Raw genomic sequence first — 115,343 nt, 5'->3', positions numbered from 1 at the left:
ATTTTCTAATGTTCCAGGAACAGCGCAAGTATTTGAAATCGTTGATTTTGGTATTTACGAAATAAGAATTTTAGATGCAAATGGTTGTCCTTATATTGAAGAAGTAACGATTACTTCTCCACCAAACGATTTAGATATTACAGTTACTGCACCACCACCGGCAGATTGTTCTGCTTTAGGTTCTGCAACTGTAGCAGTAGGAAGCAATACATCTATTCCAGTAGGAAATGGACCATTTTACTTTAGTTATTATACTGGCGTTGTACCTGTATATCCAACTAGTGGAACTTGGTATCCAGAGTCTTCTCCTTTACAAGCAGTTATTAATGGTTTAGTTCCTGGAGTTAGATATACTTTTATTGTTTATGATAGTAAATCGAAATGTTACTATTATGAGATTGCTGATATGCCTATTCCATCAAATTCAACACTTGATGTTAAGGCGCCAACTGCACAGAATGTTACTTGCACAGGCAGCGGAGATGGTAAAGTTAGTTTTGATGTTACTAGTACTTACGGAACAGATACACCAATCAAATATCAAGTTTACGATGCATTATCATTAGCTCCTTTACCAATTACTGGTTCAGGAACTGTTCCAGCAAATGGTACTTTAACTATTAGTGGTTTTGGAGCAATGGCTCATGGAGATTACTTTGTATTAGTTACAGAAGATACAGGTGCAACAAACGCAGGTTGTAGTAAATCTACAGCAACGTTCTCTATTAGACAATCACCGATGATATTAGGTGTTGACTATGAAATTGTACAAAATGATAATTGTAAAACTGACGCTGGTATTATTAAAGTAACTGGTAAAGATGGAGCGGGTTCATACCGTTATATGGTAACAACAACTCCAGGAACACCATCAGCAACAGATGCTGCTTGGACAACAAATCAAATATTTTATAGAGATTCAGCAAATTATTACGTTTGGGTAAAAGATGCTTACGGATGTATTAAAGGAAGTCCAGTATTCTTGTTACCATTAGATCCTGACCCAATAATTGATCTTCAAGTAGAAGATTTATGTGCTGTTGAAGGAAATTATCAGATTAATGTAGACTTAACAAACGCAACTACTGCGGTTGGACCGTTCTATATAAGTATAAATAATAATACGAATTATGTTCCAGTTACTAGTTTCCCTTATGAAATTAAGGGACTTAATTCAGGAAGCTATGATATTTATGTTAAGGATAAAAATGGTTGTGATGTAAAAGAAACTATCATTATTACTCCAACTCCAAAAGCAAATGCAGAAGTTACAACAGATTTAGTTTGTGATGCTAGTGGAGCAGTAGGTCCAAATGCTATCATTACAGTGACTATTACAAATGGTACTGGTACTCCTAATTTTACATATGCTGTTAAAAAAGGAACGGGAACATTTGGTGGTGATACTCCAATTTTACCTGCAGGTTCAAGAACTTTCACTTATCCAGTTGCAGCTACAGACGCAGATTCTTATGTATTCTTAATTAAAGATGCAAACGGCTGTGAGATACAAACAACTCCAGTAGCTGTTGACCCGATTGTGCCAATTGTACCAGATGCAACTCCAACTCAACCATTATGTTTTGGAGGAGAAGGAACCATGTTACTATCTGCAAAAGGAGGTAAAGGCAAGTATGAATATACATTACTAAGAACTTTACCAGCAGGAGGAACTTTAATTACACAATCAACTCCATTGTTTGAGAATTTAATTGCAGGTGATTATACTTATACTGTTAAAGATGAATTGGGTTGTGTTGTAACTGGTACTCAAACTTTAGGCCAGCCAACAGAATTGATATTAGATACGCCAACAATTGATCAGCCTTTATGTGGTGCAAATAATGCTCCACAACAAGCAAAAGTTGTTTTAGCGGGACACGGAGGTACTGGTGCATATGAATATAGTTTTAATAATAGTGACTTCAGTGCAGATACAAACATTTTCTATGTAGATCAAAACGGAGCAAGTCAAACTATTCCGTATGCAATTAGAGATGAAAACGGTTGTCCTAAAACAGGAAATGTAACTATTTTATGGTTAGATCCTCCTAAGAATTTTGATCTAGATCAACCAGATCCAATTACTTGTTTAAGAACAAGTACTAGTGTAGAAATCAAAAATGTAACTGGTGGAATTCTGCCGTTGACTTATCAGATTGTTTCAAATACTGGAGCAATAATTACAGAGAATAACAATAATCCATTATTTGGTGGTTTATTGCCTGGTGATTATATATTCCAGGTAACTGATGCAAATAAGTGTATCAAACAGATAAAACATACTGTTAAAGACGTTATCAAGATTGAGATTACGCCTCAATCTACAACAGATATTACTTGTTTAAATGCCGGCGACGGAAAAGCTAGTTTCTTAGTAACAAGATTTAATTCTAGTTATGATTATGAATTAGATTCAAGCGGAACAACAGTAACAATGACAGTTGGAACAATCGATTTAACAGGATTAGCTCCAGGCCCTCATAGTATCAAAGTGACAGATACTGAGACAGGATGTCCAGCTACATTTAATTTTGATATCTATACTGTTACAAAAGCCTTAGATTTTACTGTTGATGTTACACCATTAGGATGTAAAACGACAGGTGCAGTAAAACTTGAAGCATCAGAAGGATGGGGGGGTTACACGTACACTGTTACAGAACCAGCGCCAGCAAGTACAGTTTTACCATCAAATACAGATGGAGTTTTTGCTGGACTTACTAAAGTTGGAGTGTATACTGTTTCGGTAAAAGATGCAAAAGGCTGTGAAGTAACAAAAACATTCGAATTAAAAACACCAATTGAACCAGTTGCTTCAATCGATGCAGCATCAGTATATTGTTATACAGGTTCAGGTGTTGGACAAGGCGCAACAATTATAGTTAATGCATCTACACCAGGTACACCAGAGTATACGCCAGTTTATAAATATAGTATTGACAACGGAAAAACTTGGCTTACAAACAATACATTTACAGATTTAGCGCCAGGTAACTATCAAGTTACAGTAATAGATCAATATGGATGTCAGGCAGTGGCTTCTGTTCCAGTTGAAATTAAAGGTCAAATTTTCGCTTCAGCAAAAATAGATACCGAAATTTTCTGTGGTCCTGTTGATGGAACCATTAAAATTACTGCTGTAGGTGGTTATGGTTCTTATACTTATACCGTTAAGAATCCTGCTGGCGTAGTTTCTGGTCCAACAGCATTCCCAGCAGGATTAGACACTGCTTATCATACCGTTCTAGCTGCAGAGACAGGAAACTATGAAATTGTAGTTTATGACGCAAGAAATTGTTCTTATGTCATTACAGAAAAAGTTGTTATGAATCCTCCAACTCCGGTAGATTTATTAATAACAGATATTGATATTACACCAGTAGACTGTAATGCTCCGCAAGGAACAAATAACAACGGAACTATTACTGTAAATTTAAGACCAGTAAATAATAGCGATAGTTATAATTATACACTTACACCAACGGTACCAGCTGGTTTACCTAAAACGCAAAGTATCAATGTATTTAGCGGATTAGCTCCTGGAAAATATAATGTAAGTGTTACTTCAAACTTAAATTGCGAAGCAAATGTAGATGTTGAAATAACAGATCCAGTTGCAGTAACTGCTACAGCTGATGCAGTACCGTTTAGCTGTACTGTAAATCCAACTAAAACAACTGCAGTTGTTACAGGTGGAGGAGGTACAGGTACTTATACTTTCAGTATAGATGGTATTCGTTATTTCGCAAGTAATAGCATACCTGCAGATAATAAATATACATTTGAGTTAGGAGATAATGGAAGTGTTCAAGATCCAACTTTTTATGTGAAAGACTCGAAAGGTTGTTTACAAACAACAAAATTGACTACAGCATTAAATCCATTACCTAAATTAATGTCTGTTGAAGGTCTTTTTGGTCCAAAAATGGACTGTCTTAATGGCGAGCAGGAAATAAATGTAACGATTACTGGAGGAAGTAATTCGCCTAATCCATTTACTTATAATGTATACAGAGACGGTATATTAATTGCCGGACCATTTCCTGTTACAGGAAATACGTTTACGTATAATGCTTCAACAGTAGGAAGTTATTATGAGTTTGAAGTTTTGGATAATAATACAGGATGTAGTTTAAAATCTACTTCATACGAAATTCCAGTTTTCGACAAAGCAAAAGTGGTTGCAAGCACTTATGCAAACGTAGATTGTAGCGGCAATGCTTCGGGTTCAATCGAAATTAATATCTTAAATTATTCTGGAAAATATGATTATGCAGTTTATAAAGGAGCAACGGCAGTAGCTGGAGCTTCAGGTTCTCATGATACTGCTGTTTCTAATCCATTTGTAATTCCTTCCGGATTACTTGAAGGAAACAATTATACAGTAAGAATTGTAGAAACTGATTTCCCAAGTTGCCCTGCAACTTCAAATTCAGTTATTATTACTGAGCCGGATCCTTTAGATTTAAGCGGATTTAAGGTAAGCGTTAAAAATCAGAACTGTCATGATTTAAAAGCAGTTCTTACTATTGATCCTACAACAATTGTAGGAGGAACATCTGGATATATGTATGCAGTAGTACCTACAACAACGCCGCCAACAATTCCAGCAGGTGGAAATTATGAATCATTTACTACTATAGAAATTGCTACAAGTAAAGTGTCTCCGCAATTCGATTCTTACGATGTATATGTAAGAGATGCACAAAATTGTTTCGATCATGTAACAGTTAACATATCACAAGATCCAATGCCAAGTATTACTTCGGCAATACCTACACAATGTCCAAGTACAGCAGGTACTTATGATATTCCTGTAATAGCAACTGGATTTACTCCAAATCTTGAATACAGCTTAGACGGAAACAGCTGGGGAACAAATAGTATTTTGGTAGTAAAAACTACAGGAGATCACACTGTATATGTTCGTGACGAGAATAAATGTGTGGTTACTCAAGTAGTTCATATTTTAGAGCCGCTAAAATTATTGTATGACGACAATATTATAAATCCTATTTGTAATGGAAACGAAGGTGAAGTAACATTAATTGCTTCAGGAGGTACAGTAATACCAAGTTATGAATACACTAAAGACAATTGGCTACATATTCAAACAACACCTGTATTTAGTGGTTTGACTCCTGGTAAATACACATTTAGTGTTAGAGATAGAGGAACAAATTGTACAAAAGATGTAGAAGTTGTTTTTGAAATTCCAAATACAGCGATCGACTTTAGTTTAACTCCATCAAAAGTACTTTGCAACGGAGGAAGCACAGGTAGTATTACTGTAAATATGGCTGCTCAAACAACAACAGTAAACAATAATCCTGTTTATACTTACGCAATCCATCCATCACCAATTGGAGTGGTTTTAGTTGGTAATGTATTTACAAATCTTCCTAAAGGAACGTATACAGTTACAGTAACTTCAGGAAAAGGTTGTACAGTTGATAAAACTATTGACGTTGAAGAACCGTTGGCAATCACGGTTCCTAATCCTGATGTAGTAGAATTTGGATGTACAAAAGTAAATAAAGCGAATGATGCTACAATTACAGTTGGTCTGCCAACTGGTGGTTCTAACGATTATAAAGTTTATGAATTTTTGAAAAATGGAAATCCTATTCCAGTTCAAAGAGGAGATAATCCTGTTTATATCGAATCAGATCTATTAGGAGGTAACTATGTAATCAATGTTTACGATACTAATGGTTGTTTAGGAACAACAACTGCAGTAATCAAACCATTCGTGGCTATTGATTTTGCAACTCCTTCAGCAATTACAGTAACTAAAGCAATTACATGTATTAATGACGAAGATATTCAGGTAAATGTTACTACAACAGGAACAACTACACCAATGCCGGTATTGCTTTACAACTTAAAAGGAATCAGCACAGGAAGTATTATCGACATGACAAACAATGACGGAGCTTTTACTGGATTAACGATAGGAAATTATTTAGTTACAGTTACTAATCCAATCACAGGATGTACTATAACTATGATTCATTACGTAAACGATCCAAATACATTTGATTTAGTGGCAAGTAATATTAAAAATGTTATTTGTTATGGAACTGCTACTGGAAGTGTAGATTTAACTTTTGTTGACAATCAAGTAAATCCAGATGAAGCAGGACCATTTGAGTACACAATTACGGGACCAAAAGGAACTAGTCCATTACAAACCACTACGGGGGTTATGATCACTATTCCTAATTTAGAAGCAGGATTTTATACTGTTAAAGCCAAATTGAGTGCTACGCCAAGCTGTGAGGTAGAAACAAGTTTTTCAATTGCAGAGCCAACTGCGGCATTGTCTATTTCAGTAAACTCGACTCCAATTAGTTGTGATCCAGGTAATGATGGTACAATTACTGTTGGAGCTGAAGGCGGATGGCCAGGAAGTTATCTATATGAATTGGTAGGCGTTGGTCCGGGTGCAATAAGTGTTGCTTACTCACAGCAGTTTTATTTTGAAAATCTAACACCAGGAAGTTATACTGTAAATGTTAAAGATCTTTCTGGATGTGTTCAAACAGAAACTCTAACGTTAAAAACGCCAGATGCAATATTAGTTACAGCCAATGCAACTGTAAGTGCTTTATTGTGTAACGGTGATACAAGTGGAGTTATAACAGTTGATTTACCAACAGGAGGTCAAGGAACTAATTATTCTTATATTTTAAACTATCTATCTTTAGTTCCTGTAGTTTCATCTGCACCTCAAAGCCAACCTGTTTTCTCAGGCTTAGCAGCTGGAACATATTCAGTAACAGTTGTTGATGGTCTTAACTGTGTTTCACAACCAAGTGCAGAACTAGTGATAAATGAGCCATCTAAAGTCGAAGCCGAATTAAAACTGGCTACAGGAATAACTTGTAAAACAAGTGCAACATTGACTTTAAGTGCAATAGGAGGTACTGGACAATATGAATACAGTACAGACAAAACTTTTGCTGTAATTGCAGGTCAATTTTCTTCATCAGTGACATTTGCTGTTGGATTAGGTGATCATCAATACTATGTAAGAGATTCTAGAGGATGTGTTGGAGCTATCTCTAATAATATTACCATAAATCCTGTAACGCCATTAGATCTTAAGTTAGATTTAATCAATGCAGTAGTTTACTGTAAAGGAGATTCAACAGCAGTTATTGATGTTGAAGGTGTTGGTGGTTTAGGAAATTATATATATACTTTGCTTGATAGCGCAGGTGGAATAGTTCGACCAGCACAACCTAGTGGTTATTTCGATCTGCTTCCAAAAGGAGTTTATGTTGTAAGAGTAGACAGTGGTGATTGTCAGTACTCTTCACAAGCAATAACAATAAATGAACCTGCAGAAGCATTATCTGTTACAGCAACAGTAACTGATGTGACATGTTTTGGAGCTGACGATGGTAAAATAGTAATCGCTGCAACTGGAGGTACAGGAGTTATTCAGTATGCAATTTCGCCAAATTTAGGTTTATTCGATACTAAATCTGTCTTTGATCGTTTAGTTCCAGGTTTATACCAAATTATTATTCAAGACGAAAATTCATGTTTCCAAATTATAGAGCGTGAAATCAAAGAACCAACGGTTTTAGAAGCGAAAGTAGTAGGACCTATTATCCAAGAAATATGTGATGGAGATAAAGACGGTGCATTTACCATAGAAATTACTGGAGGAAAACCACCTTATAGTATCAGTCTTGATAATGAAAACGGAACTTATGCACCAGTTATTGGTACACAGCATAGTTTTGCTAACCTTAAAGGAGGAGCACATAAAGTGTTTGTTAAAGATGCTACTTGTTTAACTTCAAGAGACGTTATAATGGACAAAGCAGTTGTTCTTGATCCAATTACCGAAGTATCTTACCACTGTGTCGACAATGCACAAGCAAACATGGTAGTTGTAAAAATTGATGACAGCAATGATATTGCCGATGTTGATTACTCACTTGACGGAACAGGAACTTATCAGCCAAGCAACGTCTTTACAAACGTGGCACCAGGAACTCACTTCATTGTAGCAAGACATACAAATGGATGTGAGACGCCAACAACAAGTTTCAAGATTGTTTCATACGAACCTTTAGCATTAACATTAGCCGAAGACAAAGGAGTATGGAACATCATTAAAGCAACTGCCACAGGCGGTGGAGGTGATTACGAATACAGTATCGATGGAGTAAACTTTAGTACTAAAAATGAGTTCAAAATTTACAAAACAGGTACTTATACCATAACCGTAAGAGATAAAAACGGCTGTACAGTTTCTCAAGATTATTACATTAAGTATATTGATGTTTGTCTTGATAATTACTTTACACCAAACGGAGACGGCGTTTACGACACTTGGGGACCAGGATGTACTAATATCTATGACAAACTGGAGTTCTCAATATTTGACAGATACGGTCGTATAATTGCTAAATATCACTATGGTCAAAAATGGGATGGTAGATACAACGGTGCTGAATTGCCTTCTGGTGATTACTGGTATGTTCTTAAACTAAATGACGAGAATGATGCAAGAGAGTTTGTTGGACATTTCACTTTATACAGATAACAAAATAAATGCCCCTATGATGTTGTCTAAAAAAATTATTACAATGAAAAAGTTTATTTTATCCTTAGTACTCATGGCTGTAACAACAAGTTACAGCCAAGAGTTAAACCTACCAGTATTTACCCAGTATTTGGCAGATAACCCTTTTGTAATTTCACCAGCATTTGCAGGAATTGGTGATAATCTTAGAATTCGTGCCAACGGCCTTACACAATGGGTTGGGATTAAAGATGCACCCGATAATCAATCGCTGTATGCCGATTTTAGAATTCTAGACCGTTCAGGAGTTGGTTTAAATGTTTACAATGATAAAAATGGATATACCAGACAAACAGGAGCAAAAGTTTCATTTGCACACCATTTGATTCTTGATTATTATTCCAAACAATATTTGTCTTTTGGACTTTCATACAACTTCAATACATTTAGAATCGATATTGATGAATTTAATAACACGATCGAACGTCCAATTTTGGATCCAGCCGTTACAGATAACCGTTATACAACAAATAGCAACTTCGATGTTAGTGCGCTATATCGTAACAAAGGATTTTATGTAAGTTTTAATGCCAATAACGTCTTAAAAAAGAACACCGATAAATATCGTGGTGTAGAACCTAGTTTGCTTTCAAACTATCAAGTATATACAGGTTTTGTATTTAATGACGGCGAAAATAGACGTATAGAATACGAACCATCAATTTACTATCAGTATTTTGCCAGCGATAAGCGTTCAACAACCGATTTCAACTTTAAGTACAGACGTTACAATCGTTACGAAGATTATTATTGGATTGGAGTTTCATACCGTTTCTTAAACGATCAATTTCCAAAACCACTTTCAGTAGGACCAATGCTAGGTTTCATGAAATCAAAATTCTATTTTGGATACTCCTATCAAGTAATGTTCAATGATTTAGGAAGTTACAATACAGGTACACATTCAATTACAATTGGTTTTGATTTCTTCTCATCAATCAGTAACTGTCCTTGTACACAAAGTCCAGTACACGATTAATAAGAACCGCAGTAAAAATTTTATAGAATAAAACATTTTTTGTTTTATTTCATAATTTACATCGTTTTCGTTGTTAATCAACAGTTATTTTTGTTTTTTTCGAATTTAAGACAACTGTAAAAGTTCTATATTTGTTTTTCTTTCAAAAAAACTAAAAAATTATAAAATGAAAACTTTAAGCGATTTCGATTTTAAAAATAAAAAGGCAATTATCCGTGTTGATTTTAATGTGCCGTTAGACGAGAATTTTAATGTAACTGATACGACACGTATTGATGCAGCAAAACCAACAATTGATGCTATTTTAGCACAAGGAGGAAGCGTAATTTTAATGTCGCACTTAGGAAGACCAAAAGGAGCAGAAGAAAAATATTCGTTAAAACATATTTTAAAAACAGCTTCTCAAATTTTAGGAGTTGAGGTTAAGTTTGCTGAAAACTGTATTGGAGAATTAGCACAAACAGCAGCTAAAAATTTAAAGCCAGGAGAAGTTTTATTGCTTGAAAACTTACGTTTTCATGCTGAAGAAGAAGCTGGAGACGTTGCTTTCGCAAAAGAATTAGCATCTCTTGGAGATATTTATGTAAATGATGCATTTGGTACAGCACACAGAGCTCACGCATCAACAACAATTATTGCACAGTTTTTTCCAAACGAAAAATGTTTTGGAACATTACTGGCAAAAGAAATAGAAAGCTTAAACAAAGTACTTAAAAACAGTGAAAAACCAGTAACAGCAGTTTTAGGAGGCTCAAAAGTTTCTTCTAAAATTACCGTTATCGAAAATATCCTTGACAAAGTAGATCACATGATTATTGGTGGTGGAATGACTTTTACTTTCGTTAAAGCACAAGGCGGTAAAATTGGTGAGTCAATCTGCGAAGATGACAAACTAGATTTAGCACTTGAAATTTTAAGATTAGCAAAAGAGAAAAATGTACAAGTTCACATACCAGTGGATGTAGTTGCTGCTGATGATTTTTCAAACACAGCAAATACACAAATTGTAGATGTAACAGCAATTCCTGACGGATGGCAAGGACTTGATGCAGGACCAAAATCTTTAGAAAACTTTAAAAAAGTGATTTTAGAGTCAAAAACAATCCTATGGAACGGTCCATTAGGCGTTTTCGAAATGGAAACATTCTCTAAAGGAACGATTGCTTTAGGTGATTATATTGCCGAAGCAACACAAAATGGAGCATTTTCATTAGTTGGAGGCGGTGATTCAGTTGCAGCCGTAAAACAATTCGGTTTTGAAGACAAAATGAGCTATGTTTCTACTGGTGGCGGGGCAATGCTTGAAATGTTAGAGGGAAGAACTTTACCTGGAATCGCTGCGATTTTAGACTAAAATATCACATTTAACATTTTTTTGCATAGTTTTCTTCGTTAAACCATTTATTTTTGCAAAAACGAGGTCTTATAATTATTTGAATTATAAGGGTTTAAAAAAGATGTTATATGATTGTAAAAAAAATCTCACTAGCGGTATCTGTCCTTTTTTCGATGTCGATGTTTGCGCAGGAAACTGCAAAAACCGAATTAGAAGTTAAGCCAGTAGTTAAGTTATCATATCTAGACTCAATAAAAAGCACTTTCAAAAAAGATGACATGGCAACTCGTGTTGACAGTCTTTGGATGAATGAGTTAGTAAGTCTGGATATTTATGACGATTTAACAAAAGATATTCAAACCATTAACTCAGATGTTACAGTAGATGAAGAACTGTCAACAGAACTTCTAAAACAACGTCTGCACGCAATGAATGAAAAATCACCATTTGATATTCAATACAATCAAGGTTTAGAAAATATAATAAAGTCATTTCTTAAGAATCGTAAAAAATCGTTTTCTCGATTAATGGCTTTATCTGAATATTACTTTCCAATTTTTGAGGAAACGTTTGCCAAAGAAAAAATTCCTTTGGAAATTAAATATTTAGCCGTTGTAGAATCTGCTTTAAACCCTAAAGCAGTTTCTAAAATGGGCGCTACCGGACTTTGGCAGTTTATGTACGGAACCGGAAAACAATACGCCTTAAAAATCGATTCTTATGTTGATGAACGAAGCGATGCTCTTAAAGCTACAGCCGCAGCTTCAGATTACATGACCAGAATGTTTAACGTTTTTAACGATTGGGAACTAGTTTTAGCTTCATACAACTCAGGACCGGGAAACGTAACAAAAGCAATTCGTCGTTCTGGCGGAAAAACAAACTACTGGGATATTCGTAATCACCTTCCAAAAGAAACACAAGGATACGTTCCAGCATTTTACGCTACAATGTACCTTTTCGAATACCATAAAGAGCACGGAATTAATCCAGAAAGAGCAGTTGTTAAAAATTTTGAAACAGACACGATTGCAATAAAAAATCAAATGTCTTTCAAGCAGATTGCCGATTTACTAGATATGCCGCAATCGCAGATTCAGCTCTTAAATCCTTCTTATAAATTAAATGTAGTGCCTTATTATCAAGGAGAGCAGCATTTCCTTCGTTTACCAAAGGATAAAATTGCCACTTTCGTTTCAAACGAAGATAAAATATATGCCTACGTTAAATACCAATCTGGATTTAAAACAATGTCGACACAACTAGCAATGAAAGTGGCGCCAAAAGTAAAACCAGCGGTAACTAGAGAAGCAGTAGCATCAAAAGATATTCAGTTTTATAAAGTTAGAAAAGGAGACAACTTAGGCGCAATCGCAGATAAGTACAACGTAAATATTTCTGATCTAAAAAAATGGAATAACCTTAAATCGAATGCAGTTGCATTTGGAAGAACATTAAAAATCAAATCAGAAGCAGAAACAGTTTCTAAAAATATAAAAGAGCCTAAAAATCCGGCAATTATCGAAAGAAATTCAGAAGAAGCTATTGCCGCTGCTGACGACAAAGATAAAAATGCTGTACAAACTCAAGAGTACACCGTTGCAGCTGGAGATAATTTAGGGAACATTGCTAAAAAATTCGGTACGACTATTGCGGACTTAAAAGAACTGAATAATCTGAATTCAAATACAATTGCTTTAGGAAAAACATTAATAGTTTCTAAAACAGTTTCTGAAATAGAAGAACCGGCATCAACTGCAATAGCACTTAATTCTGTTGATTCTTTCAAGAAAAAAGCACCATCTGCAAAAAGTTTGGGTGAAGATTATTACGTAAAAAAAGGAGATTCTTTGTACAGTATTTCTAAAAAATATCCAGGAGTAACAATCTCGGATATTAAAAAATGGAATGGTATTAAAGATGAAGACATTAAACCCGGAATGAAACTTAAAATAAACGGATAATAAAAAATCTTATTTAAATTTGGGTTTTATTTCATAAATTAAGAAAATGAATAAAACCCATTTTTTATTGCTGTTAATCCCATTTTTACTGTTGTCTTGTCTAAAGACTGATAAGCAGTCAGAGCCAATTTCTGGAAAAACGAATACTATTTCTATCATTATCGACGATCAGTTGTGGTATGGAGAAGTAGGCGACAGTATTAGAAACAAATTTGCCTCACCAGTTTTGGGCTTGACCCAAGAAGAACCCTTATTTACAATAAATCAATATCCCGCCAGACTTCTTGAAGGTTTTGTAACAGACAGCCGCAGTATAATTGTAGTTAAAAAAGCTGCAGTAGATAAATTCGAAATTACCCGAAGCAAAGCCCTGCCGCATAATACATTTCGCATTTACGGAAAATCGGTTGATGATATTATTTGCAGTATCGAATTAAATTCAGCGCAAATAATCAAAATGATTCGCGATGCCGAAATCCAAAAAATTCAAGATGACAACAGCAAATCACTCTTAAACCCGGCAGTTATAAAAAACAAATTTCATATCGATCTCCAAATTCCAACTGGATATGAATACATGCTGCACAAAAAGAATTTCATTTGGCTTAAAAAAGACATTATAAGCGGCAATACGAGTTTACTTATTTATCAAATACCGCTTCACAACTTTAAAACCAAAGGAAATGTAGTTGGTAACATAATCAAAATGAGAGATTCAATTGGTTATTACATCAAAGGTAGAGAACCAAATACGCGAATGATTACAGGCGAAGCCTATGCACCATATTTCTCAAACACAACTTTAGATCAAAAAGAAGCCTTTGAAACAAAAGGAACCTGGGAGCTCAAAAACGATTTCATGGCAGGACCATTTATCAATTACGCAATCGTCGATCCAGTTTATAATAGAATCTTAGTTATAGAAGGATTCTGTTATTCCCCATCCAATCAAGAACGAGATTTAATGTTAGAACTAGAAGCCATCATAAAATCGGTAAAAATTGATAAACGATAAAAATTTGTTTCAAGTTTTTTAATCAGAAAGTTTTTAATAGTATTCCTTTCGTAAACTTTTTGGTTAAACTGTACAATGTAAAACATGAAACATTGAAACCTTAAACTTAAAACCTCTACAGTTAATATATTTCTTATTTTTGTTTTATAACAAACAATAAAACAAAGACTTATGAAAAATTTAACCACAACATTATTACTGGCAGTACTGTGTTTTACCTCTTGTAAAAAAGAAGTAAAAACAGAAGATGCCGAAAAAACAATCAAAGACAGTGTTGCTGTAGAAGAACCAGCTGCAGAACAGCCTTTAGACTCAGCAGCACAAATGAAAGCTTGGGCAGCTTATGCAACTCCAGGAAATGAGCATAAATTAATGGCCGATGAAGTTGGAACTTGGAATTGTGAAATGACTTTTTGGTCAGAACCAAATGGAAAACCAGAAAAAGCCACTTCGACCGCTAATGTAAAAATGATCCTTGGCGGACGTTATCAAGAAGCTATTTATATCGGAACCATGATGGGACAGCCATTTGAAGGCAAAAGCACATTAGCGTACAATAATGCCAGCAAAGAATTCACCAGTACTTTTATCGATAATATGGGAACAGGAATGATGGTAGGATTTGGTAAATACGACGAAAAAACCAAAAGCATGGAGTTAAAAGGCGATATGGTAAATCCGATGAACGGTATTAAAACACCTTACAGAGAAATTTACACTATTGTAGATCCTAAAACTCGAAAAATGGAAATGTTCGATATGAAAAACGGAGAAGAATATAAAAGCATGGAAATTATAATGAAGAAAAAGTAATTTTCTATTTAGGTACAGAGAAACAAAGACACAAAGGTTTATTCTAGCGGAAGAAGCTTTGTGTCTTTGTAATTTCTATAAGAAACTTTAGCGCAGCTAAAAAATTATTTAACTTAGCGCCTTCGTGCCCTTGTGGCAAAAAAATAAGGAAGAATGGAATTAAAATGGAAAATAAAGCCTTTTGAGGCACTAAATGTAAACGAGCTATATGATTTGCTCAAATTAAGAAGTGAGATCTTTGTAGTGGAGCAAAACTGCGTTTATTTAGATCTTGACGGCAAAGACAAGAAAGCATTGCACCTAATTGGGGAGTATGACAATAAAATTGTTGCCTATGTACGTTTATTTGATGCAGGAATTACTTTTGATGATGCTTCAATAGGTCGAGTAGTGGTTGATGCTAATTATCGTGATAGAAAATGGGGACACAATTTAATGCGTGAAGCAATTTCTGCTATAAAATCAAACTTCAATAAAGAAAAGATTACCATTGGCGCACAATTGTATTTAAAGAAATTTTACGAAAGCCACGGCTTTGTACAATCAAGCGAAATGTATTTAGAAGATGATATTCCGCATATTGAAATGATTATAGAATAATAAAGACGATACTTTATTGAAAGTAAAAAACTTGGCGATTTTGTGATTTAATCTTGCAAAATCGCCAAGTTTTTTAAGTAGAATTCTTTTATTTTCTATTAAGACAGTAGTTTTTACTTCATTTTATCAAATCTTAGTAATCAAAAACTCAACACGGCGATCATAAGTATCTCCCTTTTTTAAAGGAAATTTATTGCCGCAGCCTTGATAAGTCATTCTGTTTTTAGAAACTTTTTTAGAGCTTAAATAATAAAAAACAGTCTTGGCACGATTCCAAGACAAACGCCTTTCCTTTGTATCCTTGTCAATTCCATCACTATAGATTTCGGGAGTACAACAAACGTGACCTCTAATTTCAAACTGTATGTTTTTTTGCTTTTGCAAAAGAACCGCAATTTTGTCTAATTCCTTTTTAGAATTATTAGTAAGTTTTGCACTTCCAAGATCAAAGAGAATATTGTCTAAATAAATCCTGTCACCAACCTTTAATTTATCTTTAAACGAAGAATAAACGCCTTTTCCAAAACTATTGCGTTTAACAACAATTAAATCAACCCGCCGATTTCTAGATCTCGTTTCGTACAAATTTTCGACCGTATCTGATCGAAGCACCACGCGGCCCTTTCCTTCTAAAACAACAATTTTAGTTTGATTAAATCCAGAAGCAAGCAGCAAGTCTTGAATTGTATTTACCCTGTCATGAGACAGTCGAAAATTATAATCATCGCTGCCTCTATCATCGCAGTAGCCGTAAATTTGTATAGATTCAACTTTAGAGGTATCTATTGTTTTAATAAAATTCTTTACAACTTCAATCTGCTGGCTGGTAAGATCAAATTTATCGAAATCAAAATAAACCGTTTCGATAGGTTTTTGCTGTGCCGATACATTGTAAATTAAAAACAGAAATAGGGCTCTATAAAGTTTCATTCATTACATTTTTAGAATCGTTTTATATTCGGTTTGATTATTTAATACGTTAACAGCTTTTTTTATTTCCGAATTATTTTTGATGTAAAATTGATACAAACCTTCCTGATATTGGTATCTTTTTATAAGTTCTTCCTGAATTAGATTTTTAATTTCTTTTTGATTTTTATCCAATAAAGTATTTTCACTTTTCTCCAAAGCTGCTATTAATTGTTGGTATTCAGGAGCAATTGTCTCGTCAATTTTCTCGTTTTTAGCAGCAGCCAAAGTATTTTTAAGCGCAATTTCAGTTTCAGTATCAAAACTAATTTTGTTCGATTTTAAATATTGTTTAAAACTGCCGTAATCAGCATCAGTAATTACAGGAATTTTGTCCCCTAAATTTGGATTCTTGTAATAATATGACGTTGCATAATCAAAAATTCCGTCATTTTTTAGAAGAGCAGTCGTAATCGGACTCATTTTTGTCTCGTCTAATTCGATATCTGGTAAAACACCGCCGCCGTCATAAACCGTTCTTCCTTTTCTTGTTTTAAAAGCATTAAAATTTTTAGCATCCGTTTTTTGCGCTACGCCATTTTTGTCCTTATGAGCATAATCCAAAGCCTGAATACATCTTCCAGAAGGAGTATAATATCTAGAAATCGTTACTTTTAATTGCGTTCCGTAAGTAAGATCTACAGAGCGCTGCACCAAACCTTTACCAAAACTGCGGCTTCCTAAAATAACCGCACGATCTAAATCCTGCAAAGCTCCAGAAACAATTTCAGAAGCCGAGGCACTGCGTCCGTTTACCAAAATAGCTAAAGGAATTTCAGTATCAACAGGTTCTTTGGTCGTTTTATAAGTATTATTGTGTTTTTCAATTCTAGATTTAGTAGTTACAATAACTTCATTTTTAGGAACAAACAAATTACAAATATCAATAGCTTCGTTCAGCAAACCTCCTGGATTTCCTCTTAAATCAAGAACAATTTGTGTTGCCCCATCGGCTTTTAACTTCTCCAGCGCCTCTTTAACTTCAGCAGAAGCTTTTCGGCTAAAGTGAGACAGCACTATATAACCCGTTTTGCTGTCAATCTTGCCATAAAAAGGAACCGATTTAATATCAACTTCGTCTAGAACTAATTCAGTAGTAAACATTTTTCCCTGACGAAGGTATTTTACAGCGATTTTGGTGTTTTTTGCACCCTTTAAAAGTTGCGAAGCATCATCTTTAAAATCAGCAATTAAAACATCACCAATTTGTATAATTTCGTCGCCCGCTTTCAATCCCGCTTTATCAGCAGGATAATTTTTATAAGGCTCGCGAACAATTAAGCGGTCTTTTTTACGCGCTATCATAGCGCCAATTCCAGTATATTCGCCAGTATTATTAATTTTAAAATTAACAACATCTTGTTCGTTAAAGTAAACCGTGTAAGGATCTAAACTTCCAAGCATACTTTTGATAGCTTTATCCATCAAATCACCCGGATTCGTTTCATCTACATAATTGGTGTTAACCGCTTTAAATAGAGTTGTAAAAATTTCTATTTGCTTGGCAATTTCAAAGAAATCTTCTTTAAAACTGGTTCCAACAAATAAAAACCCTGCCGCAACAGCTGGTATGATAAATTTCTTTTTGAAATAAGGATACATGATTATTGTTTTTTTCTTTTAAATCTTCTTCTAATAAAATAAACCGCTGCACAAACCATTAACACAAATGGCCATACGCTTAAAAGCCAAATGAAAAAACTAGACAAGCCAAAAAAACCAGATTTAAATGCCGTCCAGATTTTAGCACCATAAGATGTTTTAACTCCTTCCTGTTCTGCGATTGTTTTGTAAAATTCAATAGTAACAGTACTTTCAGAAACTCGGCTTTCCAAATATTTTAGTTGACCTTGTTTCGCTTCAATTTCTTCACGAATCGCCGAAATTTGCTTTTCAATTTCTAAAATTTCACTAATTTTAGTTGCTTTTTGCAGAATTTGCAGATAACGCTCTTCCAGCTTTTGCTTTGTTTTTAATCGCGAATTCAGATCAATATATTGTTCTGTAACATCTTCTGCCGAAATATCTTTGCGTTCAAAATACGAAACGCCTTTTGAGACCGAACTTAAAAAAGGATCAAAATTCTGACTTGGAACTTTTACAGTTAAATTTCTAAAAATAGTGTTATAATCTTTTCCTTCAGAATCACTAAGAATACTTCCTTTATTAGCTGTAATAGCCGTTTTGATTTGGTCGAAAGTTTTTTCTAAATCATTAGTTTCAAATCGAAGCGAAGCTTGTTTGATAATTTTCTGGGGGATTTCTGGTGAAGCTAAATTTTTATCCTGATCTTTTGTATTAGACTCACTTGCACCTGCGGGCGGTGGCGGAGGCATTTCTATATTACTTACGGCAAGATCTTCATGCTTTGCATCAGCTTTATTGCAGCCCGAAAGAACTAAAAAACAACATGTTAAAAAGAAAATATATCGCATAAAGTTTCAATTTAGAGCTAAAACTACAATTTTTTTATAATTTTTTGTCTAAATTAAGATACAAAATGAGTTTTGAGGTCTACAACTCTGTTTTATTTTCAGATTCCTGAGTTTTCTTAATTTGAAGTATGAATTTTTCAAACAATTGAATCGTTTTTGTGTTGATTTCTTCGTAAGATAATCTGTCTTTTGTTTGATAAAAAAACATGAAAGAATAAGGCTGATCCAGATTATCTAGAAGTAGATGTTTGTTTAAACGATAGGTTTCTCTTAAAACCCTTTTGAAATAATTTCGATCAACCGCTTTTTTAAAATATTTTTTAGATACCGAAACTCCAATTTTTGTTTTTTCTTCTGAATTTTCTCCCACTGGACAATAAACCAAACGAAGCGGGTATTTTGAAACCGATTTTCCTTCAGAAAACAGTAAACCAATTGTCGTTTTGCTCTTTAAGCGTTCATTTTTAGGGTAAGTAAAGTTCATTTAATTCAGAAAAAATTTGCAAATTTTGGTACAAAGGTACAATTAAAGCATAAAAATGGTTATTGTTTTTAATTTTTATACCGCTAAAAATATATTTATTACTTTTGGCCTTTAATTTTTAAAAGCATGCAAAAGGTAATTTCGTATCCTATATCTGTAATTTATTATTTATGTTTTGGATTATGCTTAGCGGTTTTTCATCCGATACAATGGGTTTGTTTAAACCTTTTTGGTTATCAGGCGCATAAAAAAAGCGTTGATTACCTGAACTTTTGCCTTTTAAAATGTACAAATCTTGTTGGAACAACCTATAAAATTGAAGGTGTAGATACTATTCCTAAAGGAGTACCGCTTATTTTCGTTTCAAATCATCAAAGTATGTACGATATCGTAACAATGATTTGGTACTTTAGACGTTTTCATTGTAAATTTGTAAGTAAGAAGGAGTTAGGGAGCGGAATCCCGAGTGTATCATTTAATTTACGCCACGGAGGATCTGTACTAATTGACCGTAAAGACCCTAAACAAGCGATTCCAGTAATCAAAGGCTTGTCTGAATATATCGAAAAAAACACTAGATCTGCTGTGATTTTTCCAGAAGGAACCCGCAGCAAAACTGGAAAACCAAAAGAATTTGCCCAAAGTGGTTTAAAAATTCTATGTAAATATGCGCCTTCAGCGTATGTTGTGCCAGTAAGTATTAACAATTCATGGAAAATGGTGCGTTATGGAATGTTTCCTGTTGGTTTAGGAAATCGCCTTACCTTTACAGTGCATAAAGCAATGGCTGTAAAAGAGTATGATTTTGCAGAACTAATGGCTTTGACAGAAAAGGCAGTTGTAGAAGGAGTAAACGAGTATAAACAGATTTAATTTTAGTAAAAAGCTAAACTTAAATCCAAATTTAAAATAAGTAATGTCTATAAAAAACATTAGATTAGAAGTGATGCAGTTTTTGGAAAAAAACGTTGACAGCTTCGTTGAACAGTATTTAATTCCTGTGGAAAAAATTTGGCAGCCGTCTGATTTTTTGCCTAATTCTGAAGGTGAAAACTTTTTTGAAGAGGTAAAAGAATTGCGTGAAATTGCCAAAGAACTGCCATACGATTTCTGGGTAACGCTTGTAGGTGATACAATTACCGAAGAAGCTTTGCCAACATATGAATCTTGGTTAATGGATGTAGAAGGTATAAACCAAGTAGAAAATGGCGGCAATGGATGGTCTAAATGGATTAGACAATGGACAGGAGAAGAGAACCGTCACGGTGATCTTTTAAATAAATACTTGTATTTGTCTGGTCGTGTAAATATGCGTGAAATCGAAATGACAACACAGCATTTAATTAACGACGGTTTTGATATTGGAACAGGAACTGATCCGTACAAAAACTTTGTATATACCAGTTTTCAGGAATTAGCAACTTATGTTTCCCACAATAGAGTAGCGCAGATCGCTAAGAAATTTGGTGACAACAAGTTGTCTAAAATGTGTAAAATGATTGCAGGCGACGAAATGCGTCATCATCATGCTTACAGTGAATTTGTTACCAGAATTTTCCAAGTTGATCCAAGCGAAATGATGCTGGCTTTTCAATACATGATGAAGCAGAAAATTGTTATGCCGGCTCACTTTTTAAGAGAATCAGGTCAAAAAATAAGTACCGCTTTTGAGCAATTCTCAGATTCAGCACAACGTATTGGTGTTTACACAGCTAACGATTATGTTGATATTATGCAGAAATTAATCAACAAATGGGAAATTGACAAAGTTACTAATTTGACAGATGAAGCAGAAAAAGCACGTGATTACTTAATGAAATTACCAGCTCGTATGGCTAGAATTTCTGAAAGATTAGTAATTCCTGCTGAAGGACATATCTTTAAATGGGTTGAACCAGCGAGATTATAGATATTAGATTGCAGATTACTGATTTTAGATTTAAAATTGATTTTTGCAATTGATATTGAAAACATTGTTGATTGTTAAAGTCTTAAAGCTTTAACAATCAACTTTTTTATTTTAAATATAAAAGCGAATATAAATCTGTTTGATCAGAATGCTTTTATTACAAACTAAATACACTTATGAATAATTCTGAACTTATAACCAAAACAATCACTTTTGTAAAAGAGAAATTAAATGATGCCGAAGGCGGACACGACTGGTTTCATATTGAACGTGTTTACAAGAATGCACTTTTAATTGCAAATGATACCAATTGTGACCTTACTGTTGTTCAATTAGGAGCTTTACTTCATGATATTGCCGATAGTAAATTTCATAACGGAGACGAGACAATTGGGCCCAAAACAGCACGGTTGTTTTTAGAGTCAGAAAGTGTTTCAGAAGAAATTATACAGCACGTTGTCAATATCATTGAAAATATCTCTTATAAAGGCGGAAATTTCGAGAAAAAGTTCTCTTCGATAGAATTAGATGTTGTTCAGGATGCTGATCGTTTAGATGCAATTGGAGCAATTGGAGTTGCAAGAGCATTCAATTACGGAGGATTCAAAAATAGAGCCTTGCACAACCCCGAAATTGCGCCGGTGACAAACATGACAAAAGAAGAGTACAAGAAAAATAGTGCGCCAACAATAAATCATTTTTACGAAAAGCTTTTACTCCTAAAAGATAAAATGAATACCGAAAAAGGAAAACAAATTGCGGCAGAAAGACATCGTTTTATGGAAACATTTCTAGCTCAGTTTTATGCAGAGTGGGAAGGAGTGAAGTAAGTTTTTGTTTTGCAGATATTCACCAAATAAACACAAAGCCTCGCAAAGATTTTTAATTCTCTGCGAGGCTTTGTGTTTTTACTTTTGAGCATATCTGTGGAATAATACTTTTCTAAAGTTAACTTGTTGGAAGCAATTATTTTCAACACATAGAAACATAGATTTTGCAGTCAAAAATTAGGCGTTTCACTTTTTTAAAATACACAGAGCTGCACTATGCGAAAGAAACGAGTTTCTTTTTGTCTCCTTTTTTAGGTATAAAATCTATGTTTCTATGTGTTGGATTTTTTTGTAATTACACCCAACGAGTTAGACTTAGAATTTTATGGATCTTTTGGGTTTTAGTTTATCCGATAAACCCAGTCAATTTGAGTTATTGTTGTCATCGTATAAAGAAGATAAATTAGAAAACCTTTTTTTACGAAGATAAATATGCCTTTATTGAAATAATTTAGAGCATTTTTTTTAGGTTCCATTTGTTTTAAAAAAAAGCTATTGAGATAAAACCAAAATATTAGAACGACACTAAAAACGCATATTTTTCTAAAGTCTGATGTATTTATTTGATCGGGAAAGAGATTTAATTGGTGTATTAAATATACAATTATAAAAAAAGATGCAATGCCTAAATTGATGTATCGATTTAAAAGAACTTGTTTAGAAAGTATTAAATATATTGATAAATTTAAGGATATAAAGAATAAACAGTAAATGAAATTTGCCATTTTTTAAATATCAGTCATTTGTAAAGCTGAATCAAGCCAAGGCTCTTATAAACCTTAGAACCTCAGCAGCTCAGAACCTTTTCCCTATGAACACCCGCAATTACCATCACCACAGTCTTTTTTCTTTTTAGACTTCCAAAAAAACTTTTTGATCAAAAAAGCGACCGCGATAAAAAGGATTCCAAAAGCAATTATTTCTTGTATCATGGTGATTTATTTTAAAAATTGATAAGCCAAAAGAGCCGTAAAATAAGCCAGTCCAGTCATAAAGAAAAGCTGTGCAACAGGCCATTTCCATGAATTTGTCTCTTTTTTTGTAATCGCTAATGTACTGGCACACTGCATCGCAAAAGCATAAAATAACAGCAATGAAATACCGCTGGCGAAATTGAATATCTTTTCGCCCGTTTCAGGATTAACTTCCTTTTGCATTTTGCTCTTAATTGTCGATTCATTATCGCTGTCTCCAACACTGTAAATTGTTGCTAAAGTTCCCACCAAAACTTCACGAGCGGCAAAAGAACTGATAATAGCTATTCCAATTTTCCAATCATAACCCAAAGGAGAAATTACAGGTTCGATAGCTTTACCCATAATCCCGATATAAGAATTCTCTATTTTTTGAGACGCTACTTCATTTTCAAATTGAACTTCATTTAAAGTCGTATTTGCGAATCTTTCTTTTACAATGTTTTCCGCGTCATTAAAATCTTTTCCAGGCCCAAAAGAAGCTAAAAACCATAAAATAACAGATATTGCTAAGATAATTTTACCAGCACCAAGAACAAAAGCTTTCGTTTTTTCGACAACATTGATTCCAACATTCTTCAAAAGCGGTAATTTGTAACTTGGCATTTCAACAACAAAATACGATTTTGAGTTTAGTTTTAAAACCTTATTTAAAACATATGCCGAAAGTATAGCCGCAACAAATCCTAGTAAATACAAAAACATCAAAGACAATCCCTGCAGATTGAAAATTCCTAAAACACGTTTGTTAGGAATCACTAACGAAATCATGATCGCATAAACAGGTAATCTTGCAGAACAAGTTGTAAATGGCGTTACCAAAATAGTAATTAAACGTTCTTTCCAGTTTTCGATATTTCGTGTTGCCATAATTGCCGGAATAGCACAAGCAGTTCCTGAAATTAACGGCACAACACTTTTTCCTGAAAGCCCGAATTTGCGCATTATTTTATCCATTAAAAAAACAACACGACTCATATAACCGCTCTCTTCCAGAATCGAAATAAATAAAAACAAGAAGGCAATTTGCGGAATAAAAATTATAACCCCGCCAATTCCCGGAATAATTCCTTGCGAAAGCAAATCGGTTAAAATACCGCTTGGCAGTTCATCAGCAACCCAGCTGCTTAACGATGCAAAAGAGCTGTCAATGAAATCCATTGGTATCGTCGACCAACTGAAAATAGACTGGAAAATGATAAACAAAATACCTAGAAAAATAGCATAACCCCAAAATTTATGAGTTAAAACACGATCTAGTTTTGCTCTAAAATCTTTTGCTATCGAGGCATCGACTTTTAAACCTTCCTTTAAAACATCATTTATAAACTGATACCTTTTAATGGTTTCTTTTTGCTGCAGACGTTTTAATTCTGAATGTGATTTAGTAAAAGTGCTTCGAATTTCATTTCGATCTAAATTCGAGAAATTAACATCCTGCGTAATTACCAGCCACAATTTGTACATTAATTGATTTGGAAATGCTTTTTGTAAATTTTCAAAATATTCTGGATCAATTACAGAAGCATTTAAGCATGGTTCGTGCGGAATTGTCTTGTAGGAAACAATTAGTTCTTTTAATTGCTCAATTCCTAAACCCTTGCGAGAACTTACTAAAGCAATTTTAGTTTTTAGTTTTTCTTCTAAATACGGAATGTCTAAACTAATTCCCTTGCTTTCCATACGATCAGACATATTAATAACTAGAATCGTCGGAATTTCAAGATCTTTTATTTGAGTATAAATCAGTAAATTTCGTTTCAAGTTTTCAACATCAGTAACCACAACAGCAACATCTGGATACAACTTGTCGTTTTTGTTCAGCAAAAGTTCAATAACAACACTTTCGTCCATCGAACTTGCATTTAAACTGTACGTTCCAGGCAAATCCAAAATATTAGCTTTGATGTTATGCGGCAATTTACAGAAACCTATTTTTTTCTCAACCGTAATTCCGGGATAATTCCCCACTTGTTGATTTAAGCCAGTAAGTTGATTAAAAACAGAAGTCTTTCCAGTATTTGGATTCCCAATAAGGGCAACATTGATATTTTGAATGCTCATTACAAATTGTTTTTGATAAGTTCAACTTCAATTTCACGAGCAGTTTCAACACGTATGGCTACATGCGAACCATTTATATCTAAATATAAAGGATCTCCAAAAGGAGCAATTTGAAGCATTTCGACTAAGCTGCCCGGCAAACAACCCATCTCTAATAATTTTAAAGGAATCAAATCGATATCAAAATCTTTGATAATGGCTTTATCGCCTTTTTTCAGGGTGTGGATTGTATTTTGCAAGCTTATTTAGATTGAGTTTAGATTGCAAAAATAGGCAATAATTCTTTATTTCAAGGCATTTAACACACCTGAAAATGCTAAATCTTTCTAAAAATTGAGGATTTTACTCCTTACACAAGAAATCGATGTCTTCCAGCAGACGTTTAATTTCTTCTTTATTCGTTCCGTCATAAAAACCGCGAACACGTCTTTTTTGATCAACCAAAACAAAATTTTCAGTATGAACCATATCGTACAATTGATCAGGTCGACCTAATTTTACCGCCAAATACGATTTTCTGGCCATCGTATAGATTTCTTTTTTGTCGCCCGTAACCAAATTCCATTTGCTGTCTACAACACCATGTTTTACTGCATAAGCTTTCAAAACAGGAATGCTGTCCACTTCTGGAAAAACAGTATGCGAAAGCAGCATAACTTTTGGATTGTTTAAAACGGCTTTTTGAACCTCTTCAAGGTTTGTTGTCATTTTTGGGCAAATAGAACCACAGGTTGTAAAGAAAAAATCAGCAACATAAATTTTTCCTTCGTAGTTTTTTTGAGTAATCGTATCTCCATTTTGATTTACAAACGAAAAATCAGCAATTGTATGGTATTTACTTTTGTATTGAACGGTGCTGTCGACTAATTCTGGATTAACATCGGCAGGATTAAAAATAGGCAGTGTTTTTTGTGGTTTTAAAGCCGAATAAAATAAAGATATAGTGACAACCGAAAAGACAATTAATACAATAAAGAATTTGCGGTATTTGTATAGAAGCGATTTCATAAAAACAATTTGGCGCAAAAATACGAAAAGAGCACTTTAAAAGGCACAACTATAACGCTTTTTAACAGCTTTGATTTTTTTAATCTTGTAAAGTATGCAATGCTTTTTGTTTCACGTAGATTTCACAGATTTTATAATTAAATGCACACACTGCCGAAACTTACTTTCTAGAAATTGGAGAGGGTTTAAATCTTAAAAAGCAGAAATGGCGGAGGTTATACTTTTTACTAAAATACTGCCGCTAATTATTGCTTTGATTTTAACACAAAATTCCAAATATTAACAATATTTTTGTATTAACACAAAAATCACACTCGAAAATGAACAAACAATTTACAAAACCCTTATTTTGTGTCTTTTCTGTAATGTTTTCATTAACTGCAGTTAAAGCACAAAACGCAGCTCCAAAAGAGCCTGGTATTAATGTTTCTTACATGAATACCAAAGTTAGTCCAGGTCAGGACTTTTTTCAATATGTAAACGGAACTTGGTTAAGTAAAACCGAAATTCCAAGTGATCGTACAACTTGGGGAAGTTTCAATGAATTGATAAAGAGAACAGACAAAGATGCAATGTCTATCCTAAAAGAAGCATCAAAAAACCCAAAGTACAAATCAGATACTGATCAAGGAAAAGCAATAAACTTATTTGCAACTGTTCTTGATACTGTAGGCAGAAACAAACAAGGAATTACACCTTTACAATCCTATTTGAAAAAAATTGATGCAATTAAAAGTGTTGCCGATCTTCAAAAATATCTAATCGAAGTTGAGCAAGAAGGTGCAGCTGGTTTTTTCGGAACTTATGTGGGTTCAGATGAAAAAAACAGCTCTAAAAATTCGGTATATCTAGGAGTTAACCAATTGGGATTACCAGATAAAGATTATTATATTTCTGAAGATAAAGATTCTAAAGAAAAACGTGCAAAATACCTATTGCATGTTGCAAAGATGATGCAGTTTATTGGCGAATCTCCAGAAAAATCAAAGCAAAGTGCTTCGGCTATTTTAGCTTTAGAAACAGAATTGTCAAAACCAAGATTAAATCGTGTTGAAAGCAGAGACAGCCGTTTACAATATAATCCAATGACAATTGCTGAACTTCAAAAGTTAACACCAGCTATAAAATGGGAAGCTTATTTTACTGGAATAGGTTTAGCAAAGCTTGATACAGTTGTAGTTATGGAGCCTAAATACATGAAAGCGCTTCAAACTGTTTTTACAGCTAATAAAGTTGGACAATGGAAAGAATATTTAAAATGGGATTTAATCCATACTTATGCAACGAAATTATCAACAGATGTTGAAACGGCTAATTTCGATTTCTACAGCAAAACTTTAAGAGGTGCAATAAAACAATTGCCGCGTGAAGAAAAAGCATTACAAATTGTAAATAATAGTGTTGGTGAAGCACTTGGTAAATTGTACGTTGAGAAAGTTTTTCCAGCTGAAGCTAAAACCAAAGCTTTAGATATGATTCAAAATGTAATTACTGCATACCAAAATCGTATCAACAACTTAACTTGGATGTCTGCAGAAACGAAAGTAAAAGCAATTGAAAAATTAAACAAAATCACCATTAAAGTAGGTTATCCTGATAAATGGAAAGATTACTCAGCGCTTGAAATTAAAAGTATTGCAGAAGGCGGAAGTTATTTCGATAATTCGCGCAATATAGCAAAATGGAATTTCAAAAAAGGAATTGAAAAATTAAACAAACCAGTTGATAAAACAGAATGGGGAATGTCACCGCAAACGGTAAATGCGTATTACAATCCATCTTATAACGAAATTGTTTTTCCAGCAGCAATTTTACAACCGCCGTTTTACAATTATCAAGCTGACGAAGCTGTAAATTATGGAGGAATCGGAGCTGTAATCGGGCATGAAATTTCACATGGTTTTGATGATTCTGGAGCACGCTACAATGCCGAAGGAAATCTTGTAGACTGGTGGACGCCTGAAGATTTAAAACAATTTACAGCACTTGGCGATAAATTAGCAGATCAATACAGCGCATTAGAGCCTTTGCCGGGAATTCATGTAGATGGTAAATTTACATTGGGTGAAAACATTGGAGATTTAGGTGGAATAAATGCAGCTTACGATGGATTGCAGTTGTATTTAAAGAAACACGGAAATCCTGGTTTAATTGATGGTTTTACACCAGAACAGCGTTTCTTTATTTCTTGGGCAACAGTTTGGAGAACAAAATCAAGAGACGAAGCGATAAAAAATCAAGTAAAAACAGATCCACACTCTCCGGGAATGTACAGAGCTTATGTTCCAATTCAAAACATGGACGTTTTTTACACTACTTTTGGAATTAAAAGCGGTGATAAAATGTTTGTAAGTCCAGATAAAAGAGTAAAAATTTGGTAAGATAATATGAAACCATAGAAAACGGCGCTGATTCAGCGCCGTTTTTGTTTGTATAAAGTATCAAATTAATTATTTAGTGTATTTAACAAATAGTTTAGAATAATTGCAATATGTTTGTGTATATACTAAAAACTATAAATAAAAATGATTAAACAGTTTAGAAAGCCGTTGTTTTGTGTTGTTTCTGCAATGATTACAATTACTGCAACTCAGGCACAAGACGCAAAAAAGAAAGAACCGGGTATCAATCTTTCTAATATGGACACGAAAGTGAGCCCAAAAAATGATTTTTTTCGTTACGTAAATGGAGCTTGGCTGGACAAAACAGAAATTCCAAGCGATAGAAATTCATGGGGAAGTTTTAACGAATTGCGTCAGAAGACTGATAATGATGCTCTTGCTATTCTAAAAGAAGCATCAAAAGATCCTAAATATAAATCAAATACAGATCAAGGTAAAGCAATTGCTTTGTTTAATACGATTATGGACACTGTTGGTCGTAATAAAAACGGAATTACGCCACTTCAACCTGTTTTGAAGAAAATCGATGCTATTAAGAATGTTACCGATCTTCAGAATTTCTTTATCGAAATGCAGCCGCAAGGAGGTATTGGTTTTTTTGGAGTATATGTTGGAGCAGATGCTAAAAACAGTAACAAAAACACCGTTAACCTAGGACCGGGAGGTTTAGGATTATCTGATAAAGATTATTACAATTCAGACGATAAAGATTCAAAAGAAAAACGTGAAAAATACGAAGTACACGTTGCGAGAATGTTACAATATATTGGAGAATCTCCTGCAAAAGCAAAAGAAAGCGCAAAACAAATTTTAGCTTTAGAAATTGAACTTTCTGCTCCAAGATTAGACCGTGTTGAAAGAAGAGACCGCAGAAAACAATACAATCCAACTGCAATTGCTGATTTAAAGAAAAATACGCCTTCTATTCAATGGGAGAAATATTTCACTGGAATCGGAATGACGAAATTAGATTCAGTAAATGTATCGCAGCCGCGTTATATGATTGCTTTAGAAAAAACACTTTCTGAAAAGAAAGTAGAAGCATGGAAAGAATATTTAAAATGGTCTTTATTGAATAGAAATGCTTCAACGTTGACTACAGCTATTGAAGAAGCAAATTTTGATTTCTACGGAAAAACCCTTACAGGGGCTTTAAAACAACGTCCTCGTGAAGAAATGGCATTGCAGGTAATTAATGGTGTTACTGGAGAAGCTTTAGGAAAATTGTATGTAGAAAAATTATTTCCTGCTGAGGCAAAAGACAAAGCAAAGAACATGATTGCTAATGTAATGTTAGCTTATGAAAACAGAATTAATGCATTGCCTTGGATGTCTGCTCCAACAAAAGCAAAAGCAATTGAAAAACTAAAGAGACTAACCATTAAAATTGGATATCCTGATAAATGGAAAGATTATTCTAAACTAGAACTTAAAAACGTTAGCGAAGGCGGAACTTATTTTGATAATATGAAAAATATATCAAAATGGTCTTATGCAGAAAGTTTAGCAAAATTGGGTAAACCAGTTGATAAAACAGAGTGGGGAATGTCGCCTCAAACAGTTAATGCTTATTTCAATCCATCGTATAACGAAATTGTATTCCCAGCGGCAATCTTACAACCGCCTTTCTACAATTATCAAGCTGATGAAGCAGTTAATTATGGTGGAATTGGTGCTGTTATCGGTCATGAAATTTCTCATGGTTTTGATGATTCTGGAGCGCGTTATAATGCCGATGGAAATCTTGTTGACTGGTGGACACCAGAAGATCTAAAACAATTTACAACTCTTGGAACTGCATTGGCTGATCAATACAGCGCTTTAGAGCCTTTACCAGGAATTCACGTAGATGGTAAATTTACTTTAGGAGAGAATATTGGAGATTTAGGCGGAATCAATGCTGCTTATGACGGGTTGCAATTGTATTTAAAAGCAAACGGAAATCCAGGATTAATTGACGGCTTTACGCCAGAGCAGCGTTTCTTTATTTCTTGGGCTACCGTTTGGAGAACAAAATCTAGAGACGAAGCAATTAAAAGTCAGGTTAAAACTGATCCGCATTCTCCAGGAATGTACAGAGCAGTTGTGCCAATTCAAAACGTAGATGCTTTTTACCAAGCTTTTGATATTAAAAAAGGAGACAAAATGTATATTGATCCTGCTAAGAGAGTTAAAATCTGGTAAGAATAAAATCCATAAAAAAACGGCGCTGATTCAGCGCCGTTTTTGTTTTTATGTCTTATCGAATTGCAATGTAAATATCAACTTCTGCATTTTTTGGGTCTTGGACTTTTTCTCCATAAACTTCAAAATCTGCTGTAAAAATTCGATCTAGATCCGAATTCCAAATCTCCAGCCATTTATTATAAACAATACCTTCAGTCAAATTTCCTTTGGCAATAATTTTTTCATAATCAGCTGCTTCAACTGTTTTACCAACCATATTTTCAGGTACGAAATCTAAACTTTCAACTTTACAGCCTAAAATAGTCGTGTAAGGTTTGGTGTGATCTTTTTCATAATCGGTATAAATACAAAAAATCTCTTCTGAAATTTTACCCGGAATTTTTTGCTGAATTCCTTCTGTCATAAATTTGTTCCAAAGCGCAGGAATATCCTGAGCTGATTGACCATTTTCGTTTGTCGTTCTTACCGAAATACCAATAATATCGAATTTCTGAATTTTCATTTTACTTCATTTTTGTTGAATTGTAAATTTAAAATGAGGTAGTGACAACTGTATGTCAACAGGAATATAAAACTATTTTAATTGACTGTAGATATACGTTTCAATAGCCTTTAATTCTTCATCAGACATTGCCTGCGTTATCGGAATATTAGTTTTCATAACCGCAAATTGGCTTGGATCAACAATTGGTTCCGCTTTTCCTTTTAAGAATGTAACGATATCAGCATTTTTATCTTTGTAAATCTGTGCGATTTCTTTAATACTTGGTCCAATTACTTTTTGATCAACTTGATGACAAGAAGTACAGTTTCCTCTTCCTTCAAAAATTTCTTTTCCTAAAGCTTCTGGCGTTTTGGCTTCTGCAGATTCTCCTTCAGTATACGTTTCAGCTGGATTATGATCTGGGTTTTCAGCCGCTTCTTTTTTGCATGAAGCAAATGCTAAAACAGCAGATAAGAATAATACTTTTTTCATATTATTTATTTAAAATTACGGCAGCTTCTTTTGCAAAGTAAGTAGAGATAATACTAGCGCCTGCACGCTTAATGCAATAAAGTTGCTCTATCATAATTTTATCGTGATCTAACCATCCTCTTTCGGCTGCGGCCTTTACCATAGCGTATTCACCAGATACTTGGTAAACAGCAACAGGAACATGTACCGCATTTTTTACCTCACGAACAATGTCTAAATATGCCATTCCTGGTTTTACCATAACAATATCTGCACCTTCTTCAACATCTAATAATGCTTCGCGAATTCCTTCAATTCGGTTAGCATAATCCATTTGATATGTTTTCTTATCTTTTGGAATATTTTGGGAATCTACGGGAGCAGAATCTAAAGCATCACGAAAGGGACCATAAAATGCCGAAGCATATTTAGCACTGTAACTCATAATTCCAACATTATGATGTCCGTTTTCTTCCAAAGCCTTTCTAATCGCCAAAACTCTTCCATCCATCATATCACTTGGAGCAACAAAATCAGCTCCAGCTTCTGCATGGCTTAAACTCATTCGAGTTAAAGCATCAACAGTTGCATCATTGATTAATTGACCATTTTCAATAATCCCGTCATGACCATAGATTGAATATGGATCTAAAGCGACATCCGGCATAACGATCATTTCTGGAACAGCGTCTTTTATCGCACGAATAGTTTGCTGCATCAAGCCGTCTTTATTCCAAGCTTCAGTTCCTTTGTTGTCTTTTAAATTATCGCTGACTTTTACATAGATATTTACCGCTTTTATACCTAAATCCCATGCTTCTTTTACTTCTTTGATTGTGTTATCTAACGAATGACGGTAAATTCCCGGCATTGACGGAATAGCTGCTTTTACATCTTTTCCTTCAGCAACAAACATTGGAAGCATAAAATCCTGCGGACTTAAACTGGTTTCACGTACTAAAGAACGAATTGATTCATTGGTTCTCAAACGACGGTTTCTTTGTAATGGGAACATAAAATTTTAGATTTTAGATTTTAGATTTCAGACTTTGAAACCTGATTTCTTTGAAAACAGATCAATAAATCTTAATTTCTAAAAGTGCAGTTGTTATTTTATTTTTTTGAAGATTATTTTACTTTTTTAACAAGTAGCGCAAAGTTAATCAAAAATCAACAGAATAAGGAGTTTAGACCTGTGCAGAATCCGTTAATATTATCTAAAAATTGATGCTTTTATAAGCTGAATTTTAAGAAACCTTTGCGGTAGGTTTTTAAAATATTTCGCATAAATTTGCTAAATGAAGAAAATTCTTGCTTTCTGCTGCTGTTTGCTCTTGACGAGTTGTTTTGAGATAACAGAAAGAATCAAACATCACGACGACCAAAGTGGTGAATATACATTGATGATCGATTTTTCGAAATCATGGTTTAAAACCAAATCAGCTATTTTTTTAGAAGAAGTCGATGGAGTTAAAATCCCAAACGAACAGGAAATCTCTCAGAAATTAGAAGACTTTAAAGGGAAAGCTTTAAAAATTGCTGGAATTTCAAACGTTACAACCAAAACAGATTTTGACAATTACATTTTCATCATCAAACTTAATTACGCCAATATAAAAGCTCTAAACGCTGTTGTAAATACGATTAACAATCAGCGTGATCAAATTCATTTTAGCAGTAATGCTAAAAATTTTGAAAGAATTGCATCCTATCCAGTTCCCGAAAAAGTAATTAAGGATCCAAAGAAAAAGAAAGATCTTGAAGAAGCCAGTATAACAGCGATTTATACTTTCGACAAAGACATTTTATCAGTTGAAAATACCAATAGTAAAATATCCAAAAACAAAAAGACGGTTTTTTTAAAACAGAGTATGTACAGCGTACTTAAAAAATCGACATTAATGAACAATACAATCCAATTAACGCCTTGATTTATGAAGCAATTCTGCACTTTATTTTTAGTATTCGCCACCTATCTGACCTTTGGTCAAAACAATCAAAATAAATACGACTATTTTGTACAATTTAACGGAAATCAGCTTTCAAAAAAAGTAAATATCGATGAAGTATTAAATCATCCTGTATTGAATAAGTACAAAGAGGGAAATTCAGGTTTTGATATCAGCAAGTACACATCCCTTTTTTATTTAGACAAACAATTAACCGTTCATGGAAATTTTACAGACAGTATTCCGTATTGTCAAATCACTATTCCGATAAAGAATAAAGAAGCTGCAAGACAGTTTTTACTGCAAGAATACAGCCTGAATAAATACACAGATTCGGTTATAGCTCCAACTATTCAGGATTTTGGAAATTTCAGCATTCTTACTTCAAAAAATGAAAAAGAATCATTTGCTTGGAACGATAATTATTTGGTAATATTAAAATTAACAAAGAAATTTCACTCAAACCGATATGATATTACAGCGGCAAATACACTGCAAGATTCAATTGCAATAGATGAACCTTATAAAGAATTGTCTATTGAGGAGCCGGCAGCTGCTGATAATTCAACAGCAGTAGAAGAATCTGAAACAGAAGAAGATTCATATAATAGTGAATCTTATGCTGAATACACTAAAGAAGAAGATGACTTTAATCAAAAACTGGCTGAACAGCAAAATTTGAAGATAAAAGCATTGTTTGAAAAAGGGTTTACTGCTCCTGTATCCGATAAAATAAATGTACTTGCAGATATTTCATCATGGGTAAATTATGGTGCAGTTATGACTAGCTTATATTCCTCTTACTCTTATCCAATGGCAATTTTTGGAGGTTATGATAAATTTTTACCAAATCAGAAAAATTTGGGCAATTTTGTAAAAGGGATAAATCTCGATTTTTATTTCGACAACAACAATGCGCGAATAGAAGAAGTTATCGAATATTCAGAACAGATTGCAGAAGTTGTGGGGAAAATCAGCAATAGAAAAATCAACAAAAACATATTTAATTATTTTCCTGCAAACAAGCCTTTGGGTTATATGTCTTATCACATCAATACCCAAGCAGCACTTGAAAACATTCCGTCTTTAATGACCGATTTGTTTAATAGTCCTGCGTTAAAGAGCGATGATTTGGCCGTGGTTACAGATTTGATTTCTACAATTGTTGATGAAGAGGCAACTGCAAAGCTTTTTGACGGTGATTTGAGCTTGTTTTTATACGACAGTAAGAAAGTTGAGGTAGTTTCTAAATCGTACGATTATGATGAAAATTTTGAGCCGATAGAAAAAGAAGAAAAAATTAAGAAAACAGTACCGCTTTTTGCTGTAATTTTTACCTCTACACATCCAACATTTGGCGATAAGCTTTTACAGTTAGGCGTTCGTAAACAATTTCTAACTCAAAACGGAAATGCTTTCCTGATAGAAGGAACAAAAGAATATGGTGATTTGTTTATTATCAAAGATAAAGACGTTGTTGTGGTAGCAAACACACTTGATTATTTTAGTAAAGGAAAAGGATCATTTTTGGCCGAAGCAAAAAAAGATTTAAAGAAAAATTATATGTTTGGAAAGCTGAATATCGGTGAGACAGTAAATGTTTTTGCTAAATCAGAAAATACTAGTGCGTCTGATTTTGAGAAATTTAATAAGATTTCGAAGCAATTTTCAGATATTACTTTTGAGTCTCCTAAAAAACTAATCAATAACAAATTGATTTTTGCAGTTAAATTGAACACTTTAAAATCGGATAAAAATATCATTTTACAGACACTAGATTTAGCTGATGAAATGACTTCGAAATAATCGATAAAATACAAATCCCCGAAAAATCATTTCGGGGATTTTTTTTAAGCTTTAAATGATAATTTATTAGGTGATAGAAGCATCATAAATGGCTTTTATCGTATGTTTCAGCGTATTATTAAAATCATCATCAGATTGTTGAGCACTAAGTCCTTCAGATAAAGCTCTTGAGAAACTTGCAATTAATCCGTGGTTTTGTGCAAGTCTGTCATTGGCATCTTCTCTAGAATATCCGCCAGAAAGAGCCACAACTCTAACGACATTTGGGTTAGACATTAATTCGCTGTAAAAATCATTAACCGTTGGAATCGATAATTTCAACATCACTTTTACATCTTTGTCTAACGCTTTTAGTTGTTTTAAGATTTCTTCTTTTAGAATTTCTTCTGATTTTGTCTTATCAGCACTATAAATATCAACTTCAGGCTCAATAATAGGAATAAGTCCTTTTTTAAAAATTTGGATACCTACAGCAAATTGCTGTTCAACAACTTCACGAATACCCGCCGCGTTTGCCTCTTTAATAACAGAACGCATTTTAGTTCCAAAAACGTTTCGTTCAACCGCTCGTGTCAATAATTCATCCAAATTAGAAATAGGTTTCATTAACTGTACACCATTTGCAAGATCAGCAAGACCTTTGTCTACTTTTAAAAATGGTACAATCTGTTTTTTCTCCCACAAATAATCGGCAGTCCAGAGGCCGTCAATTTTACGATCCATTGTGTTTTCAAACAAAATAGCGCCTAGAATATATTTGCTGTCAAATGCTGGGCTTTTTATAATTCTCGTCCTCATTTCATGCACAAGAGTATACATTTCTTCGTCATTTGAAAAACTACTTTCTTGTATTCCATATAGTGCTAATGCTTTTGGAGTACTTCCGCCGCTTTGATCTAATGCGGCAATAAAGCCCTTTCCAGAATGCATGCGATTTAATTGTTCACTATTCATATTTGCCATAATACTGAATTTTAGGTGGAATAAATTCCCGTTAATTTAAGCATTTTTTAGAACTTATTGAAAGAGCGTTTTTTACAGTCCAATTTTTTTGTTGACTTTATCGTAAACTTCTTTTACTTTTTTTGGAGGATCAAATCGATAACCGACAGAAATTTTTAAAGTACCTATATTGTCATTTAGTCTAGGATCGACTTTATCATCTTGAGCAAAACTTACCGAATTTAAACTTGCAAAAGCAAAAAAACGGTCTTTATTATAGGCCAGTTTTAAATTGAAATCAGCCTGATATAACGCTGATGTATCTCCGTTAACATCATTAATTCCAGCTCCCAATGCAATGCCCGCTCCAATTAAGACACGATCACTGATTACAAAATTATAAAAGTAGGAGGGCGCAATAGTAAATACATAAATATCTCCTGGAGTAGAATCTGGAGTATTTAAATCTATATTGGTGTAATAAAATGAAAATGTTGGAATAAAACTTCCCGAACTTTTAGTCTGCCATTCGTTTTGGCTTACCAGTGTTTTAAATGAGAATTTATCATTAAAAACATAAGCTGTCGATCCGCCGATTTTAGTAGTTCTCATCCTTGGCAATTGAGCAGTTATATTATCATCACTAATATAAAATCCCTTTTGATTGATGAAAGTAAAAGACTGCATCCATTTTTTATAATAAAAACGGGTATTAAAATTAAAATGCTTGGAATGAGAATCGCCTTTATTACCGCCAAGAAATTTGGGAGCAAAACCAACCGTAACATCTATGATTTTATAATTTAAATTAAAACCAATCTGTTCTCTGCGATTCGGAATTAGATTAACAAATGTTTTCGGATCTTGACTATTTGAGGCAATTTGAAAACTATTGGAAGTATCTAAATAATAAATACTTGCCGTAATTTTATCATTGTATGATTTAAAATAACGATTTTGTAAAGTATCGTTTTGAGCAAAACACCCAAAAATGCTGGTGAAAAATGCTATGTAAATCAATTTTAAACACATAGAGACATAGTTTTTAGATCATTTAAAAGACGTTTTACTCAAAATGAGCCACATAATACAATGTGAAAAAATCATGATTTTCTAAAATCACCTCTAATATAATTAAATCTATGTTTCTATGTGTTGAATAAATTTTTAAATCAAGATAATTAAATCCACTCAATTGGGTTTTCTAATACATTGATCAATTTTTCCTCATCGCTTCCCGCTTCTGGATGATGATCGTAAACCCATTGAACATGCGGAGGTAAACTCATCAAAATACTCTCGATTCTCCCGTTCGTTTTTAAACCAAATAAAGTTCCTTTGTCGTGAACCAGATTAAATTCGACATAACGACCGCGGCGTATTTCTTGCCACGTTCTGTTTTCTGGGTTATATTCTAAATTTTTTCTTCTTTCTACAATCGGAACATAAGCTTCAAGAAAACTATTACCAACTTCGGTTACAAAATTATACCAGTTTTCCATCGACATTTGCTCATTTGCTTTGCAATAATCAAAGAATAAACCGCCAATTCCGCGGGCTTCATTTCTATGCGCATTCCAAAAGTATGAATCGCATTGTTTCTTGTATTTTGGATAAAATTCTAGATTATGTTTATCACAAGCCGTTTTACAAGTTTGGTGAAAGTGTTTTGCATCTTCCTCAAACAAATAATAAGGCGTTAAATCTTGTCCGCCGCCAAACCATTGTTCGATCACTTTTCCAGATTCATCATACATTTCAAAATAACGCCAATTAGCATGAACCGTTGGAACCATTGGATTTTTTGGATGTAAAACTAAACTCAATCCACAGGCAAAGAAATCAGCTTCGCCAACATTAAACATTTTTTGCATTGTTTCAGGAAGTTTTCCGTGAACGGCTGAAATGTTTACTCCGCCTTTTTCAAAAACATTTCCGTTTTCAATAACACGTGTTCTTCCACCGCCGCCTTCAGGACGTTTCCAAAGATCTTCACGGAATTTCGTAGTTCCGTCAACAGCTTCTAATCCAGCGCAGATTTGGTCTTGTAATTTTTGTATGTATGCGTAAAATTTATCTTTCATGTTGCTTATATTCTGATTTGAGTAATCCAAAATAAACGACATCTTCAAATGTTCCGTCGCCGCCTTTAAATTCATCTCTTAATATTCCTTCTTGTTTAAAATGATGCTTTAATGCAATTTGCTGACTTGCTTTATTGATTTTTGAAGTACAGATAAAAACCTTGTTCATTTTTAAAGTATTAAAACAAAAATCTAATGTTTCTGAAACCAGTTTTGAGGTAATTCCTTTTCCTTGATAATCTTCATCAACAAAATAGCCCAATTCACATTTAGAAATACGATTATCGATGCTTTTGATACATAAATAACCAATTAATGCATTGGTTATTATGTCTCTGGGATAAAAATAATATCCCTCTTTATGGTTTTCTTTATCTTGATTATAAGCAATGAAATTTTTAGTTTTTTCTAAATCTAAGCAATGAGATAAAGTTACTGGAAAAGTTTTTTCGATGTGTTTTGCATTCTTTTCGATAAGAGCGTAAAAATCTTCGGGAAGAATGTTTTCAATTCGCTCTGTTTTCCAATCTGTAAAACTCATTTCTATTTGTTTTTGGCCGAAGCAATTTTAGCGTTAATCCCAAAGGAAAAAACTTTGCTTTCTTGTTGGATATATTGGTAAATGGCAAGAGCTTTTTCTCGAAAATCAAATTGTTTCTCTGCAGAAAGTCCCATTAAAATATCGGCAAATTGTTCTTGCTGATTCCAGTCTAAATGACATTGTTGCAATAGAGTAATTAATTCCTCTTCTGGAATTTCAATTGTTCTCTGCAGACTTAAGCCGAAACTTTTTAATTGTTCATCAATAAGACTTGTGTCTTCAGCATTCCAAAATTTCGGGACAAAAATTAAGGCATGCAAAGTTCGCAGAGTATTCTCTATTCTAATAGATTCTTCATCTCTAAGACCTTTGTTCAGCATGTTTTATTTAGTTGATGTTTGATAGTTTTTGGTTGATCGTTACATTTCCAACAACCATCAACCAAAAACTATCAACGATTATTGCCCGTATTCCTTAACCGCGTCAATAAATGCTTTTGCGTGATCTACTGGGATATTTGGTAAAATTCCGTGACCTAAATTTACAATATATTTGTCTTTTCCGAACTCGTCGATCATTTCGTGAACCATCTTTTTGATAGTCGGAATTGGAGAAAGTAATCTTGATGGATCAAAATTTCCTTGTAAAGTAATGTTTCCACCAGACAAGTAACGAGCATTTCTAGCCGAACAAGTCCAATCAACTCCTAATGCAGAAGCTTTACTTTTTCCCATTTCGCCAAGAGCAAACCAACAACCTTTCCCGAAAACAATAACCGGGGTAATATCAGCTAAAGCATCAACAATTTGGTTAATATATTTCCATGAAAATTCCTGATAATCAACAGGAGAAAGCATTCCTCCCCAAGAATCAAAAATCTGAACCGCATTTACTCCAGATTTTACTTTTTCTTTTAAGTATAAAATAGTGGTATCAGTGATTTTTTGTAATAAAGTATGCGCTGCTGCCGGATTTGAAAAGCAGAATCCTTTTGCGGTATCAAAACTTTTAGAACCTTTTCCTTCAACAGCATAACAGAAGATTGTCCAAGGAGAACCAGCGAAACCAATTAATGGCACTTCGTCATTCAGCATTTCTTTAGTCAATTTCACAGCGTCAAAAACGTAGCCTAAAGTTTCATTTACATCTGGAACATAAACTTTGTGAACATCAGCCAAAGAACGAATCGGATTTGGGATAATTGGCCCTAAATTGTCTTTCAATTCTACATGAATTCCCATTGCACGAGGCACTACCAAAATATCAGAGAATAAAATCGCAGCATCTGGAGCAATTCTTCTGATAGGTTGAACTGTGATTTCAGCAGCTAATTCTGGAGTTTCACAACGTGTGAAAAAATCATATTTATCACGAAGTTCTCTAAACTCTGGTAAATATCTTCCTGCCTGACGCATCATCCATACCGGCGGACGCTGTACTGTTTCTCCTTTTAATGCTTTTAAAAATAGGTCGTTTTTTAACATCTCTTATTTGTTTTTCCTGCAAGGTTTTCAAAACCTTGTAGGTATTTGTTGATTTATATTTAAACCTACAAGGTTTTGAAAACCTTGCAGGATGTCGTAACATTATTTATACTCGTGAATTACATCTTCGATCACGTCTTCAATTGTCGGCTGATCTGCAACGATGATGTTTTTTGTGATTTTTGATAAGGCTTCTGCAGTGGTGTCGCCAATACAAAAGCAGATTTGTTTGTTTATAGTATTGTGTTTCAGATAACTTTTAACTCCAGACGGACTAAAAAATAATATCGCTTCTGGATTTGCTTTTATTTTCTGAGGCTGAAGCGTAGTTTCGTAAACCTGAATTTCGTTGAATTTAATTCCGTTTTCTTTTAAAGTTTCAGGTAAAGTATCTCTTCTTAAATTGCCGCTGAAAAAAGTATAACTCTCATTTCCGTAAATCAAAGTAATAATTTCGGCCAAATCTGCAGCGTAACCTGTGTAAGCCACAACATTAAAGCCATTATCGCTTAAAAGCGTTTTAGTTTTAAGCCCAACACAGTAGACGTTTTTCTTTTTTAATTCTTCTGATTTTGGATTGGATAAAACACTGTGAACCGCATTTTGACTTGTAAAAATCAAACTCTCGTTGAGGTCTTTTAATTCAAAAGGTTTATTTTCGGTTTTAATGAAATCGGCTTCGATTAATTCAATGCCATATTTCATTAGCTCTTGTTTATGAAGAGGAGATAATATTTTAGTAGATACTATTGGAACAGGGTTTGCCATTATTTTTTCAGAGTTTCTTTAATCTGTTTCATTAATTCCGTTCCGCCATTATTCAAAATCTCTTGAGCAGAATTAAAACCTAATTTTTTCCATTCTGAAATATCAACCGTTTTGTTGATTTCTAGTTTTTGTTTTCCGTCAATAGAAAGTAAAACACCTTGAAAATGCAAAGTATCTTCATCTTCATTATATGTTACTAGAGATCCAATTGGGGCTGTACATCCGCCTTCAAGCGTTCTCAAAAACTGACGTTCGATATAGGTACAAATTTCAGTTTCAATATCATTTAACTGCGAAAGCGCATCCAGTGTATAATTGTCATTTTCCATTCCCACAACTAGCATTGCGCCTTGTGCAGGTGCAGGAATCATCCAATCTAAGTTGATATAATTTTCAGGTTTTAAGTTGATGCGCTCTAAACCTGCAGCGGCAAATACAGCTCCGTCCCAATTATTGTCCTGAAGTTTTTGCATACGCGTATTTACGTTTCCACGTAAATCAACAACCGTATGATTTGGATATTTATTGAACCATTGTGCCTGGCGACGAAGACTTCCCGTTGCAATGGTACTTGGATTTGTAAAATCAGGATTTCCTTTATGAACTAAAATGTCCAAAACATTGGCTCTTGGCAAAACAGCACCTTGAACAATCCCTTTTGGCAAAGCAGTCGGAACATCTTTCATAGAATGCACAGCAATATCAACATCGCCATTGATCATAGCAATATCAAGCGTTTTGGTAAAAATTCCGGTAATCCCTAATTCGTAAAGAGGTTTATCCAGAATAATATCACCTTGAGATTTAACCGCAACAATTGAGGTTTTATAACCTAAATCGTTTAGTTTTTTCTCAACAGTATGTGCTTGCCAAAGTGCTAATTCGCTGTCACGCGTTCCTATTCTGATTGTTTTTTCAGCCATGTTTTGTTTCTTGAACCATATAAGTTATATAAGCAAATTTAAGTAGTTTGAGTAAAACACAATTTTTAAATGAACTTATATAACTTATATGGTTTAAAATTTGATTTTATTAAGATGCTTTTATCTTGAAGACTTTTTCGATCCATTCGATGCTTTCATCGACCATGGTGCTGTCGTCTTTTAAATGATTGGCAAAATGAGTAGTGATTTTTTGGATGATTCTATTACTGATGATTTCAGCTTGTTCTTCATTAAAATCGGCAATTTTTTTACTTTGAAAATCTAATTCTGAAGCTTTTATCGCGTTTAATTTTTCTTTTAAGGCATTAATTGTTGGAGCAAATTTGCGGCCTTTCATCCAAATTACAAATTCTTCTTTGATTTCTTCAATGATCGCTTCCGCAGCTGGAATGTGTAATTTTCGGTTTTCCAAAGTTTCATCTGTCAATTGCGATAAATAATCCATATGGATCAAAGTTACACCGTCTAATTCCTCTACATTTTCATTAACGTTTTTCGGAATAGACAAATCCAGAATCAACAAAGGTTTTTTAAGATTTAAGATTGCTTTGTCAACCGTTGGGTTTTGAGCGCCTGTTGCAACAACCACAACATCCGCTTTTTGAAGTTCTAAATGAAGTTCAGAATAATCTTTAACAATCAAATTAAGTTTTCCAGCTAATTTTTCAGCTTTGTCTTTCGTTCGGTTGATTAAAGTAATATGTTCGTTTTTAGTATGTTTTACTAAATTCTCGCAAGTGTTTCTACCAATTTTTCCAGTTCCAAAAAGCAAAATGTTTTTATTACTGATGTCTTCTACATTTTTAAGAATGTATTGTACTGAAGCAAAAGAAACCGAAGTTGCACCAGAACTGATTTCTGTTTCGTTTTTGATTCTTTTACTTGCCTGAATAACCGCATTAACCAATCTTTCTAAAAAAGCATTGGCTAATCCCATTGATTTTGAATGGGCAAAACTGGTTTTAATTTGAGATATAATTTCAAAATCGCCTAGAATCTGACTGTCTAAACCAGTTCCTACGCGAAACATATGATTAATTGCTTCTTGGTTTTTGTAAACAAAACCAACTTTTTGAAAAGCATCAACAGAACCGTTGCTGTTGTCGCAAATAAGTTTGATTAATTGAAAAGGATGTTCTGCAAAACCATAGATTTCGGTTCTGTTGCAGGTTGAAGTAACAATTAAACTTTCTATTCCATCATTTTTAGCTTGTTCCAGCAAACGAGTTTTTGCAACAGCATCCAAACTAAATTGACCTCTGACCTCAGCATCAGCTTTTTTATAACTCAGACCAACTGAGTAAAAATAAAGGTGTTTCGGTACGTTATTGTTTTCCATAAATTCACTTTCATAAAAGTGCAACAAAATTATTACTATAGTGTTTATAAAAGTAACGCTTAAAGTACTTTTTGTATCGCTATGTGTTTTTTTGATTGTAAACGACTGTTTTTATGCAAAAAGAAGTACTTTTGTAGCAAAATCAAGTCGTTTGAAATGATTTGTTTAGAGTCGTTCTAAATAACATTCTGGATTTGCTTTGATTTTCTTTTCTAAAAAACATCGCTATGAGTTCTCAAGAAATTATAAAAATTGAAGACGACTTTACGCTGATCCGTTTTCAAAACGACAGTTCAGAACCCTTTTTTGGGCAGCATGAAGTAGGTAGTGGGCTGATACAGTTTCACTTCGGAATAAAAGGCAACGCTAAATTTTTGTTCAATCAAGGTAATTATGCTTTAGAATTGAAAGAAGAAAAATCGCTGCTTTTGTACAATCCGCAAAAAGAATTACCGCTGAATTTAGAATTAGCTCCAAACTCTTGGGTGATTTCTGTAATTGTCTCTATTAAAAAATTTCACGCGTTATTTTCTGCCGAAGCTGATTATATTACTTTTTTAAGTCCTGATAATAAGGATAAAAAGTATTATAACGAAGGAAATATTAGTCCGTCAATGGCAATTGTTTTAAGTCAGCTGTTTCATTATAATCTTCATCCATCTATAAAAAACCTTTATTATAAAGGAAAAGGATACGAATTATTGAGTTTGTATTTTAATAGAACCGAAGATCCAAACGCAGAACAATGTCCGTTTTTGATTGATGAAGATAACGTGCTCAAAATTCGCAGAGCTAAAGAAATTATCATTGCTAATATGGCGGAACCGCCAGGATTGCAAGAATTGGCAGATGAAATTGGTTTGAATTTGAAGAAGCTCAAAATGGGATTCAAACAAATTTACGGCGACACTGTTTATGGTTTTCTATTTGATTATAAAATGGATTTTGCGAGAAAGCTTTTAGACAGCGGATCTTATAATGTAAACGAAGTTGGACTTAAAATTGGCTACAGTACGGGAAGTCATTTTATAGCGGCGTTCAAGAAAAAATTTGCGACAACTCCAAAGAAGTATTTAATGTCAATTAATGCGAATGTTTAATGATTAAAAGATATTCAATAGTTTTATTGCTCTTCTTAATTCTGTCTTGCAAATCAAAAGAAGAAAAAATGTTTTTTGATTTTGATAGTGTTGAATATTATTCATTAAATAAGAGCAAAGAGCAGGAAATGGATGCGAACCATAGTAAAGGTATTGATAACACTACTGAGGACAAAATCTTTTATAATGAATATCCAGAGAAAGTAAACAATATTGTTTTTTACAAGACAATAAATTCTGATGGGTTTTCTAAGTTTGAATTATCTCAAAATGATGTTGAGTATTTAAGAGATTATATTTTTTTAGAAAAGTCTTCTTTAAAGATGCTTGAAAATGTATATGCTTGTTCGCCTCAATATAGAGATATTTTAATTTTCAAAAAGAATAAAGAAATCTCAGGAATAGCTAAAATATGTCTTTCTTGTCGTCAGTTTTATCTGATTAGCTCTAAAAAGGAAATTCAAACAGAAAACTTTGGAACAGAGAAAGAATTTAAATCGTTGGAAAAATTATTCAACAAATATAAAAAGGATATAAACTGATAGTGTTTTAATTCAATCAATTTTAAAAATAACAAGATAATTAAAAAGTAATAAATATCATATTTCTAAAAAGTTACAAGTAATACTTTTGACGAAATTTTAAAAACAAATAAAAAGCTTAAAGCCTAATGCTTAAAGCCTAAAGCAAAAAAATAATGAAAGGCGTATTATTAGTAAATCTAGGATCTCCAGACAGTCCAACAACAAAAGATGTAAAACCTTATTTAGATGAATTTTTAATGGATAAATACGTGATTGACGTTCCGTATTTGTTGAGAGCATTATTAGTTCGTGGTATTATTTTAAGAAAAAGACCAGAAGAATCAGCGCATGCTTATGCAAAAATTTGGTGGGAAGAAGGCTCTCCTTTAGTAGTTCTTTCTGAAAGAATGCAGAAAAAAGTACAACCTTTGGTAAATGTTCCCGTTTCTTTAGCAATGCGTTACGGAAGCATGACTATCGAAAAAGGACTTCAGGAGTTGAGCGATAAAGGTGTTACAGAAGTTTTACTTTTCCCGCTTTATCCGCAATATGCAATGGCTTCAACTTTGACGATTTTGGTGAAAGCGGAAGAAATTCGCAAGAAAAAATTCCCACATATAACGTTTACAGATGTTCCGGCATTTTACAACAAACCAGATTATATCAAGAATTTGGCCGATTCGATTCAGAAGCACTTAGTTGGGTTTGATTATGATCATTTATTGTTTTCGTACCACGGAATTCCAGAGCGTCATATTCGTAAAACAGATGTAACGAAATCACATTGTAAAATTGACGGTTCTTGTTGTAATACGCCATCTCCGGCACACGATTTTTGTTACCGTCACCAATGTTATGAAACTACAAGACAAGTTATTAAGCTATTAGGACTTCCTGCAGATAAATATAGTTTGACATTTCAATCGCGTTTAGCGGGAGACAAATGGTTAGAACCTTACACCGATGTTGAAATTGATAACATGCCGGCAAAAGGAATCAAGAAATTAGCAGTTGTAACACCAGCTTTCGTTTCAGATTGTTTAGAAACGCTGGAGGAAATCGCAATGCGTGCCAAAGAAGATTTCGAAGCAAATGGAGGAGAAGAATTCTTGGCAATTCCATGTCTGAATGATGATGACGAATGGTGTGAGACTGTTGGAAATTGGATTAACGATTGGGCTAAATAATTTACATCAATGAAAAAATCTATTTTATTGATTTCAATTATTTTGATCGTCATTCTTTGTATCTCTATCGCAAAATTATTTTTTTTGTCAGGTAATAAAATCTTAAAATATTCTACATTAAATAATAACCAAATAATTTTGGCAGGTGAGTGGTATGATACAGAAGATTCTACGGCAGGAATAAGTGTCAGAGATGATAAATTAGCCTTTTTCAAAAATTTTGTTTTTAATGATAGTGAAATATATAAGTATTCAATTATCGATTCTATACATGAGGAAGGAAATCACAAAATTAGTAAAGGTCAATACTTGATGATGTTGGGAATTTCTGATGACACCGTATATAAAAAAATTATAAAGAGAAATAATAATGTCTTAACCTTAAAGATTGATTCAGGAAATAAATCATATATAAGAAAAGGGTTAATTAAACATTTTAGAAAAACAAAAGAATAAAGTGATGGAATACTATAACTACTTAAAATCACTGCATCTAATATTTGTGATAACCTGGTTTGCAGGTTTATTTTATATTGTGCGTTTGTTTGTGTATCAAATAGAAGCCAATGAAAAACCTTCACCAGAAAAAGAGATTCTACAGGCGCAATATAAAATAATGGCCTATCGTTTGTGGTATATTATTACGTGGCCGTCGGCGGTTTTGGCGAGTATTTTTGCTTTTTGGATGCTGTTTTTTACAGATGCCGGTCATATTTGGCTTTCACAGTCCTGGATGCATGTAAAATTATGTTTCGTTTTTCTGTTATATTTATATCACGGAAAATGCCATCAAATTTTTAAACAGCTGCAAAATGACGAAGTAAAATATACCAATAATTTTATGCGTTTATGGAATGAAGGCGCAACGATTATTCTGTTTGCCGTTGTCTTTTTAGTAATTTTAAAAAATGCCGTCAACTGGATTTTTGGTGTAATCGGAATTATTTTATTCTCGGTTTTAATTATGCTTGGATTTAGGTTTTATAAAAGAATTAGAGAGAAAAAATAAAAAGGTTGCCACGAATTGCACGAATTAGCAAGAATTTATTTTTGTGATTTTTTTCCACAGATTAAAGTGATTATTAAGATTTTAAACTGCGTAAAAAAAATATTTGAATTCTTTAATCTGTGGAAAAAAATTAGTGCTAATTCGAGTAATTCGCGGCGAAAAAACAAAAACTATGTTTAACAACTTCAAAATGTCAATGCTTTCGCTTCGTACCAGGATTTTCCTGTCGATGATTGTATTGATTGTTGTGGCATCTTTTTTATTGGCTTCGATTTCTATAATACAGTTCAAGACCGAAGCAAAAGAATACCATCAAGAGCGGCTGGAACGTAAAGAAAATGCCGTAAAAGAGCATATTAATTATGTACTTTCTACAACCACTTATCCTTTGAAAACCCAAAATCTAGATTTAATTTTCAAAGATAAAATTCATGAACTTGCACAGATTCATAAAATTGAAATTAATATTTACAGTCTCGACGGGAAGCTGCTAAAATCCTCAAAAGAATCCTTTGCAGTTGATAAAATATCACCGCCAATTCCTGAATATATTCTGAAATTAGTTCGTTCATCAATCGAAAAACGTTTTGTAGATATTAAAACGATCGACGGTGTTAAAAATAGATCATCGTACAGCTTAATCAAAGACGAAAAATTCAAACCTCTAGGGATTTTGAATCTTCCATATTTAGAAGATGACGGTTATTATGACAATGAGCTGAATACGTTCTTAATTCGCTTAAGTCAAGTATATTCTTTTATGCTGCTTGTTGCTTTTGCGTTGGCGTATTTTCTTTCGACTTATATCACAAAATCATTAAAAACAATTTCTGATAAATTAGAGGAAACTAATTTAGATCAGAAAAACGAAAAAATCGTAATAGAAGCGACGAGTAAGGAAGTAAATTTCTTAATCAAGGCTTATAACGGAATGGTGGATAAACTTGAAACCAGCGCGATAAAATTAGCTCAAAGCGAACGTGAAGAAGCTTGGCGCGAAATGGCGAAACAAGTGGCGCATGAAATAAAAAATCCGCTTACGCCAATGCGATTGACCGTTCAGAGTTTTCAGCGAAAATTCGACCCTAACGATCCTGATGTAAAGCAGAAGATGAATGATTACTCAGAGACTTTAATTCAGCAAATCGATACCATGACAGCCGTTGCTTCGGCATTCTCGAATTTCGCTTCGATGCCTGCACAGCAAAATGAGACTTTAAATGTCGTTGAGGTTGTAGAGTTGGCATTGGATATTTTTAATGAAGATTATATTTCTTTTGAAAGTGATGAAGAAGAAATCATTTCTAAGATGGATAGGACACAGTTAATACGTGTGATCACGAATTTAGTTAAAAATGCAACACAAGCAATTCCAGAAAGTCAGCTTCATAAATCGATTGTTGTCAAGGTGAAAAGGCGAAATAATAATGTTGAAATCGCTGTAAAGGACAACGGAATTGGAATTCAAAAACAAGATATAAGCCGAATATTTGAGCCAAAATTTACCACTAAAACAAGCGGAATGGGACTTGGATTAGGAATTATAAAAAACATTATCGAAAATTACAAAGGAACGATTACCTTTGAATCAACATACGGAAAAGGAACTACTTTTAGAGTTTCTTTGCCAATAACAAACTCATAAATTCTAGGTCATGAACTACGAAAATCTTTTAATTTCGATTGAAGAAAAAATTGCGACTGTTACAATTAACAGACCTGCAAAACTGAATGCTTTAAACAAAGCAACGATCAGCGATCTTAGTAAAGCGATTAAATTATTGGGAAAAAACGACGATGTTCGTGTTATTATCTTAACAGGAAGCGGCGAAAAAGCATTTGTGGCTGGAGCCGATATCTCAGAGTTTGCAAATTATACCATTATAGAAGGCGCACAATTGGCAGCCGAAGGTCAGGAGTCACTATTTGATTTTATAGAAAACCTTAAAAAACCTGTTATTGCGGCTGTTAATGGTTTTGCATTAGGAGGCGGATTAGAGTTAGCAATGGCTTGTCATTTTAGAGTAGCATCTGATAATGCTAAAATGGGATTGCCAGAAGTTACTTTAGGATTAATTCCTGGTTATGGAGGAACACAGCGATTGCCTCAATTAATTGGAAAAGGACGCGCAATGGAAATGATTATGACTGCAGCAATGATTTCTGCTGAAGAAGCGAAACAATACGGTTTGGTAAATCATGTTGTGTCTCAGGCAGAACTTTTGTCGTTTACAAACGGAATTGCTCAAAAAATCATTAAAAATGCTCCGTTTGCAATTGGTAAAGCAATTAAAGCAATTAACGCTAATTTCGAAGATGGTAAAAATGGATTTGACACAGAAATAAAATCTTTCGGAAAATGTTTTGGAACACAAGATTTTAAAGAAGGTACAACAGCATTTTTAGAAAAGCGCAAAGCCGAATTTACAGGAAAATAATTTTTCTTAACCGCAAAGCTCATAATTCAGATAGTTATCAAAATTGCGAACTTTGTGGTTAAATAATAACAGACAAAGGTTTTAAAAACTTAGAACCTTAGCATCTCAGAACCTTAGAACCTAAAAAAAATGTACGAACCAATATTTGCTCTTTTTTGCGAACGCGTTAAAGAAAGCATTCAAAACGGGACTTTTGCTAAACTGACTTTAGCCAAAACAATGGGAGATACTGAAATTAAAAATATCTACTTTCGTTTGGTTTTAAATGAAGATAATACTTTCTCGATTTCATTAACAACGCGTTATAAAACGGAAGAAGTCGAAAGTATTCACACCTTAGACGAGGCTTTATTGGTGTTAGGAACCTATATTAAAAATCCTTTTTTGACAGCATTGTTATTTACAACAGACAACGATTTAACGTTTAAAGTAAACAAAAAGAATGCTGGAAGTATTATTGAACAACAGCCGACATTTAAAAATGCTTCACCAGTAATGTTGGAGATGATTGAAAAGGGAATTGTTTGAAACAGTTAAAGTTAGTGTCTTTTTCTGATTCGTAAGAAAAATGAATTATTTTAGTTGTAGTTTTCTAGATTAAAAATAATTGCACATGAATGTATATAGAGTGTCAGGTCGGTTGAGAGCTTTTATTTTCTTTTTTTCAATAGTGCTAATATTGATGTTTGGCAGCTTACTTATAGTTCCTTTTGTTACTTTACCTCCCAACTCGCGTATTTCGGAAATGTATAGTTTCTGTTGTTCCTCAATTTATTTGAATGTTCTAGTGATGTTACTAGCTTTTGTGGTTATCGTTTCGGCCCTAATTTTATTAATTAATGTCTTTATACGAAGAGTCATTTTTACAAATGATTCTATTGTTTCAAGAAACATATTTAGTACCCGAAGATTAGCGTACGATGAAATTAAGGGCTATAAAATTAACCATTCCATGCTTTATATTGTTACAAATTCCAACAAGAAAAAACACATTGCAATAAATCTTTTTAGTTTAGAAAGAGCTAATAATTTAATCCGCAGTTTAGAAATGCGGTTTACAAATTTAGATTTCTAATCAATAAAAACAGCTATACTAATTTTACAAACAAATTAGAAGCGATTTTATTCGAAATCGACAATTCCTTGTTGTCAACTTTTATTTTTACAGATAAATCAAAAGATTCTTTAGAAAGGAATTCGATTTTAGAACCCAAAGCAATTCCTTGTTTGTCTAAATATTTTAGGAATTCTGATGAAGTATCTTTTACACCTACACAAACGCCAGTTTGATTTTCAGATAATTCAGAAAGCAATTGTTTCTCTATCTTAATAATTCTACCATTTGCATCTGGAATGGGATCTCCGTGCGGATCTTCAGTCGGATTTCCAAGAAAATCATCCAAACGATTTATTAATTGTTCTGATTTTATGTGTTCTAATTGTTCTGCAATATCATGAACCTCATCCCAGCTGAAATTTAGTTTTTCAACAAGAAAAACTTCCCATAAACGATGCTTTCTAACAATCATTTTTGCTGCCAGTTTTCCATTTTCAGTTAACGAAACGCCTTGATATTTTTTATAATTAACCAAATCTTTCTCGGCTAACTTTTTAAGCATGTCAGTAACAGATGAAGCTTTAGTTTCCATCATTTCGGCAATTGCATTCGTGCTCACCTCAGTTTCTAATGAAGCTGTAAGATGATATATAGATTTAAGATAATTTTCTTCTGAAAAAGTCATTTTTTTTCTTTTTGAGGAACAAAGTGACAAAGAAGCAAAGGAGCAAAGAATAAAATCTTTGTCACTTCGTTACTTTGGATCTTTGAACCTATTTCATTTAACAATCAACAAAGGTATCGAAATTTTATGTCTGAGTTTGTCTACTGTGGTGCCAAAAAGAATATCTTTTAATCCAGTGTGGCCGTGAGTTCCCATAACTAAAACATCAAAATTTCCTTGATTAATAATATTTGGAATCACAGTGTTAGGTTTTCCAAAACCAAGTTCAGTTTCGATTTTAAACCCTTTCTGTGAAAGCATATCTTTATATTCCAACAATAATTTTCCGTCTATAGTAGTTTCGTGATCAGCGATATTTCCTCCGTACATTAGCGCGCCTACCGTTTCAACAATATGAATTAAAGTGTATTGTGCATTAATTCCGCCTAGTTCAAACGCATTGTTAAGTGCAGCTTCATCAGCTTTAGAAAAATCTACAGAAATGGCTATGTTTTTCTTATTGTAGATTTCTTTTTGAACATATTGTAATTTAAGATGGTGAGGAGAATGATTCTCAATATTTGATTTCGCTCTTGCAATAAATGGTTTTACGATAATATATAGCAGCAAAGCCAGAAAACCAAAAGCAAGCGGCACAACAGTAAACCATATTATTGTAGGATGCTCTGAATTTGCAAGCCAAGAAGTTATTTCGTCATAAACCAATTTTGCATTTAATGAAACGATGATCGCGGCGATGATCCAAGAAACGGCTTGAGTAGTTTTGGAGATATGAAAACCATTCATTTTAGATTTATCACTCACAAAATGAATTAAAGGAATAATGGCAAAGCCAAGCTGAAGACTTAAAATTACCTGACTTAAGATTAACAATTTTCCAGTGACGCTTTCTCCATAAATAGAAATAACAATTAATGCAGGAACAATGGCAATTAAGCGGGTTAAAATACGACGAACCCAAGGCTGAATGCGCAAATGCAAATAACCTTCCATTACAATTTGTCCGGCAAGAGTTCCCGTTACCGTAGAGCTTTGTCCTGCAGCAATAAGTGCAACAGCAAATAAAATTGGAGCCCATTTAGTTCCTAATAACGGTTCTAGAAATTGATGCGCATCTTGAATTTCGGCAACCTCAAACATTCCGTTTTTATGAAAAGTTGCAGCGGCGAGAATTAAAATTGCGGCGTTTACGAAGAAAGCTAAATTTAAGGCAATCGTAGAATCGATCAAATTGTATTTTAAAGCTTGTTTTATGCCCGCCGGACTACGGTCAAATTTTCTAGTTTGTACTAAAGAAGAGTGCAAATATAAATTGTGCGGCATTACAGTCGCTCCAATAATTCCGATCGCGATGTATAAAGCTGCCGAATTTGGTATTGAAGGAATAAGACCTGCAAGGATTTTTGGAACTTCAGGTTGTGCAAAAATCATTTCAAAAATGAAAGAAAGACCAATAATTGCGACCAAAACAATTATAAAAGCTTCCATTTTTCGAATACCTTTATTAATTAAGAATAATAGAAGAAAAGTATCTAAAACAGTTATTAAAACGCCTTCAAACAGCGGAATTCCAAATAATAGATTAATTCCAATCGCCATTCCAAGAACTTCCGCAAGATCACAGGCGGCAATGGCAATTTCTGCCAGAAAATATAAAATGTAGTTAATGAATTTTGAATAGGTTTCTCTTGAAGCCTGCGCAAGATCGCGCTGCGTTACAATTCCCAAACGCGCACTTAAGCTTTGCAGTAGCAAAGCCATTAAGTTACTCATTAATAAAACCCAGACTAAAGTGTAACCAAATTGACTTCCGCCGGCGATATCTGTTGCCCAGTTTCCAGGATCCATATATCCAACACTTACTAGATATGCGGGGCCTAAAAAGGCTAATATTTTTCTAAAACCTGTTTTTTTATGCTCTGTAGCAACCGATTGGTTTACCTCTTCTAAAGATTTGGTCATTTTAAAAGTATTGTTTTAACAAATATAGGTATAAATTATATTCGTAGAACAATATTTTTAGGCGAGTCTAAATATTAGATGTTAGGATTCAAACAATTTGGACATAAACCTGATAATGTAAAATTTATCTCGTTTACTTTATAATTGTGCGGCATAATATAACTTGGCTTTACATTTTCGAGACAGGTAATTTCATGACAGTTTTCGCAGCTAAAATGGGCATGATTATGTATGTGCACACGCTGATGCGAATGATTGCATTTTGCATATTTTACGGTACCGTCTAGATTTGAAATTTTATGAATAATATCATCGTTAACTAAACGATCTAAAATTCGATAAGTAGTGACACGATCGCATATCTCGTTCAATTGTTTTTGAATTTCGGTATGAGACAGAGCTGTTTTAGATTTCTCAAAAATCTCTAAAACGGCCGTCTTTGCTGTAGTATTGCGCGTGGTTTTCATTCTGTTTATAAATTAAAAAATTAACGCAACAATGTTGCAATTGATTTTAATGTGTATATTTGCAACAAAATTGCATTAAGCAAAAATACAAGAAATGAAGAAAACAACAACATCCTTTTACGATATTTTAGGAATTTCAAGTGCGACTATTTGCCTGGTTCATTGTTTAGTTTTTCCGCTTTTAACCATTTTGCCTTTAGGCTTAAGTCACAATCCAATTATCGATTTATTATTTGCTTCAATAGGTTTATTTGCCATCTTCAAAATTATTAAAAAATCTGCTCTTTTAGTCTCAACAATTCTAGTTGTTTCAATGATGTTGATCTGGATAAGCATTTTAAGTGAGTTGGTGTTAGACATACATTCAGATTTAATTTATTGGGGAGGCATCGGAATGATTATTGGGCATTTGATCAATTACAAATTACACAAAAAACAAAATCATTAAAAAAGCAGTGTTATGAAACAGAAAAATTTTGATGTGATTATCGTTGGCGGCAGTTATAGCGGTTTGTCAGCGGCAATGAGTTTGGGGCGCGCTCTGCGCCAGGTTTTGGTCATCGACAGTGGTTTGCCTTGTAATAGACAAACGCCATATTCTCATAATTTTATTACGCAGGACGGCGAAAAACCAGCTGTTATTTCGGCGAAAGCCAAATTGCAGGTTGATCTTTATAAAACGATTCATTTTTATAATGGACTTGCGGTAGAAGCGGTTAAGAGAGAAAACGGATTTGAAATTTCAACAGAATCTGGTGAAGTTTTCAGCGCTAGAAAAGTCTTGTTTGCTACTGGTGTTAAAGATTTGCTTCCTGAAATTAAAGGTTTTGCAGATTGTTGGGGAATTTCAGTTTTACATTGTCCGTATTGTCATGGTTATGAAGTTAAGAACGAAAGAACGGCCATTATTGCTAATGGTGAAATGGCTTTTGAATATTCAAAGCTGATTTCAAATTGGACGAAAGATCTTAGATTATGTACGAACGGAAAATCGACTTTGACTTTAGACCAAGTTGAGGTTTTAAAAAAACATGGAATTACTCTATTTGAGGATGAAATTGAAGCTTTTGAGCATACAAATGGATATGTGGAGTATATTATCTTCAAAAACGGTGAAAAAACGGCTGTAAAGGCTGTTTATATGAAACCGCCTTTTAAACAACACTGCACTTTGCCAGAAGTATTAGGCTGTGATTTAAGCGAACAAGGTTTCCTAAAAGTAGATGCAATGCAAAAAACAAATATTGCCGGTATTTATGCAAGTGGAGATTGCACGACTCAAATGCGATCTGTTGCAATAGCAGTTTCTACAGGATCGTTTGCCGGTGTTGTGATTAATAAGGAACTTATTGATGAGGATTTTTAATTGATGTGTCGAAAATCTTTCGCAAAGCCATTAAGTTTTATAAAAAAAAATTGGTGTCTTCGCGGCTTTGCGAGATTTAATTAAGAGCATGCAATAAAAAATAACTTTGCGTTTTTTGTCTTTAATGGGCTAAATATATAAATATAACATATTGATATGTTTTTAGTTGAAAAATTACAAACTTAAAGTTGTTGTTTGTCAAATTTAATTTTTAGTTTTGTCTAAATTTAATTTTACCACGATGAAAAATTCAATTTGGATATTGATATTATTTAATTTACACTTTTCTTTTGCACAAGAAACTACAAAAGTATCGGGTTTTATATCTGGAGAAGGAAGGAAAATACAAGCCGCAAATGTTCATTTATTAGGTTCAAAGCAAAAAACGGTTACGGACAGTTTAGGGTTTTATGCTTTTGAGAATGTTGCTTTTGGGAATTACACCATTCAGGTTTCTCAAATGGGATTTCAGACTTTTAAAAAGAAAATAGAAGTAACTAAAGATTCTATTCAATCTTATGATTTTGAATTGACCGATAATGAGAATCAGCTTAATGAAGTTGTGGTTTCTGGGACTTTAAAAGCCGTAAAGCGATTAGAAAGCGCCGTTCCGGTTGAGGTTTATTCGCCCGTTTTCTTCAAGAAAAACCCAACACCAAGTATTTACGATGCACTGCAAAATGTAAATGGTGTTCGTCCTCAGCTTAATTGCGGCGTTTGCAATACGGGCGATATTCATATAAACGGCTTGGAAGGACCTTATACTTTGGTTTTGATTGATGGAATGCCAATTGTAAGCAGTCTTTCGACAGTGTACGGTTTGTCAGGAATACCAAATTCATTGGTTGAGCGAATTGAAATTGTAAAAGGTCCCGCTTCTTCTCTCTACGGAAGTGAGGCGGTTGGCGGATTAATCAATATTATCACTAAAAATCCAACAAATGCACCTATGTTTTCAGCAGATTATTTTACCACAACCTATCTTGAGAATAATCTTGATTTGGGAATGAAATTTAATGTTGGAAAAAAAGCAACTTCGCTTTTAGGAATTAATTACTTCAATTATAATCAAGTTATCGATAAAGACAAAGATAATTTTACAGATGTAACGCTTTCTGATCGTATTTCGGTTTTTAACAAATGGAGTTTTCGTCGAAATAATAATCGTTTGTTTACCATTGCAGCACGCGGAATGTATGAAGATCGCTGGGGCGGCGATGTTAGATGGGAGAAAAAATATCGAGGCGGCGATGAAATTTACGGCGAAAGTATTTATACAAAAAGAGGAGAGCTGATAGGAAGTTATCAATTACCATTTGAAGAAAAATTAATGCTTTCTTTCTCTGGAAATGTGCATTATCAGAACAGCCGCTACGGAACAACCTCATATATAGCAAATCAAAAAATTGGTTTTCTGCAATTGACTTGGGATAAAAAAATAGGAAGAAATGATTTCCTTGCTGGAATTGCCACTCGATATTCTTATTATGATGATAACACAACGGCAACAAAAGAAGCTGAAAGTACTTGGCTGCCAGGAATTTTTGTTCAAGATGAAATTACAGTTTCGTCAAAAAGCCAAGTTTTGTTAGGAGCGCGCTATGATTATAACTCCATTCATGGTTCGATTTTTACGCCAAGATTTGCTTATCGCCTAAAAGCAAATGAAAATACTATTTTTAGATTGAATGCTGGAACAGGATTTAGAGTTGTGAATTTATTTACTGAAGATCATGCAGCGCTTACAGGTTCTCGAGATGTTGTAATTCAGAATGATTTGAAACCAGAAAAATCTGTAAATGTTAATTTGAATTATATTCAGAAGATTAATTTCGGAAATGGAACATTCATGGGTATTGAAACGACTGCTTTTTATACACGATTCAGCAATAAAATAATTTCAGATTACGAGACTGATCCTAACAAAATTATTTATGATAATATTGATGGATATGCTTTAAGTCAAGGAATCAGCACTAATGTTGATGTAAATTTTACCAATGGATTGAAATTTATTCTCGGCGCGACTTTTTTGGATAATAAAAATGTTGAAGATGGAGTTGCTGCACGACCATTTTTAACAGAAAACTTTACGGGAACTTGGAGTATTTCGTATAAGATTGAACCTTGGAATTTGTTATTAGATTATACAGGGAATGTTTACAGCCCAATGAAACTGCCTTTGTTGAACGAATATGATCCAAGAAATCCAAACTCGCCTTGGTACAGCATTCAAAATATTCAGTTTACGTATACAGGATGGAAAAATTTTGAACTTTATGGCGGCGTAAAAAATCTGCTTAATTTTACTCCAATGCAGAATAACCCATTTTTGATTTCGAGAGCAAACGATCCTTTCGATAAAAATGTTCAATATGATTCGGCTGGAAAAATATTGGTTACGCCTGATAATCCATACGGTTTAACTTTTGATACGACTTATGTTTACGGACAAAATCAAACTATTCGCGGTTTTATAGGATTACGATATACTTTGAGATAAATTTATAAGCCGCGGATTAAAATGATTTTTTGTTAATATGATTGATTAGCAATTGTCAGGCTGAGCGAAGTCGAAGCCCCGCTCCAATTGACAACCCCTTCGACTTCGCTCAGGGTGACAATCAGAAAAAATCCTTTTAATCTGTGTAATCAGTGGCAAAAAAACAAAACAATGAAAAAGCTATTTATGTTAATTTTCTTTCTCGGAATTTCGGCAACAGGTTTTTGTCAGCTGAAAAATAATTCTTTTGAAGAAGTGGATAGTTTGCAGCAAATTCAAAAACGAAAAATCATTGTCTTTATTCATGCCGATTGGTGTCAGTTTTGCCAAAGAATGAAAGCAACAACTTTCAAGAATAAAGAAATCATTGAAGCATTGAATTCAAATTTCTATTTCATTGATTTTAATGCCGAAGAAAACCGCAATATTGCTTTTAACAATCAGATATTTAAATACAAACCTTCAGGAAATAATGTTGGCGTTCATGAACTGGCTTTGCAGCTTGGAACGATTAACAATCAAATTGTATATCCGGTTTTGTGTGTTTTGAATGAGAATTATGAAATCATTCTTCAATACAACAACTATTTAAGTCCAAAAGATTTTAAACTTCTTTTAAAAAAATTGAAAGAATAAAATTTCTTATTTTTGAGAATGGATTCTTCTCAAATCAAACACTTCGATTACATTTTTACGGGAACTGGGCTGGCTGCTTTAATGACAGTTTACAAAATGATTCTAACTGAAAAATTTTCAGAGAAATCTATTTTGCTGCTAGATCAAGATTCAAAGAAAAGAAATGACAGAACTTGGTGTTTTTGGGAAAAAGAAGATTCAATTTGGAATCCTGTTATTTCAAAACAGTGGGATTTGGCTTTGTTTGCCAATCAAGATTTTAAACGTGATTTAGATCTTAGCCCTTATACGTACAATAAAATCAATGGATTAGATTTTTATGATTTCGTTTTTGAAAGGATTTTAAATCAGCCAAATGTTACTTTTTCGAATGAGAAAGTTACCGATATAAACGAACTTGAAACCCATGTTTTTGTGGGTACAGAAGAAAATCGTTACACGGGAAATTACTTATTCAACAGTATTTATACAAAGGCTTTCGCCGAAAGTCAAAATAAATATCCAGTTTTACAACAGCATTTTGTGGGTTGGTTTGTGAAAACTGAGAAGGAAATTTTTAATTCTGAAAAAGTCACTTTTATGGATTTTTCGGTAGAACAAAAAGGAAATACTCGATTTATGTATGTTTTACCTGCTTCTACAACTGAAGCTTTGGTAGAATATACTTTGTTTTCAGAAAAAAGACTTTCAACAGAAGAATACGAAAGTGAAATTCAAGTTTATTTGGAAAAACTCGGAATTCAGAAATATGAAATTCAGGAAAAAGAGCAGGGAAGTATCCCGATGACTTGTTATCCTTTTTGGAATAAAAACACTAAAAGGGTTTTAAACATTGGAACTGCCGGCGGATGGACAAAAGCAAGCACAGGTTATACCTTTAAAAATTCGGATAAAAAATCTTCAGAATTAGTTGATTTTCTTCAAAATGAGAATTTTAAAATGAAAGATTTTCACAAGAGAAGCCGATTTTGGTTTTATGATTTATTGCTTTTAGATATTTTGTATCGTCATAATGAATTAGGAAGTTCTATTTTTTCTTCTTTATTTAGAAATGGAAATAGTCGATTGATTTTTAAGTTCTTAGACGAAGAAACTAGTTTTTTTGAAGATGTTAAAGTTATTTTAAAGTGTCCAAAAATTCCATTTATTAAAGCGTTATTTAGGGTGATTTTTCTCTCAAATAGAATTAACCAAAACCAATAACCTTTGAAAAATATTATTTTAGGAATTTCTTTCTTTTTTACCCTTTTATCCTTCGGACAAGTTTCTACAAATAAAGCGCATGATGCTATTGTGGAAGAGTTTTTAACCAATTGCGCCGAAAAACACAATTATGTTTTCGAAATGGCTGAATGGCAGGATTGTCTTGATCAAGGATTAAAAAAAGACAGTACTGTTGCCTATCTCTGGCAGCAAAAAGCAATGCCGTATTTTAAGTGTAAAAAGTACGAAGCTGGAATGCAGTATTTAGATAAGGCTGTTTTTTACAATAAAGAGCGTTGGCTGCCTTACAGGGCTTTTATTAAATGCATTTTTGCACATACTTACAAAGAAGCTATTAAAGATTTTGAAGAATGTATAAAACTTTATGGAAACAGTTATGTCATGGATCATTCTTTTAGTTTTTACATGGGAATTTGTTATCTTCAGTTGAACGAATACAGTAAAGCAGAAAAGCTTTTTGATGATTATGTAAATGATATTTATAAAAACAGACAACAACTAGAACATGCTACGGCTTATTTTTATCAGGGAATTGCAAAGTATGAACTTAAAAAATGGGATGAAGCAATTGCTATTTTTGACAAAGCTCTAAAAATCTATCCTGAATTCTCAGATGCTAAATATTACAAAGCAATTTGCTGGCTGAAACAAGGTAAACCAAGAGAAGAAGTTGTGGCTTTGGTAGGAATTGCTAGAGAGGATGCGGCAAAAGGATTTTCGATTAACGAAGACAATACTATTTACGAAACTTATCCGTACCAAAAGAAATTCAGTAAATAAGATTATGTCATTGTAATCAAGTTTATTATGAGTTTTATTTTAAAAAAAGGGGTTGTTTTTCAATTTGGTTTTGATTTTCGACTTTATGACTTTACAACTTTTGACTAAATCGATCGAACTATAACAAAACTTTATACTTCAAATTAAGTAGTTGCGAGTAAACTTTGTAACTTTGCAGTTCAAAAGTAAAATTTAAAAAGAAGAAATATGTATCCAGAAGAAATGGTAAAACCAATGCAAGCTGAATTAACTGCTGCAGGTTTTCAAGATTTACATAGTGCTGAGGCTGTAGATAATGCTATCAAAGCTGAAGGTACCACTTTAGTTGTTGTAAACTCTGTTTGTGGTTGTGCTGCAAGAAATGCACGTCCGGGAGCAAAAATGAGTTTAGAAGGCGCTAAAAAACCAGATCATCTTATTACAGTTTTTGCTGGTGTAGACAAAGAAGCTGTTGATGCTGCAAGACAACATATGTTCCCATTTCCTCCATCATCGCCATCTATGGCTTTGTTCAAAAACGGAGAATTGGTTCACATGTTAGAGCGTCACCACATTGAAGGTCGTCCAGCTGAAATGATCGCTGAGAATTTGCAAGATGCGTTTAATGAGTTTTGCTAATTTAAGGGGCTAAGGTTCTGAGTTGCTGAGGTTCTAAGATTTTAGGCTCAAAGTGACAAAGATAAATAGGTACAAAGATTAACAACAAAAGCACTATAGAAATATAGTGCTTTTGTTGTTTTATACCGTTTTAAAAAAAACTTAGTACCTTAGAATCTTAGTAACTCAGAACCTCTATAAGCTCCATCCCCCGCCAAGTGCTTTATACAACTCCACCATTGAACTTAATTGTCTTTCAGATAATTGAGCTAAGCTTAATTGAGCATTAAACAGGTTGGTTTCGACATCTAAAACTTCTAAGTAAGAAACGTAGCCGCTATCGTATCTTTCGCGAGAAAGGTTGAAGTTTATTAAAGCTGCTTTAACCTGTCTGTTACGGGCTTCCCACTCTTCTTTGTAGGTTTTAATGTTTTGAATAGATTGTTCTACTTCGGTAACGGCAGAAATATAGGTTTTTTGATAGGAAAATTTGAGTTCTTCGGCCTGTTGTCTGTATATTTCGACTCTTCGTTTGTTTTTTCCAAAAGCAAATATTGGACCCGCAATTCCAGCTGATGCATTCTGAGCGTAGGAACTTCCTAAAAATAAATTGCTTAAATCGGCACTTGCAAATCCTGCAATCGCGGCAAGGTTTAGAGAAGGAAAGCGCATGGCCTGAGCAGTTCCAATTCTTTCATTTGAAGCTTTGTACTTTAATTCTGCCGCTTTTACATCTGGTCTGTTTTCTAACAAAGAAGAAGGAATTGATAATGGTATTTCATTTACAACTCGAAGTTCTGTATTAGATTTTCCTCGCGGAATTTCTGTTGGAAGCTGCCCCGTAAGAAGAGAAATTATATTTTCCTGATAGGTAATTTGTCTTTTAATATTCGGAATAGCAGCTTGTGCTATGGCAACTTGTTGTTCAATTTGCACTTTATCAACCTCAGAGATATAACCACTTTCAAATCTTTTGCTTATAATTTCATAGTACTTTTCTCTAGTAGAAAGAGTATGTTTTGCAATTTCCAATTGATCGTCAAAGTTTCGCATCTGAAAATAAGCTGTAGCGATATTACTTACGATATCAGACAGAACAACTTTTCGAGCTTCTTCTGTGGCAAGAAGTTCGTTTTGTACAGCATTATTCTCATGACGATATCTTCCCCAAAAATCAATTTCCCAAGACATACTGGCGCCGACATTTGATGGTGTTAAGTTTTTCTCGTTGCTGTTTATGGTTGCTCCATATTGAAATGAAGGCAATAAATTTGTTTTAGAATAACCTAATTCTGCTCTAAGCTGATCAATTCTAGCGACTGCAATTTTTAGATCATAATTATTTTGCAACCCTTTTGTAATCAGATCTTTTAAAACATCATCATTAAATAGATCAAACCATTTTAAGTTGGTTACCGAAGCTAAAGTGTCTAAATTTCTTTCATTTTTATAAGAATCTGACTTTAGCTGTTCTGGTTTAGTATATTTTGGTCCCACCATACAGCCCACCGGTAATAGTGAAAGTATAAATATAACTACGATTATTTTGTATTTCTTAATCATGGTCTGTAGTTTTTGAGTCCATATTATTTTCAGTTGTTACGATCTCGTCATCTTTCTTTTTACCGATGTTTTCAATCATTACAAATAAGCCCGGAACAATTAATACACCTAAAACGGTGGCGATTAACATACCGCTGAATACTGCCATTCCCATTACAATACGAGCTTGAGAACCCGCACCTGTCGCAGTTAACAGCGGAACAACTCCAAGAATAAAAGCAAAGGCTGTCATTAAAATTGGTCGAAAACGAAGTTTTGCCGCTACCATTGCTGATTCATAAAGCGGTTTTCCTTTTTCATATTCTTCTTTGGCAAACTCGACAATAAGAATGGCATTTTTGGCGACTAATCCAATAAGTAATACTAATCCAATTTGAGCAAAAACGTTGTTTACATATGCATCACTTCCAATTCTCGCTAAAAGCAGCCCTAAAAATGCACCAAAAACGGCAAAAGGGGCGCCAAGTAAAACACTAAAAGGCAGTTTCCAACTTTCGTATTGTGCGGCTAGAATTAGAAATACAAAGACTAATGCCATTATAAATACTGAACCTCCGCCGGGCGAATGTTTTTCTTGATAGGAAAGGTTGATATAATCAAAGCCCATATCTGAAGGCAGGGTTTGTTTAGCAACCTCTTCAAGAGCCGCTAAGGCTTGGGCACTACTGTAACCATCACTAGGGCTTCCTCCAATTTCGGCAGATCTAAATAGATTTAGACGATTGGTGAAATCGGGGCCCATAACTTTTGTTGCTGTAACTAGTGTGGATATTGGAAGCATATCGCCATCATTATTTTTGATATAAATTAAATTTAAATCTTCAGGTTTTACTCTATTAACGGCTTCACCTTGTATGAAAACTTTATATTGACGCCCAAAACGGTTAAAGTCATTTACATAACTTCCTCCTAAAAAGGCTCCCAAAGCTTCTGTAACTTTCGAGACGGGTACTCCCAGTTTCATGGCTTTGTCATTATCAATATCAAGTTTAATTTGCGGAGAACCTGCATTAAAGGTGGTGTAAATACGTTTTATTTCAGGACGCTGCTGAGCTGCCGCTATAAAAGCCTGGGTTTGTTCTGCTAAATATTGTGGCGTATTACCGCCTTTGTCCTGCAGCATTAAACTAAAACCGGCAGACGCACCAAGACCTTGAATTGCAGGAGGACCAAATCCAAATACAGAAGCAGTCGTTATTTGAGTTGCGAATTTTTTGTTTATTCTGTCAACAAATTGTTTAGAGGTTTCTTCTCTTTCTTCCCATGGTTTTAATGAAATGAAAACAAATGCACTATTAGGCTGGTAAGAATTCGTAAGCATACTAAACCCGTTTATGGTAGTATAAGACAGTATTGATTTTTCTTCTTTTAAAAAGCTGTCGACTTTTCTAGACACTTCATCTGTACGCTGCAATGAAGATGCCGGAGGTAAAGACATATTGACTAATACATAACCTTGATCTTCTTCAGGAATGAATCCTAACGGAATTTTTTTACCTAGTAAAACAACTGCTGCTAGAATAACTGCCAGTAATACAACAATTCGCATTGATTTTTTGGCAAAAAAAGTGGCTCCTTTTATATATCTGCCCGTTACTTTTTCGAAAATTCTATTAAATCCAGTAAAAAACTTGGCTAACCAGCCTGTTTGTTCTTCGATAGGTTTTGTTGGTTTTAACAACATGGCACATAAAGCGGGACTTAAAGATAAGGCACTAAATGCAGAGAATGCCACAGAGACGGCAATGGTTATGGCAAACTGCTGGTAAAAACGACCTGTAATTCCTGGAGTCATTGCAACAGGTACAAATACAGCAATCAAAATTAAGGCAATTGCTATTACGGGTCCAGATACTTCGCGCATTGCTTGGATTGTTGCTTCTCTCGGATTTTTTCCTTTTTCTATATGATGAATTACGGCTTCTACAACAACAATGGCATCATCGACTACAATACCAATAGCTAATACTAATCCTAAAAGTGAAAGTGTATTGATAGAGAATCCTAATAACGGGAAAACGGCAATCGTTCCTATTAAAGAAACTGGAACTGTAATTAAAGGAATTAATGTTGCACGCCAGTTTTGAAGGAAAATAAAAACCACCAAAATTACCAGTATAATGGCTTCAAAAAGTGTATGAACAATATCATCAACTCCTGCAGTAATGGCAAGAGTAGTATCTAATGATTCTTGATATTCTATATCTTTTGGGAATTTTTCAGACAAGTCTTTCATGGTGCTTTTGGCTAGTTTAGCCACTTCGAGAGCATTACTTCCCGGCATTTGATAAACTGCCATTACCGCGCTTGGAGAGCTGTTACGACGAGCAGACGAACTATAATTTTCAGTTCCCAGCTCAATTCTAGAAATGTCACTCAGTAAAACTTGAGCACCGTCTTTTTTACTTCGAACAACAATTTCTCCAAATTGTTTTTCAGTAACTAAACGATCCTGAAGCGTAACACCATAAGTAAATTCAGTTCCGGGCGGTGCAGGTTCGGCACCAAATTTTCCACCAGGGCTAATCATGTTTTGAGCATTCAAGGCATTTTTTACATCGTCAACCGTTACGCCTAGTTTGCTCATTACATCTGCTTTTAGCCAAATACGCATTGAATAATCACTTCCTCCAAAAAGTGAAACTTCTCCAACACCTTTTATACGGGCTAACTGGTCTACAATATTAATACTGGCATAATTATTTAAAAATTTAGCATCGTATTTTGGATTGTTTGATGTTACTGTAAACAACATCATTGGGAATGAAAGTGACTTTTTTACCACAACACCTTGTTGCTTTACACTTGAAGGCATAAAAGGGGAAGATTGATTCTGCCTGTTTTGCGTAAGCATATTGGCATTGTCTAAATTGGTTCCTACATCAAAAGTTACCTCAATGGTACAAGCTCCATCAGAAGTATTGGTAGATTTCATGTATAACATATTTTCTACACCATTTACCTTTTGTTCAATTGGTGTAGCAACAGCTTGTTCAACATTCAATGCATTAGCTCCTGTAAAACTTGTGGTAATTTTTACAACAGGCGGATTGATGTCAGGGTATTGTGAAATAGGCGTTTTTTGTAGTGCCAGTAATCCAAGTATTACAATAATAATACTTATTACAATAGCAACGATTGGTCTGCGAACGAAAAATTCTCCCATAATACTGTGTTGTATAAATTATTTAACTGCTCCAGCCCCAGTCTGACCTAATTCCCATTGCACTATTTTTGGTGTGATAACACTTCCGTTTTTTAATAATGAAGTGCCTCCCATGGCAATTTTATCTCCAGGTTTTAAACCGTCTTCAATAACATATCCATCTTTTACCGATGGACCCGGTTTTACAATCTGCATATTGACTTTATTGTCTTTTCCAAGAACATACACTTGATAAATTCCTTGTACTTCTATTACTGCTCGCTGCGGAATCACGATTGCATTTTTGCGAACATCTGTAAGTAAACCAATTTTTACATATTGTCCCGGACGCAATAATTTATCAGGATTTGCAAATGAAGCTTCAAATGTTATGGCACCAGTAGAAGGATCGATTTGTCTGTCGGCAAAACTAACTCGACCTGTTTCAGGGTAGGTTGATCCGTCTGATAATGTTAGAGAAACTACTGCACCGGATCCTTTTAAAGGAGAGTCTGGTTTACTAAATTCTCTAAAAAGACGTAGAAATTCCTGTTCGCTCATTGTAAATCTAACTCTTACATCGCCTAGATCAGAAATTGTATTTAAAACAGATGCAGCTCCAGGTCTCACATAATCGCCCACTCTTACTTTAGATATTCCGATTAAGCCAGAAATTGGAGCTAGAATTTGACAGTAACCCAATTCAATTTTTGAATTTTCTAAAGAAGCTTGTGATGCTTTAATTTGAGCCTGAGAAGCACTATTGGCAGATTTTGCCGAAATTAATTCTCTCTGACTAACAGCATTTATTTTAGCTAAAGGAGCAATCATATCTAAGTCGGCCTTGGTTTTTGCCAAACGTGCTTGCGATTCTGCTAATGTTCCTTCGGCTTCGGCAACTTTTGCTTTATATGGTAACGGATCAATGCTGTACAATAACTGACCTTTGGTTACAAAACCACCTTCTTTAAAATTTAAGCTTGTAATAATGCCATCGACTCGCGGGTTTATTTGAATATCTGATTGCCCGTAAGTTTGTCCAGTGTATTCAGATTCAACTTTTACATCCTGATTCAAAACTGTTAGGATTGAGATTTCTAATGGTTTTGGCGCTGGCGGAGTTTCTTTTTTGCAGGCTGAAAGAAAGAAAAGGGGTAGAATTGCCGAGAGGTAAATTTTGTTCATTTTTAATTTATATTAAGATGCATTAATATTCAACTAACTAAAAACCAATTAAGTCCATAGCTAAGTTAACATTTTTTTAATAAAAAAATGAAAAAAGTATATTTCATTTTATCTCACTTTGTAAAACTGTATTCGTTTGATAATCAGTAATTACGGAGGTTTTGGTGAAAAGTAAAGAGAAAATGTATGAATTGATCCAATTCTTTGAATCAAAAAAAACAGATAAAATGTTAATAGAATTTTTAATCTGAAAATAAACCTTATTTTTGCAGCAGATTTTAAAAATCACATATATTCTTAACTTAAAACTGTTTATAGCATGCAACTGTACAACACTTTGAGCGCAGAAGAAAGAGCCATCATGATCGATGATGCAGGTAAACAACGTCTTACGTTGTCTTTCTATGCGTATGCAAAAATTGAAGATCCCAAAAAATTTCGCGATGATTTATTTCTAGCCTGGAACGCACTTGATGCTTTAGGTCGAATTTACGTTGCTAACGAAGGAATTAATGCTCAAATGAGTATTCCTGAAGAAAATTTGGAGGCTTTTAGAGCAACTCTTGAAGTTTATGATTTCATGAAAGGCATTCGTTTAAATGAAGCTGTAGAACATGATGACCATTCCTTTTTAAAACTAACTATCAAAGTTCGCCATAAAATCGTTGCCGACGGTTTAAATGATGATACTTTTGATGTTACTAATATAGGCGTTCACTTGAAAGCCAAAGAATTCAACGAGATTTTAGATGATCCAAACACGATTGTTGTTGATTTTAGAAATCACTACGAAAGTGAAGTCGGACATTTTAAAAATGCCATTACTCCAGATGTTGAGACTTTTAGAGAAAGTCTGCCAATAATCAACGATCAACTTCAAAACCATAAAGAAGATAAAAATCTGGTAATGTATTGTACTGGAGGAATTCGTTGTGAAAAAGCAAGTGCATACTTTAAGCACCAAGGTTTTAAAAACGTATTTCAGCTAGAAGGCGGAATTATTAATTATGCTAAACAAATTGAAGCTGAAGGTTTAGAAAGCAAATTCATTGGAAAAAACTTTGTATTTGATAATCGTCTTGGTGAAAGAATTACGGATGACATTATTTCGCAATGCCACCAATGCGGAAAACCTTGCGACAATCACACAAACTGCGAAAATGACGGCTGTCATTTATTGTTTATTCAATGTGATGATTGCAAAGCCGTAATGGAAAACTGTTGTTCTACAGAATGTTTAGAGATTATTCATATGCCTTTAGTAGATCAAGTTCGTTTAAGAACTGGAAAACAAGTTGGAAACAAAGTGTTTAGAAAAGGAAAATCTGAAAATCTAAAATTTAAACATTCAGGAGAATTACCGAATTCAGCTTTGGGTGCTGCAGAAAAACCAGTTGATATTCGTCAGAAAGTAAAAGTAAAAAAAGTACTTCTTGGAAAAGCAGAACATTACTACGTAAAAGCACAAGTGGGACAATTTACTATTGAAAACCAAGAGTTAAACCGCGGTGATAAAATCTTAATTTCGGGACCAACAACAGGTAATCAGGAAATGATTTTAGAAAAGCTGATTGTTGATGGAGCAGAAACTGCAACGGCTAAAATTGGTGATAAAGTTACTTTTGAAGTTCCTTTTAGAATTAGATTGTCAGATAAATTGTACAAAATTGTAAATTAGCATAAATTTTTTATGCTAATTTATTTATGTCACAATCCTTTACCAAATTATGGATTCATGCAATTTGGGCAACCAAAAATCGTCAGGAATTAATTGGTTTTTCAATTGAAAAACAACTTTATGATTTCATTTGGCAAGAGTTAAGTGAACTTGGATGTCCTGTTAGGATCATTAATGGAATGCCTGACCATGTGCATGTTTTATTTTTACAAAATCCACAAAAAACAATATCAGACATTGTAAAGCAAATAAAAGGAAGTTCTTCTCATTTTATGAATAGAGGAGAATTTATCCTTGAAAAATTTGCCTGGCAAACTGGCTTTGCAGCATTTTCTGTCAGTGAATCTCAGTTAGAGGCTGTTTACAATTACATTAAAAATCAAAACAACATCATCTTAAGAAAAATGGACAAGATGAATTTGATGAGTTTGTAAAATTACATGGATTAGATAAGTAGAATACTTGACTAAACAATACGTTTCCCGTGGTTGAAACCACGGGCTATATTTGAAAAACATACAGAAAGAAAACATAGCCTGCGGTTTCAACTGCAGGAACACAACGTATATCCGTAACGATTATATATTTTTCAAAATTGAATTTTCAAATAATACGTTCCCCGTGGCTGAAACCACGGGCTATATTGAAATATACGACGTAAAGAAAAACATAGCGTGCGGTTTCAACCGCATGGGCACAACGGATATCGACAACGATTATTAATACTTCTACGAATAATTTTTAAAATATAGACTATGATATAAATCATAGGAATCTAATCTATACCCGCATTATTTTTGTCATTTGAATAATAAATCAAAATGACACTTACCAACAAAATTGAACTCATGGCTCCCGCAGGGAACTTTGAGTCACTTCAGGCTGCTTTAGATAATGGTTGTGATTCCGTATATTTTGGAGTTGAACAGCTTAATATGCGTGCACGTTCGACGGTGAACTTTACAATTGACGATTTAAAAGAAATTGCCAATCGTTGCGAAGCCAAAAACGTTCGAAGCTATCTTACTTTAAATACCATTATTTACGATCACGATTTATCTGTCGTAAAAACATTATTGAACAAAGCGAAGGAAGCCAATATTACGGCGGTAATTGCTTCTGATCAAGCGGTAATTGCTATGGCAAGATCAATTGGAATCGAAGTTCATATTTCAACACAGTTAAATGTAACGAATATCGAAACCATAAAATTCTACAGTTTATTTGCTGATACAATGGTTTTGAGTCGAGAATTAAGCTTGCGTCAAGTAAAAAATATTACGGATCAGATTGAAAAAGAACAGATAAAAGGTCCAAATGGAAACTTAATCGAAATCGAAATTTTTGGACACGGTGCTTTGTGTATGGCAGTTTCGGGGAAATGTTATTTGAGTTTACATTCACATAATTCATCTGCAAATCGTGGTGCCTGCAAACAAAATTGCCGAAAAAAATATACCGTTATCGATCAGGAAACTGGTTTTGAAATTGAACTCGATAACGAATACATGATGTCGCCAAAAGATTTATGCACGCTCGATTTCTTAGATCAGGTTATAGATTCTGGAATTCAGGTTTTAAAAATTGAAGGACGTGGTCGTGCGCCAGAATATGTAGCAACGGTTATTAAAACTTATCGTGAAGCTATTGACGCTTATTATGACGGAACTTTCTCTAAAGAAAAAGTAACAGTTTGGATGCAGGCTTTAGAAACCGTTTATAATCGCGGTTTCTGGTCAGGATATTATTTGGGTCAGGAATTAGGAGAATGGAGTGCTATTCCGGGTTCTGCAGCAACACAGAAAAAAGTGTATGTTGGAAAAGGAACACACTATTTTCCAAAAGCCAATGTAGGACAATTCAAAATAGAAGCTTACGATATTAAAATTGGTGATAAAATTCTCATAACCGGACCAAGTACCGGCGCTCAGGAAATGATTATTGACGAAATGTTTGTAAATGATCTCGAAGCCGAAAAAGCAACAAAAGGGGACGATTGTACTTTTAAACTTCCTTTTAGAATCAGAATGTCGGACAAATTATATAAAATTGTTGAAGCGTAATGGTTATCGTAACTTTACAAAGAGATAAATGTATTGGATGTAATTACTGCGTCGAAATGGATCCAGTACATTTTCAAATGTCAAAAAAAGACGGAAAATCAGTTTTGATTCATTCGGTGAATGCAAAAGGCTTTTTTACATTAAAAACGCCAAATCATACTATTGTTGAAAGCTGTGAATTAGCGGCAAAAGCTTGTCCAGTTAAAATTATTACAGTTAAAGAGACATAGATATATTCAGCCTAAAAAAAGCTTAAAAAAACCTATTTTGTGTTAAACAGAAGAGGTTTTTTTATTTTAGACGTCTTATAACTCAAACGATAAAAAGCAAAATAAAAAAAATACTATCTTTACCGATCAAACGTTTATGAACTTAAGCTGTGTTTTAGCAGCACTACATATATAATTATGGCATGTACAAGTTGTTCAACCTCTGATGGCGGCGCACCAAAGGGTTGTAAAAATAATGGGACTTGCGGCACCGACAGCTGCAATAAATTGACGGTTTTTGATTGGCTTTCGAACATGAGCCCGTCTAATGGAGAGGTGATTTTTGATTGTGTTGAGGTTCGTTTTAAGAACGGACGTAAAGAATTTTTTAGAAATTCAGAAAAATTAAGTTTAAGTATTGGCGATATTGTAGCAACTGTTGCTTCGCCGGGACATGATATTGGAATTGTTACTTTGACAGGAGAATTGGTAAAAATTCAAATGAAGAAAAAAGGAGTAAATCCAGATAGTAACGAAGTTCCTAAGATTTATAGAAAAGCATCTCAAAAAGATATTGATATTTGGTCTGTAGCTCGTGATCGTGAAGAACCAATGAAAGTTCGTGCACGTGAATTGGCAATTCAGCATAAATTGGAGATGAAAATCTCAGATATTGAATTTCAAGGAGATGGATCAAAAGCGACTTTTTATTACACGGCAAATGATAGAGTCGATTTTAGACTTTTGATTAAAGATTTTGCAAAAGAATTTAGCACAAGAGTCGAGATGAAACAAGTTGGTTTCCGTCAGGAAGCTGCTCGTTTGGGTGGTATTGGATCTTGTGGAAGAGAACTTTGCTGTTCAACTTGGTTAACAGATTTTAGAAGTGTTAATACATCGGCAGCGCGTTATCAGCAGCTTTCGTTGAATCCGCAAAAATTAGCGGGACAATGCGGTAAACTAAAATGCTGTTTAAACTATGAGTTAGATACGTACATGGATGCATTGAAAGATTTTCCAGATTACGACACTAAATTAGTGACTGAAAAAGGAGACGCAATCTGCCAGAAACAAGATATTTTTAAAGGATTAATGTGGTTTGCTTATACCAATAATTTTGCAAATTGGCACGTTTTAAAAATTGATCAGGTAAAAGAAATTATAGCTGAGAATAAACAAAAAAACAAAGTTTCTTCATTAGAAGATTTTGCAATTGAAGTGACTTCAGAACCTGAAAAAGACTTTAATAATGCAATGGGTCAAGAAAGTTTAACTCGATTTGATCAGCCTAAAAGAAAGAAAAAACCAAATCGCAAGCGTAAGCCAAATGCTGAAAATGCGATTGTTGCGGCTCCTGAAAAAGCACAGCAAGCCAATAATAAATCTGCTGGAGGAAATTCGAATAAACCAAATAAAGGGAATAATCCGAATAAGCCAAATCATCAGAATAAGCAGCAAAATCCGAATAAAGGAAATAATTCGAATAAGCCAAGTTCAAATGAAAATAAAACGGCTGAACCTAGAAAACCTATAATTATTACAAAAAATGAGAATAAAAAATAGCGGAATTCTTTTTTTGGCAGCGATACTTCTTTTTTCGTGCGATAAAAAAAGAGTGTTCGATGAGTATAAATCTGTTGGAAGTGCCTGGCACAAAGACAGTATTATAACTTTTGATCTGCCAGTTTTAGATTCTACCAAAAAATACAATTTGTTTGTAAATTTGAGAGACAACAACAATTATCCGTTTAATAATCTGTTCTTAATTGTAGCTTTAGAAACACCAAGCGGTTTTACAAAAGTGGATACTTTAGAATATCAAATGGCAAATCCTGACGGAACTCTTTTAGGAAACGGTTTTAGTGATATTAAAGAAAGTAAACTTTTTTACAAAGAAGATGTAAAGTTTAAAGGAACCTACAAAGTTCATATTAAACAAGCGGTTAGAGAATCAGGAAAAATACCTGGTGTTGAAGCTTTAGATGGTATTACAGATGTAGGTTTTAGAATAGAACAAAAAGATTAGAAAATAGTTATGGCTGCTAAGAAAAACAATCAAACAAATAGCGTTAAGGATATTAATTATTATAAAAAGAAGTTCTGGAGAGTCTTTGCTTATTCCTTATTAGGTATTCTGGCTTTCTTTTTATTTGCTTCTTGGGGACTTTTTGGCTCGATGCCTTCATTTGAAGATTTAGAAAATCCAGATTCTAATTTGGCAACCGAGATTATTTCTTCTGATGGAGTTGTAATTGGTAAGTATTTTAAAACCAATAGATCACAGCTTAAATATTCAGATTTGCCAAAAAGTTTGGTTGAAGCTTTGGTTGCAACCGAAGATGCTCGTTTTTACGAACATTCAGGAATCGACGGGCGAGGAACTTTGAGAGCGGTATTTAGTTTAGGAACAAATGGAGGAGCAAGTACATTAACTCAACAGCTTGCAAAACAATTATTTCATGGAGAAGGTTCTAAATTTCTTCCTTTTAGAATTGTACAAAAAATAAAAGAATGGATTATCGCCATTCGTTTGGAACGTCAATATACCAAAAACGAAATTTTGGCAATGTATTGCAACGTTTATGATTTTGGAAATTATTCAGTAGGAGTTAGTTCTGCTGCGCAAACTTATTTTTCAAAAGATCCGAAAGATTTAACTATGGACGAATCGGCTATTTTAGTCGGAATGTTCAAAAACTCAGGATTATACAATCCAGTTCGTAATCCAGAAGGAGTAAAAAACCGTCGTAACGTAGTGCTTTCTCAAATGGAAAAAGCAAAAATGATTACTGAAGCTGAAAAGTTGAGATTGCAAGCTTTACCAATTGCATTAAAATTCAAACTAGAAAGTCACCGTGAAGGAACAGCTACTTATTTTAGAGAATACCTTCGTGATTACATGAAAAAATGGGTTGCCGAAAATAAAAAACCAGACGGGTCAGATTATGATATTTACAAAGACGGTTTAAAAATATATACTACAATCGATTCAAGAATGCAGGCACATGCCGAAGAAGCAGTTTCTGAGCACATGAAAAATCTGCAGCAGCAATTTTTTATTGAAATGAAAACCAATAAAAATGCACCTTTCGTAAATATTACGCAAGCTGAAACTGATCGTATTATGATGCAGGCAATGAAGAATTCTGTTCGTTGGGCTCAGATGAAAGAAATGGACAAAAGCGAAGATGATATTATTGCTTCATTCAAAGTAAAAACAAAAATGCGAATATTCACTTGGAAAGGAGAACGCGATACTGTAATGACGCCATTAGATTCTATTCGTTATTTCAAGCATTTTTTACAATCAGGTATGATGGCTATGGAGCCGCAAACAGGAAATATTAAAGCGTGGGTTGGGGGAATTAATTATAAATATTTCCAATACGATCACGTTGGGCAAGGAGCGAGACAAGTTGGTTCTACTTTTAAACCATTTGTTTACGCAACCGCTATTGAACAATTAAATATGTCTCCTTGTGATTCAATTCTAGATGGACCATTTATGATTCATAAAGGTCGTCATAATGTTACAGCCGATTGGGAACCAAGAAACTCTGACAACAGATACCGTGGAATGGTTACTTTAAAACAAGGCTTAGCGAACTCGATCAATACTATTTCGGCAAAATTAATTGATAGAACTGGTCCAGAAGCGGTTGTTGAATTAACACATAAATTAGGTGTAAAAACTGAAATTCCTGCACAACCGTCTATTGCTCTTGGAGCTGTTGATATTACAGTTGAAGATATGGTGGCTGCGTACAGCACATTTGCGAATCAAGGAGTATATGTAAAACCACAATTTTTAAGCCGTATCGAAAATAAAAGCGGAGAGGTTATTTACGAACCGATTCCAGAATCTCATGACGTTTTAAATAAAGATATTGCTTTTGCCGTAATCAAATTATTAGAAGGGGTTACAGAAACTGGTTCTGGTGCTCGTTTGCGTACGCAAGGAGGAGGAAGTGGTGATAATAGATGGACAGGATATCCGTATATGTTCAAAAATCCAATTGCAGGTAAAACCGGAACAACACAAAATCAGTCAGATGGATGGTTTATGGGAATGGTTCCGAATTTAGTAACTGGAGTTTGGGTAGGTTGTGAAGATCGTTCGGCTCGTTTTAAAAGTTTAACTTACGGACAAGGAGCAACAGCAGCATTACCAATTTGGGGTTATTTCATGAAACTTTGCTATGCTGATCCAGGACTTCAAATTTCTAAATCAGAATTTGAACGTCCAGCAAATCTTTCTATAAAAGTAGATTGTTACAGCAGACCTGCTGTTGTAAAAGACACAACACAAACAGAGCAAAATACAGACGAATTCGAATTGTAATTTAGTCTCTTTTTAAAATATAAAATATCCTTTTGCGGCTTTCAGATTTGAAAAACGCAAAAGGATATTTTTTTTGGATTGGTTGATTTTATTTTTTACGAAATCGATATAAATTAATCTAAAAATCTTATTTTTATCAAAAATATACGATAATAAAGACCCTTTGTTATGATAACAAAAAAAGTAAATAATGTTCAGGAAGCAATTGATGGAATAAAAACTGGAATGACAATTATGTTTGGCGGTTTTGGTCTATGCGGTATTCCTGAAAATACTATTGCGGCTTTAGTAGAAACTACAATTTCAGATTTAACTTGTATTTCTAATAATGCCGGCGTTGATGATTTTGGTTTAGGATTGCTTTTGCAAAAAAAACAAATCAAAAAAATGATCTCATCTTATGTGGGAGAAAATGCCGAGTTCGAACGTCAGATGCTTTCAGGAGAATTGGAGGTTGAATTAACGCCGCAAGGAACTTTGGCAGAACGCTGTCGTGCGGCACAAGCTGGAATTCCAGCTTTCTTTACACCTGCAGGTTACGGAACCGAAGTTGCCGAAGGAAAAGAAGTTCGCGAATTCAACGGTAAAATGCATATTATGGAACAAGCTTTTAAAGCCGATTTTGCCATTGTAAAAGCATGGAAAGGTGACGAAGCTGGAAATTTGATTTTTAAAGGAACGGCCAGAAACTTCAATGCTTGTATGGCTGGTGCAGGGAAAATCACAATTGCAGAGGTTGAAGAATTAGTTCCAGTTGGAACTTTAGATCCAAATCAAATTCATATTCCTGGAATTATGGTACAGCGTATCTTTCAAGGAGAAAAATTTGAAAAAAGAATCGAGCAGCGCACTGTTAGAATTAGATAATTAGAAAATGTGATAATTAGATAATTATTAAGATAGTGCAACGCTTGGCATTATCTAATTGTCTAATTTCCAAATTGACACATTATTATGGGACTTAGTAAAGAAGATATCGCAAAACGAATTGCGAAAGAAGTAAAAGACAGGTATTTTGTGAATCTAGGAATTGGGATTCCAACCTTAGTTGCAAATTATGTCAGAGAAGATATTGCAGTTGAATTTCAAAGCGAAAATGGAGTTCTCGGTATGGGACCTTTTCCTTTTGCCGGCGAAGAAGATGCAGATATTATCAATGCAGGAAAACAAACTATAACAACGCTTCCGGGTGCGAGTTTTTTCGATTCGGCTTTTAGCTTCGGAATGATACGCAGTCAAAAAGTAGATTTGACCATTCTAGGTGCAATGGAAGTTTCAGAAAATGGAGATATTGCAAACTGGAAAATTCCTGGTAAAATGGTAAAAGGAATGGGGGGCGCAATGGATTTGGTGGCTTCTGCCGAAAATATCATTGTTGCCATGATGCATGTGAATAAAGCAGGAGAATCTAAAATCTTAAAAAAATGTACTTTGCCATTAACCGGCGTAGGATGCGTTAAAAAGGTTGTAACTGAGTTGGCGGTTCTCGAAGTGACAGAAAAAGGTTTTAAGCTCTTAGAACGAGCGCCAGGCATTTCTGTCGAGCATATCATTGCTTCAACTGAAGCCGATTTGATTATTGAGGGTGAAATTTCAGAAATGGCGATTTGATTTTTAGGCTCAAAGACTCAGAGGCACAAAGGTGTAAACAGTGATTTAGATAAAGAGAACTTTCTTGAATGAAGATTTTTTTTATTTCCGAGAGGGCATTAATAGAGTGTAATCTTTTATTTACATTTGCTCTGACTTAAAAAACACGCAAATTTGGAAAAGTTTGAAATAGATATTAAATGGGGAAGTTATTTCTTCATAATAAATACAGCAATTTCGAATTTTATAGCATTGTTAATGTTTTTGATAGATGTTCGGTGTTTATTACATCTGTCGAATATTCTTATACCGATTTTTATAATTCAACTGCTTTATTTTACCATTAAAGCTTTTAGAGAAAATAATGAAAATGGTTTAAGTAAAGGTTTTCGGAAGTTCTTTGTTTTTATTAGGGTTTTGATATTCTATTTCTTTCTGATGTCATTTGTAAATTGGGCTCCGAGTATAGGTATAAATTACTCTTCCTTATTGATTTATCATCGAAAAAAAGACCTTTCCGAATTTTTGATTGATGAGGATTCAAATGAAGACTACTCCACTACATTAAATGATTTTATTTTTATGTTAAAAAGAAAACTTAGACTAGTGTCAGAAATTTAGATATAAAACACAAAAACCGCCAATAAGGCGGTTTTTTTCTTTTTAAAAACTTTGTCCCTTTGCCACTTTGAGCCTTTGGAACTTAAAAGCTTAATCTAAATTGAAAGAAGCTCCTAAACTAAAAGTCGTTTGGTTGTTTAAGTGATCAAAAACACCATCATTACTTCCGTATTTTGCAATTGGAAATCCAATTTCAGTAAAAACTCCAAAACCATCTGTAAAGAAATAACGTCCGCCAATGTGACCTCCAAAGTTATGTAATCCTAAACTTAAACCCGGGTAAACATCTAATTGTTCTACGCCAATAACACTGCTTAAATTAGCATTAATTCTTGCTTTGGCATCAAAACGATCTCCAAAATCAGGAGTTTTAGTATTTGAAATTTGATTATTATAAAAAGTATAATCATCTACACCAAGTAAATAATTGGCAACAAATCCAAAAGAGAAATTTTCTCCTAAACCAAAATCTACAGACCCTTGAATTCCAGAACCTCCATCTTGTATATTAGCACCAACGTTTACTTTTATATCACCTTTTCCTTTAAATGCTTGCTGCGCCTGAGTAAAACTAACTGTTACTAAAAACAAAAATGTAATAACCTTTTTCATAAAACTTAAATATTAATTATTGAGTGCAAATTTAATTTATTAGACGCTAATTCCTACCTTTTTCGTCGGAATATAATTCGTTCAACGGATCACTCTGCCAGAATTCTTTAGTATCAATATCCATAATTGTCAACGGGCCTTTAAAAGCAGCGCCAGTGTCAACATTCCAAACACAAGCCCTTTGTACAGGTACAGTCTGCCCAATTCGGGTAACAGGTGTATGCCCAATATAGATTTCTTTATAAACCGTAAAACGTTTCGGATAGTACAAATCATCTGGTTTTAAGTTTGGATCTAATGAAAGCGCAGTTTCCCATAGCGTTCTGTCCCAATAAAACAGTTTCGGAAAGTATTCCCAAACAACACCATTTAAATTAGTAAAACCGGCATGTACAAATAGACGATTTTGATCATCTAAATAATAATCTTTAAGAGTTTCTAAAAAAGCAATATGTGTTTTCTTTTTTTCTTCAGATACTTTAGCGTAGCCTTCAACAGTTGCTCTTCCGCCATGTTTATACCACATTTCTTCATCAAGATCATCATGTCTGTTTTCAAGCCATTCTAAAGCCAATTGATCGTGATTTCCTCTAATGCAGATGCAGTTTTGTTTGCTTTTTAAGTCAATCAAATAATCGATCACTTCTGCTGACTGACTCCAGCCATCAACATAATCACCTAAAAATATAAGAGTATCTTTTGTAGTAACTTGAGCTTTTTTAATCACTTGCTCAAGTGCGAGTAATCCTCCGTGTATGTCGCCTATAACAAATGTTCGCATTTTTAAAAATTTCGGGTATTAACTACAAAAATAAATAAAATGATTTGTTTGGAATCATTTAGTTGTTAATCTTTAAAAATTGATACTATTTATAACAGCAGAAGCTCTCTAGTTATAGGTTTCCTGTTTAAATTTGCATTATGTCAGACTTGCCAACATATCGAAAAATTATTCATATTGATATGGATGCTTTTTATGCTTCTGTTGAACAGATGGACAATCCAATGCTGAGGGGAAAACCTGTTGCAGTTGGAGGTTCAGAGAATAGAGGAGTGGTTTCTGCAGCAAGTTATGAAGCTCGAAAGTTTGGTGTTAGAAGTGCAATAAGCGGAGTTTTAGCCAAAAAATACTGTCCAGAAATTATTTTTGTCCGCCCGAGATTTGATCGATATAGAGAAATCTCTAGTGAAATTCATAAGATCTTTCATGAATATACAGATTTAGTTGAACCGCTTTCACTGGATGAAGCTTATTTGGATGTTACTCAAAATAAAAAAGGAAATCCCAGCGCAAGTTTATTGGCACAAGAAATCCGATTTAGGATTTTAAATGAAGTTGGTCTATCCGCTTCGGCTGGAATTTCAGTTAATAAATTTGTAGCAAAAATTGCCAGTGATATTAATAAACCTAATGGACAGAAAACGGTAAATCCAGATGAAATTTTAACTTTTTTAGAAGATCTGCCTATTCGAAAGTTTTATGGTGTGGGAAAAGTTACAACAGAAAAAATGTACCAATTGGGCATTTTTACAGGATTAGATTTAAAAAGCAAATCGCTGGAGTTTCTGGAGAAACATTTTGGGAAGTCTGGGGGTTTCTATTACAATGTTGTTAGAGGAATTCATAACAGCGAAGTAAAAGCACATCGTATTACCAAGTCGGTGGCGGCAGAACATACTTTTGATGTTAATTTATCGTCTGAGATTTTTATGTTGGAGCAGCTTGATAAAATTGCATCTTCACTAGAAAGGCGATTAAAAAAACATAATATTTCGGGAAAAACAGTTACACTTAAAATAAAATACAGCGATTTTACGCAGCAGACAAGAAGTAAAACGATGCCTTATTTTATTTCGGATAAAAGTTTGATTATCGAAATTGTTGAAGAATTGCTATATCAGGAAAAAATGAAAGATTCCGTTCGACTGCTCGGTATTTCTTTAAATAATTTAAACACTGAAGAAAAAAAAGCAGTTGTAGTACAGTTAAAGTTTTCTTTTTGAGAAGATTAATAATTGATTAAAATTGTTTTCGTTTCTTTATTTGTGATGAATTTTCTTCTTATATTTGAGTTGAAATTTAGATAAAATCAAATATCTGAGCATGAAAACAAACTTATCTGAGGAGACTTCGGATCGTAATTCAGTTCCTATTTTGGCGTGGGATTTTCATTGTGAGTATTTTAGAGAACTCAAAGCATTTCTTGCAGACTTAAAAAGAATGAATAAAATCTCCAATCAGTTCGTTTGGAATCAGGAAAACTTTGATATCGAAGAGCGTATAACAAAGGAAGTTGTTTTGGTTACAGATTTGAATTTGAAAATTATTTTCGCTTCAAATGGAATAAAAAAAATGACTGGATATACAGAAGATGAAGTTTTAGGAAAAACACCAAAAATGTTTCAAGGGCCGGCTACATCAAAAGTGGTTTTAAATGAAATAAGAGAAGCAATACAACAGCGAGTTCCATTCAATAAAACCCTTAAAAACTATAAAAAAGACGGAAAAGTTTACAAATGCAACATTGATGCAATACCTGTTTATAATCTAAAAGGAAAAGTTTCTCATTTTATAGCTTTCGAAAAAGAAGATCAAAGTGCTTAGTTTTAGGTTCAAAGTTGTAAAGGGTCAGAGTCATAAAAGAAAATCATAAAAGGGTACATACCTTAAAATTATAGTAAAAAAGAAACCGCCAATTGGCGGTTCTTTTATTTAAAATCTTAGCAGCTCAGAACCTTAGTTCCTTAGCATCTAAAAAAAATTATAAATTTTCAAAGAAGTCATTTCCTTTATCATCAGTGATAATAAAAGCTGGGAAATCTTTAACGGTGATTTTTCGAACTGCTTCCATTCCTAATTCTTCAAAATCAACAACTTCTACTTTTAGAATGTTATCTTGAGCCAAAATAGCTGCTGGTCCGCCAATCGAACCTAAATAGAATCCGCCGTATTTATGACAAGCATCAGTAACTTGTTTAGTACGATTTCCTTTTGCAAGCATAATCATGCTTCCGCCATGTTTTTGAAATTCATCCACATAAACATCCATACGACCAGCCGTAGTTGGGCCAAAACTTCCTGAAGGCATTCCTTCTGGTGTTTTCGCTGGTCCAGCATAATAAACTGGATGGTTTTTAAAATATTCAGGCATTGGTTTTCCTTCTTCAAGCATCTCTTTAATTTTAGCATGTGCAATATCACGTGCTACAATTACAGTTCCGTTTAACTTTAAACGTGTTTTGATAGGATATTGAGATAGTTTTGCCAGCATATCTGCCATTGGCTGATTTAAGTCAATTTCAACCGGAGCTTCTAAATGCGGAGCTGTTTCTGGTAAAAATTGTTTTGGATTCACTTCTAATTGCTCAACAAAAATTCCGTCTTTCGTTATTTTTCCTTTGATATTTCTATCGGCTGAACAAGAAACTCCTAATCCAACTGGGCAAGAAGCAGCGTGACGAGGTAAACGAATTACACGAACATCATGTGTAAAATATTTTCCTCCAAATTGAGCGCCAATTGCACTTTCCTGACAAATTTGCTGTACACGTTCTTCCCATTCGTGATCACGAAACGCCTGACCAGCCATGTTTCCTGAAGTTGGTAAATGGTCATAATAGCCTGCAGAAGCCTTTTTAACAGCGCTTAAATTTGCTTCAGCAGAAGTTCCTCCTATAACCAAAGCTAAATGGTATGGCGGACAAGCTGAAGTTCCTAAATCTTTAATCTTAGTGCGGATAAAAGCATCTAAAGATTTATCGTTTAATAAAGATTTAGTTTGTTGGTATAAATATGTTTTATTTGCAGAACCTCCGCCTTTTGCCATAAATAAGAACTCGTAAGAAGCTCCTTTTTTAGCATAAATATCAATTTGAGCCGGAAGATTTGAACCTGAATTCTTTTCTTCAAACATCGAAATTGGAACGATCTGCGAATAACGTAAGTTACGTTTTTGATAGGTATTAAAAATTCCTTTGCTTAACCATTCTGCATCATCAACACCAGTAAAAATGCTTTCACCTTTTTTTGCCATTACAATTGCAGTTCCGGTATCTTGGCAGCTTGGCAACTGTCCTTCGGCAGCAACAGAAGCATTTTGAAGTAAATTGTAAGCCACAAAACGATCATTATCTGTAGCTTCAGGATCGTCAAGGATTTTTCTTAATTTCTGTAAATGCGTCGTTCTAAGCATAAACGAAACATCAGTTAAAGCTTCTTCAGCCAATAACTCTAAACCTTTTGGGTCAACAGTAAGAACTTCACGTTCTCCAAATTGTTCCACTTTTACAAAATCAGAAGTGATTTTGCGGTATTGCGTATCATCCTTTAAAATAGGATAAGGATCTTGGTATATAAAATCAATCATTGCTTTGTTTTTTACAAAGTTAGAAATTATTTACCTAAGAAAGAATTTGAATAAGACTTGTTTTTGAGTGTTTATTCTCGTTTGTGAAATTCGTCAAATGATACTTTTTTCTCGAAATAAACCTTGTCTTTGGTCGAAACTAATTGCTTTTTCCAATGATTGCCAGTTAAGCGAAAAGCAATAGAGTCATAATGTGAAACGGTTCCCATATCGTCATTATCGTCTTCAGGGAAATAGGTTACGGTTTTACAATAAAAAGATTCAGGATTAGATTTTGCATTAGGATTGTCAAACTCAACCCAGCTTCCCCAACCGCCATCGAGCATAGAATCCCATTCATGAACCAGTTGTAAGTCACTGTTTTTTAAATAAAACAAATAATTATTTTGGCTGTAACCGCAGGCAGGATACCCAAAAGTAATTCGAACAAAAGGAGAATTTTTGGAAGCCGTAGAATTTAATCCATATGTTGCTCCCCATTCAGACCCTTTATCAACGCCGTTAATTGAAATTTTTGAATCGGTGACTTTAGTTTTATTTACATAGAAATCAAGTCGGTATTTTGAAGTTACAATGCTGTCTTTATCTGCCGTTTGATTTAATAGATGAGCTAAAATAAAATTGGTTTTTGAGTTTTCTTCCCCTTCAGAAATTGAAATGGTATCTGTTTTTAGAAAATGTTCTTTTACAGCAGTTGTTTCGGTTTTAGGTTCTGTAGTTGTACTTGTAAGTTGCGTTTCAGGTTTTGGTTTTTGACAGCTTATTAAAAGCAGTAAAAATAAAAGGTATTTTAAATTCATGGGGATTAAATTATTATCTAATTATATCAATTATGTCTTTGATTTATTAAACGAGTATAGAAAGAAAAACAAAAGTATTAGAATTACAAAGCCGATAATCTCATTATCTTCTTTTGCGACTTCCTTTATTGGTTTTTTTCCTGCATAGTAAATCCATTTAATACTATTTCCAATTAAGAGGCATATTAATTTTGAAATTTGCCACATATTTTAAAAAAACCATGTAGCTACAAAAATCGCTGTAATCACACAAATCAAATCAACCAAAAGCATTGTTCCCAAAGCATAACGTGTGTTTTTGATATTGACAGACCCAAAGTAAACGGCAATTACATAAAAAGTACTTTCGGCGCTGCATTGAAAAATACTGCTTAATCTAGCCGTCAATGAATCTGCTCCAAAAGTATTCATAGAATCAATCAAAAACCCTCGAGATCCTGCTGAGCTAAATGGACGAAGCATTGCTACAGGCAAAGCATTTGTGATTTCTTTACTCACACCCATATTCGAAAATACAAAAGCAATTCCATCACTTATAATTTCAAATAAACCACTGTTTCTGAATAAAGAAATAGCGACTAACATACCCAATACATAAGGGAAAATAGTAACGCCGGTTTTTACCCCATTGTTCGCGCCAACTACAAATGTTTCAAAAACGGTTGTATTGGCATCCGTAAATTTTTTCTCGTGAATGAATGAAAAAATCAAAGTAAAAGCAATAATTGCAATTAATATCAAACCAGAAAGGTTAGAAGTAAAGTAGTTTTTTCCAATTAAATCTAAATGATTTACATACATCAGCAAGCCAACAATAGCAGCAATTAATCCCATTAATACGATAAGTAGAGAAGCGCTTTTAAAATTAATTTTTTGTTTAATTCCCACAATTAAAAAAGCTGCAATTGTGCCAATAAAGGATGTAATGATACAAGGCAGCATAACATCGGCTGGATTTGTTGCATTAGCTGCCGCACGATATCCAATAATAGAAGTCGCAATTAATGTTAATCCAGAAGCGTGAAGACACATAAACATAATTTGAGCATCACTCGCCTTGTCTTTGTCGGGGTTTATTTCCTGTAAACTTTCCATAGCTTTAAGTCCAAATGGAGTTGCAGCCGAATCTAATCCTAAGAAATTAGCAGCAAAGTTTAAAGTCATATAAGATATTGAGGGATGATTTTTAGGAATACTCGGAAATACCTTTACAAACACAGGACTTAATACTTTAGCCAGTCTTCCAGATGCTCCAGAAACAATTAAAAGTTCCATTAATCCGCAGAAAAAGGCTAGATATGCCATAAGAGGCAGAATTAAATCGAGTAAAGTAGTTTTACAAGTTGGAAGTAAACCATCCGATTTTTGAAGACCGCTGAAAATTTTTACCGTTTTGTTTTTATAAACATAAGTTGTGTCAGCATTAAGCGTATCACGATTGATAATCATCGTTTGATCTGGCGCTTTTTTAATACTGTCCTTGATAAAAGCAGGAAGCTGCTCAATGTATTTTTCTGAAATTAAAATCGGATCATCTTTCTTTCCATTTAAGACAGAATCAATAGTATAAGTATTGGCAGTAAATAAACTGACTACAATAAAGACAATCGAAGAAATAAAAATGACTAACCAGAATCTACTTAATACCATAATGCTGCTTTTTTTTGTAAATGTAATTATTTAGGGATAAAATGCACAAAGATTTTATAATCGAAACAAAAGTATCTCTCACAACTAATAATCATTTAGTGAAATTATGATTTATTCAATGATAATTTTAGTCTCGAGGTAATTTTCAAAAGGCTTAATTGCTTCAAAGAGTATTTCTTTTTTGGAGTTTTTAATTTCATTAAAAAACAGAGTTTCAATTTTTGCGTGATCTTTTTTGATCGTTCTTTTCCATGTTCCAATAACCTTTCCGTTTTCCATAATTATGGGTTTAAAAATACCGTTATTGGTAAAGGCTTTAGCTTGATGTTCTAATAAAATTGAAGCTTCACGAGTTTTATATGAAATGAGAATTTCATCAAAAGCTGGAAGAAAATGTACGCTTTCGCGGAAAATATTTTCATTAGAAACATCAGAACCAAACCAATAAGTTTGATTTTCAATTTCAACTGAATTCAATTCTGATGCGATTGAATGAATCGCCAATTTGCAGACTGTAGGCGAAAAACCAGACCACCACGAAAAATCTAGTAAAGTTGCCGGGCCATGACTTTCGAAATAGCGTTTTGCTAGTTTTGCCAGTCCCTCTTCTTTTGTTAGTTTAGTATTTGGCCGTTCAACACGTTCTTCAAGAAGTGCATACGTAATTTGTTTGCCATTCATTTTTCCGTTACAAACCAAACCATCAAGTTCTGCATTCATCATAATTGCGGCACTTAAAAAATCTTCTTTCGAAGTTTTTTTAATATCTAGTTCCTGCATTATTTCATCTCGTGTCAGATGATTGTTTCGCGCCAATAATTTTTCGATTGAAGAATTAATCTGATCTAGTTTTTTGGAATCAAAACCATATTTTTTTGCGGCTGAAGCAGTGAATTTTTTTACTTGCGGTGCTGAAAGATCAAGCATCCAATAAATATCATCTGCCGAAACAAAATGCCAAGTCGGTCTTAAAATATGGGTTCTGATAATCTTGCAAGAATTTACGGCTTCTTCAATTTCTTTTTCAGATGCATCGCATCGAGATCCCACAGCCCATTTTGCCATGGCATAATCTTGCGCTTGCATCGCACCTAAATAGTATACAATTTCTTGTGGAGAACATTTAGTTGTTTTATGCAATTTTTGAGAAACAAGACGATGATGTGAAATTTCCGAATGTGTCATTTTTAAAATATCAAAATAAACTTTGCATCTCTGCACCTTTGTGCCTCTGTACCTTAAAAATTAAACGTGAATAATTTCATCGTCAATCAATAAATCTTCACGACGCAGACGAAGAAAAATCTGAGCAACGGCAATCGTATCTTTTTCGCAATACGTCACAATTCGATCGATATCTTTTTCAACATAAAACACATGAGCCACTTGACTGCCGTCAATATCTCCTTTTGGAGATGGAACGCCTAGAATTTTAGTTAGTAATTTTAAAGATGTAAAATGCTTATAATCGCCAAATTTCCATAATTCTAAAGTGTCTAAATGCGCAATTTCCCAAGGTTTTTTGCCAAACAAATTTAGTTTGTCTGGAATTGCAATTTGGTTGATAATCATTCGGCGGGCTAGAAACGGAATATCAAATTCTTTTGCATTATGCCCGCACAAAAGATGCTGCGGCTGATTGAAATGATTGTTCAATAAATTATTAAAGTCTTTCAAGATCTTTTTCTCTTCTCCAAAAAAAGAAGTCACTCTAAAATTACGAATGTCGCCTTTAATAGTAAAATAACCGACAGATATACAGACGATTTTTCCAAATTCGGCCCAAATTCCAGCACGATCGTAAAATTCTTCTGCAGTAAAATCGTCTTTGCGCTGATATTGCGTTTTATGATCCCAAAGCAGCTGCATTTCTGCATCAAGCGAATTGAAATTTTCTTCTTCTGGAACAGTTTCAATATCTAGAAAGAGAATGTTGTTGAGGTTTATTTTTTCAATCATTATTTAGACATCTTAGATTTTTAGACTTCTTAGATTTATAAAAGTACAAAAATCAATCGTTATATAAGAATTAACCTATTTTTTTTAAAACAAGCTTTGCTGTGTACTTGGACTTTCATGTTCCAAAAGCCATTTTTTACGAGATAATCCGCCGGCATAGCCTGTTAAAGAACCATTTGTACCAATAACACGATGACAGGGAACTACAATCCAGAGCGGGTTTTTTCCATTTGCCGAAGCTACTGCTCGAATCGCTTTTACATCGCCCAGTTTTTTAGTTTGATCCATATAACTCACCGTTTTTCCATACGGAATTTCAAGTAATGATTTCCACACTTTTTGCTGGAATTCGGTGCCTTTCGGATTTAGTTTCAAATCAAAATCGGTTCTTTTGCCCTCAAAATATTCTTGAAGCTGGAAAACGGCTTCTTGCAAAACCTCAGGAATTGTTTCAGAAACTTCATTTGTGCCAACATCTGAAACTGAAATTACTGAAATACCATTTTCATCTCCAATAATTTTGGTGATTCCTAATGGTGAATTGATGTAAACTGTTTCCATAATTTATTGCAAAAAACGTTAAACAAAGTTAAACCATATAAGTGATATAAGAAATTTAAGTTTTTGTTCGTTTTACTAAAGTTAGTAAAGTTTACACTATTGTCACCCTGAGCGAAGTCGAGGGCTTATAAAACAAAAGGACTGCGACTTCGCTCAGCCTGACATTAGTCGTCTTTAATAATTCTCCAGTTTAAATTGATAGTTTAATTCGTTTTGAATTTTTTCGCTTGAAATAGTCTTTTTTATATCTGATTTTTCAGAACTGAATATTGGCAAAGCTAAATTCAATTCTTTTGCTTTTTGAGTGTAATATTCTTTTCGTGAAGGGTGAAAAGGTGCAGCGGCATTAAAAACTTCATTCCATTTTGATTGTGTGATGATCGCTTCAATTATGCCAATACAGTCATTTTGATGAATAAGATTTACCGGCGCATCTGGGTTTTTAAGATTTTCTTTTCCGGCTAAGAACTTTACAGGTTGTCTGTCTGCCCCAATTAATCCGCCGAAACGAAGTATTGTGGTCTCGAAATTTTGATTTTTTTGAAGAATCTGTTCCGCCAGAAGCAATTGACGGCCGCTTTCGGTTTCTGGATTTGGGTTTGTTTCTTCTGTAATTAAACTATTTTCATCGCCATATACAGAAGTTGAACTTACAAAAAGTACTTTTTTGATCGCTGCATTTTCTATAAAGGGAATTAGATTTTCTATTTTTTTGACAAAAATTTTATCGGAAGAATTAGAGTTGTTTTCTCTTAATTTGGGCGGAATATCAATAATTAAAATTTCGTTTCCGTCTAAAAAAGCGTCTATACTTTCTGAAATTCCGTCACGCTCAACCGAAACTAAAAAAGGATCTATGCCTGCATTTTCTAAAATTGAAAGTTTATGTTCAGAAGTTGTTGATCCTTTTACCGAATTTCCTGTTTCAATTAGTTTTTTAGCCAGAGGTAAACCCAGCCACCCGCAGCCCAGTATGCTTATTTTTGCCATTTTCGTGTAAAGATTCAAAGTTGAAAAAGCTCAAAGTTAAAACTTATAAAAGACTTTTTATGACTGTCGCAGAATGTTTGCAGGAACAACTAAAGATCTAGCCGAGATAATTTCTCAAAAAAAAGGCAGTACTTAATTTTAAAGCCTGCCCTGAGATTTAATTTTCGACTAAAGTTTTTAAACTTTGAAGTATTGGATTTTCGTCACCTTGAGGTTCTTCTTGAACGGCTCCAGGACGATTGTCTTCTTGAATTATTTGTAGTTTTACTTTGTTGCTTTCTTCAGATAAAATATAACTCATTATGAAATAATTTTCTGGTTTGTCCTCTAATTCTGGACGTGGAAAAAACAAAGAGTATTTTATTTTCTGATTTGGAACAATTTCTAAAATACTTCCCCATTGCTCAAAGACTTGACCTTCCCATTCATTTCTAAAACGTATTTCATTACCTGTTTTCCAGTCTGCAATAAGTTCGCTGCCATATTGCCACTGTTTTACCAGATCTGGTTTTGTCAATGCATTCCAAACTTTTTCAATAGATGCATTTAATATTGTAGTTGAAATGTTTGTTGCCATAAAACTATTGTTGTTTAATAACTGGTTTTAAACTGTCTTTTGCAATAATTGTAGAGTCTTTTACAGTTGCAGCAGGCGGTAAAACTGGTGCCGGCGGCGTATATCGTTTTATTTTTTGTTGAATTAAAACCGCATCATTTAAAACAAAAGGTGTCGGCATCATCCAGTCGCTTCTAGGTTTGATTTTAAGCAACGGATTGGATAATAAATCAAAAGAACTCTCTATTAAATCCATATCAAAAATAGACGATTTATTAATATAGAAATCCAAAACAAGAGGTTCATTGCCTACAACATAGTAACATAAAAGACGCATTCCTTCTCGCTCTAAACGATTTCCTTTTTCGCCCGAAGTCGAAACGCCATTTGCCTTAAAGTTGTAAAATGTCATTTTTGGGTTAGCATAAATATCGTATCGATTTACTTTTCGATTAGGAGTAATTTTAATTTTTAAATAGCGATTATTGCCCACAACGCTGTCTTTAATAAAAGAAATAGTTGGTTTTGGCACATCAACAACTGGAGCAATTGCACTGTATGTAAAACCTGAGCTGTATTTACTGCTTAGCGGCAGATTATTTAATCCTGGAGCTTTTTGATTTTTTTCTCCTAGATAAGCTTTTGTCCAATCATCTAGATTTGTATCGTAAGTAGCCCAAATTGCTGAGTTTGAATTTGCATTGTAGATGTATAATAAACTATTTGATTTTGCCTTTCCTGGTTCATATCCAGAATGATAACCCGCGTAAACGAAAAATCCTATCGAGCAGGCAAAGAAAACGATAAGCCAAACGCCTTTTTTTATGAAAGAGTTAAAAACTGGAAGCAATAATCCGAAAAGAAGAACGGTTAAAATTGCGCTTCCAAAAAGTATTTTTAAGCCCAAACCAATTGGGAACATCACAATAAATGGCGCTACAATTGCCAATGCAGGAATACTAAAAATCAAGTTTAAACCCAAGCCGGAATATTGAGTAAAAACGTAGATTGCGAATAATACTATTCCAAAATAAACAGGAATAATTAAAAATCCTGCGCCAGTTAAGCTGTTTGCTAAAAAAGCATTTATAATAATCCAAAGCAGCAAAGGAGCCGCAAAATGATTCATAGTTGCTTTTGCATCTGAAAAATGATGATAAAAGGCGAAACAAATGGCGATACTCAGTGTTACAAATGCTCCAATATAAGCATGACCATTATAAGTAAATCCGTTTAGTAAATCAGAATATTGCGGATAGATTTCTAAGATAATTTTCCAACCTAAAAAAGTAACTAATCCAGCAGTAATTATAGATCCTAAAAGCGGAACAAAACCTTTGAATATTTCTCTGAAAGTAATTATACGTTTTGCTTTTCCAATAAAAATAAGAATAATCAATAAACCAAAAGCAATAAGAGTCATTGGTGCAACCCATGAAAACGGATAGCTTATAAATGAGAACGGAATATTGAAATATACATTATCTTCTGTGGATGAAGTTTTGTTCAAGTCTGTATTCGCAAAATATTTCAGCAAAGGCATTAAATAAGATCCTTGATGCGCCAGCGTAGTTTTGCTTAAATGGTGAATATCGTCTTGCTGCGTATGATAATTGTAATGTCCATCGATAAAAGCAAAGTTGAATCCTTGAATATTTCCCTGTTCTCTAAAAACAGTTAAATCAGTATCGTTTGGCAGCATTTTATAGATGCTGTACATTAACGAGTTAGAAACGGGATAAGCTGTTTTTGCCTTCGAAAATTCTTGAACTAGCGTTTGATTGCCTTTGTTTGTTTCCATTAACATATAACTTGGTCCCGAAGTTCCTCTGGCTTCAAAGTTTAAAACTAGACCAACGTCTTTTGCCCATGGATGTTTGTTTACAAAAAGTGCAGCGCCATTTAAACCTAATTCTTCAGCATCTGAGAAAAGAATAATAATGTCATTTTTTTGAGGCTGTTTAGCGTATAAAAAAGCACGAATTCCTTCTAGAATTGTGGCTACGCCCGATGCATCATCACTTGCACCTTTTGAAAAGGAGTGCGGAGCACTGTCGTAATGCGATAAAAGTAAAAGTGCTTTAGTATTATTAGTACCCTTAATACGGGCTAGAATGTTTTTTGATTTTACTAAAAGACCTTTGTCGTTTAGTGTAAAACCTTCTTGAACACTAGTTTCTAAACCAATTCGATTAAGTTCAAGCTTAAGATAGTTTGCTACTAATTCATGATTTGTTGACCCAACATAATGTGGTTTCTGAGCGATAATCTGCACCTGATTGAAGGCTCTTTCGGTCGAAAAATCAGCGAGTGCTTCATCATTTTTTGACAGCCATTGCGGCATCATTGCGGCATAAATAATGCCTAAAAAGGTTAAAATGCAGACTACTGCCAGAATTGAGGCTGGGTTTTTTTTCATGATGAGTATTAAACTAAATTTCTTTTTTAACAAGCATATAATAATCATTGTCCAAAGAGCGATATCCTTGGTCGTATAGGAAATAGTAGGTATTTCCTGTTTTGGTCAGCAAGATATTGGTAAAGAAATCAAAATCAAAGCCTTTATTAATCATTTTATCTTTTGTTGCTTTTGATTTCCCATCAGTATTTAACTCAGACAAAATACGGTAATTTTTTCGTAATTTATTGTTTACATTACGCATATAATTGTTACTGTCTTTATTTATTTTATTGTTGTAGGCATTTCGGCAGCTGTCTGAGCAGAATTTTTTGTCTTCTCTGCCAACAAGTTTTTCTGAACATTCGAGGCACGTTTTCATTAATTTATTTTTTTAGTTTCATACAAATCTGTTCTTCTGTCTTTTAAAACCCTAACGCTTCCGTGTTCATGAAGTTCTTTGAGCAGATTTAAATCAACATCTACAATCAATGTCATTTCAGTATTTGGCGTTGCTTCCGCTTTAATTCCATTACTAGGAAAAGCAAAATCTGAAGGCGTAAATACAGAAGCCTGTGCATATTGAATATCCATGTTATTTACCTTCGGAAGATTGCCAACACAGCCGGCAATAGCAACATAACATTCATTTTCGATAGCACGAGCTTGCGAACAGTGTTTTACACGCGTGTACGCATTTTGAGTATCGGTCAAAAACGGAACAAATAAAATATTCATTCCTTCATCTGCCAATAATCTTGAAAGTTCTGGGAATTCGACATCATAACAAATTAAAATACCAATTTTACCGCAATCTGTATCGTAGGTTTTAAATTCAGAACCGCCTTTCATTCCCCAATGTTGTACTTCATTTGGAGTGATATGAATTTTTGAATACATTTCAGAAGTTCCGTCTCTTTTGCATAAAAAACCAACGTTGTATAAATTGCCATTTTCCAAATGCGGCATACTTCCAGTTATAATATTGATATTATACGAAATAGCAAATTCTTGAAAACGCTTTCGAATTGGATCTGAATGACGCGCTAGTTCTCTAATTGCTTCGGCTTCTGATAAATGATTAAAATCGGCCATTAAAGGCGCAATAAAAAGCTCTGGAAACAGTGCAAAATCACTTCCGTAACCCGAAACAACATCTATAAAAAATTCCGCCTGTTCAAAAAGAGCTTCAACATTGTTTAATTGGCGCATTTGCCATTGAATTAATCCTAATCTAATAACACTTTTTTCTAGATTTATAAGTTTAGGACTTTCATCATAATAAACGTTGTTCCATTCTAATAGAACCGCAAATTCTTTTGATTCTTCATCACCTTCTAAATAGTTCTTAATAATTCTCAATACATGAAAATCATTGCTGAGCTGAAAAGAAAGTACAGGATCATGAAGTTCTTTATCTTTAACCTTTTCGATATAGTTCTTTGGAGATAATTTTTTAGCGTATTGATTATAGTTTGGAATTCTTCCGGCAAAAACAATGGCTTTTAGATTAAGCTGTTCGCAAAGTTCCTTTCGCGCATCGTAAAGACGTCGGCCCAAACGAAGACCTCGATAGTTGGGATGAATAAAAACATCAATTCCGTACAAAATTTCTCCATTAGGATTGTGAGTTGAGAACGTATAGTCGCCAATAATTTGTTTGTAGTTGTGTCTTTTATCGACTAGTTTTTCATCAACAATAAGCGATAATGCCGATCCAACAACTACACCATCGACAAGAATGACTAATTGTCCTTCGGGAAATATCGAAAGTAATTTTTTAATATCACTAGATCTCCAATACGAATTGGCCATTTCAGGATACGCTTCAACCATTGAGTTTTTCAATTGTTTGTAATCTTCAAGAGCTAAATTTCGTAGTTCTACTTTTTTGATTTCTGCTTGCATATCGTAGGATTTATCTCAAATATACAAAAAGATTTCCACTTACAAACGTTTACAAGTATTTACAACCGAAAGTAAGTAGTTTATAACCGAATATTTTTTGCGGTCGATCGCATCTTTGCCTTGTTGAATTTGATCAACGAATTCTTTATATGAACATTTAAAAAAGTAAAAGCCATGAATGCAATGAGAAACAGAGTACAATTAATTGGTAACGTAGGAAATGATCCAGAAATTAAAACGTTAGAAACAGGTAAAAAAGTAGCACATTTAACAATCGCTACAAATGAAATTTATAAGAATGAGAAAGGTGATAAAGTAGAAAAAACAGAGTGGCATCGTGTGACAGCGTGGGGTAAAACAGCCGAAATCATTGAAAAGTTTGTTGTAAAAGGAAAAGAGATTGCTGTCGAGGGTAAATTAACCCACAGAAGTTACGATGATAAAAACGGAGAGAAAAGATATGTTACTGAAGTTGTTGTAAACGAGATTTTGCTGTTGAGTTAATAATCGCTCAATCAATTTATTCAAGCTAAACCAAACAGGTCTTAAAGCCTGTTTGTTTTTTTTATGATAGCTATAGAATGGAAGCACCATTTGTATCTGTTGTTAATACTTCGCTCATATAATCTAAAAAAGGTCTCATGTTCTTGAAAGTTTCTAAAGCCTCTTCTAAAAATTGAGTACTCAACACTTCTTCATCGGTAAAGCGGCGAAGAACTAGAAACTGTTTGTAGCGCAGTAAATCAATTGCTTCGTGAGTTGTATCAAAACCTTTTGGAGCTGTTTTAAGTTGTTCGCCTTGTAAAGTTCCAAAGGTTGAAACAAAAGATTTAGAGTTCAAGATCGTTCTAAACGATTCTGAATCGTGACCAAATTCGCTTCTTATACGTTTTAAATCTGCTGCATTGGGTCCCCAAAAACCGCCGCCGACAAAAGTATTTCCTTTTTCGATATGAAAATAATAACCGCCTCGTCTTTCATTTGTTGCTCGCGTAAAACTACCGCCCCAAAAGGTTTTAAAAGGAGTTTTGTCTTTAGAAAAACGAATATCACGATAAATTCTGTACACGCTTTTTTTTCCAGAAGCCGTTTCTATAAGATCAGTTTTAGAAAGTTCCTGTAATAACGCGCCTGCAAAAGTTTCAATATGATTTAATTCTTTTAAGTAGTCTGGTTTATGTGCATCGAACCAAGGTTTGTTGTTGTTTTCTTTAAGGTGAGACAAAAAATCAAGGCTGGATTTTGGTATAGTTATGTGATTTTCCATATTTAGTCTAGAAAGCGTTTTTAAAATCAGATTATGAATTTACTTTAAAATTAAAAACCCACCAAATCTATTGGTGGGTTTTCTATATATCGTTAAGCAGTTTTTTTGAATAAATCAAACATAGGACAACGTGAACAACGTTTCTTTTCGCTTTTTTTGTATTTCTCACAACAAGAAGATTTACAGTTTTCTAACTTCTTAATGTTCTCAAGGATAGCTTTATTCTTCTTTTTCTTTTTATCCTTTTTTTTGTCCTTGTCTTTTTCTTTCTTGCCCAATTTTCCTCATGTATTATAAAAACAGAGACAAATATATAGCAAAAAAGTTATTTTTAAGTATTCTAAATAAACTTTAACTTTTTTATTTTGGATTGATTGCGATTGAGCTCGAAACTGTTAATTGCTGAATATCACGGTCAAACAAGTAAAGTCCGCCTTTATCGTCTCCAATTAAGTTTATTTTATCTAAAATTGATTTAGCAGTTGCTTCTTCTTCGATTTGTTCAGAAACATACCATTGTAAGAAATTATGTGTTGCATAATCTTTTTCTTCAAAAGTGATGTGTACTAACTCATTGATAGATTTAGAAACAAAAAGTTCATGATTATAAAGCTCCTCAAACATTTCTTTAAAAGTAGAATAGCTTGTTTTTGGTGCTTTTAGATCTGTAATATTAGCGTGTCCTCCGCGTTCGTTTACATATTTTACTAATTTTAGCATATGTGCACGCTCTTCATCTGATTGTGTGTACATAAATTGAGCGATTCCCTCTAATCCGTGTACTTCAGCCCAGCAAGCCATAGAAAGATAAGTTTGCGAAGATTCTGCTTCTATGCGAATTTGCTTGTTTAAAGCCGTTTCAATATTTTTTGATAGCATAATGATGTCTTTTTTGTAAAGTTAGAAAAAATAATTCATTCCATTTTTTCGAAACCGAGAAAACATGGCGCATTTGGATTAATTTACACTAAAATTAAGGCTTATTTATAGGGAAATTTTTCGAAAAAACGGCTTTATTACTAATAGGATTTCCGGAGTCTTCACGCATAAAACCATCGGTAAATTTACGAATTACATATTGTTTTGTTCCCAGGTCATAATAACCTAAAAGCGAATAGTCTTTTAGTTTAATGATGTTCTCTAGAATAATGTTTTTACTTCTGCCTAAAAAATAAAATATATTATCAATAGCCAAAGGCTCAGTTTGTTGATTGTTTATAAACTCATAATTAGGATTCAGCATCGAATCAAAGTAAACCATTCGGCTTTGTGTATAAGCGGGATAGTTACTGTAATCTTCAAATCCAAAGAAAGAATCATTTTCACTGTAATTAAAACGCGGTGTAGGCGAGACTTGATATTCGATATATCCGCCAAAGGTGATAAAACTATTTTCTTTGTTTTTAAAAACCGTAACTCCAGAATTTAAAGCAGATAATTGTTTTAGAAATTTGGCTGTAGTAGTAATTTCCTGTGGCTTGTATCCGTTATTTTGAATAAACAGCGGCGAGTTCTTAAAGCTTATAGTATCCTTTTTTGAAATAGAAACTGTTTTAACAGATTTGCCTGTAGACAAGTCTTTTACATCAAATAAAAATTCGTCGTTATTGCTGCTGATTTGAAATAATTTGTTGTCGTTATAAAACGAATTTGAAGTTTTAGAAGGCTTTTTAGATATAGGCTGATCGTAGTTTTTCTCAGTTACTTCCTGAGTTTCCAGATTAAGATCTAAAACTTGTGTTTTTTTTGTATTATAATCTAAAGTTAAAAGAATGTGATTGTCTAAAACATACATTTTGTTTTTGCTTACACTTTTGTCCAGCGGATTAAAGTTGTTATATTCCATTTTTTCTATGGGAAAATACTGGAGAATTGTGCTGAAAGAAAAGCGTTGGTCATTTTTATTTTGAAATAAAATTCCTGAAAAATCAAACATTTTTATTTCGCATTTTCCATTATTAAATATAAAAAGAAGTAAATGCGGCTCTTTTATTTCCTTTGCTAAAACATAAAACGAGTTGTCTTTTTGAAAATGGCTTATAACATAAGAATTGTAAGAACCAAAATCAAAACTTAAAGTTTTGGAAGCTTTTGTATCAAAGTAATACTTAATAATTCTTAAGTTTTTATAGTCAGGAGAGCTCCAATACAGTGATGGATTTCCGTCTTCGCTTAAGCTGCTGCCCAGCAAAATTCCATTTTTGGCACTTTTTATAGAATCAGTAAACTGACCTCTTAGAAATAGGGATTTATTGTATTTTAAAATATTGATATTGTTATTGTCTGAGGCAAATACATATATTTCATTAGTTTTTGGATCCTCTATATTTAAGCTCTGACCATTTTCTAGCGGATTACTTAAATTTAACGGAAAACTGTTTAATACTGTTTGACTTAGCAGTATCGAGTTAGGGAGTAAAACAAGGAAAAGTAATATTTTTTTCATGAGTATTTTGAGACAAAAATCATTCCAAATTTAATGAAATAAATTTTCTATTCCGAAACGAAAATGATCTTTCATAATTGTACTTTCTCTTTGGAAGAAGATAAAAAAAAGCCCTAAAAAGATCTTTTAGGGCTTTTAAATTTATTTGGAGTTTTTTTATCGCATTTTGTTTGTTCGTTTTAAAAGCAGCAGAACAAAATAAGCTTGAAGAAAAACTATCTTTTAGTCATTTCCTCTTCAAAGCGATCTATAAATTGTCCTACATGTAAACCATCCATTAAAGCATGGTGAACGTGTACAGACATTGAGATTGTTCGTTTTCCAGTTTCAGAAGTTATCATTTTTCCAAAAGAAATCTTCGGACAGCTGTCTGGAAACGTGTAACTTCTGGCATGCGAAATTGATGTGAAATTTATCCACGGAATAGCCGAGAAATGAATCAAATTGTCATCATCAAAAGATCTTGTAAAAAGACCAGTTGTATTTTGAACGCGTTCAATTTCGGCTAAAGCATTTTGTTTGAACAAATTAAAATCTGGATTGTATTCAATTAATGAAAATCCGAAAGTGCCGTCTTCTCTTCCAATTGTTGCCGATGCATCAATATGATCATTCACGTAAATTTTATCATCGGCAATTCTATATTTAAAATTTTCTACTGAATTTACAGCAGCTAATGTCTTGTGTAAGTAATAAATAAAAAAAGAAACATTTAATTCTTTTGCTGTTTGATACGCTTTTGTGCAATCAATTTCAACAGTTACACCAAAAAATGGTTCTTCCATTTGTTTAAAGTGTGCAAAATGTTCTTTTCTATTCCAGTTTTCTAGATCTAAAAGTGTTTTCATTATAGTAAGTTCTGAAGGACTTCAGTTATATTTTCGAATGAACTAAAATGTTCGTGTTCTATTTTATGATTAATTTTTTCGTGCTCCCAAGTAGTATGAAATGGTATGTGAACGGCATATCCTCCAATTTCTAAAACAGGCAGAACATCTGATTTTAAGGAGTTTCCAATCATTAGAAATTCATGCGACTTAATGTCTAAACGACCAAGTAGTTTTTGGTAATCGATATTTTGTTTGTCTGACATTACTTCTATATGGTGAAAATAATGACCCAAACCAGAACGATGCAATTTGCTGTGCTGATCTTTAAGATCGCCTTTTGTGGCAACAACCAGTTTATATTTTCCGTGAAGCGCTTGCAAAGTTTCTTCAACTCCGTCTAAAAGTTCGATTGGTTTTTCAAGCAATTCTTTTCCATATTGAATGATCTTTTCAATAACTTCAATTGGAATTGTGTTGTTTGAAATGTTCATCGCAGCTTCAATCATCGAAAGAATGTAACCTTTGATTCCGTATCCGTACAAAGGCAGATTCTCTATTTCAATTTTAAATAACTCCTGCGAAATACCTTGATGAGAAAGATAATCTTCCATCAAAGCACAAAATTTATGTTCTGTTTCTTGAAAATAAGGTTCGTTTACAAATAAAGTATCATCGGCATCAAATGCGATTACCTTTAAGTTTGGTATTTTGCTTTTATGTAACATAGTGTTTTTGTTTTAGGTTTTTTGTTGTTTCAAGTTTCAGGTTTTTTTGCCACAAATTATTGAGATTAAAATGATTTTTTAAAATCTGCTAAATCTGTGTGAAAATATTTAGCCACGAATTACACGAATTGCACTAATTTTTTTGTCACTCCTGATAGCTATCGGGATATTAAGATTAAAAAAAATATCTACTCAATCTGCCAAATCTGCGTGAGAACCTTTTTAAAAATTAATTAATAATCTGTGTTAATTCTTTAAATCTGTGGAAATCTGTGAGCTGTTCTTTACTTAGCAAAAAGTTTTTTTAAAGAAATAGTTTTATCGTAAAACGTAATTCTAATTCCGAAAAGTAAAATAATACCGCCAAAAACCATTTGTAAAGTTATTTTTTCTTCTAAAAACAACCAAGCTAAAATTGATGTTATTACAGCCTGACTTAATAAACTCAGCGATACTCTTGTTGCGCGCATATGCTGTGTGGCATAACTAATCGAAAGCCACGCACACAATTGACATATTACTGCTTGAAGTACTAATACAAACCAGCCTGTATTTGAAAATCCTGTAAAAGGTTCGTTTAAAGAATAACATAGAATTCCTAAATAGATGCTCGATGTAAATAAACTGATTGTCATAAAGGAAAGTACATCAACTTCTGATAATACATTTTTGCTGACCAAAAGATAAATCGAATATAAAATTCCTGATAAAACGGCAAACAGAAAGGCCTGATTGAAATTGAGATCAATAAAGAACTCAAAACCAACCAAAGTTACCATTCCGAATAAAGAAACAATTGTTCCAATCCAGAAATTTGTCGCAGGTTTTGATTTTAGAAATAAAAAGGAACCAATTCCTACCCAAACCGGCGATAAGTTTGTAAGCAATGAAGCCTGCGTGGCACTCGAATCCTGAATGGCAATATTCCAAACCGCAACATCTGATGAAAATAAAATTCCGCAAAGCATTGCCAAAAGCGTAAGTTTTAAACTCGGAAGTTTAAAGTTTTTGCTTAAAAGCACATAAGGCAAAAGCAGAATAACAGCAAAAAACATTCGGTAAAAAGCCGAAATTAATCCTGATGTTAAACGTAATTTAACCAATATCGGGAAAATCGAGATGCAGAGTATACCGCAGATTAGGGCTAATCTTGGTTTAGTGAGTTTCATTTTGTGATTTTAATCGTGTATTATTTTTCAAAGATAGTTTACAAGCAAATACTTTTGAAACTAAAAAGCGTAAAATCAGTTTAGAGTTTACGCTTTTTGTGTTTTTATGCCTTAATCATTTTCTCGCAGGCATTGTTAATTTCTTTATCAGAAAAAGACCCAAGTGTTTTAGCCAGTATTTTACTGGTTCTAATAGAGTTGATCATTCTGACTCTCAGATCTTGATCGTCGCCCATTTTGGTTAACAGAATAGTCTCGAAAATTTCGGACAAATATTCTGGCTGCTCTCTAAAATCATCTACAAACCAAAGATCTGAGAAAAATTTTGCCATTGCTGTCATTACAGCTGCTTCTGTTGTTTTTTGATTTTCTTCTGTCATGATCGAAAATTTTTAACGCACGAAACCCTCATTTTAGGTGTGACAAAATATTCAAAAGAATAGATCAAGGGCAGTTTCCTGCTCCAACACCATGACGAGGGTTTCGCTTATTGTTACTTTAAATAAGTTTATTATCGAAAGTCTTTCAAATATTTTGTCAGTACAAACGTACAAATATAAATTTGAAAGAAACAGAAAAATGTAAGAATTTTATTCTTTTTTAATTCTACTAATTTTGTCATTTCGAGGAACGAGAAATCTTCGCGAGAAGCTCGACAAAGATTGGATTCTCATTGCGGAGTTACTTGCGAAGATTTCTCGTTCCTCGAAATGACAAACGATATGCTTAGATGTGTAAAATCAGTTTAGTTTACCGTTTCACCATTTGGAGCGTCAGCATCTGGATTTACAAAAACCAGTTTTCCTTCGGCATTTGTTGTCATCAAGATCATTCCTTGACTTTCAACTCCGCGTAAAGCTCTTGGAGCAAGGTTTGCTAAAACAGAAACACGTTTACCAACGATTTCTTCTGGAGAAAAACTCTCGGCAATTCCTGAAACAATTGTACGAACATCAATTCCGGTATCCACTTTAAGAACTAAAAGTTTGTTTGCTTTTGGCATTTTTTCAGCCTCAAGAATAGTTCCGATACGGATATCCATTTTTGCAAAATCTTCAAACTGAATTAAATCTTTTTGAGGTTCAGGTTGTTTGCTTTCAGCAAGATTAGCCGTTTTTGTTGCTTCCAATTTGTCTATTTGTTTTTGTATTTCTTCGTCTTCAATTTTTGCGAAAAGCAATTCAGCTTCGCCAATTTTATGTCCAGCCGGAATCAAATCTGAATTTTCAGTAATATCATTCCAACCTAATTTTTTATCAATAAAGATGTCTTTTGCATCACGATTTTTCTCTTTCAAGAATTTGCTGAATCCTTCAAAATGTTCTTTAAGATCACCTAAATTCAAGATTTTAGACAATTTTGCAGCTGTAAAAGGTAAAAACGGTTCAGCCAAAACGCTCAACGCCGCAGCAATTTGAAGTGCTACATACATTTGAGTTTTTACACGCTCTGGATTGTCTTTCATTACTTTCCAAGGCTCTTCGTCTGCCAAATATTTGTTTCCTAAACGAGCAACATTCATCAATTCGCCTAATGCTTCACGGAATCTGTAGCGCTCAACCGAACTTGAAATTACAGCTGGATACGCTTTTAATTCTGCTAAAACAGCTTCGTCAACTTCAGTAAATTCGTTTGGCGTTGGAATAACACCTTCATAATATTTGTTGGTTAAAACCACAACACGATTAATGAAGTTTCCGAAAATAGCAACCAATTCGTTGTTATTTCTAGCTTGGAAATCTTTCCAAGTAAAATCGTTATCTTTTGTTTCCGGCGCGTTTGATGTTAATGCATAACGCAAAACATCCTGCTTATCTGGAAACTCTTCTAAATATTCATGTAACCAAACTGCCCAGTTTTTTGAAGTCGAAAGTTTGTTTCCTTCCAGATTCAAAAACTCATTTGCCGGAACATTGTCTGGTAAAATGTAGCTTCCTTCAGCTTTTAGCATCGCTGGGAAAATGATACAGTGAAAAACGATATTGTCTTTTCCGATAAAGTGAACCAGTTTCGTTTCTTCATCTTTCCAATATGGTTCCCAATCTTTTCCTTCGCGAGCAGCCCATTCTTTTGTAAAAGAAATGTAACCAATCGGTGCATCAAACCAAACGTATAATTTTTTTCCTTCGGCACCTTCAACAGGAACGTCAATTCCCCAATCAAGGTCACGCGTTACCGCACGAGGTTCAAGTCCGCCGTCGATCCAAGATTTTACTTGACCGTAAACGTTAGGTTTCCAATCGTTTTTATGACCTTCTAAAATCCATTTAGTCAAGAAATCAGAATATCTGTCTAAAGGTAAAAACCAGTGTTTTGTTTCTTTTAAAATTGGAGTTTCACCTGTAATTGTCGATTTTGGGTTGATTAAATCAGTTGCATTCAAAGTCGATCCGCATTTTTCGCACTGATCGCCGTAAGCTTCTGGATTGTCGCATTTAGGACAAGTTCCAACTACGAAACGATCTGCTAAAAATTGATTTGCTTTTGCATCGTACAATTGCTCTGTAACTTCTTCAATAAAATCGCCTTTATCATACAAAGTTCTAAAGAATTCTGAAGCAGTATCATGATGAATTTTTGCCGATGTTCTGGAATAATTATCAAATGAAATTCCGAAATCTGCAAACGATTTACGGATGATTCCGTCGTATTTATCAATAACTTCTTGTGGCGTAACTCCTTCTTTTTTTGCTTTCATCGAAATTGCAACACCGTGTTCATCGCTTCCGCAAATAAACGCAACGTCTTTATTTTGCAAACGCAAGTATCTAGAATATATATCTGCAGGCACGTAAACCCCCGCCAAATGCCCAATATGGATTGGTCCATTAGTATAAGGTAACGCTGCTGTAATAGTATATCTCTTTGGATTTTGTATCATAACTCAATTTTATTGAGTGCAAAAATAAGCAATAGAATTGAGATTTTGTTATTACGCAGCCATTCGCTGAGTTTTTTAATCTCGTAAAGTCGCAGAGGCGCAAAGTTTTTTAACCGTTTTGTCAGGCTGAGCGAAGTCGAAGCCTGTGCTAGTTTCACACAATCTTGTCATTTCGACGTTAGGAGAAATCTTCGTAAGCAGCTCGACAAAGATTGGAGATTTTAGGTATGGTGTTTCTCGCGAAGATTTCTCCTAACGTCGAAATGACATAAAATGAAGTAAAACTTTGCGATTCTGCAACTTTGCGAGATTATTTCAGCGTAAATAAATATAAAATCTTTGAGAGACTTCGACTTCGCTCAGTCTAACAATATTTGTGGTAAATCTCCATTAAAATAGAACCAGTTTAAACTAGCCTTGCGACTAAAATCTTCAAGATTTATTTCGCAATCTTTGCCTTCCGAAAAAAAACTAAAAAACAAGTTTATGAGCAAGACAAAATTAATCATCAATAAAAATGGATCAATCAAAATCGAAGGTGATTTTGAAATCATGGATTCAGAAGGAGCTGTATACGGATTACAAGGAAGATCTGCACTTGGTCTTTGCCGTTGCGGATTATCGGCAAACAAACCATTTTGCGATGGCGGACACAGAAATAATTTCGAACACGAATCTGTTGCATTCGATTTACCTCCAATGAAAACAAATTAAGATTTTTTCTAATTTGAATATAAAAAAAAGCTGCATTTTCTAGATGCAGCTTTTTTGTTTATAGATAAAGTTCTCCTTTCATTGTTATTATGGATGAACCGCCAACCAAAATATCATTTTCGCGATTCATAACTTCAATAATTGAAGGCTGATTTAATTTTACGCCTTGCAGGATTTTATATTCGTGATTGAGTTTTGCTTGTTTCTTTTGAGTTAAAAATCCAATTAACGGGCCTGCGGCAGTTCCTGTTGCGGGATCTTCATAAATTCCGATTATTGGATTAAAAAATCTAGTTTCGGCAATATGTTCTTCATTTTGACCTTTTATGGTAAAGCAATAAAAACCTTCAGATTGATATTCTTTCGAAATTTCGATTAACAGTTTTGGGTCTGGAATACAATCGTTCAGGATTTGACTGTTTTTAATGGGAACCATAGTATGCGAAACTTCAGTTTTAACGATTGTGGGAACAAAATCGTTGCTGTCTAAATCTTCAATTTTTAAACCAAGTGCAACTGCTAATTTGTAGGTTGGTATTTCTTGTTTAATAACAGCCGATTTCTGATGCATTTGTACAACAGGATAAAAGCTTACGGGATCAAAACTTACGGTTAAAGGAATTGCTGCGTGTTTCATGATTACGAAACGAGCATTTTCGTCTTGTTCTTTAAATATGGGTATTCCTTTTAATAAAGCTCCGCAGACAGCTCCTAATAAATTATGTCCTGCACCGTCAATTTCGATTCCTGTTGGAGTAAATGAACGCACGTTTAATGCTTTTTGCGCTGGAGAATAATAAACAAATGAAGTTTCGGAATAGCCAAATTCTTTGGAGATGTTTTGATAGGTTTCTAGTTCTAAATTACCGTTTGTAAAAACTACCGAAAGCGGGTTTCCTTTGTAGCTTTCGTTTGAAAATACATCCAAAACATAATATTCTAATGCTTTTCTTCCTTCCATTCCTTTTTCTTTTTAGCTTACACTTTTTTAGACGGAATAAAGTTAGTGCTTAAAAAATACGAAAACAACAGCTTTTACAACATTCGTTTTTGTTCAGCACTTATGTTTATTGCTTTTTCCAATCTCGAAAGTCTGGTTTTTTCTTGTTTAGCGCTCATAATCCAGTGAATCATAACTTTTTTGTACGATGGGGCTTGATTGTCGAAAAAGTTCCAAGCCGGTTCATTGGCTTTAAATTGTTTTTCAAATTCAGGATTTAGAATTTCGGGTTCTTTTTCATAAGAGTAAATTCCAGATTTTGCGTCAGATCTTAATTCAAAAGCTTTTAATCCGGCTTCTCTCATAAGTCCTGCCTTGGTAAGTTCTTCGACTTTTTTGATGTTAATGGCGCTCCAATTGCTTGTTTTTTTTCTGGGTGTAAATCTGTTCGAATAACTTTCTTCGTCAATTGATTTTCGAACACTGTCAATCCAGCCAAAACAAAGCGCCTGATCTACAGATTCTGACCAGGTCATTGATGGTTTTTTGGTGCTCATTTTATAAAAACCTACTATAAGTTCAGTTTCTTTATCATGATTTTTTTCCAGCCATTCTCTAAATTTTTCTGGGGTTGGGAAGAAGATTGGTGTCATGTTTTATGCAGTTAAAAGATTTCTACAAATTAGCAATAGCTCTAATAATCCATAAAAGTACAATGAATAACAAAAAAGAGAATTGAACTTTATTAACTTTTTGGTTTCCAAATTTTTTGACTAAAAAACGATCTATTAATACAATTGCAAAAACGGGAATTAACCAAAACAAAATATAAATTCCCATTAATCCATCTGGGGCAGAACTTCCGTTTATCAGGATTACAGCGTAAATAATTCCAATAATAATAGAGAGAATTCCTGCCACATAGAATAAGGTTATATTTTTTGGTAAACTCATAGAATTGGCAGTTTCAAGATTTTTATAGGTACTATTTTAATTCCGTAATAAACTTACAAAAAAAATATGGTTCAAATAAATGCTGTTTTTATTAGAGATACTAATAAATAGTTTACAGGAAACTCCCAAAAAATTATTGTTGATTATATCATTATTTGGACGAAATTTGCAAAGCAAAACAGTAAGGATGTGAATCATGGCAAAAGGACCCGAAAAGAATACTAAAAACAAGGCTTTACATACCAAATTACTAAATCGTAAAAAGGCTAAACTTCAAGAAGAAAAAAGAGAGCGTGCTTTACGATTGAAAGCTTTAGTTGCGAAAATGAATGAAATGAAGAAGAATGACCAATCTGGCGCGGTTTAACTTGGTAGATTTCTTAGTCTTTAATTTAAAAATAATCTCAAAATAAAACAAAATGGAGGAATTCGGTAGAATTATAGTTTCTGAAACAGCAATGGAAAGTGAAAATCCACAGGATATTATCAACTCCAATATTTCGGTAATCAACCTGATGCGTGAAGAAAAAGTAGATGACGATTTGATTCATGAAGATGCTTTGTTGAGTTATTATTTAGATTATTATGCGTCGCAGTATGCAGCTGGTAATTTTTCGCAGTTTGTCTATAATTCTGGTTGGAATAAGGAATTAAACGAATTGATTGAAGAAGGTTTGACTTTGATTGGTGCCGAAAAACATTTAGAGTTATTTCAGGCACAAGCAAAAAGAGTGAAATTACTAAGCAGCGTAAAAATCGCTAAATTTCTTAAAGGGAAGTTTGAAGGTGTAAACCCAACAAGAGACTTGCTGAACAATAATACTTATTTTGAATTAGATGAAAACTTGGTAGAATTAAATGCCAATTTCCTAAAAAATCACCCTGATTTTGAAGTGCTTCCTGTAGATGAAATATTTGCAGTTTTGGAAGAGTTTGTTGGACACGAAATAAAAAGAGCGTAATTTTTTTAAGGTTCAAAGGTTCAAAGGTTTTGTGATTAGTTACTCTTTTTGAAACTGTTAGTTAAAAAGGAGTAAGGCCTCACTAAGAGTACTGCTTAGCCTGTTGGTTTGTAGTTGGCTAAAAAATAATCTAACACATAGAAACATAGATTTATATCTAAAAATGGATACAAAAAGAAACATGTTTCTTTCGCATAGCATAGCTATATGTATTTAAAAAAAAGTGAAACGCCTAATTTTCGATTGCAAAAGCAATGTTTCTATGTGTTGGAAGAACTATACCTAACAGAGAAAACTTAACAAATCTTTACGCAGTCCTGCTATTATTTTGTGAAATAACTTTATTAATTTCGCTTTGAGTGTTTTACAGATTTTAAAAAGACCCAAAATGAGAAATAAATACTGCCAAATTTTGCTTGTTCTTTTTGTGCAAACAGCAATTTCTCAAAACAAAATCAATCTTTTTTCTGAAATCAATTACAGTTCCATTCCTGCAGTTTCTTTAAATGATTATAAATCAGTTCAGGAAAGAGATCCCAGTTTTCAGAATCCTAATATTGCACTCGGCATAAGTATTTCTGGAGGCGGTTCAAGAGCACAGTTTTTCAGCATGGGAGTTCTTCTTGGACTTGAAGAAATTAGCGAAAACAATCTGCAGCGCAATTTCTTGAACGAAATCGACTATTATTCGACAGTTTCGGGCGGTTGTTTTTCGGCTGGATATTATTTAACCATTCTTAAGAATAAATTATTTCAAGACAACTGTTCTTTCAACGAGTTTTATTTTTCAAAGGCAGATGCTTACAAAGACTATGTCGATAAATCGGCCAATATATTGTCGCTTTTAAATAACAGTCGTAACGAAAAAGGAGATCGAGTATCAATGACACAGCGCATAGATGCCGATATTTTGCAATACGATGCTATAAATCCTGACAACAAAGATAAATTTGGAAAACAAATGCTGCTGTCTGATTTTTTTATTCCAAAAGAGAGTAATGTTGTGCCTTTGATGCCAATGTTTATTGCTAATGGAACTGCTTTTAATAATGGAGAACGAATTCCGTTTATGCCGCATATTATTAAAGGATTAAAACTTAATGCATCGCTTGCGCCAAATAGAGCTGCTTTGCCATTAAATGAAAGTGAAATTAATGACGGATATAATTTTCCTGTAACGTATGGTATTACGGCAAGTTCTGCCTTTCCAGGTGTTTTGCCAAAGGTTAAATTTGGTGTCAAAGATCAAAGTAAAATATTGTGTATTATAGACGGCGGCGCTTCGGATAATATGGGATATAAAACTTTGGCTGAGGTACTTCACAGCGATACTAAAGTAAATGATAAAAATAAAAAAGCCGTTTTTATTGATTGTCTCGGTCAGGGAAAAAAGGAACCTTATATAAACGACACGAAAATAGGGCTTCTTTCGTTGTTTGAAACGGCTTCTCTTTATACGGTTCAAACGCGATATATGACTTTTGATAAAGATGTAGAAAGTACTTTTGAAAGATATAAGATTCCTGTTAAGAATTATCAGATAATTGGTTTTACTACAATTCGTGATCACTTGTTGAAAATGGAGAAAGATCAAGATTACAATGATTTAGTGGCAGAATTGAAAGGAACAAACGACGATTCCGGCAGCTGGATTAAGTTGTTTGCTAATTTTAAAGAAGATTTAGTCACTAGATTTGGCGATAGCGCTTTTAAAAAAGATAAAGACGGCGAAATAATAGTAGCAACACTTGATAAAGATAAATTTCCAGAATTGACTGCAAGCGAAGTTTTACTGTTGTATGAATACGCTTCTCACGTTGAAACAAAATTACGAATTACCGCTCAGGAAAGAGATGTCTTACTTTTATCCGGACGTTTTGTGGTATTTTTGAAAACAAATGAATTAAGAGAATTGCTTGTAGAGTATAAGTAAATTAAGAACTCTCTTAAAAAAATGATTTTAATTAAAAAGGGTAAGCAGATTATTTTATATTTGGCAGCCCCTAATTATTAAAATCAAGAACAATGAGAATTAAAACCTACTTAATTCTCAGTGGCATTTTTCTATTTTTATCCTCTTGTGGAAAAAAAGAGAAAGAAATCATTGAGGAAAATGCTTCGTCGCTGGCTCTAAAAACAGAGACACCTAAACCAGTTGAAAAACTGATTTTCAAGAATAGTGAATATATAATTTCTTCTGACGAATTAGATTTAAGTCTGCTCAAAAAAGCATCCGAAAATTTAAAAATCGAATACAAAACTGTTAAAATAGAAGATGTCAGCTCGATTAAATACAGTGATGAAATAACTTTTTTCGCGATTTGTATTGTTAGAAAAGAGAATAAATCAAAAGATGAAAATAGAGGTAATTTTTACGAAAGAAAATATGTTTTCGTAAACAACAGCGACGGGAAAATTCTAGCTGAAGAATCTGATGCTGGTCTTGGTTATTATGAAAATGAAGGTTTAAGAGTTGGCAAAACCTATATTTTGAAAAATCTATTGAAACTGGATGAAAAGAATCAAGCAATTGCTTTTACCACAGCGGTGTATTCCAACAGCAGAGTTGTAGTGTATTCTGAGGAAAAGCTTACGATTATGACTTTCGACGGAAATAAAATGAAGAAATTGTTATACGAATATCCAATTCGGTCAGTAAATGGAGATTCAGACGGAAGCGGTACCTATCAAATCGAAACGCTCGAAACCGGCATTAGTATTTCTGATGCGCAGTCAAATGGATTTTATGATTTATTGGTTTCAAAAATATTTTCATACGAAGCCGCTGCAGAGGAAGACTTAGAAAATGATATTGAGAAAATGAATGATTTAAAAGTTAAAAAAGAATTTCAAAGGCTGCGATACAATGGCAAGATCTACACGTTTAAAAAAGACGATCAAAGCCGATTTTTATAATTTTGTACGCATATAGAAACTAAATAAATGCTAAAAAAAATACTTTTTGTTTTATTGATTTTACCTGTTTTCTTGTTGGCACAAGAAAAGGAAAGGCAAGTGTCTAGTAATGTGACGCGGTATTTTTATGACGATAAAGTAGTTTCTATCGAGATTTGGTATGGAGCCGATAAAAAGCCAGACAGTTCTAAAACCTATTATTCAAGCGGGAAACTAAATGAAGTTTTCTATTTTGACGAAGATGGCAAAAAGAACGGCGATTGTTTTCAGTTCAACAAACAAGGTGAAAAACTCGTAACGTGGAATTTTGTGCACCGAAAACTAACCAGCAGAGTAGATCATAAACTGCCTTTTAATAAAGACCGAGAAGAAACAGTCAAGAAAGCATTAAAAATGCTGACAGAAATTAATGCAAAAACTAATTTTAATCCAACAAGAATTAACGATCTCTATAATCGAGGAGTTTTAAGAATCAGCCTTGGTAATACAACATTGGCCATTGAGGATTTAAAAAAGGTTGAATATAGTATTGATAGAGATCCTAAAAACAAGAATTTGGTTTTATCAGATTCAGCGCAAAAGAAAGCTGCTGCTTTTCGCAGTAAGCTTTATGATCGTATGGCAAGCATTTATGGATCACTCGAAATGGAAAGTTTTGCCTTTCATTATTATTTTAAAGCAATCCAGAATGCACCCAATGATTATCGCATTTTATATAATTTTGCAACATTGTTGCAACAGCGAAAATCGTATGATTTGGCGCGTTATTATTTAGAGAAAATTATAGCAGCAAAACCCGATCATGCACACGCCAGATGGGGACTTGCCAGATTGTACAGCGATATTGGCGAGTACGAAAAAGCAATGGATAATATCATGTTTGCCTTTGTATCTGAAAGTGCTATTATCGAAAGAACAACAGCATATGGAGGACGAGATTTAAGAACAACAAGAGGTTTAATTTATCATAAACTTGGAGAATCGGACAAAGGAATTGCCGATTTAAAAATGGCGTTGGAGATGGATAAAAACAATTCCTACGCGATGAAAAATCTCGGAATCATTTATCTGGATCAAAAAAAATATAATGATGCCTGTAAGTTGTTTACAAAAGCAAAAGAACTTAATTATACTTTAACGTATGATGAATTTGATCTCGATATGCTTTTAGAAAATGCCTGCAATAATATGCCGTCAAAAGAAGAGGGAAAGAGCAAGCCTTTTATTTTTCCAAATCCTGCCGTGACGACAATTACAGTTGAGAATTTAGGTGCTAAAAACTATGATTTTGAGTTTTTTAACTTTGAGTCCGTGTCTGTTTTAAAAGGAAAAACAAGCGATGGAACGATAAATGTTTCGGGTTTGCTTTCGGGATTTTATATTTTAAAGATCACAGTTGACGGTTCAGTTCAAACTTTTAAAATGATAAAAGAATAAATTTTAAAATTTCTTTATAAACCTTCAGATAAACCACATGCATCTGTGGGAAATATCTCTTTCCTCAAAAACTTTGTCATAATCTTAGGAAACATTTGCTTAAATTTGCTTCCGTTATAAAAAATATACAATAGTTATAAAAAACAAGCTATGTTACAAATCGCATTTATTAGAGAAAATCAGGAGAAAGTAATCAAGGCTTTAGCAAAACGAAATATCGATGCTAAAAGCGTTGTTGAAGAGGTGGTGAAATTAGATGAAAACCGTCGTGCTGCGCAAGTTGAGCTAGACAATATTTTATCTGAATCTAATAAATTATCCAAAGACATAGGCGAATTAATGAAAGCGGGAGAGAAATCAAAAGCCGCAATTTTAAAAGAAAAAACCGTTTCATTAAAAGAAAAAAGCAAAGAACTTGGCGAAAAAGCAGAAGCTTTGGCTGTTGAGCTGACTAATAAATTATACACACTTCCAAATCTTCCAGCAGATATTGTTCCTGAAGGAAAAACTCCAGATGATAATTTGAATGTTTTTCAAGAAGGTGATATTCCAGTTTTGCATGAAGGTGCACAACCTCACTGGGAATTGGTTAAAAAATACGACATTATCGATTTTGAGTTGGGTGTAAAAATTACTGGAGCTGGTTTCCCTGTTTATAAAGGAAAAGGAGCTCGTTTGCAACGTGCTTTAATCAATTACTTTTTAGACAAAAATACTGCTGCAGGATATAACGAAGTTCAAGTGCCGCATTTGGTAAATGAAGCTTCAGGTTACGGAACTGGGCAATTGCCAGATAAAGAAGGGCAAATGTATCACGCTGGAGTTGATGATTTATATTTGATTCCAACAGCTGAGGTGCCGGTTACCAATTTATTCCGCGACGTTATTTTAAACGAAAGTGAATTGCCAGTTTTACACACCGCTTATACACCATGTTTCCGTCGTGAAGCAGGTTCATATGGAGCGCACGTACGCGGATTAAACCGTTTGCATCAATTTGATAAAGTTGAAATCGTTCGTGTAGAGCACCCAGATAATTCATACCAAGCGCTTGACGGAATGGTAGAGCATATAAAGAACATTTTGCAGGAACTAAAATTACCATACAGAATTTTACGTTTATGCGGAGGTGATATGGGTTTCACATCAGCTTTAACCTATGATTTTGAAGTGTTTTCTACGGCGCAGGATCGTTGGTTAGAAATTAGTTCAGTTTCTAACTTCGAAACTTTTCAAGCAAACCGCTTAAAACTGCGTTTTAAAGACAAAGATGGTAAAAACCAATTGGCACACACATTAAACGGAAGTTCATTGGCTTTGCCTAGAGTTTTAGCAGGAATTATAGAAAATTATCAAACACCAGAAGGAATCGTAATTCCAGAAGTTTTACGCCCTTACTGTGGTTTTGACATCATAAATTAAAAATTTCGTACATTTAGGGTTAAACCTAACAGGTTTTTTTAAACTTGTTAGGTTTTCTTAATTGTAACAGTCAGCATAATTAAAATTGAAGAGGATGAATGGAGTGTTAAATTGGAATGTAGATCCTGTTATTTATTGGATAACTGATAGTTTTCCTTTAAAGTATTACGGAGCGCTTTTTGCTTGCGGACTTTTATTAGGATATTATATCGTAAGGAATATTTACAAAAAGGAAAATCTTTCTGTCGAGAATCTTGACAGTCTGTTGGTTTATGTAATTGTTGGAACAATTTTGGGCGCAAGATTAGGGCATGTTTTTTTCTATGAGCCTGAATATTTTATGCAGCATCCAGTAGAAATTCTTTTGCCGATAAAAGAAACAGCAGGAGTTTATAAATTTGTTGGATATCAAGGTTTAGCGAGTCACGGCGGATCAATAGGAGTTCTTATTGCATTAGTTTTATACTGTCGAAAATATCATGTAAAGTTTTTGTGGCTTTTAGATAAAATGGCAGTTGGAGTTCCGGTAACAGGAGCATTTATCAGGTTTGGGAATTTTATGAATTCTGAAATCTACGGAAAAGCTACTAACGGAAATTGGGGCGTTGTTTTTCAAAGAGACGATATGATTCCGAGACATCCAACCCAACTGTATGAAGCATTTGCTTATTTAGTGATTTTTGGTATTTTGTTTAAAATGTATAAATCAGAAAGAATTAGAAATGCCAACGGATTGATTTTTGGAACCTTTTTGACATTATTGTTTTTAGCTAGATTTATAATTGAATTTTTTAAGGAAAATCAAGAAAGTTTCGAGAATAATATGCTTTTTAATATGGGACAATTATTGAGTATTCCTTTTATAATTATAGGCATAGTTTTGATTGTTTTAAAGTCAAGACAAAAAAATGATTACGCAGGAATTTGATAATTACTGTGTTCAGATTCTGAAACAGGTAAGTAAAAGCCGCAACTTAATAAGCTGAATATGAAAAACATCTTTATCTATATCGTTTTGTTGTGGTCTGGTTTTGTATTCGCGCAAAACGAGCAACTGGCAAATAATTATTACGAGAAAGGCGATTTTGAAAAAGCTAAACTGATTTATGAGGAGCTTTTAAAAGGTTCTCCCTCTAATACGCAGTATTTTTTAAGAACGGTAGATTGTTACCAACAGCTGCAAATGTATGATGTTGCCGAAAAAACGATTCAGGATCGCTATAACAAATACAAGCAAGGTGTTTTTTTAGTTGAATTAGGATATAATTTTCAGTTACAAAAAAATGATTCTAAGGCTAAATCGTACTACGAGCAGGCAATCGATAAAATCAAAACAAGCCCTAATGATGTTTACGGAATTGGTAATTCTTTTGAGAAAAAAGTTTTGCTTGAATATGCGGTGAAAGCTTATCAAATGGGAATGCAGGTACAGCCCAATTATAATTTTAACTTCCAAATCGGGATGTTATACGGTCAGCTTGGGAAAACAGATCTAATGATTGATATGCTGCTGACAGAATCGTATCAGAATCCGCAAAATTCCAATTTGATACAAACGCAGCTTTCCCGTTTTATGAATGGCGAAACAGATAATACTGCATTTAAAGATGCTATGCGAAAAGCCTTGATTTTAAAAACGCAAAAAGATCAAGATGTTTTTTGGAATCATTATCTAAGCTGGTTTTATGTACAGCAGAAAGAATTTGGAAAAGCATTTATTCAAGAGAAAGCAATTTACAAACGCGAACCAGAATCATTGATAAGCATTGTAAATCTGAGCCAGTTTGCCATAAATGAAGATGATACGGATACGGCAGAAGAAATTTTAAATTTTATTCTTCAAAACACCAAAGATTTAGATTTATTGGTAGAGAGCAACGCCCGTTTAATGCAGATTAAAATAAATAAAGCACAGGAAAAAGAGTATCCTGCAATTACAAATGAGTTACAGCAATTGCTCACAACTTACGAAATAACTCCTTTTACCTTATCTTTGCAATTAATTCAAGCGCATTTTTTAGCTTTTAATCTAAAAAAGACAGAAGAAGCCAAGGCGATTGTAAAAAAAGCGCTGGAATTAAATTTGAATGCATATCAGCAGGCAGATGCCAAGATGGAACTTGCAGATATTTTGTTATTAGAGGAAAAATTCAATCAGGCATTAATTTATTATTCGCAGATTCAATTAGATCTAAAGAATGATGTTATGGTGTATGAAGCAAGTTTAAAAGCCGCTAAAACAAGTTATTTTAAAACTGATTTTGAGTGGGCTTTAACACAGTTTAAAGCATTAAAATCGGCAAATACACAATTGATTGCCAATGATGCTCTAGAGTATTTTTTGTTAATAAACGATAATAAAGCTGCCGATTCGACACAAACAGCTTTGAAACAGTTTGCAAAAGGTGATTTTTTAATTTATCAGAATAAAAAACAAGAAGCAATTGCACAGTTTCAAAGCATATTAAAGGCTTATAAAGGACAGGAAATTGAAGCTGTTACAATGTTGCGTTTAGGTAAAATTTACGAGAGTTTGAAGGATTACAATTCGGCTTTAAGCCAATACCAGCAAATTATCGATCACCATAGTGACGGAATTTATGTTGATGAAGCGCTGTTTTTTTCGGCAGAAATTTACAACGACGAATTGCATGATACAGAAAAGGCAAAGCCTTTATATGAAAAGGTAATTTTTAATCATCAGGATAGTATTTACTTTGTTGATGCCAGAAAAAAATACCGAGAGTTAAGAGGGGATAAGAATTTGTAAAATTAAATTCCAAAGAACAAATTCCAAATTCCAAAAAAAAGAATTAATAAAACGATGATTCAATAAGGGATTAAGAGCTTATAAAGAAAAAAAAATCAGCATCTTAAATACCTCAGAATCTCAGAATCTTTAGAAAAAATGATTATTTACAACGTTACAACCAATATACACGAAAGCGTTCACGACCAATGGTTAAAATGGATGCAGGAAAAACACATACCAGAAGTTTTAGCAACTCAAAAATTCTCATCGGCAAGAATTGTGAGAGTTTTAGTTGAAGAGGAAATGGGAGGTATTACATATTCCGTTCAATATATAACAGACAGCAAGGCTACTTTAGAAAAGTATTACCTTGAAGACGCGCCTAAATTAAGACAAGAAGCATTAGAATTATTTGCTGATAAAATGCTCTCTTTTAGAACAGAATTGGAGCTTATTTCAGAGCACTAGTTTGAGTTTTTAATCTCGGTTTTGCGCTTTTAGTTATAAAATCGGAACAAAAACTAAATAAAACTTTGTGTCTTTGAGTCTTAGTCGTAAAAAAGTTTGAGCCTTTGCAGCAAAAAGAATACTTTTGCGCCCTCGCGGCAAAACAAGATAGAAAATGGAAAAAGTAAAAGCCAAAAAACACTTAGGACAACATTTCCTTAAAGACGAAAGTATTGCAAAAGCAATTGCCGATACTTTGAGCTTAAAGGGATATGAAGAGGTTTTAGAAATAGGACCTGGGATGGGTGTGCTTACTAAGTATTTGCTCGAGAAACCAATTAATACTCACGTGATCGAAAT

General features: G+C 33.7%; 102 protein-coding genes (2 of these 102 cut by a window edge). 52 read left to right on the top strand and 50 right to left on the bottom strand.

Translation table 11 applies throughout. From position 1 onward, the window contains the following. The 7 genes from BOW57_RS06475 to BOW57_RS06445 all read left to right on the top strand — a co-directional run. Positions 1–8,569, top strand: the 3' portion of a protein-coding gene (locus BOW57_RS06475) for a T9SS type B sorting domain-containing protein (protein ID WP_164973673.1). The gene continues 7,814 nt to the left of window position 1, outside the view; only the last 8,569 of its 16,383 coding nucleotides appear in the window; its start codon lies beyond the left edge, outside the window; its stop codon occupies positions 8,567–8,569. 43 nt (positions 8,570–8,612) lie between these two features. Further along, a complete protein-coding gene (locus tag BOW57_RS06470; protein WP_241687399.1) occupies positions 8,613–9,587 on the top strand; it encodes a type IX secretion system membrane protein PorP/SprF in 975 nt (324 codons plus the stop codon). A 166-nt stretch (positions 9,588–9,753) separates the two neighbouring features. Continuing rightward, on the top strand, positions 9,754–10,941 hold the full coding sequence (gene pgk, locus BOW57_RS06465; protein ID WP_129053445.1) for a phosphoglycerate kinase: 1,188 nt from the start codon (positions 9,754–9,756) through the stop codon (positions 10,939–10,941). A gap of 110 nt (positions 10,942–11,051) precedes the next feature. Beyond that, on the top strand, positions 11,052–12,887 hold the full coding sequence (locus BOW57_RS06460; RefSeq protein ID WP_129053444.1) for a LysM peptidoglycan-binding domain-containing protein: 1,836 nt from the start codon (positions 11,052–11,054) through the stop codon (positions 12,885–12,887). A gap of 46 nt (positions 12,888–12,933) precedes the next feature. Next, the gene (locus BOW57_RS06455; RefSeq protein WP_129053443.1) at positions 12,934–13,902 is read left to right on the top strand and encodes a DUF4837 family protein; all 969 of its coding nucleotides are present in this window, start codon (positions 12,934–12,936) and stop codon (positions 13,900–13,902) included. A 171-nt stretch (positions 13,903–14,073) separates the two neighbouring features. Continuing rightward, complete coding sequence (locus BOW57_RS06450; protein WP_129053442.1) at positions 14,074–14,715, top strand: DUF1579 domain-containing protein; 642 nt, start codon at positions 14,074–14,076, stop codon at positions 14,713–14,715. A gap of 153 nt (positions 14,716–14,868) precedes the next feature. Continuing rightward, a complete protein-coding gene (locus BOW57_RS06445) occupies positions 14,869–15,315 on the top strand; it encodes a GNAT family N-acetyltransferase (RefSeq protein ID WP_129053441.1) in 447 nt (148 codons plus the stop codon). A gap of 126 nt (positions 15,316–15,441) precedes the next feature. On the opposite strand, the gene BOW57_RS06440 is transcribed toward BOW57_RS06445, so the two are convergent. From BOW57_RS06440 to rnpA, 4 genes are all read right to left on the bottom strand, one after another. After that, complete coding sequence (locus BOW57_RS06440) at positions 15,442–16,245, bottom strand: OmpA family protein (protein ID WP_129053440.1); 804 nt, start codon at positions 16,243–16,245, stop codon at positions 15,442–15,444. Between the two features lie 3 nt (positions 16,246–16,248). Next, entirely contained in the window at positions 16,249–17,886 is a 1,638-nt protein-coding gene (locus BOW57_RS06435; protein ID WP_129053439.1) for a S41 family peptidase, read from the bottom strand. Between the two features lie 2 nt (positions 17,887–17,888). Next, positions 17,889–18,719, bottom strand: a complete 831-nt coding sequence (locus BOW57_RS06430; protein ID WP_129053438.1) for a DUF4349 domain-containing protein — start codon at positions 18,717–18,719, stop codon at positions 17,889–17,891. A 79-nt stretch (positions 18,720–18,798) separates the two neighbouring features. Further along, the gene (gene rnpA, locus BOW57_RS06425; protein ID WP_129053437.1) at positions 18,799–19,203 is read right to left on the bottom strand and encodes a ribonuclease P protein component; all 405 of its coding nucleotides are present in this window, start codon (positions 19,201–19,203) and stop codon (positions 18,799–18,801) included. Between the two features lie 126 nt (positions 19,204–19,329). Here rnpA and BOW57_RS06420 point away from each other — a divergent pair, with 126 nt between their 5' ends. From BOW57_RS06420 to BOW57_RS06410, 3 genes are all read left to right on the top strand, one after another. After that, the gene (locus tag BOW57_RS06420; protein ID WP_129053436.1) at positions 19,330–20,076 is read left to right on the top strand and encodes a 1-acyl-sn-glycerol-3-phosphate acyltransferase; all 747 of its coding nucleotides are present in this window, start codon (positions 19,330–19,332) and stop codon (positions 20,074–20,076) included. A gap of 43 nt (positions 20,077–20,119) precedes the next feature. Continuing rightward, a complete protein-coding gene (locus BOW57_RS06415; RefSeq protein WP_089053482.1) occupies positions 20,120–21,112 on the top strand; it encodes an acyl-ACP desaturase in 993 nt (330 codons plus the stop codon). Positions 21,113–21,288: 176 nt separating this feature from the next. After that, positions 21,289–21,942 (top strand): HD domain-containing protein, encoded by a 654-nt coding sequence (locus tag BOW57_RS06410; RefSeq protein ID WP_129053435.1) that lies wholly within the window; start codon positions 21,289–21,291, stop codon positions 21,940–21,942. Positions 21,943–22,751: 809 nt separating this feature from the next. On the opposite strand, the gene BOW57_RS06405 is transcribed toward BOW57_RS06410, so the two are convergent. The 4 genes from BOW57_RS06405 to BOW57_RS06390 all read right to left on the bottom strand — a co-directional run bounded on the left by BOW57_RS06405 (position 22,752) and on the right by BOW57_RS06390 (position 25,988). Then, on the bottom strand, positions 22,752–22,874 hold the full coding sequence (locus BOW57_RS06405) for a FeoB-associated Cys-rich membrane protein (protein WP_089053480.1): 123 nt from the start codon (positions 22,872–22,874) through the stop codon (positions 22,752–22,754). A gap of 6 nt (positions 22,875–22,880) precedes the next feature. Beyond that, complete coding sequence (gene feoB / locus BOW57_RS06400; RefSeq protein WP_129053434.1) at positions 22,881–24,980, bottom strand: ferrous iron transport protein B; 2,100 nt, start codon at positions 24,978–24,980, stop codon at positions 22,881–22,883. Beyond that, complete coding sequence (locus tag BOW57_RS06395; RefSeq protein ID WP_089053478.1) at positions 24,980–25,219, bottom strand: FeoA family protein; 240 nt, start codon at positions 25,217–25,219, stop codon at positions 24,980–24,982. Before BOW57_RS06395 ends, feoB begins: the two co-directional genes overlap by 1 nt. Before the next feature lie 103 nt (positions 25,220–25,322). After that, positions 25,323–25,988, bottom strand: coding sequence for an SCO family protein (locus BOW57_RS06390; protein ID WP_089053477.1), 666 nt, complete (start codon positions 25,986–25,988; stop codon positions 25,323–25,325). Between the two features lie 320 nt (positions 25,989–26,308). Here BOW57_RS06390 and BOW57_RS06385 point away from each other — a divergent pair, with 320 nt between their 5' ends. Continuing rightward, a complete protein-coding gene (locus tag BOW57_RS06385; protein WP_129053433.1) occupies positions 26,309–28,369 on the top strand; it encodes a M13 family metallopeptidase in 2,061 nt (686 codons plus the stop codon). 144 nt (positions 28,370–28,513) lie between these two features. Further along, positions 28,514–30,574: a M13 family metallopeptidase gene (locus BOW57_RS06380; protein WP_129053432.1), complete on the top strand. Its 2,061-nt coding sequence runs from the start codon at positions 28,514–28,516 to the stop codon at positions 30,572–30,574. Between the two features lie 55 nt (positions 30,575–30,629). On the opposite strand, the gene BOW57_RS06375 is transcribed toward BOW57_RS06380, so the two are convergent. The 3 genes from BOW57_RS06375 to hemB all read right to left on the bottom strand — a co-directional run bounded on the left by BOW57_RS06375 (position 30,630) and on the right by hemB (position 32,547). Continuing rightward, on the bottom strand, positions 30,630–31,079 hold the full coding sequence (locus BOW57_RS06375; protein WP_129053431.1) for a GyrI-like domain-containing protein: 450 nt from the start codon (positions 31,077–31,079) through the stop codon (positions 30,630–30,632). A 72-nt stretch (positions 31,080–31,151) separates the two neighbouring features. Then, the gene (locus tag BOW57_RS06370; RefSeq protein ID WP_129053430.1) at positions 31,152–31,553 is read right to left on the bottom strand and encodes a c-type cytochrome; all 402 of its coding nucleotides are present in this window, start codon (positions 31,551–31,553) and stop codon (positions 31,152–31,154) included. Between the two features lies 1 nt (position 31,554). Continuing rightward, the gene (gene hemB, locus BOW57_RS06365; RefSeq protein WP_089053472.1) at positions 31,555–32,547 is read right to left on the bottom strand and encodes a porphobilinogen synthase; all 993 of its coding nucleotides are present in this window, start codon (positions 32,545–32,547) and stop codon (positions 31,555–31,557) included. Between the two features lie 283 nt (positions 32,548–32,830). Here hemB and BOW57_RS06360 point away from each other — a divergent pair, with 283 nt between their 5' ends. Beyond that, positions 32,831–33,463, top strand: a complete 633-nt coding sequence (locus BOW57_RS06360) for a hypothetical protein (RefSeq protein ID WP_129053429.1) — start codon at positions 32,831–32,833, stop codon at positions 33,461–33,463. A 3-nt stretch (positions 33,464–33,466) separates the two neighbouring features. Continuing rightward, on the top strand, positions 33,467–35,287 hold the full coding sequence (locus BOW57_RS06355) for a hypothetical protein (RefSeq protein WP_129053428.1): 1,821 nt from the start codon (positions 33,467–33,469) through the stop codon (positions 35,285–35,287). 66 nt (positions 35,288–35,353) lie between these two features. Here the strand turns inward: BOW57_RS06355 and BOW57_RS06350 are convergent, their stop codons facing one another. The 9 genes from BOW57_RS06350 to hemA form a co-directional block, all read right to left on the bottom strand. Next, positions 35,354–36,241 (bottom strand): fructose bisphosphate aldolase, encoded by an 888-nt coding sequence (locus tag BOW57_RS06350; protein WP_129053465.1) that lies wholly within the window; start codon positions 36,239–36,241, stop codon positions 35,354–35,356. Between the two features lie 81 nt (positions 36,242–36,322). Further along, entirely contained in the window at positions 36,323–37,261 is a 939-nt protein-coding gene (locus tag BOW57_RS06345; protein WP_129053427.1) for a DUF4421 family protein, read from the bottom strand. A 149-nt stretch (positions 37,262–37,410) separates the two neighbouring features. Beyond that, entirely contained in the window at positions 37,411–38,313 is a 903-nt protein-coding gene (hemF, locus tag BOW57_RS06340; protein WP_129053426.1) for an oxygen-dependent coproporphyrinogen oxidase, read from the bottom strand. Then, positions 38,303–38,854: a GNAT family N-acetyltransferase gene (locus tag BOW57_RS06335; protein WP_129053425.1), complete on the bottom strand. Its 552-nt coding sequence runs from the start codon at positions 38,852–38,854 to the stop codon at positions 38,303–38,305. The genes hemF and BOW57_RS06335 overlap by 11 nt, the downstream gene beginning before the upstream one ends. Positions 38,855–38,856: 2 nt before the next feature. Continuing rightward, positions 38,857–39,234, bottom strand: a complete 378-nt coding sequence (locus tag BOW57_RS06330) for a hypothetical protein (protein ID WP_129053424.1) — start codon at positions 39,232–39,234, stop codon at positions 38,857–38,859. 78 nt (positions 39,235–39,312) lie between these two features. Continuing rightward, on the bottom strand, positions 39,313–40,338 hold the full coding sequence (gene hemE, locus BOW57_RS06325; protein WP_129053423.1) for a uroporphyrinogen decarboxylase: 1,026 nt from the start codon (positions 40,336–40,338) through the stop codon (positions 39,313–39,315). Between the two features lie 102 nt (positions 40,339–40,440). Next, positions 40,441–41,106 (bottom strand): uroporphyrinogen-III synthase, encoded by a 666-nt coding sequence (locus BOW57_RS06320; protein ID WP_129053422.1) that lies wholly within the window; start codon positions 41,104–41,106, stop codon positions 40,441–40,443. Continuing rightward, positions 41,106–42,029 (bottom strand): hydroxymethylbilane synthase, encoded by a 924-nt coding sequence (hemC, locus tag BOW57_RS06315; protein ID WP_129053421.1) that lies wholly within the window; start codon positions 42,027–42,029, stop codon positions 41,106–41,108. The genes BOW57_RS06320 and hemC overlap by 1 nt, the downstream gene beginning before the upstream one ends. A gap of 109 nt (positions 42,030–42,138) precedes the next feature. Further along, entirely contained in the window at positions 42,139–43,389 is a 1,251-nt protein-coding gene (gene hemA, locus BOW57_RS06310) for a glutamyl-tRNA reductase (protein ID WP_129053420.1), read from the bottom strand. A gap of 227 nt (positions 43,390–43,616) precedes the next feature. Between hemA and BOW57_RS06305 the strand changes: the two genes are divergently transcribed. From BOW57_RS06305 to BOW57_RS06270, 8 genes are all read left to right on the top strand, one after another. Next, on the top strand, positions 43,617–44,489 hold the full coding sequence (locus BOW57_RS06305) for an AraC family transcriptional regulator (protein ID WP_089053460.1): 873 nt from the start codon (positions 43,617–43,619) through the stop codon (positions 44,487–44,489). Next, the gene (locus BOW57_RS06300; protein WP_129053419.1) at positions 44,489–45,031 is read left to right on the top strand and encodes a hypothetical protein; all 543 of its coding nucleotides are present in this window, start codon (positions 44,489–44,491) and stop codon (positions 45,029–45,031) included. Before BOW57_RS06305 ends, BOW57_RS06300 begins: the two co-directional genes overlap by 1 nt. Positions 45,032–45,186: 155 nt before the next feature. Further along, positions 45,187–46,200, top strand: coding sequence for a ferrochelatase (gene hemH, locus BOW57_RS06295; protein ID WP_129053418.1), 1,014 nt, complete (start codon positions 45,187–45,189; stop codon positions 46,198–46,200). 9 nt (positions 46,201–46,209) lie between these two features. After that, positions 46,210–46,656 carry a hypothetical protein gene (locus BOW57_RS06290; RefSeq protein ID WP_129053417.1) on the top strand — a complete coding sequence of 149 codons (447 nt, stop codon included), beginning with the start codon at positions 46,210–46,212 and terminating at the stop codon, positions 46,654–46,656. 4 nt (positions 46,657–46,660) lie between these two features. After that, a complete protein-coding gene (locus tag BOW57_RS06285; RefSeq protein WP_129053416.1) occupies positions 46,661–47,209 on the top strand; it encodes a CopD family protein in 549 nt (182 codons plus the stop codon). 229 nt (positions 47,210–47,438) lie between these two features. Continuing rightward, positions 47,439–48,854, top strand: coding sequence for a PAS domain-containing sensor histidine kinase (locus BOW57_RS06280; RefSeq protein WP_129053464.1), 1,416 nt, complete (start codon positions 47,439–47,441; stop codon positions 48,852–48,854). A 10-nt stretch (positions 48,855–48,864) separates the two neighbouring features. After that, entirely contained in the window at positions 48,865–49,647 is a 783-nt protein-coding gene (locus BOW57_RS06275) for an enoyl-CoA hydratase/isomerase family protein (protein ID WP_129053415.1), read from the top strand. A 129-nt stretch (positions 49,648–49,776) separates the two neighbouring features. After that, the gene (locus BOW57_RS06270; protein ID WP_129053414.1) at positions 49,777–50,175 is read left to right on the top strand and encodes a hypothetical protein; all 399 of its coding nucleotides are present in this window, start codon (positions 49,777–49,779) and stop codon (positions 50,173–50,175) included. A 560-nt stretch (positions 50,176–50,735) separates the two neighbouring features. Here the strand turns inward: BOW57_RS06270 and BOW57_RS06265 are convergent. From BOW57_RS06265 to BOW57_RS06255, 3 genes are all read right to left on the bottom strand, one after another. Further along, the gene (locus tag BOW57_RS06265; protein ID WP_089053453.1) at positions 50,736–51,389 is read right to left on the bottom strand and encodes a metal-dependent transcriptional regulator; all 654 of its coding nucleotides are present in this window, start codon (positions 51,387–51,389) and stop codon (positions 50,736–50,738) included. A 93-nt stretch (positions 51,390–51,482) separates the two neighbouring features. Beyond that, positions 51,483–53,351 (bottom strand): Nramp family divalent metal transporter, encoded by a 1,869-nt coding sequence (locus BOW57_RS06260; protein WP_129053413.1) that lies wholly within the window; start codon positions 53,349–53,351, stop codon positions 51,483–51,485. A 74-nt stretch (positions 53,352–53,425) separates the two neighbouring features. After that, positions 53,426–53,818: a Fur family transcriptional regulator gene (locus tag BOW57_RS06255; RefSeq protein ID WP_129053412.1), complete on the bottom strand. Its 393-nt coding sequence runs from the start codon at positions 53,816–53,818 to the stop codon at positions 53,426–53,428. 94 nt (positions 53,819–53,912) lie between these two features. Between BOW57_RS06255 and BOW57_RS06250 the strand changes: the two genes are divergently transcribed. From BOW57_RS06250 to BOW57_RS06220, 7 genes are all read left to right on the top strand, one after another. Continuing rightward, positions 53,913–54,266, top strand: coding sequence for a MerC domain-containing protein (locus BOW57_RS06250; RefSeq protein ID WP_129053411.1), 354 nt, complete (start codon positions 53,913–53,915; stop codon positions 54,264–54,266). A 12-nt stretch (positions 54,267–54,278) separates the two neighbouring features. Beyond that, positions 54,279–55,184, top strand: coding sequence for an NAD(P)/FAD-dependent oxidoreductase (locus BOW57_RS06245; RefSeq protein WP_129053410.1), 906 nt, complete (start codon positions 54,279–54,281; stop codon positions 55,182–55,184). Positions 55,185–55,425: 241 nt separating this feature from the next. Next, positions 55,426–57,687 carry a TonB-dependent receptor gene (locus BOW57_RS06240; RefSeq protein WP_129053409.1) on the top strand — a complete coding sequence of 754 codons (2,262 nt, stop codon included), beginning with the start codon at positions 55,426–55,428 and terminating at the stop codon, positions 57,685–57,687. Positions 57,688–57,858: 171 nt separating this feature from the next. Beyond that, the gene (locus BOW57_RS06235) at positions 57,859–58,323 is read left to right on the top strand and encodes a thioredoxin fold domain-containing protein (RefSeq protein ID WP_129053408.1); all 465 of its coding nucleotides are present in this window, start codon (positions 57,859–57,861) and stop codon (positions 58,321–58,323) included. Positions 58,324–58,341: 18 nt separating this feature from the next. After that, a complete protein-coding gene (locus BOW57_RS06230) occupies positions 58,342–59,526 on the top strand; it encodes a lycopene cyclase family protein (RefSeq protein ID WP_129053463.1) in 1,185 nt (394 codons plus the stop codon). Positions 59,527–59,529: 3 nt separating this feature from the next. Next, positions 59,530–60,327 carry a tetratricopeptide repeat protein gene (locus BOW57_RS06225; RefSeq protein WP_129053407.1) on the top strand — a complete coding sequence of 266 codons (798 nt, stop codon included), beginning with the start codon at positions 59,530–59,532 and terminating at the stop codon, positions 60,325–60,327. A 207-nt stretch (positions 60,328–60,534) separates the two neighbouring features. Continuing rightward, the gene (locus tag BOW57_RS06220; protein ID WP_089053444.1) at positions 60,535–60,945 is read left to right on the top strand and encodes a BrxA/BrxB family bacilliredoxin; all 411 of its coding nucleotides are present in this window, start codon (positions 60,535–60,537) and stop codon (positions 60,943–60,945) included. A gap of 174 nt (positions 60,946–61,119) precedes the next feature. Here the strand turns inward: BOW57_RS06220 and BOW57_RS06215 are convergent, their stop codons facing one another. Genes BOW57_RS06215 through BOW57_RS06205 form a run of 3 tightly spaced genes read right to left on the bottom strand, consistent with a single transcriptional unit; the run spans position 61,120 to position 66,817 of the window. Then, entirely contained in the window at positions 61,120–62,487 is a 1,368-nt protein-coding gene (locus tag BOW57_RS06215; RefSeq protein ID WP_129053406.1) for an efflux transporter outer membrane subunit, read from the bottom strand. Beyond that, a complete protein-coding gene (locus tag BOW57_RS06210) occupies positions 62,480–65,653 on the bottom strand; it encodes an efflux RND transporter permease subunit (RefSeq protein ID WP_129053405.1) in 3,174 nt (1,057 codons plus the stop codon). The genes BOW57_RS06215 and BOW57_RS06210 overlap by 8 nt, the downstream gene beginning before the upstream one ends. Positions 65,654–65,671: 18 nt before the next feature. Then, entirely contained in the window at positions 65,672–66,817 is a 1,146-nt protein-coding gene (locus BOW57_RS06205) for an efflux RND transporter periplasmic adaptor subunit (protein WP_129053404.1), read from the bottom strand. 319 nt (positions 66,818–67,136) lie between these two features. Between BOW57_RS06205 and BOW57_RS06200 the strand changes: the two genes are divergently transcribed. The 9 genes from BOW57_RS06200 to BOW57_RS06160 all read left to right on the top strand — a co-directional run bounded on the left by BOW57_RS06200 (position 67,137) and on the right by BOW57_RS06160 (position 76,720). Then, a complete protein-coding gene (locus BOW57_RS06200; RefSeq protein ID WP_129053403.1) occupies positions 67,137–68,495 on the top strand; it encodes a rhodanese-related sulfurtransferase in 1,359 nt (452 codons plus the stop codon). 26 nt (positions 68,496–68,521) lie between these two features. Then, positions 68,522–68,929, top strand: a complete 408-nt coding sequence (gene tnpA / locus BOW57_RS06195) for an IS200/IS605 family transposase (RefSeq protein ID WP_241687398.1) — start codon at positions 68,522–68,524, stop codon at positions 68,927–68,929. A 387-nt stretch (positions 68,930–69,316) separates the two neighbouring features. Continuing rightward, positions 69,317–70,558, top strand: a complete 1,242-nt coding sequence (locus BOW57_RS06190; RefSeq protein WP_129053402.1) for a peptidase U32 family protein — start codon at positions 69,317–69,319, stop codon at positions 70,556–70,558. Beyond that, positions 70,558–70,788 carry a ferredoxin gene (locus BOW57_RS06185; protein WP_129053401.1) on the top strand — a complete coding sequence of 77 codons (231 nt, stop codon included), beginning with the start codon at positions 70,558–70,560 and terminating at the stop codon, positions 70,786–70,788. Before BOW57_RS06190 ends, BOW57_RS06185 begins: the two co-directional genes overlap by 1 nt. A gap of 177 nt (positions 70,789–70,965) precedes the next feature. Next, complete coding sequence (locus tag BOW57_RS06180; RefSeq protein WP_129053400.1) at positions 70,966–72,330, top strand: regulatory iron-sulfur-containing complex subunit RicT; 1,365 nt, start codon at positions 70,966–70,968, stop codon at positions 72,328–72,330. Beyond that, positions 72,314–72,793 carry a gliding motility lipoprotein GldH gene (locus tag BOW57_RS06175; protein ID WP_129022666.1) on the top strand — a complete coding sequence of 160 codons (480 nt, stop codon included), beginning with the start codon at positions 72,314–72,316 and terminating at the stop codon, positions 72,791–72,793. Before BOW57_RS06180 ends, BOW57_RS06175 begins: the two co-directional genes overlap by 17 nt. 9 nt (positions 72,794–72,802) lie before the next feature. Then, positions 72,803–75,109: a penicillin-binding protein 1A gene (locus BOW57_RS06170; RefSeq protein ID WP_129053399.1), complete on the top strand. Its 2,307-nt coding sequence runs from the start codon at positions 72,803–72,805 to the stop codon at positions 75,107–75,109. A 168-nt stretch (positions 75,110–75,277) separates the two neighbouring features. Then, entirely contained in the window at positions 75,278–75,976 is a 699-nt protein-coding gene (locus tag BOW57_RS06165; RefSeq protein WP_089053428.1) for a CoA transferase subunit A, read from the top strand. An 87-nt stretch (positions 75,977–76,063) separates the two neighbouring features. Beyond that, positions 76,064–76,720, top strand: coding sequence for a 3-oxoacid CoA-transferase subunit B (locus BOW57_RS06160; RefSeq protein ID WP_129053398.1), 657 nt, complete (start codon positions 76,064–76,066; stop codon positions 76,718–76,720). Positions 76,721–77,410: 690 nt separating this feature from the next. On the opposite strand, the gene BOW57_RS06155 is transcribed toward BOW57_RS06160, so the two are convergent. Beyond that, the gene (locus BOW57_RS06155; RefSeq protein ID WP_089053426.1) at positions 77,411–77,932 is read right to left on the bottom strand and encodes a DUF6646 family protein; all 522 of its coding nucleotides are present in this window, start codon (positions 77,930–77,932) and stop codon (positions 77,411–77,413) included. Between the two features lie 46 nt (positions 77,933–77,978). Further along, entirely contained in the window at positions 77,979–78,713 is a 735-nt protein-coding gene (locus BOW57_RS06150) for a metallophosphoesterase family protein (protein WP_129053397.1), read from the bottom strand. Between the two features lie 140 nt (positions 78,714–78,853). Between BOW57_RS06150 and dinB the strand changes: the two genes are divergently transcribed. Both dinB and BOW57_RS06140 read left to right on the top strand, forming a co-directional pair. Continuing rightward, the gene (dinB, locus tag BOW57_RS06145) at positions 78,854–79,936 is read left to right on the top strand and encodes a DNA polymerase IV (protein WP_129053396.1); all 1,083 of its coding nucleotides are present in this window, start codon (positions 78,854–78,856) and stop codon (positions 79,934–79,936) included. A gap of 100 nt (positions 79,937–80,036) precedes the next feature. After that, positions 80,037–80,537 carry a PAS domain-containing protein gene (locus BOW57_RS06140; RefSeq protein ID WP_129053395.1) on the top strand — a complete coding sequence of 167 codons (501 nt, stop codon included), beginning with the start codon at positions 80,037–80,039 and terminating at the stop codon, positions 80,535–80,537. Positions 80,538–80,694: 157 nt separating this feature from the next. On the opposite strand, the gene BOW57_RS06135 is transcribed toward BOW57_RS06140, so the two are convergent. The 11 genes from BOW57_RS06135 to BOW57_RS06085 all read right to left on the bottom strand — a co-directional run bounded on the left by BOW57_RS06135 (position 80,695) and on the right by BOW57_RS06085 (position 93,121). Continuing rightward, entirely contained in the window at positions 80,695–82,299 is a 1,605-nt protein-coding gene (locus tag BOW57_RS06135; protein WP_129022660.1) for a fumarate hydratase, read from the bottom strand. Between the two features lie 71 nt (positions 82,300–82,370). Then, positions 82,371–83,099, bottom strand: coding sequence for a hypothetical protein (locus tag BOW57_RS06130; RefSeq protein WP_129053394.1), 729 nt, complete (start codon positions 83,097–83,099; stop codon positions 82,371–82,373). Between the two features lie 210 nt (positions 83,100–83,309). After that, on the bottom strand, positions 83,310–84,749 hold the full coding sequence (locus tag BOW57_RS06125) for a nucleoside recognition domain-containing protein (RefSeq protein ID WP_129053393.1): 1,440 nt from the start codon (positions 84,747–84,749) through the stop codon (positions 83,310–83,312). A gap of 111 nt (positions 84,750–84,860) precedes the next feature. Beyond that, positions 84,861–85,934 carry a winged helix DNA-binding domain-containing protein gene (locus BOW57_RS06120; protein ID WP_129053392.1) on the bottom strand — a complete coding sequence of 358 codons (1,074 nt, stop codon included), beginning with the start codon at positions 85,932–85,934 and terminating at the stop codon, positions 84,861–84,863. A gap of 60 nt (positions 85,935–85,994) precedes the next feature. Further along, positions 85,995–86,708, bottom strand: a complete 714-nt coding sequence (locus BOW57_RS06115; protein WP_129053391.1) for a 3'-5' exonuclease — start codon at positions 86,706–86,708, stop codon at positions 85,995–85,997. An 84-nt stretch (positions 86,709–86,792) separates the two neighbouring features. Next, on the bottom strand, positions 86,793–87,269 hold the full coding sequence (locus BOW57_RS06110; protein WP_129053390.1) for a methylated-DNA--[protein]-cysteine S-methyltransferase: 477 nt from the start codon (positions 87,267–87,269) through the stop codon (positions 86,793–86,795). A gap of 174 nt (positions 87,270–87,443) precedes the next feature. Continuing rightward, a complete protein-coding gene (locus tag BOW57_RS06105; protein WP_129053389.1) occupies positions 87,444–88,259 on the bottom strand; it encodes an SDR family oxidoreductase in 816 nt (271 codons plus the stop codon). Positions 88,260–88,416: 157 nt separating this feature from the next. Beyond that, on the bottom strand, positions 88,417–88,836 hold the full coding sequence (locus tag BOW57_RS06100) for an SRPBCC family protein (protein WP_129053388.1): 420 nt from the start codon (positions 88,834–88,836) through the stop codon (positions 88,417–88,419). A 4-nt stretch (positions 88,837–88,840) separates the two neighbouring features. Next, complete coding sequence (locus BOW57_RS06095; RefSeq protein WP_129053387.1) at positions 88,841–91,234, bottom strand: M28 family peptidase; 2,394 nt, start codon at positions 91,232–91,234, stop codon at positions 88,841–88,843. Between the two features lie 13 nt (positions 91,235–91,247). Further along, entirely contained in the window at positions 91,248–91,595 is a 348-nt protein-coding gene (locus BOW57_RS06090) for a hypothetical protein (RefSeq protein WP_089053412.1), read from the bottom strand. Beyond that, positions 91,595–93,121, bottom strand: a complete 1,527-nt coding sequence (locus tag BOW57_RS06085) for a bifunctional GNAT family N-acetyltransferase/carbon-nitrogen hydrolase family protein (RefSeq protein WP_089053411.1) — start codon at positions 93,119–93,121, stop codon at positions 91,595–91,597. The genes BOW57_RS06090 and BOW57_RS06085 overlap by 1 nt, the downstream gene beginning before the upstream one ends. Before the next feature lie 174 nt (positions 93,122–93,295). Between BOW57_RS06085 and BOW57_RS06080 the strand changes: the two genes are divergently transcribed. Beyond that, on the top strand, positions 93,296–93,625 hold the full coding sequence (locus BOW57_RS06080) for a single-stranded DNA-binding protein (protein ID WP_089053410.1): 330 nt from the start codon (positions 93,296–93,298) through the stop codon (positions 93,623–93,625). Positions 93,626–93,695: 70 nt separating this feature from the next. Here BOW57_RS06080 and BOW57_RS06075 read toward each other — a convergent pair whose 3' ends face one another. The 8 genes from BOW57_RS06075 to metG all read right to left on the bottom strand — a co-directional run bounded on the left by BOW57_RS06075 (position 93,696) and on the right by metG (position 102,439). Next, on the bottom strand, positions 93,696–94,388 hold the full coding sequence (locus tag BOW57_RS06075) for a DUF2461 domain-containing protein (RefSeq protein WP_129053386.1): 693 nt from the start codon (positions 94,386–94,388) through the stop codon (positions 93,696–93,698). A 360-nt stretch (positions 94,389–94,748) separates the two neighbouring features. Continuing rightward, complete coding sequence (locus tag BOW57_RS06065; protein ID WP_089058044.1) at positions 94,749–95,267, bottom strand: ferritin; 519 nt, start codon at positions 95,265–95,267, stop codon at positions 94,749–94,751. Positions 95,268–95,361: 94 nt separating this feature from the next. Beyond that, positions 95,362–96,834, bottom strand: a complete 1,473-nt coding sequence (locus BOW57_RS06060) for a hypothetical protein (RefSeq protein WP_129053385.1) — start codon at positions 96,832–96,834, stop codon at positions 95,362–95,364. A 215-nt stretch (positions 96,835–97,049) separates the two neighbouring features. After that, a complete protein-coding gene (locus tag BOW57_RS06055; RefSeq protein WP_129053384.1) occupies positions 97,050–97,682 on the bottom strand; it encodes a chloramphenicol acetyltransferase in 633 nt (210 codons plus the stop codon). Continuing rightward, entirely contained in the window at positions 97,682–98,389 is a 708-nt protein-coding gene (locus BOW57_RS06050; RefSeq protein ID WP_129053383.1) for an HAD family hydrolase, read from the bottom strand. Before BOW57_RS06050 ends, BOW57_RS06055 begins: the two co-directional genes overlap by 1 nt. Before the next feature lie 284 nt (positions 98,390–98,673). Next, on the bottom strand, positions 98,674–99,558 hold the full coding sequence (locus tag BOW57_RS06045) for a DMT family transporter (RefSeq protein ID WP_129053382.1): 885 nt from the start codon (positions 99,556–99,558) through the stop codon (positions 98,674–98,676). Positions 99,559–99,662: 104 nt separating this feature from the next. Continuing rightward, positions 99,663–99,938, bottom strand: a complete 276-nt coding sequence (locus tag BOW57_RS06040) for a hypothetical protein (RefSeq protein WP_129053381.1) — start codon at positions 99,936–99,938, stop codon at positions 99,663–99,665. Positions 99,939–100,303: 365 nt separating this feature from the next. After that, complete coding sequence (metG, locus tag BOW57_RS06035) at positions 100,304–102,439, bottom strand: methionine--tRNA ligase (RefSeq protein WP_129053380.1); 2,136 nt, start codon at positions 102,437–102,439, stop codon at positions 100,304–100,306. A gap of 486 nt (positions 102,440–102,925) precedes the next feature. Here metG and BOW57_RS06030 point away from each other — a divergent pair, with 486 nt between their 5' ends. Continuing rightward, positions 102,926–103,153, top strand: coding sequence for a CDGSH iron-sulfur domain-containing protein (locus BOW57_RS06030; RefSeq protein ID WP_089053402.1), 228 nt, complete (start codon positions 102,926–102,928; stop codon positions 103,151–103,153). A 58-nt stretch (positions 103,154–103,211) separates the two neighbouring features. Here the strand turns inward: BOW57_RS06030 and BOW57_RS06025 are convergent, their stop codons facing one another. The 3 genes from BOW57_RS06025 to BOW57_RS06015 form a co-directional block, all read right to left on the bottom strand. Then, the gene (locus BOW57_RS06025; protein WP_129053379.1) at positions 103,212–104,114 is read right to left on the bottom strand and encodes a PhzF family phenazine biosynthesis protein; all 903 of its coding nucleotides are present in this window, start codon (positions 104,112–104,114) and stop codon (positions 103,212–103,214) included. Between the two features lie 74 nt (positions 104,115–104,188). Beyond that, positions 104,189–104,746, bottom strand: coding sequence for a YdeI family protein (locus BOW57_RS06020; RefSeq protein ID WP_129053378.1), 558 nt, complete (start codon positions 104,744–104,746; stop codon positions 104,189–104,191). 22 nt (positions 104,747–104,768) lie between these two features. Beyond that, complete coding sequence (locus BOW57_RS06015) at positions 104,769–105,047, bottom strand: hypothetical protein (RefSeq protein WP_129053377.1); 279 nt, start codon at positions 105,045–105,047, stop codon at positions 104,769–104,771. 196 nt (positions 105,048–105,243) lie between these two features. Between BOW57_RS06015 and BOW57_RS20585 the strand changes: the two genes are divergently transcribed. The 10 genes from BOW57_RS20585 to rsmA form a co-directional block, all read left to right on the top strand. Then, positions 105,244–105,414, top strand: a complete 171-nt coding sequence (locus BOW57_RS20585) for a hypothetical protein (RefSeq protein WP_164973672.1) — start codon at positions 105,244–105,246, stop codon at positions 105,412–105,414. A gap of 52 nt (positions 105,415–105,466) precedes the next feature. Next, the gene (locus tag BOW57_RS06010; RefSeq protein WP_089053396.1) at positions 105,467–106,009 is read left to right on the top strand and encodes a hypothetical protein; all 543 of its coding nucleotides are present in this window, start codon (positions 105,467–105,469) and stop codon (positions 106,007–106,009) included. 388 nt (positions 106,010–106,397) lie between these two features. Then, entirely contained in the window at positions 106,398–107,942 is a 1,545-nt protein-coding gene (locus tag BOW57_RS06005; RefSeq protein ID WP_129053376.1) for a patatin-like phospholipase family protein, read from the top strand. A gap of 92 nt (positions 107,943–108,034) precedes the next feature. Then, a complete protein-coding gene (locus BOW57_RS06000; protein WP_129053375.1) occupies positions 108,035–108,925 on the top strand; it encodes a hypothetical protein in 891 nt (296 codons plus the stop codon). A 27-nt stretch (positions 108,926–108,952) separates the two neighbouring features. Next, the gene (locus BOW57_RS05995; protein ID WP_129053374.1) at positions 108,953–110,362 is read left to right on the top strand and encodes a T9SS type A sorting domain-containing protein; all 1,410 of its coding nucleotides are present in this window, start codon (positions 108,953–108,955) and stop codon (positions 110,360–110,362) included. Between the two features lie 150 nt (positions 110,363–110,512). Further along, positions 110,513–111,784 (top strand): serine--tRNA ligase, encoded by a 1,272-nt coding sequence (gene serS / locus BOW57_RS05990; protein WP_129053373.1) that lies wholly within the window; start codon positions 110,513–110,515, stop codon positions 111,782–111,784. Positions 111,785–111,878: 94 nt separating this feature from the next. After that, positions 111,879–112,712: a prolipoprotein diacylglyceryl transferase gene (gene lgt, locus BOW57_RS05985; RefSeq protein WP_129053372.1), complete on the top strand. Its 834-nt coding sequence runs from the start codon at positions 111,879–111,881 to the stop codon at positions 112,710–112,712. A 60-nt stretch (positions 112,713–112,772) separates the two neighbouring features. Next, positions 112,773–114,554: a tetratricopeptide repeat protein gene (locus BOW57_RS05980; protein WP_129053371.1), complete on the top strand. Its 1,782-nt coding sequence runs from the start codon at positions 112,773–112,775 to the stop codon at positions 114,552–114,554. Positions 114,555–114,692: 138 nt separating this feature from the next. Then, positions 114,693–115,004, top strand: a complete 312-nt coding sequence (locus tag BOW57_RS05975; RefSeq protein ID WP_089053389.1) for a DUF4286 family protein — start codon at positions 114,693–114,695, stop codon at positions 115,002–115,004. Between the two features lie 154 nt (positions 115,005–115,158). After that, positions 115,159–115,343 carry the 5' portion of a 16S rRNA (adenine(1518)-N(6)/adenine(1519)-N(6))-dimethyltransferase RsmA gene (gene rsmA / locus BOW57_RS05970; protein WP_089053388.1) on the top strand. It continues 595 nt past the right edge of the window, so 185 of the gene's 780 nt are visible here — the first part of the coding sequence; its start codon is at positions 115,159–115,161; its stop codon lies beyond the right edge, outside the window.

This window comes from Flavobacterium sp. YO64, from assembly GCF_004119505.1.
In the GTDB taxonomy this organism is placed as follows: Bacteria; Bacteroidota; Bacteroidia; order Flavobacteriales; family Flavobacteriaceae; genus Flavobacterium; species Flavobacterium oncorhynchi.
This window is presented reverse-complemented; position numbering and strand designations above follow the sequence as displayed.

Bases quoted from the DNA above. Each gene is read 5' to 3' on its own strand.
- BOW57_RS06470 (WP_241687399.1), top strand. From the start codon at position 8,613: ATGAAAAAGTTTATTTTATCCTTAGTACTCATGGCTGTAACAACAAGT.
- pgk (WP_129053445.1), top strand. From the start codon at position 9,754: ATGAAAACTTTAAGCGATTTCGATTTTAAAAATAAAAAGGCAATTATC.
- BOW57_RS06460 (WP_129053444.1), top strand. From the start codon at position 11,052: ATGATTGTAAAAAAAATCTCACTAGCGGTATCTGTCCTTTTTTCGATG.
- BOW57_RS06455 (WP_129053443.1), top strand. From the start codon at position 12,934: ATGAATAAAACCCATTTTTTATTGCTGTTAATCCCATTTTTACTGTTG.
- BOW57_RS06450 (WP_129053442.1), top strand. From the start codon at position 14,074: ATGAAAAATTTAACCACAACATTATTACTGGCAGTACTGTGTTTTACC.
- BOW57_RS06445 (WP_129053441.1), top strand. From the start codon at position 14,869: ATGGAATTAAAATGGAAAATAAAGCCTTTTGAGGCACTAAATGTAAAC.
- BOW57_RS06440 (WP_129053440.1), bottom strand. From the start codon at position 16,245: ATGAAACTTTATAGAGCCCTATTTCTGTTTTTAATTTACAATGTATCG.
- BOW57_RS06435 (WP_129053439.1), bottom strand. From the start codon at position 17,886: ATGTATCCTTATTTCAAAAAGAAATTTATCATACCAGCTGTTGCGGCA.
- BOW57_RS06430 (WP_129053438.1), bottom strand. From the start codon at position 18,719: ATGCGATATATTTTCTTTTTAACATGTTGTTTTTTAGTTCTTTCGGGC.
- rnpA (WP_129053437.1), bottom strand. From the start codon at position 19,203: ATGAACTTTACTTACCCTAAAAATGAACGCTTAAAGAGCAAAACGACA.
- BOW57_RS06420 (WP_129053436.1), top strand. From the start codon at position 19,330: ATGCAAAAGGTAATTTCGTATCCTATATCTGTAATTTATTATTTATGT.
- BOW57_RS06415 (WP_089053482.1), top strand. From the start codon at position 20,120: ATGTCTATAAAAAACATTAGATTAGAAGTGATGCAGTTTTTGGAAAAA.
- BOW57_RS06410 (WP_129053435.1), top strand. From the start codon at position 21,289: ATGAATAATTCTGAACTTATAACCAAAACAATCACTTTTGTAAAAGAG.
- BOW57_RS06405 (WP_089053480.1), bottom strand. From the start codon at position 22,874: ATGATACAAGAAATAATTGCTTTTGGAATCCTTTTTATCGCGGTCGCT.
- feoB (WP_129053434.1), bottom strand. From the start codon at position 24,980: ATGAGCATTCAAAATATCAATGTTGCCCTTATTGGGAATCCAAATACT.
- BOW57_RS06390 (WP_089053477.1), bottom strand. From the start codon at position 25,988: ATGAAATCGCTTCTATACAAATACCGCAAATTCTTTATTGTATTAATT.
- BOW57_RS06385 (WP_129053433.1), top strand. From the start codon at position 26,309: ATGAACAAACAATTTACAAAACCCTTATTTTGTGTCTTTTCTGTAATG.
- BOW57_RS06380 (WP_129053432.1), top strand. From the start codon at position 28,514: ATGATTAAACAGTTTAGAAAGCCGTTGTTTTGTGTTGTTTCTGCAATG.
- BOW57_RS06375 (WP_129053431.1), bottom strand. From the start codon at position 31,079: ATGAAAATTCAGAAATTCGATATTATTGGTATTTCGGTAAGAACGACA.
- BOW57_RS06370 (WP_129053430.1), bottom strand. From the start codon at position 31,553: ATGAAAAAAGTATTATTCTTATCTGCTGTTTTAGCATTTGCTTCATGC.
- hemB (WP_089053472.1), bottom strand. From the start codon at position 32,547: ATGTTCCCATTACAAAGAAACCGTCGTTTGAGAACCAATGAATCAATT.
- BOW57_RS06360 (WP_129053429.1), top strand. From the start codon at position 32,831: ATGAAGAAAATTCTTGCTTTCTGCTGCTGTTTGCTCTTGACGAGTTGT.
- BOW57_RS06355 (WP_129053428.1), top strand. From the start codon at position 33,467: ATGAAGCAATTCTGCACTTTATTTTTAGTATTCGCCACCTATCTGACC.
- BOW57_RS06350 (WP_129053465.1), bottom strand. From the start codon at position 36,241: ATGAATAGTGAACAATTAAATCGCATGCATTCTGGAAAGGGCTTTATT.
- BOW57_RS06345 (WP_129053427.1), bottom strand. From the start codon at position 37,261: ATGTGTTTAAAATTGATTTACATAGCATTTTTCACCAGCATTTTTGGG.
- hemF (WP_129053426.1), bottom strand. From the start codon at position 38,313: ATGAAAGATAAATTTTACGCATACATACAAAAATTACAAGACCAAATC.
- BOW57_RS06335 (WP_129053425.1), bottom strand. From the start codon at position 38,854: ATGAGTTTTACAGATTGGAAAACAGAGCGAATTGAAAACATTCTTCCC.
- BOW57_RS06330 (WP_129053424.1), bottom strand. From the start codon at position 39,234: ATGCTGAACAAAGGTCTTAGAGATGAAGAATCTATTAGAATAGAGAAT.
- hemE (WP_129053423.1), bottom strand. From the start codon at position 40,338: ATGTTAAAAAACGACCTATTTTTAAAAGCATTAAAAGGAGAAACAGTA.
- BOW57_RS06320 (WP_129053422.1), bottom strand. From the start codon at position 41,106: ATGGCAAACCCTGTTCCAATAGTATCTACTAAAATATTATCTCCTCTT.
- hemC (WP_129053421.1), bottom strand. From the start codon at position 42,029: ATGGCTGAAAAAACAATCAGAATAGGAACGCGTGACAGCGAATTAGCA.
- hemA (WP_129053420.1), bottom strand. From the start codon at position 43,389: ATGGAAAACAATAACGTACCGAAACACCTTTATTTTTACTCAGTTGGT.
- BOW57_RS06305 (WP_089053460.1), top strand. From the start codon at position 43,617: ATGAGTTCTCAAGAAATTATAAAAATTGAAGACGACTTTACGCTGATC.
- BOW57_RS06300 (WP_129053419.1), top strand. From the start codon at position 44,489: ATGATTAAAAGATATTCAATAGTTTTATTGCTCTTCTTAATTCTGTCT.
- hemH (WP_129053418.1), top strand. From the start codon at position 45,187: ATGAAAGGCGTATTATTAGTAAATCTAGGATCTCCAGACAGTCCAACA.
- BOW57_RS06290 (WP_129053417.1), top strand. From the start codon at position 46,210: ATGAAAAAATCTATTTTATTGATTTCAATTATTTTGATCGTCATTCTT.
- BOW57_RS06285 (WP_129053416.1), top strand. From the start codon at position 46,661: ATGGAATACTATAACTACTTAAAATCACTGCATCTAATATTTGTGATA.
- BOW57_RS06280 (WP_129053464.1), top strand. From the start codon at position 47,439: ATGATTGTATTGATTGTTGTGGCATCTTTTTTATTGGCTTCGATTTCT.
- BOW57_RS06275 (WP_129053415.1), top strand. From the start codon at position 48,865: ATGAACTACGAAAATCTTTTAATTTCGATTGAAGAAAAAATTGCGACT.
- BOW57_RS06270 (WP_129053414.1), top strand. From the start codon at position 49,777: ATGTACGAACCAATATTTGCTCTTTTTTGCGAACGCGTTAAAGAAAGC.
- BOW57_RS06265 (WP_089053453.1), bottom strand. From the start codon at position 51,389: ATGACTTTTTCAGAAGAAAATTATCTTAAATCTATATATCATCTTACA.
- BOW57_RS06260 (WP_129053413.1), bottom strand. From the start codon at position 53,351: ATGACCAAATCTTTAGAAGAGGTAAACCAATCGGTTGCTACAGAGCAT.
- BOW57_RS06255 (WP_129053412.1), bottom strand. From the start codon at position 53,818: ATGAAAACCACGCGCAATACTACAGCAAAGACGGCCGTTTTAGAGATT.
- BOW57_RS06250 (WP_129053411.1), top strand. From the start codon at position 53,913: ATGAAGAAAACAACAACATCCTTTTACGATATTTTAGGAATTTCAAGT.
- BOW57_RS06245 (WP_129053410.1), top strand. From the start codon at position 54,279: ATGAAACAGAAAAATTTTGATGTGATTATCGTTGGCGGCAGTTATAGC.
- BOW57_RS06240 (WP_129053409.1), top strand. From the start codon at position 55,426: ATGAAAAATTCAATTTGGATATTGATATTATTTAATTTACACTTTTCT.
- BOW57_RS06235 (WP_129053408.1), top strand. From the start codon at position 57,859: ATGAAAAAGCTATTTATGTTAATTTTCTTTCTCGGAATTTCGGCAACA.
- BOW57_RS06230 (WP_129053463.1), top strand. From the start codon at position 58,342: ATGGATTCTTCTCAAATCAAACACTTCGATTACATTTTTACGGGAACT.
- BOW57_RS06220 (WP_089053444.1), top strand. From the start codon at position 60,535: ATGTATCCAGAAGAAATGGTAAAACCAATGCAAGCTGAATTAACTGCT.
- BOW57_RS06215 (WP_129053406.1), bottom strand. From the start codon at position 62,487: ATGATTAAGAAATACAAAATAATCGTAGTTATATTTATACTTTCACTA.
- BOW57_RS06210 (WP_129053405.1), bottom strand. From the start codon at position 65,653: ATGGGAGAATTTTTCGTTCGCAGACCAATCGTTGCTATTGTAATAAGT.
- BOW57_RS06205 (WP_129053404.1), bottom strand. From the start codon at position 66,817: ATGAACAAAATTTACCTCTCGGCAATTCTACCCCTTTTCTTTCTTTCA.
- BOW57_RS06200 (WP_129053403.1), top strand. From the start codon at position 67,137: ATGCAACTGTACAACACTTTGAGCGCAGAAGAAAGAGCCATCATGATC.
- tnpA (WP_241687398.1), top strand. From the start codon at position 68,522: ATGTCACAATCCTTTACCAAATTATGGATTCATGCAATTTGGGCAACC.
- BOW57_RS06190 (WP_129053402.1), top strand. From the start codon at position 69,317: ATGACACTTACCAACAAAATTGAACTCATGGCTCCCGCAGGGAACTTT.
- BOW57_RS06185 (WP_129053401.1), top strand. From the start codon at position 70,558: ATGGTTATCGTAACTTTACAAAGAGATAAATGTATTGGATGTAATTAC.
- BOW57_RS06180 (WP_129053400.1), top strand. From the start codon at position 70,966: ATGGCATGTACAAGTTGTTCAACCTCTGATGGCGGCGCACCAAAGGGT.
- BOW57_RS06175 (WP_129022666.1), top strand. From the start codon at position 72,314: ATGAGAATAAAAAATAGCGGAATTCTTTTTTTGGCAGCGATACTTCTT.
- BOW57_RS06170 (WP_129053399.1), top strand. From the start codon at position 72,803: ATGGCTGCTAAGAAAAACAATCAAACAAATAGCGTTAAGGATATTAAT.
- BOW57_RS06165 (WP_089053428.1), top strand. From the start codon at position 75,278: ATGATAACAAAAAAAGTAAATAATGTTCAGGAAGCAATTGATGGAATA.
- BOW57_RS06160 (WP_129053398.1), top strand. From the start codon at position 76,064: ATGGGACTTAGTAAAGAAGATATCGCAAAACGAATTGCGAAAGAAGTA.
- BOW57_RS06155 (WP_089053426.1), bottom strand. From the start codon at position 77,932: ATGAAAAAGGTTATTACATTTTTGTTTTTAGTAACAGTTAGTTTTACT.
- BOW57_RS06150 (WP_129053397.1), bottom strand. From the start codon at position 78,713: ATGCGAACATTTGTTATAGGCGACATACACGGAGGATTACTCGCACTT.
- dinB (WP_129053396.1), top strand. From the start codon at position 78,854: ATGTCAGACTTGCCAACATATCGAAAAATTATTCATATTGATATGGAT.
- BOW57_RS06140 (WP_129053395.1), top strand. From the start codon at position 80,037: ATGAAAACAAACTTATCTGAGGAGACTTCGGATCGTAATTCAGTTCCT.
- BOW57_RS06135 (WP_129022660.1), bottom strand. From the start codon at position 82,299: ATGATTGATTTTATATACCAAGATCCTTATCCTATTTTAAAGGATGAT.
- BOW57_RS06130 (WP_129053394.1), bottom strand. From the start codon at position 83,099: ATGAATTTAAAATACCTTTTATTTTTACTGCTTTTAATAAGCTGTCAA.
- BOW57_RS06125 (WP_129053393.1), bottom strand. From the start codon at position 84,749: ATGGTATTAAGTAGATTCTGGTTAGTCATTTTTATTTCTTCGATTGTC.
- BOW57_RS06120 (WP_129053392.1), bottom strand. From the start codon at position 85,934: ATGACACATTCGGAAATTTCACATCATCGTCTTGTTTCTCAAAAATTG.
- BOW57_RS06115 (WP_129053391.1), bottom strand. From the start codon at position 86,708: ATGATTGAAAAAATAAACCTCAACAACATTCTCTTTCTAGATATTGAA.
- BOW57_RS06110 (WP_129053390.1), bottom strand. From the start codon at position 87,269: ATGGAAACAGTTTACATCAATTCACCATTAGGAATCACCAAAATTATT.
- BOW57_RS06105 (WP_129053389.1), bottom strand. From the start codon at position 88,259: ATGGCAAAAATAAGCATACTGGGCTGCGGGTGGCTGGGTTTACCTCTG.
- BOW57_RS06100 (WP_129053388.1), bottom strand. From the start codon at position 88,836: ATGGCAACAAACATTTCAACTACAATATTAAATGCATCTATTGAAAAA.
- BOW57_RS06095 (WP_129053387.1), bottom strand. From the start codon at position 91,234: ATGAAAAAAAACCCAGCCTCAATTCTGGCAGTAGTCTGCATTTTAACC.
- BOW57_RS06090 (WP_089053412.1), bottom strand. From the start codon at position 91,595: ATGAAAACGTGCCTCGAATGTTCAGAAAAACTTGTTGGCAGAGAAGAC.
- BOW57_RS06085 (WP_089053411.1), bottom strand. From the start codon at position 93,121: ATGCAAGCAGAAATCAAAAAAGTAGAACTACGAAATTTAGCTCTTGAA.
- BOW57_RS06080 (WP_089053410.1), top strand. From the start codon at position 93,296: ATGAATGCAATGAGAAACAGAGTACAATTAATTGGTAACGTAGGAAAT.
- BOW57_RS06075 (WP_129053386.1), bottom strand. From the start codon at position 94,388: ATGGAAAATCACATAACTATACCAAAATCCAGCCTTGATTTTTTGTCT.
- BOW57_RS06065 (WP_089058044.1), bottom strand. From the start codon at position 95,267: ATGCTATCAAAAAATATTGAAACGGCTTTAAACAAGCAAATTCGCATA.
- BOW57_RS06060 (WP_129053385.1), bottom strand. From the start codon at position 96,834: ATGAAAAAAATATTACTTTTCCTTGTTTTACTCCCTAACTCGATACTG.
- BOW57_RS06055 (WP_129053384.1), bottom strand. From the start codon at position 97,682: ATGAAAACACTTTTAGATCTAGAAAACTGGAATAGAAAAGAACATTTT.
- BOW57_RS06050 (WP_129053383.1), bottom strand. From the start codon at position 98,389: ATGTTACATAAAAGCAAAATACCAAACTTAAAGGTAATCGCATTTGAT.
- BOW57_RS06045 (WP_129053382.1), bottom strand. From the start codon at position 99,558: ATGAAACTCACTAAACCAAGATTAGCCCTAATCTGCGGTATACTCTGC.
- BOW57_RS06040 (WP_129053381.1), bottom strand. From the start codon at position 99,938: ATGACAGAAGAAAATCAAAAAACAACAGAAGCAGCTGTAATGACAGCA.
- metG (WP_129053380.1), bottom strand. From the start codon at position 102,439: ATGATACAAAATCCAAAGAGATATACTATTACAGCAGCGTTACCTTAT.
- BOW57_RS06030 (WP_089053402.1), top strand. From the start codon at position 102,926: ATGAGCAAGACAAAATTAATCATCAATAAAAATGGATCAATCAAAATC.
- BOW57_RS06025 (WP_129053379.1), bottom strand. From the start codon at position 104,114: ATGGAAGGAAGAAAAGCATTAGAATATTATGTTTTGGATGTATTTTCA.
- BOW57_RS06020 (WP_129053378.1), bottom strand. From the start codon at position 104,746: ATGACACCAATCTTCTTCCCAACCCCAGAAAAATTTAGAGAATGGCTG.
- BOW57_RS06015 (WP_129053377.1), bottom strand. From the start codon at position 105,047: ATGAGTTTACCAAAAAATATAACCTTATTCTATGTGGCAGGAATTCTC.
- BOW57_RS20585 (WP_164973672.1), top strand. From the start codon at position 105,244: ATGGCAAAAGGACCCGAAAAGAATACTAAAAACAAGGCTTTACATACC.
- BOW57_RS06010 (WP_089053396.1), top strand. From the start codon at position 105,467: ATGGAGGAATTCGGTAGAATTATAGTTTCTGAAACAGCAATGGAAAGT.
- BOW57_RS06005 (WP_129053376.1), top strand. From the start codon at position 106,398: ATGAGAAATAAATACTGCCAAATTTTGCTTGTTCTTTTTGTGCAAACA.
- BOW57_RS06000 (WP_129053375.1), top strand. From the start codon at position 108,035: ATGAGAATTAAAACCTACTTAATTCTCAGTGGCATTTTTCTATTTTTA.
- BOW57_RS05995 (WP_129053374.1), top strand. From the start codon at position 108,953: ATGCTAAAAAAAATACTTTTTGTTTTATTGATTTTACCTGTTTTCTTG.
- serS (WP_129053373.1), top strand. From the start codon at position 110,513: ATGTTACAAATCGCATTTATTAGAGAAAATCAGGAGAAAGTAATCAAG.
- lgt (WP_129053372.1), top strand. From the start codon at position 111,879: ATGAATGGAGTGTTAAATTGGAATGTAGATCCTGTTATTTATTGGATA.
- BOW57_RS05980 (WP_129053371.1), top strand. From the start codon at position 112,773: ATGAAAAACATCTTTATCTATATCGTTTTGTTGTGGTCTGGTTTTGTA.
- BOW57_RS05975 (WP_089053389.1), top strand. From the start codon at position 114,693: ATGATTATTTACAACGTTACAACCAATATACACGAAAGCGTTCACGAC.